97 protein-coding genes and 2 tRNA genes (2 of these 99 only partly in view) are annotated in these 115,343 nt (G+C 65.2%); 43 read left to right on the top strand and 56 right to left on the bottom strand.

Features of this window, described 5'->3' with window-relative positions:
* The 4 genes from KK137_RS11525 to KK137_RS11510 all read right to left on the bottom strand — a co-directional run.
* A protein-coding gene (locus tag KK137_RS11525; RefSeq protein WP_214536565.1) for a tryptophan 7-halogenase crosses the window boundary here: on the bottom strand, window positions 1-133 show its beginning. It extends 1,322 nt beyond the left edge of the window; only the first 133 of its 1,455 coding nucleotides appear in the window; the start codon lies at window positions 131-133; its stop codon lies beyond the left edge, outside the window.
* Window positions 130-1,653, bottom strand: a complete 1,524-nt coding sequence (locus tag KK137_RS11520; RefSeq protein ID WP_214536564.1) for a tryptophan halogenase family protein — start codon at window positions 1,651-1,653, stop codon at window positions 130-132. The genes KK137_RS11525 and KK137_RS11520 overlap by 4 nt, the downstream gene beginning before the upstream one ends.
* Before the next feature lie 84 nt (window positions 1,654-1,737).
* Entirely contained in the window at window positions 1,738-3,141 is a 1,404-nt protein-coding gene (locus KK137_RS11515; protein WP_214536563.1) for a sugar porter family MFS transporter, read from the bottom strand.
* Window positions 3,142-3,189: 48 nt separating this feature from the next.
* Window positions 3,190-4,209: a glycoside hydrolase family 5 protein gene (locus tag KK137_RS11510; protein WP_214536562.1), complete on the bottom strand. Its 1,020-nt coding sequence runs from the start codon at window positions 4,207-4,209 to the stop codon at window positions 3,190-3,192.
* A 44-nt stretch (window positions 4,210-4,253) separates the two neighbouring features.
* On the opposite strand from KK137_RS11510, the gene KK137_RS11505 reads away from it, so the two are divergent.
* Entirely contained in the window at window positions 4,254-7,127 is a 2,874-nt protein-coding gene (locus KK137_RS11505; protein WP_214536561.1) for a glycoside hydrolase family 31 protein, read from the top strand.
* 37 nt (window positions 7,128-7,164) lie between these two features.
* Here KK137_RS11505 and KK137_RS11500 read toward each other — a convergent pair whose 3' ends face one another.
* The 3 genes from KK137_RS11500 to KK137_RS11490 are packed head-to-tail and all read right to left on the bottom strand — an operon-like array spanning window position 7,165 to window position 11,269.
* On the bottom strand, window positions 7,165-8,175 hold the full coding sequence (locus KK137_RS11500; protein WP_214536560.1) for a cupin-like domain-containing protein: 1,011 nt from the start codon (window positions 8,173-8,175) through the stop codon (window positions 7,165-7,167).
* A complete protein-coding gene (locus KK137_RS11495; RefSeq protein ID WP_214536559.1) occupies window positions 8,172-9,707 on the bottom strand; it encodes a tryptophan halogenase family protein in 1,536 nt (511 codons plus the stop codon). Before KK137_RS11495 ends, KK137_RS11500 begins: the two co-directional genes overlap by 4 nt.
* Window positions 9,704-11,269 carry a tryptophan halogenase family protein gene (locus KK137_RS11490; RefSeq protein ID WP_214536558.1) on the bottom strand — a complete coding sequence of 522 codons (1,566 nt, stop codon included), beginning with the start codon at window positions 11,267-11,269 and terminating at the stop codon, window positions 9,704-9,706. The genes KK137_RS11495 and KK137_RS11490 overlap by 4 nt, the downstream gene beginning before the upstream one ends.
* A 257-nt stretch (window positions 11,270-11,526) precedes the next feature.
* Here KK137_RS11490 and KK137_RS11485 point away from each other — a divergent pair, with 257 nt between their 5' ends.
* The gene (locus KK137_RS11485) at window positions 11,527-14,862 is read left to right on the top strand and encodes a TonB-dependent receptor (protein ID WP_214536557.1); all 3,336 of its coding nucleotides are present in this window, start codon (window positions 11,527-11,529) and stop codon (window positions 14,860-14,862) included.
* A 637-nt stretch (window positions 14,863-15,499) separates the two neighbouring features.
* Here the strand turns inward: KK137_RS11485 and KK137_RS11480 are convergent.
* Genes KK137_RS11480 through KK137_RS11465 form a run of 4 tightly spaced genes read right to left on the bottom strand, consistent with a single transcriptional unit; the run spans window position 15,500 to window position 22,786 of the window.
* Window positions 15,500-16,663, bottom strand: a complete 1,164-nt coding sequence (locus KK137_RS11480; protein WP_214536556.1) for an endo-1,4-beta-xylanase — start codon at window positions 16,661-16,663, stop codon at window positions 15,500-15,502.
* Complete coding sequence (locus tag KK137_RS11475; RefSeq protein WP_214536555.1) at window positions 16,660-17,982, bottom strand: MFS transporter; 1,323 nt, start codon at window positions 17,980-17,982, stop codon at window positions 16,660-16,662. Before KK137_RS11475 ends, KK137_RS11480 begins: the two co-directional genes overlap by 4 nt.
* Window positions 17,979-20,372, bottom strand: a complete 2,394-nt coding sequence (locus tag KK137_RS11470; RefSeq protein ID WP_420829325.1) for a glycoside hydrolase family 3 N-terminal domain-containing protein — start codon at window positions 20,370-20,372, stop codon at window positions 17,979-17,981. The genes KK137_RS11475 and KK137_RS11470 overlap by 4 nt, the downstream gene beginning before the upstream one ends.
* Window positions 20,369-22,786: a glycoside hydrolase family 3 N-terminal domain-containing protein gene (locus KK137_RS11465; protein WP_214536554.1), complete on the bottom strand. Its 2,418-nt coding sequence runs from the start codon at window positions 22,784-22,786 to the stop codon at window positions 20,369-20,371. The genes KK137_RS11470 and KK137_RS11465 overlap by 4 nt, the downstream gene beginning before the upstream one ends.
* A gap of 129 nt (window positions 22,787-22,915) precedes the next feature.
* On the opposite strand from KK137_RS11465, the gene KK137_RS11460 reads away from it, so the two are divergent.
* The 3 genes from KK137_RS11460 to KK137_RS11450 all read left to right on the top strand — a co-directional run bounded on the left by KK137_RS11460 (window position 22,916) and on the right by KK137_RS11450 (window position 27,935).
* Complete coding sequence (locus tag KK137_RS11460) at window positions 22,916-24,991, top strand: alpha-glucuronidase (protein ID WP_214537487.1); 2,076 nt, start codon at window positions 22,916-22,918, stop codon at window positions 24,989-24,991.
* A gap of 66 nt (window positions 24,992-25,057) precedes the next feature.
* Window positions 25,058-26,164, top strand: a complete 1,107-nt coding sequence (locus KK137_RS11455) for a LacI family DNA-binding transcriptional regulator (RefSeq protein ID WP_214536553.1) — start codon at window positions 25,058-25,060, stop codon at window positions 26,162-26,164.
* Window positions 26,157-27,935, top strand: a complete 1,779-nt coding sequence (locus tag KK137_RS11450) for an IlvD/Edd family dehydratase (protein WP_214536552.1) — start codon at window positions 26,157-26,159, stop codon at window positions 27,933-27,935. Before KK137_RS11455 ends, KK137_RS11450 begins: the two co-directional genes overlap by 8 nt.
* A gap of 2 nt (window positions 27,936-27,937) precedes the next feature.
* On the opposite strand, the gene KK137_RS11445 is transcribed toward KK137_RS11450, so the two are convergent.
* Genes KK137_RS11445 through KK137_RS11415 form a run of 7 tightly spaced genes read right to left on the bottom strand, consistent with a single transcriptional unit; the run spans window position 27,938 to window position 36,248 of the window.
* Window positions 27,938-28,780: an aldose 1-epimerase gene (locus tag KK137_RS11445; protein WP_214536551.1), complete on the bottom strand. Its 843-nt coding sequence runs from the start codon at window positions 28,778-28,780 to the stop codon at window positions 27,938-27,940.
* Window positions 28,777-30,126: a glycoside hydrolase 5 family protein gene (locus tag KK137_RS11440; RefSeq protein ID WP_214536550.1), complete on the bottom strand. Its 1,350-nt coding sequence runs from the start codon at window positions 30,124-30,126 to the stop codon at window positions 28,777-28,779. The genes KK137_RS11445 and KK137_RS11440 overlap by 4 nt, the downstream gene beginning before the upstream one ends.
* The gene (locus KK137_RS11435; RefSeq protein WP_338028054.1) at window positions 30,123-32,015 is read right to left on the bottom strand and encodes a sialate O-acetylesterase; all 1,893 of its coding nucleotides are present in this window, start codon (window positions 32,013-32,015) and stop codon (window positions 30,123-30,125) included. Before KK137_RS11435 ends, KK137_RS11440 begins: the two co-directional genes overlap by 4 nt.
* Window positions 32,012-32,896 carry an SMP-30/gluconolactonase/LRE family protein gene (locus KK137_RS11430; RefSeq protein WP_214536549.1) on the bottom strand — a complete coding sequence of 295 codons (885 nt, stop codon included), beginning with the start codon at window positions 32,894-32,896 and terminating at the stop codon, window positions 32,012-32,014. Before KK137_RS11430 ends, KK137_RS11435 begins: the two co-directional genes overlap by 4 nt.
* A complete protein-coding gene (gene xylB / locus KK137_RS11425; RefSeq protein ID WP_338028053.1) occupies window positions 32,887-33,672 on the bottom strand; it encodes a D-xylose 1-dehydrogenase in 786 nt (261 codons plus the stop codon). Before xylB ends, KK137_RS11430 begins: the two co-directional genes overlap by 10 nt.
* 4 nt (window positions 33,673-33,676) lie before the next feature.
* The gene (locus KK137_RS11420; protein WP_214536548.1) at window positions 33,677-35,116 is read right to left on the bottom strand and encodes an aldehyde dehydrogenase family protein; all 1,440 of its coding nucleotides are present in this window, start codon (window positions 35,114-35,116) and stop codon (window positions 33,677-33,679) included.
* A gap of 7 nt (window positions 35,117-35,123) precedes the next feature.
* The gene (locus KK137_RS11415) at window positions 35,124-36,248 is read right to left on the bottom strand and encodes a fumarylacetoacetate hydrolase family protein (RefSeq protein ID WP_214536547.1); all 1,125 of its coding nucleotides are present in this window, start codon (window positions 36,246-36,248) and stop codon (window positions 35,124-35,126) included.
* Window positions 36,249-36,342: 94 nt separating this feature from the next.
* Here KK137_RS11415 and KK137_RS11410 point away from each other — a divergent pair, with 94 nt between their 5' ends.
* On the top strand, window positions 36,343-38,004 hold the full coding sequence (locus KK137_RS11410; protein ID WP_214536546.1) for a glycoside hydrolase family 43 protein: 1,662 nt from the start codon (window positions 36,343-36,345) through the stop codon (window positions 38,002-38,004).
* On the opposite strand, the gene KK137_RS11405 is transcribed toward KK137_RS11410, so the two are convergent.
* The 3 genes from KK137_RS11405 to KK137_RS11395 are packed head-to-tail and all read right to left on the bottom strand — an operon-like array spanning window position 38,005 to window position 42,995.
* A complete protein-coding gene (locus tag KK137_RS11405; protein ID WP_214536545.1) occupies window positions 38,005-39,009 on the bottom strand; it encodes a cupin-like domain-containing protein in 1,005 nt (334 codons plus the stop codon).
* Between the two features lie 6 nt (window positions 39,010-39,015).
* Complete coding sequence (locus tag KK137_RS11400; RefSeq protein ID WP_214536544.1) at window positions 39,016-40,506, bottom strand: carboxylesterase/lipase family protein; 1,491 nt, start codon at window positions 40,504-40,506, stop codon at window positions 39,016-39,018.
* Entirely contained in the window at window positions 40,497-42,995 is a 2,499-nt protein-coding gene (locus KK137_RS11395) for a glycoside hydrolase family 3 protein (RefSeq protein WP_214536543.1), read from the bottom strand. Before KK137_RS11395 ends, KK137_RS11400 begins: the two co-directional genes overlap by 10 nt.
* A 240-nt stretch (window positions 42,996-43,235) precedes the next feature.
* Here KK137_RS11395 and KK137_RS11390 point away from each other — a divergent pair, with 240 nt between their 5' ends.
* The 3 genes from KK137_RS11390 to glsA all read left to right on the top strand — a co-directional run bounded on the left by KK137_RS11390 (window position 43,236) and on the right by glsA (window position 45,751).
* On the top strand, window positions 43,236-43,583 hold the full coding sequence (locus KK137_RS11390) for a hypothetical protein (RefSeq protein ID WP_214536542.1): 348 nt from the start codon (window positions 43,236-43,238) through the stop codon (window positions 43,581-43,583).
* Window positions 43,584-43,878: 295 nt separating this feature from the next.
* On the top strand, window positions 43,879-44,757 hold the full coding sequence (locus tag KK137_RS11385; RefSeq protein ID WP_214536541.1) for a hypothetical protein: 879 nt from the start codon (window positions 43,879-43,881) through the stop codon (window positions 44,755-44,757).
* A gap of 10 nt (window positions 44,758-44,767) precedes the next feature.
* Window positions 44,768-45,751: a glutaminase A gene (glsA, locus tag KK137_RS11380; protein WP_214536540.1), complete on the top strand. Its 984-nt coding sequence runs from the start codon at window positions 44,768-44,770 to the stop codon at window positions 45,749-45,751.
* 27 nt (window positions 45,752-45,778) lie between these two features.
* Here glsA and KK137_RS11375 read toward each other — a convergent pair whose 3' ends face one another.
* Window positions 45,779-48,592, bottom strand: coding sequence for a M16 family metallopeptidase (locus KK137_RS11375; RefSeq protein WP_214536539.1), 2,814 nt, complete (start codon window positions 48,590-48,592; stop codon window positions 45,779-45,781).
* A 276-nt stretch (window positions 48,593-48,868) separates the two neighbouring features.
* On the opposite strand from KK137_RS11375, the gene KK137_RS11370 reads away from it, so the two are divergent.
* Window positions 48,869-50,686 carry a DEAD/DEAH box helicase gene (locus KK137_RS11370; protein WP_214536538.1) on the top strand — a complete coding sequence of 606 codons (1,818 nt, stop codon included), beginning with the start codon at window positions 48,869-48,871 and terminating at the stop codon, window positions 50,684-50,686.
* Window positions 50,687-50,811: 125 nt separating this feature from the next.
* Here the strand turns inward: KK137_RS11370 and KK137_RS11365 are convergent.
* A tRNA-Leu gene (locus KK137_RS11365) sits at window positions 50,812-50,898 on the bottom strand.
* Between the two features lie 133 nt (window positions 50,899-51,031).
* On the opposite strand from KK137_RS11365, the gene KK137_RS11360 reads away from it, so the two are divergent.
* Window positions 51,032-51,286 (top strand): hypothetical protein, encoded by a 255-nt coding sequence (locus KK137_RS11360; protein WP_214536537.1) that lies wholly within the window; start codon window positions 51,032-51,034, stop codon window positions 51,284-51,286.
* 21 nt (window positions 51,287-51,307) lie between these two features.
* On the opposite strand, the gene KK137_RS11355 is transcribed toward KK137_RS11360, so the two are convergent.
* On the bottom strand, window positions 51,308-52,159 hold the full coding sequence (locus KK137_RS11355; RefSeq protein WP_214536536.1) for a zinc-ribbon domain-containing protein: 852 nt from the start codon (window positions 52,157-52,159) through the stop codon (window positions 51,308-51,310).
* A 150-nt stretch (window positions 52,160-52,309) separates the two neighbouring features.
* Here KK137_RS11355 and ftsE point away from each other — a divergent pair, with 150 nt between their 5' ends.
* From ftsE to KK137_RS11335, 4 genes are read left to right on the top strand one after another with little or no spacing between them, the layout of a single operon-like run.
* On the top strand, window positions 52,310-53,035 hold the full coding sequence (gene ftsE / locus KK137_RS11350; RefSeq protein WP_214536535.1) for a cell division ATP-binding protein FtsE: 726 nt from the start codon (window positions 52,310-52,312) through the stop codon (window positions 53,033-53,035).
* Window positions 53,032-53,928, top strand: coding sequence for a cell division protein FtsX (locus KK137_RS11345; RefSeq protein ID WP_214536534.1), 897 nt, complete (start codon window positions 53,032-53,034; stop codon window positions 53,926-53,928). The genes ftsE and KK137_RS11345 overlap by 4 nt, the downstream gene beginning before the upstream one ends.
* Window positions 53,925-54,455 carry a YdcF family protein gene (locus KK137_RS11340; protein ID WP_214536533.1) on the top strand — a complete coding sequence of 177 codons (531 nt, stop codon included), beginning with the start codon at window positions 53,925-53,927 and terminating at the stop codon, window positions 54,453-54,455. Before KK137_RS11345 ends, KK137_RS11340 begins: the two co-directional genes overlap by 4 nt.
* A 4-nt stretch (window positions 54,456-54,459) precedes the next feature.
* On the top strand, window positions 54,460-55,140 hold the full coding sequence (locus KK137_RS11335) for a lysophospholipid acyltransferase family protein (protein ID WP_214536532.1): 681 nt from the start codon (window positions 54,460-54,462) through the stop codon (window positions 55,138-55,140).
* 371 nt (window positions 55,141-55,511) lie between these two features.
* Here KK137_RS11335 and KK137_RS11330 read toward each other — a convergent pair whose 3' ends face one another.
* Window positions 55,512-56,420: a prephenate/arogenate dehydrogenase family protein gene (locus KK137_RS11330; protein ID WP_214536531.1), complete on the bottom strand. Its 909-nt coding sequence runs from the start codon at window positions 56,418-56,420 to the stop codon at window positions 55,512-55,514.
* A complete protein-coding gene (gene hisC / locus KK137_RS11325; protein WP_214536530.1) occupies window positions 56,417-57,544 on the bottom strand; it encodes a histidinol-phosphate transaminase in 1,128 nt (375 codons plus the stop codon). The genes KK137_RS11330 and hisC overlap by 4 nt, the downstream gene beginning before the upstream one ends.
* A 56-nt stretch (window positions 57,545-57,600) precedes the next feature.
* Here hisC and metX point away from each other — a divergent pair, with 56 nt between their 5' ends.
* Both metX and metW read left to right on the top strand, forming a co-directional pair.
* Window positions 57,601-58,707 (top strand): homoserine O-acetyltransferase MetX, encoded by a 1,107-nt coding sequence (gene metX, locus KK137_RS11320; RefSeq protein ID WP_214536529.1) that lies wholly within the window; start codon window positions 57,601-57,603, stop codon window positions 58,705-58,707.
* Window positions 58,700-59,290, top strand: coding sequence for a methionine biosynthesis protein MetW (gene metW, locus KK137_RS11315; protein ID WP_214536528.1), 591 nt, complete (start codon window positions 58,700-58,702; stop codon window positions 59,288-59,290). The genes metX and metW overlap by 8 nt, the downstream gene beginning before the upstream one ends.
* A gap of 6 nt (window positions 59,291-59,296) precedes the next feature.
* Here the strand turns inward: metW and KK137_RS11310 are convergent, their stop codons facing one another.
* The 13 genes from KK137_RS11310 to KK137_RS11250 form a co-directional block, all read right to left on the bottom strand.
* Window positions 59,297-59,995 carry a VIT1/CCC1 transporter family protein gene (locus KK137_RS11310; protein WP_214536527.1) on the bottom strand — a complete coding sequence of 233 codons (699 nt, stop codon included), beginning with the start codon at window positions 59,993-59,995 and terminating at the stop codon, window positions 59,297-59,299.
* Between the two features lie 19 nt (window positions 59,996-60,014).
* Window positions 60,015-60,791 carry a formate dehydrogenase accessory sulfurtransferase FdhD gene (gene fdhD, locus KK137_RS11305; RefSeq protein ID WP_214536526.1) on the bottom strand — a complete coding sequence of 259 codons (777 nt, stop codon included), beginning with the start codon at window positions 60,789-60,791 and terminating at the stop codon, window positions 60,015-60,017.
* A 114-nt stretch (window positions 60,792-60,905) separates the two neighbouring features.
* A complete protein-coding gene (locus KK137_RS11300) occupies window positions 60,906-61,190 on the bottom strand; it encodes a formate dehydrogenase subunit delta (protein WP_214536525.1) in 285 nt (94 codons plus the stop codon).
* Window positions 61,187-64,033: a formate dehydrogenase subunit alpha gene (gene fdhF / locus KK137_RS11295; RefSeq protein ID WP_214536524.1), complete on the bottom strand. Its 2,847-nt coding sequence runs from the start codon at window positions 64,031-64,033 to the stop codon at window positions 61,187-61,189. The genes KK137_RS11300 and fdhF overlap by 4 nt, the downstream gene beginning before the upstream one ends.
* Window positions 64,023-64,553 (bottom strand): molybdenum cofactor guanylyltransferase, encoded by a 531-nt coding sequence (gene mobA / locus KK137_RS11290; RefSeq protein WP_214536523.1) that lies wholly within the window; start codon window positions 64,551-64,553, stop codon window positions 64,023-64,025. The genes fdhF and mobA overlap by 11 nt, the downstream gene beginning before the upstream one ends.
* Entirely contained in the window at window positions 64,553-66,109 is a 1,557-nt protein-coding gene (locus KK137_RS11285) for an NADH-ubiquinone oxidoreductase-F iron-sulfur binding region domain-containing protein (RefSeq protein ID WP_214536522.1), read from the bottom strand. The genes mobA and KK137_RS11285 overlap by 1 nt, the downstream gene beginning before the upstream one ends.
* Window positions 66,109-66,537 carry an NAD(P)H-dependent oxidoreductase subunit E gene (locus KK137_RS11280; protein WP_214537591.1) on the bottom strand — a complete coding sequence of 143 codons (429 nt, stop codon included), beginning with the start codon at window positions 66,535-66,537 and terminating at the stop codon, window positions 66,109-66,111. The genes KK137_RS11285 and KK137_RS11280 overlap by 1 nt, the downstream gene beginning before the upstream one ends.
* The gene (gene fghA / locus KK137_RS11275) at window positions 66,534-67,367 is read right to left on the bottom strand and encodes an S-formylglutathione hydrolase (RefSeq protein ID WP_214536521.1); all 834 of its coding nucleotides are present in this window, start codon (window positions 67,365-67,367) and stop codon (window positions 66,534-66,536) included. Before fghA ends, KK137_RS11280 begins: the two co-directional genes overlap by 4 nt.
* A 24-nt stretch (window positions 67,368-67,391) precedes the next feature.
* The gene (locus KK137_RS11270) at window positions 67,392-67,769 is read right to left on the bottom strand and encodes a VOC family protein (RefSeq protein WP_214536520.1); all 378 of its coding nucleotides are present in this window, start codon (window positions 67,767-67,769) and stop codon (window positions 67,392-67,394) included.
* 215 nt (window positions 67,770-67,984) lie between these two features.
* A complete protein-coding gene (locus tag KK137_RS11265) occupies window positions 67,985-68,374 on the bottom strand; it encodes a VOC family protein (RefSeq protein WP_214536519.1) in 390 nt (129 codons plus the stop codon).
* A gap of 217 nt (window positions 68,375-68,591) precedes the next feature.
* Window positions 68,592-69,704, bottom strand: a complete 1,113-nt coding sequence (locus KK137_RS11260; protein ID WP_214536518.1) for an S-(hydroxymethyl)glutathione dehydrogenase/class III alcohol dehydrogenase — start codon at window positions 69,702-69,704, stop codon at window positions 68,592-68,594.
* A 96-nt stretch (window positions 69,705-69,800) separates the two neighbouring features.
* Window positions 69,801-71,165 carry an MFS transporter gene (locus KK137_RS11255; protein WP_214536517.1) on the bottom strand — a complete coding sequence of 455 codons (1,365 nt, stop codon included), beginning with the start codon at window positions 71,163-71,165 and terminating at the stop codon, window positions 69,801-69,803.
* A gap of 30 nt (window positions 71,166-71,195) precedes the next feature.
* Window positions 71,196-71,648, bottom strand: coding sequence for a Saro_0803 family transcriptional regulator (locus KK137_RS11250; RefSeq protein ID WP_338028051.1), 453 nt, complete (start codon window positions 71,646-71,648; stop codon window positions 71,196-71,198).
* Window positions 71,649-71,738: 90 nt separating this feature from the next.
* Here KK137_RS11250 and KK137_RS11245 point away from each other — a divergent pair, with 90 nt between their 5' ends.
* From KK137_RS11245 to KK137_RS11235, 3 genes are all read left to right on the top strand, one after another.
* Complete coding sequence (locus tag KK137_RS11245) at window positions 71,739-73,208, top strand: lignostilbene-alpha,beta-dioxygenase (protein ID WP_214536516.1); 1,470 nt, start codon at window positions 71,739-71,741, stop codon at window positions 73,206-73,208.
* A gap of 74 nt (window positions 73,209-73,282) precedes the next feature.
* Window positions 73,283-74,497: a serine hydrolase domain-containing protein gene (locus KK137_RS11240; RefSeq protein WP_214536515.1), complete on the top strand. Its 1,215-nt coding sequence runs from the start codon at window positions 73,283-73,285 to the stop codon at window positions 74,495-74,497.
* A 196-nt stretch (window positions 74,498-74,693) separates the two neighbouring features.
* Window positions 74,694-75,098 (top strand): hypothetical protein, encoded by a 405-nt coding sequence (locus tag KK137_RS11235; RefSeq protein WP_214536514.1) that lies wholly within the window; start codon window positions 74,694-74,696, stop codon window positions 75,096-75,098.
* Window positions 75,099-75,139: 41 nt separating this feature from the next.
* On the opposite strand, the gene KK137_RS11230 is transcribed toward KK137_RS11235, so the two are convergent.
* On the bottom strand, window positions 75,140-76,798 hold the full coding sequence (locus KK137_RS11230) for a GMC family oxidoreductase (RefSeq protein ID WP_214536513.1): 1,659 nt from the start codon (window positions 76,796-76,798) through the stop codon (window positions 75,140-75,142).
* Window positions 76,799-76,899: 101 nt separating this feature from the next.
* Between KK137_RS11230 and KK137_RS11225 the strand changes: the two genes are divergently transcribed.
* Window positions 76,900-77,361, top strand: a complete 462-nt coding sequence (locus tag KK137_RS11225) for a DUF3237 domain-containing protein (protein ID WP_250893830.1) — start codon at window positions 76,900-76,902, stop codon at window positions 77,359-77,361.
* Between the two features lie 58 nt (window positions 77,362-77,419).
* On the opposite strand, the gene KK137_RS11220 is transcribed toward KK137_RS11225, so the two are convergent.
* Window positions 77,420-77,647, bottom strand: coding sequence for a hypothetical protein (locus tag KK137_RS11220; RefSeq protein ID WP_214536511.1), 228 nt, complete (start codon window positions 77,645-77,647; stop codon window positions 77,420-77,422).
* Window positions 77,648-77,861: 214 nt separating this feature from the next.
* Between KK137_RS11220 and KK137_RS11215 the strand changes: the two genes are divergently transcribed.
* The gene (locus tag KK137_RS11215) at window positions 77,862-78,410 is read left to right on the top strand and encodes a hypothetical protein (protein ID WP_214536510.1); all 549 of its coding nucleotides are present in this window, start codon (window positions 77,862-77,864) and stop codon (window positions 78,408-78,410) included.
* Window positions 78,411-78,413: 3 nt separating this feature from the next.
* On the opposite strand, the gene mdlC is transcribed toward KK137_RS11215, so the two are convergent.
* From mdlC to KK137_RS11180, 7 genes are all read right to left on the bottom strand, one after another.
* Window positions 78,414-79,976 (bottom strand): benzoylformate decarboxylase, encoded by a 1,563-nt coding sequence (gene mdlC, locus KK137_RS11210; protein WP_214536509.1) that lies wholly within the window; start codon window positions 79,974-79,976, stop codon window positions 78,414-78,416.
* Between the two features lie 350 nt (window positions 79,977-80,326).
* Window positions 80,327-81,958 carry an MFS transporter gene (locus KK137_RS11205; RefSeq protein ID WP_214536508.1) on the bottom strand — a complete coding sequence of 544 codons (1,632 nt, stop codon included), beginning with the start codon at window positions 81,956-81,958 and terminating at the stop codon, window positions 80,327-80,329.
* 59 nt (window positions 81,959-82,017) lie between these two features.
* On the bottom strand, window positions 82,018-82,875 hold the full coding sequence (locus KK137_RS11200; RefSeq protein ID WP_214536507.1) for an SDR family oxidoreductase: 858 nt from the start codon (window positions 82,873-82,875) through the stop codon (window positions 82,018-82,020).
* 19 nt (window positions 82,876-82,894) lie between these two features.
* Entirely contained in the window at window positions 82,895-83,950 is a 1,056-nt protein-coding gene (locus tag KK137_RS11195; protein ID WP_214536506.1) for an amidohydrolase family protein, read from the bottom strand.
* A 1-nt stretch (window position 83,951) separates the two neighbouring features.
* Window positions 83,952-85,517 (bottom strand): FAD-binding oxidoreductase, encoded by a 1,566-nt coding sequence (locus KK137_RS11190; RefSeq protein ID WP_214536505.1) that lies wholly within the window; start codon window positions 85,515-85,517, stop codon window positions 83,952-83,954.
* A gap of 28 nt (window positions 85,518-85,545) precedes the next feature.
* The gene (locus tag KK137_RS11185) at window positions 85,546-86,976 is read right to left on the bottom strand and encodes an NAD-dependent succinate-semialdehyde dehydrogenase (RefSeq protein WP_214536504.1); all 1,431 of its coding nucleotides are present in this window, start codon (window positions 86,974-86,976) and stop codon (window positions 85,546-85,548) included.
* A gap of 293 nt (window positions 86,977-87,269) precedes the next feature.
* Complete coding sequence (locus KK137_RS11180; RefSeq protein WP_214536503.1) at window positions 87,270-88,694, bottom strand: MFS transporter; 1,425 nt, start codon at window positions 88,692-88,694, stop codon at window positions 87,270-87,272.
* Window positions 88,695-88,844: 150 nt separating this feature from the next.
* Between KK137_RS11180 and KK137_RS11175 the strand changes: the two genes are divergently transcribed.
* The 7 genes from KK137_RS11175 to KK137_RS11145 all read left to right on the top strand — a co-directional run bounded on the left by KK137_RS11175 (window position 88,845) and on the right by KK137_RS11145 (window position 94,930).
* The gene (locus KK137_RS11175; protein ID WP_214536502.1) at window positions 88,845-89,354 is read left to right on the top strand and encodes a nuclear transport factor 2 family protein; all 510 of its coding nucleotides are present in this window, start codon (window positions 88,845-88,847) and stop codon (window positions 89,352-89,354) included.
* A 94-nt stretch (window positions 89,355-89,448) separates the two neighbouring features.
* Complete coding sequence (locus tag KK137_RS11170; RefSeq protein ID WP_214536501.1) at window positions 89,449-89,937, top strand: nuclear transport factor 2 family protein; 489 nt, start codon at window positions 89,449-89,451, stop codon at window positions 89,935-89,937.
* A gap of 42 nt (window positions 89,938-89,979) precedes the next feature.
* Window positions 89,980-90,897 carry an SDR family oxidoreductase gene (locus tag KK137_RS11165; RefSeq protein ID WP_214536500.1) on the top strand — a complete coding sequence of 306 codons (918 nt, stop codon included), beginning with the start codon at window positions 89,980-89,982 and terminating at the stop codon, window positions 90,895-90,897.
* Between the two features lie 147 nt (window positions 90,898-91,044).
* Complete coding sequence (locus tag KK137_RS11160; RefSeq protein ID WP_250893828.1) at window positions 91,045-91,431, top strand: hypothetical protein; 387 nt, start codon at window positions 91,045-91,047, stop codon at window positions 91,429-91,431.
* Between the two features lie 35 nt (window positions 91,432-91,466).
* Window positions 91,467-92,138 carry a glutathione S-transferase family protein gene (locus KK137_RS11155; protein ID WP_214536499.1) on the top strand — a complete coding sequence of 224 codons (672 nt, stop codon included), beginning with the start codon at window positions 91,467-91,469 and terminating at the stop codon, window positions 92,136-92,138.
* Between the two features lie 120 nt (window positions 92,139-92,258).
* The gene (msrB, locus tag KK137_RS11150) at window positions 92,259-92,660 is read left to right on the top strand and encodes a peptide-methionine (R)-S-oxide reductase MsrB (protein WP_214536498.1); all 402 of its coding nucleotides are present in this window, start codon (window positions 92,259-92,261) and stop codon (window positions 92,658-92,660) included.
* Between the two features lie 101 nt (window positions 92,661-92,761).
* Window positions 92,762-94,930 carry a transglycosylase domain-containing protein gene (locus KK137_RS11145; RefSeq protein WP_214536497.1) on the top strand — a complete coding sequence of 723 codons (2,169 nt, stop codon included), beginning with the start codon at window positions 92,762-92,764 and terminating at the stop codon, window positions 94,928-94,930.
* A 137-nt stretch (window positions 94,931-95,067) separates the two neighbouring features.
* Here KK137_RS11145 and KK137_RS11140 read toward each other — a convergent pair whose 3' ends face one another.
* The 3 genes from KK137_RS11140 to hflK form a co-directional block, all read right to left on the bottom strand.
* Window positions 95,068-96,591, bottom strand: a complete 1,524-nt coding sequence (locus KK137_RS11140; protein ID WP_214537482.1) for a Do family serine endopeptidase — start codon at window positions 96,589-96,591, stop codon at window positions 95,068-95,070.
* Window positions 96,592-96,714: 123 nt separating this feature from the next.
* Entirely contained in the window at window positions 96,715-97,563 is an 849-nt protein-coding gene (gene hflC / locus KK137_RS11135) for a protease modulator HflC (RefSeq protein ID WP_214536496.1), read from the bottom strand.
* Between the two features lie 6 nt (window positions 97,564-97,569).
* Window positions 97,570-98,733, bottom strand: coding sequence for an FtsH protease activity modulator HflK (gene hflK / locus KK137_RS11130; RefSeq protein WP_214536495.1), 1,164 nt, complete (start codon window positions 98,731-98,733; stop codon window positions 97,570-97,572).
* 112 nt (window positions 98,734-98,845) lie between these two features.
* On the opposite strand from hflK, the gene KK137_RS11125 reads away from it, so the two are divergent.
* From KK137_RS11125 to KK137_RS11110, 4 genes are all read left to right on the top strand, one after another.
* Window positions 98,846-99,808 carry an Mrp/NBP35 family ATP-binding protein gene (locus KK137_RS11125; RefSeq protein ID WP_214536494.1) on the top strand — a complete coding sequence of 321 codons (963 nt, stop codon included), beginning with the start codon at window positions 98,846-98,848 and terminating at the stop codon, window positions 99,806-99,808.
* Window positions 99,809-99,827: 19 nt separating this feature from the next.
* Window positions 99,828-102,101, top strand: coding sequence for a molybdopterin cofactor-binding domain-containing protein (locus KK137_RS11120; protein WP_214537481.1), 2,274 nt, complete (start codon window positions 99,828-99,830; stop codon window positions 102,099-102,101).
* Window positions 102,098-103,102: a ferrochelatase gene (gene hemH / locus KK137_RS11115; protein WP_214536493.1), complete on the top strand. Its 1,005-nt coding sequence runs from the start codon at window positions 102,098-102,100 to the stop codon at window positions 103,100-103,102. Before KK137_RS11120 ends, hemH begins: the two co-directional genes overlap by 4 nt.
* Window positions 103,103-103,198: 96 nt before the next feature.
* On the top strand, window positions 103,199-105,649 hold the full coding sequence (locus tag KK137_RS11110) for a putative bifunctional diguanylate cyclase/phosphodiesterase (RefSeq protein WP_214536492.1): 2,451 nt from the start codon (window positions 103,199-103,201) through the stop codon (window positions 105,647-105,649).
* Between the two features lie 34 nt (window positions 105,650-105,683).
* Here KK137_RS11110 and KK137_RS11105 read toward each other — a convergent pair whose 3' ends face one another.
* The gene (locus KK137_RS11105) at window positions 105,684-106,439 is read right to left on the bottom strand and encodes a c-type cytochrome (protein WP_214536491.1); all 756 of its coding nucleotides are present in this window, start codon (window positions 106,437-106,439) and stop codon (window positions 105,684-105,686) included.
* A 192-nt stretch (window positions 106,440-106,631) separates the two neighbouring features.
* Between KK137_RS11105 and KK137_RS11100 the strand changes: the two genes are divergently transcribed.
* The gene (locus KK137_RS11100; protein ID WP_214536490.1) at window positions 106,632-106,991 is read left to right on the top strand and encodes a nuclear transport factor 2 family protein; all 360 of its coding nucleotides are present in this window, start codon (window positions 106,632-106,634) and stop codon (window positions 106,989-106,991) included.
* Here the strand turns inward: KK137_RS11100 and KK137_RS11095 are convergent.
* A complete protein-coding gene (locus KK137_RS11095; protein WP_214536489.1) occupies window positions 106,988-107,197 on the bottom strand; it encodes a hypothetical protein in 210 nt (69 codons plus the stop codon). The two genes, KK137_RS11100 and KK137_RS11095, sit on opposite strands and share 4 nt — an antisense overlap.
* Before the next feature lie 214 nt (window positions 107,198-107,411).
* Complete coding sequence (locus KK137_RS11090; RefSeq protein WP_214536488.1) at window positions 107,412-107,570, bottom strand: DUF1674 domain-containing protein; 159 nt, start codon at window positions 107,568-107,570, stop codon at window positions 107,412-107,414.
* A 54-nt stretch (window positions 107,571-107,624) separates the two neighbouring features.
* On the opposite strand from KK137_RS11090, the gene KK137_RS11085 reads away from it, so the two are divergent.
* Complete coding sequence (locus tag KK137_RS11085; protein WP_214536487.1) at window positions 107,625-108,887, top strand: RsmB/NOP family class I SAM-dependent RNA methyltransferase; 1,263 nt, start codon at window positions 107,625-107,627, stop codon at window positions 108,885-108,887.
* Window positions 108,888-108,912: 25 nt separating this feature from the next.
* On the opposite strand, the gene msrA is transcribed toward KK137_RS11085, so the two are convergent.
* On the bottom strand, window positions 108,913-109,449 hold the full coding sequence (msrA, locus tag KK137_RS11080) for a peptide-methionine (S)-S-oxide reductase MsrA (protein ID WP_214536486.1): 537 nt from the start codon (window positions 109,447-109,449) through the stop codon (window positions 108,913-108,915).
* A gap of 100 nt (window positions 109,450-109,549) precedes the next feature.
* Here msrA and KK137_RS11075 point away from each other — a divergent pair, with 100 nt between their 5' ends.
* From KK137_RS11075 to KK137_RS11060, 4 genes are all read left to right on the top strand, one after another.
* The gene (locus tag KK137_RS11075) at window positions 109,550-110,395 is read left to right on the top strand and encodes a class I SAM-dependent methyltransferase (RefSeq protein WP_214536485.1); all 846 of its coding nucleotides are present in this window, start codon (window positions 109,550-109,552) and stop codon (window positions 110,393-110,395) included.
* A 41-nt stretch (window positions 110,396-110,436) separates the two neighbouring features.
* Window positions 110,437-111,303 carry an N-carbamoylputrescine amidase gene (gene aguB, locus KK137_RS11070; protein WP_214536484.1) on the top strand — a complete coding sequence of 289 codons (867 nt, stop codon included), beginning with the start codon at window positions 110,437-110,439 and terminating at the stop codon, window positions 111,301-111,303.
* Complete coding sequence (folK, locus tag KK137_RS11065; protein WP_338028112.1) at window positions 111,243-111,794, top strand: 2-amino-4-hydroxy-6-hydroxymethyldihydropteridine diphosphokinase; 552 nt, start codon at window positions 111,243-111,245, stop codon at window positions 111,792-111,794. The genes aguB and folK overlap by 61 nt, the downstream gene beginning before the upstream one ends.
* Window positions 111,795-111,806: 12 nt before the next feature.
* Window positions 111,807-111,882, top strand: a tRNA-Lys gene (locus KK137_RS11060).
* Window positions 111,883-111,907: 25 nt separating this feature from the next.
* Here the strand turns inward: KK137_RS11060 and KK137_RS11055 are convergent.
* Window positions 111,908-112,183: an SHOCT domain-containing protein gene (locus tag KK137_RS11055; RefSeq protein WP_214536483.1), complete on the bottom strand. Its 276-nt coding sequence runs from the start codon at window positions 112,181-112,183 to the stop codon at window positions 111,908-111,910.
* 238 nt (window positions 112,184-112,421) lie between these two features.
* On the opposite strand from KK137_RS11055, the gene KK137_RS11050 reads away from it, so the two are divergent.
* The 4 genes from KK137_RS11050 to KK137_RS11035 form a co-directional block, all read left to right on the top strand.
* Window positions 112,422-112,916 (top strand): FKBP-type peptidyl-prolyl cis-trans isomerase, encoded by a 495-nt coding sequence (locus tag KK137_RS11050; protein WP_338028049.1) that lies wholly within the window; start codon window positions 112,422-112,424, stop codon window positions 112,914-112,916.
* Between the two features lie 78 nt (window positions 112,917-112,994).
* A complete protein-coding gene (locus KK137_RS11045) occupies window positions 112,995-113,762 on the top strand; it encodes a Crp/Fnr family transcriptional regulator (RefSeq protein WP_214536482.1) in 768 nt (255 codons plus the stop codon).
* 90 nt (window positions 113,763-113,852) lie between these two features.
* Entirely contained in the window at window positions 113,853-114,518 is a 666-nt protein-coding gene (locus tag KK137_RS11040; protein ID WP_214536481.1) for an energy transducer TonB, read from the top strand.
* Window positions 114,519-114,576: 58 nt separating this feature from the next.
* On the top strand, window positions 114,577-115,343 hold the 5' portion of the coding sequence (locus KK137_RS11035; RefSeq protein ID WP_214536480.1) for a mannose-1-phosphate guanylyltransferase. 268 nt of this gene lie beyond the right edge of the window; only the first 767 of its 1,035 coding nucleotides appear in the window; its start codon is at window positions 114,577-114,579; its stop codon lies off the right edge, out of view.

Here is a 115,343-nt window from a genome sequence, read left to right as displayed (position 1 = left end):
GATCCGGCGGGGTACCGATGACCAGGACCTCGGTCCCCGGCAGGGACTTGCGCAGCGCGATCGCGGCCAGGGCGCCGAGCTGGCCGTCGCCCGCAACAACGATCCGGCGAGGCAGTTCGCGTGGGCCGGTCACAGCGGCTCCGCCAGGCGTTCGCGGGTGGCGGTGAGATATTCGCGGTGGCCGGGCATCGCCGCAACCTCGCTACGGATGGCCTCCTGCAGCGAGCCCATGGCCCTGGCGATCCGCGCCGGATCGGGAATGGCCACGCGCGCGTCGTAGCGCTGCGGCACCACGCCCTGGCCAAGATAGACCGCTATCCAGCTCGCGTCGTAGAAGAGGCCGTCGGAATACTTCTCGATCCGCCCGGTCTCGCGCCACAGCTCCAGCTTGCCCGCAAGGGTGTCGGGCACCTGCATGGTGCGGACGTGATTCCAGAACCCGGAATCGTCGCGCGTCGTGGCGTGGTAGTGGAGGATCAGGAAGTCTCGCACCCGATCGTATTCCATGTCCACCAGCCGGTTGAACTCCTCGCGGTCGCGGGCATCGATCTGGCCGCCGAGCGGGAACAGCTCGATCAGGTAGGTGATCGCCATCTGCGCGAGGTAGATCGAGGTCGATTCAAGCGGCTCGAGGAACCCGCTGGCAAGGCCCACCGCGATGACGTTACGGCTCCACGAATGACGCCGGCGCCCGGCCCTGAAGCGCAGCAGACGGGGGTCGGCGCGGGGGGTACCCTCAACATTCCGGAGAAGGAACTCGCACGCCTCGTCCTCAGACATGAACGCGCTCGAGAAGACATAACCATTGCCGATGCGGTGTTGCAGCGGGATGCGCCACTGCCACCCGGCCGGGCGCGCGATGGCGCGGGTGTAGGGCTCGATCTCTTCGGTCACATGGTCGCAAGGCATGGCCGCCGCGCGGTCGCATGGGAGCCAGGACGCCCAGTCCTCCCATTCCTCGCCGAGCGTCTGACCGAGCAGGATCGAACGGAAGCCGGAGCAGTCGATAAACAGATCGCCCGACACTTCGCGCCCGTCTTCGAGGACGAGCGTTGTTACGTCCCCGCTCTCCGGGTCCTGCCGCACTTCGACCACTTTGCCTTCGGTGCGCTTGACCCCGATGCCGAGGCCGAATTCGCGCATGAACGGCCCGAACAGCGTGGCGTCGAACTGATAGGCATAGCCATAAGTCGAGGCGAGACTGGCGTCCTGTGCCGGCGGACGGAAGCGGTTGGCCAGCGCCGCTTCGACCGCGAGCGAATAGGCGCCGATCGGATCGGCCAGTCCCTGCCGTCGCAATTCGAGCCAATAGTGGTGGAAGCCGACCCCGGCTACGTCCTCTCCAGAGCTGCCGAAGGGGTGGATGTAGCTTTCGCCGATCTTGCCGAAATCGCGGAAGTCGATGCCGAGCTTGTAGGTGGCGTGCGTCGCTTTCATGAGCGCCGCTTCGTCGATCCCAAGCCGTTCGACGAAGCTGCGGATGTGCGGCAGCGTGGCTTCGCCCACGCCGACGATGCCGATGTCCTCGCTCTCGACCAGTTCGACTTGGACCAGTCCGCCCAGCAGGCGGGCGAGGGAAGCGGCGCTCATCCAACCGGCGGTCCCGCCGCCGAGTACGACGACACGGACCGGGGTGGAATTAGCAGGGTTCATAGAGACCCTTGAAAGTATGGGCCGGCGGCAGCTTGCGCCACCGCCGGCCGGAGTGCGATCCAGCCAAGTTCCCCCCCAGGTGGATCAGCCCTCCATCTCCTCCAGTTCCTTGCCCTTGGTCTCCTTGATGAAGGAGCGGACGAGGAAGATGCTGATTGCGGCGGCCGCTGTGTAGAGCGCGTACGTGCCGGCCAGGCCGAGGCCGTCCGCCATCGCCGGGAAGCTCTGGACCACGAGATAGTTCGCACCCCACTGTGCGAGACCCGCGACCGCCAGCGCAGACCCGCGCATCTGGTTGGGAAACATCTCGCCGAGCATGACCCACATCACCGGGCCCCAGCTGAAGTTGAAGAAGATCACGTAGAGGTTGGCGGCGACCAGCGCGGTCAGGCCCCCGAACTCGCTCAGCTGCAGGTTGCCTGCCGCGTCGGTGGCCGCACCACTGAAGGCCCAGGTCATCGCGCCGAGCGTAATCGCCATGCCGACCGAGCCGATCAGCAACAGCGGCTTGCGGCCGACCTTGTCGATCACCAACAGCGCCGCGAACACGGCGGCGATCGAAACGACCCCAGAGAGGATGTTGCGTTCCAGCGCGACTTCTTCGGACACGCCCGCCAGCTTCCACAGCGTTTCGCCATAGTAGAAGATGATGTTGATGCCGACGAACTGCTGGAACGTCGCCAGCATGATGCCGGCCCAGACGATCGGGCGGAAGATCGTGCCCGGCGCCGCCACGTCGCGGAAGCTCGGACGGTGGTCGGCCGAAAAGCTGGCCTCGATGTCGCTCACCTTGCGGTCCGCTTCGGCGGGGCCGAACAGGCTGGTCAGCACTTTGCGCGCGTCCTCGACGCGTTTGCGGCTGACGAGGTAGCGCGGGCTCTCCGGGATGAAGAACAGCGCAACCAGAAACACCACGGCGGGTACGGCCTGTGCCAGGTACATCCAGCGCCAGGCCGGGCGTCCGGCCACTTCGCCGAGCGAGCTGCCCGCCGCCTGGGCGAGGAAATAGTTGACCACGAAAGCGGCGGTGAGGCCGGTGATGATCATCACCTGCTGCACCGTCGTCAGGCGGCCGCGAATGTTCGCCGGGGCGACTTCGGAGATGTAAAGCGGCGAGAGCACACTCGCCGCGCCGACCGCCATGCCGCCCGCGAAACGCGCGGCGACGAACAGCGTGTGAATGTCCGTCAGGCCCTGGATGAGAGCGCCGAAAACGAACAGGCCCGCCGCGGCGATCATCACCGTACGACGGCCGACCGCGTCAGCCAGACGCCCCGCAAAGAACGCGCCGACCGCGCAGCCGATCAGCAGTGAGCCCACCGTGAAGCCGAGCCCCGCGGACGAAAGATGGAATTCCTCGGTCAGGCCCTGCTGGGTGCCGTTCACGGCGCCGCTGTCATAGCCGAACAGCAGGCCTCCGATCGTCGCCACCGCGACGATTGCCCCGATCAGCGCTCCATTGACGCTGTTGCGCGTAGTGGTGTTCATCGTTCCTCCCCTCGGCATCCGCTGTACTCGCGGCTTGCCTTGTTAGCGCTACCGTATGCTCGCCGATGGACCGTTGCAAGCGGCTTTACGTTCTGCGGCACTACGCAATTTCTGCCGCAACAGTTTGCCGGATTCAGTAAGGTCGTTTTCGCTCCAGTCGGCAACCGCGGTTCCTGGCTTGAGCGACGCGCTGCTTTCATCGCGGTCCCCGATCGACCAGGCCATCCAGCCGATGCAGTTGCGTTCGGCCCAGTCCCACCAGCGTTCGCTCTCGGCACGATCGAGCGGGCCGTCGCCAGTCGAGTCGACCGTGCCGAACTCGGTCACCAGCAGCGCGAGCCCCTTGCCAAGCGCCGCGTCGGCCTTGTCGCGCAGACCCTGCTTATGCGTGCCGGCGTAGTAGTGCAGAGTGTAGGCGGCGTTGGAGAACGGCAGCGGATCGTTGGCCGCGACATCGACGTCCTGGCTCCAACTGGGACTGCCGGCGATGACCAGGTTGTCGGGATCGATCGCCCGAATCGCGCCGATGACCTGCAGGTGATACGGCTTCACGTCGCGCGACCAGTCGACCCCGTCGCGCAAGGGCTCGTTCCAGGTCTCGTAGATGAGGTTCGGCAAGTGGCCGTACTTGCGGGCAATCGCGGTGAGGAACTTTTCGGCCTCGTCCGGAAAAGCGTGGTGGGCGTGCCAGTCGACGATCACGTAGAGGCCGTTCGCCACCGCCGCGTCGATCACCCGGCTGGCCTTGTCGAATTCGCGGTCGAAATGCTGGCGGGCGCCGTCGTTGCCCTCGGCGGCGATGGCTGCGCGCACCACGTCGACCTGCCAGTCCTTCGCCAGCCAGTCGATCGTTTCGCCGGTGTAGTACTGCGGTGCCCATTGCGACCAGAACAGGCTCATGCCGCGCATCACGAAAGAGTCCCCGTGCTGGTCGACGATCTGGCCGTTCTTGACCGACAGCGCACCGTGATTGGCGACCGGGCTGCCCGCGGGCTGGGCGGCGGCCGGCAGCGTCAGCGAGATCAGGCACAGCGCCCCCAACCCAATCCACGCACGCGTCCAGTGCATCACTTCCCCCTTGTCCGCTTTTATTCTCAAGGCATGATGCCGCAATGGGAAGAGGAATTGTAGCGCTAACATTGCTCGCCTGCCTCTGGCCGGTCTCCGCCTCGGCCGGGACAGTGCGCCAGGTCCCGCATGGCATGGAGGTGACCACCGACGCGGGGGAGAGAGTCCGCGTCCTGGCCTACGCCGATGGGACGTTCCGGGTGACGGTTGCCGATGATCCTTCGACCGCTCCGCCAAGCCTGATGGTGGTGCACGAGGCCGATGGCGAGCCGGCCTTCAAGAGCGATGGCCGAACGGCCAGCCTGACCACTCCCCAGGCGCGCGCCCTGGTCGGCCTCTCCGACGGGCGGCTGCAGGTCTACAACGCCGCTGGCGAGACGCTGCTCGACGAATATGCCCCGGCCCGCAAGCTCGAGCCGGTCACCCTCGAAGGCCAGCCCTGGCTCGCCACTCGGGTGCAATTCAATCGCGGCACCGACGAGGGTCTCTACGGCCTCGGCCAGCACCAGAACCGGCAGATGAACTACAATGGCGAGGACGTCGAACTCGCCCAGCACAACATGGCGATTGCCGTACCCTACCTGCTTTCGACCAAGGGCTACGGCATCCTGTGGGACAATGCCTCGATCACGCGGGTGGGTGATCCGGAGCCTTATGGAAAGCTTCGGGCGGACAGGATCGAGCGACCCCCCGTCGACGATCCGGGACCGAATTTCGAACCGTGGGTTCCGGGCTGGGAGGCCGAGTATTTTCTCGGCGACCGGCTGGTGACCAGACGCTTCGAAGAAACGATCGACTACCAGTACATCCGGGATCAGGCGCGCTGGCCCGAGGAAGCCAAAGCTGCGACTGTCGCAGCGACCACCGGCCAAAACACCCAAGGCAATGCCGCGCAAACCCAACGGGTGGTCTGGTCAGGCAGCTTCACACCCGAGGCCAGTGGCAAGCACAAGTTCCGCTTGTACTCCTCCAGCTACGCCAAGGTCTTTGCCGACGGCCACGAAGTGCTCAGCCGCTGGCGGCAGAACTGGAACCCCTGGTACCACAACTTCGACCTCGATCTCCAAGCAGGCAAGCCGGTCAACCTCCGTGTCGAGTGGGAGCCCAACCAGGGCTATATCGCCCTGTTCCACGCCGACCCGCTCCCGCCCGAGGATCGCCATTCTGTCAGCTTCGCTTCCGAAGCCGGCAAGACGATCGACTACTACGTGGTGCCTGGCGGGAGCATGGACGCACTCGTCGCAGGCTATCGCCGCCTGACCGGCAAGGCGCCGATGATGCCGCGCTGGGCCTATGGATTCTGGCAGTCACGCCAACGCTACGAGACGCAGGAGCAGCTACTCGGCGTGCTGCGCCGATATCGCGAGGCGCGAATCCCGATCGACGCGATGGTGCAGGACTGGTTCTACTGGCCCGAGGACCAGTGGGGCAGCCACGCCTTCGATCCCAAGCGCTTCCCCGATCCCGAAGCTCTGGTCGAACAAGTGCACGACCTCGACGCCCGGATCATGATTTCGGTTTGGCCCAAGTTCTATCCCGACACCGCCAACGGTAGGGAACTGGCGGCGCGAAACTTGCTCTATCGGCGCCCACTCGAAGCCGGGCAGAAGGACTGGGTCGGCCCGGGCTATCTCAACACCTTCTACGATCCCTACACCCCCGAGGCGCGCGCCATCTATTTCCGCCAAATGCGCGAGGCGCTGGTCGACAAGGGCTTCGACGCCTGGTGGATGGATGCGACCGAGCCCGACTGGCACTCGAACCTGTCGGTCGAGGAGCGCGCCTTCCAGATGACCTCTCCCGCGACAGGCATCCCCGGGGCGGCGATCTTCAACTCCTACCCGCTGTCTCATGCCGAGGGTGTGGCCGAAGGCCTGCGTGCGGCCCGGCCGGACCAGCGTCCGTTCATCCTCACCCGTAGCGGCTTCGGCGGCATCCAGCGGGCTTCCGCCGCGCTCTGGTCGGGCGACGTTGCCGCGCGGTGGGATGACTTGCGCGACCAGGTCAGCGCCGGCGCCAACCTCTCGATCTCCGGCATTCCCAACTGGACGCACGACATCGGGGGCTTCGCGCTGGAGGACCGCTTCTCCAAGGAACAGCCCGACGCTCTTCCTGAATGGCGCGAGCTCTACCTGCGTTGGTTCCAGTTCGGCGCCTTCAGTCCGCTGTTCCGCAGCCACGGCGAGTATCCGTTCCGGGAGACCCCGACCATCGCGCGGGACGATCCGGCCATGCTTGAGGGGCTCACGTACTATCACCGCCTGCGCTACCGCCTGCTGCCCTACATCTACACGCTCGCCGCCGGGACCTGGTTTGAAGACGGCACGCTCATGCGCCCGCTGGTGATGGACTTTGCAAGCGATCGCCGGGTCTGGAATCTCGATGACGAGTATTTGTTCGGCCCCGCCCTGCTGGTGGCGCCGGTGAGCGAGTTCGCGGCGCGCGAACGCAAGGTCTACCTTCCTGACGGTGCAGACTGGTTCGACGCGGCGAGCGGTCAGCGCCTGGCAGGCGGGCAGGAGGTCGTCGCCACGGCGCCACGAGAACGCATGCCGTTGTTCGTGAAGGCCGGCTCGATCGTTCCGCTAGGCCGCGACGTCCAATGGACCGGTGAGGACCCGCAAGGGCCGCTGACGGTTCATGTTTTCCCCGGAGCCGATGGCGCCTTCTCGCTCTACGAGGATCAGGGCGAGGACCTGGGCTACGCTCGCGAGGAGTTCGCCCGCATTCGGTTTGCGTGGGACGATGCGGCGCGCAAGCTGACGATCGGCACTCGGGCGGGGAGCTTCCCGGGGATGGCAGGCATTCGTCGGATCGGGGTGGTCGTGCACGGTGATAGGCAGGGCGGTGCGGTGTTCGATCGTGAGCCGGGCCGCTGGGTAGAGTACGACGGTAAGGCCGTGGAGCTGGCGTTCTGAATCGTCCCCGAGCAAGCTCGGAGAGGATTTCCGGTAATCATCCCACAAAAATCCGCCGCAGGATTTGCCGCATCTGGTCGAACAGCCGCGGACTCGCCGGGCCCATGATGCCCTTGGCGTGACTGGGCAGATGCGCGGCGGGATCGGCGTCGCTGAAGATGTAGTGGTCGTACATCATGCGCCACACGCGGCGCTCGTCGGCGGGCAAGTGGCGATAAGCGAGCATGGCATGGAGCAAGGCGTCGTAGCCGCTGCCGTTACCTTCGGGCGCCTCGTTCCACCAATAGTTGACCAGGATCGAAACCGGCTCCAGCGCCTCGACCCCGTGCCACCAGGCATAAGGCAGGTAGAGCGCGTCGCCCGGCTCGAGCGTGGTCTGCTGCGCGTGGTCCCACGCTTCGGCGTAGCGCGGATAGCGGTCGAGGTCAGGAGCCAGCGGATCGACCATCGATACGGGAGTGCCGGCGGGGGTCAGCTCGAACGGTCCGGGGTAAAGGTTGGGGAGCTGCTCGGGCGGGAACACGGTGAAGCGGCGGCGCCCGGCAAGGCACACGGCGATGTTCTCCATCAAGTCGTAGTGCGGAGCCACACGAATGCGGTTGCCGAGCCAGATACGCGGCTTCACTTGCGGGGCTAGCGGCATCGGGTTGGCCTCGACGAAGCCGGGCAGGATTTCCTCGATGATCTCCGACTGGACGGCCATGGCGGTAGGATCGGTTTCGCCGGCCGTCCGCAACAGTTCGCCCAGGAAGGCTGCCAGCTCTCCCTGGTGCTTGGTGAAATTGAGGCCGGTCATCCCCTCGTTGTAGAAAAACCGGCCGCCGACCTCGGGCGGGGCCATGATCCCCGAAACGGGTCGCGCGGGACGGAAGGACAGAAGGTAGTCGACCGCCTCTCCGTCACCCTTCCGCCCCGCGGCCACGGCGGGCCAATCCGTAGCGAGGCCGCGCATGACGACCGGGCGACAAGCGGGTCGGATCTCGGCGTTGAAACGGTCGGCGGTGACCGGGCCCATCTCCTCGATCGGCCGCGGAGCAGGGAGGGTCATGCAGTCAGCCGCAGGGCGGGGTCGATCGCCCCGCCGTTGGCCTCGAGGAATTCCTCCTGCGTCGGCATCTGTTCGACCGTGCGGGCAACGGTCCCGCGGATCGAGGCGAGGCGCTTGAGCGTCTCTTCGTCGGTCAGCAAGTCGGCCGCGGGATGATAGCCGCCGGCGACGATGCCCTGACCGACAAGGACCGCCTCCCAGCTGGTCTCGGTGAACAGTTCGTTGTGTTCGCGGAACACTCGACCGGACGAACGGAACATGGCCAGCTTTTCCGCCAGGCCTTCGGGCGGATCGATGTTGCGGCAATAGGTCCAGTATTCGGAATCGTCGCGCTCGGTCGCGTTGTAGTGGAGCACGAGGAAGTCACGGATGTCGACGTATTCCTGTTGCGTCATCTGGTTGTAGCGCTCGATCTCCTGCGGCTTGAATTCGCGTGTCGGAAACAGCGTCATCAGCCGGGCAATTCCCGACTGGACGAGGTGGATCGAGGTCGACTCCAGCGGTTCAAGGAACCCCCCGGCGAGGCCCAGCGCGACGACGTTCTTCTCCCACGCTCGGGCGCGGTGACCCGCGAGGAAGCGCAGCGGGTTCGGCGCCGCCAGCGGCTCGCCTTCGAGGTCGGCCAGCAGGATGGCCGTCGCCTCGTCGTCGCTGATGTGGGCGGAGGAATAGACGTGGCCGTTGCCGACGCGGTGCTGCAGCGGGATGTTCCATTGCCAGCCGCAGCGGCGCGCCGTCGCGCGGGTGATCGGCTTGCGGTTGGGGCCGAGAGTGCAGGGGATCGCAACGGCCCGGTCGTTGGGCAGCCACTTGCTCCAGTCGACGAAGGGGACGCCCAGCGTCTGCCCGAGCAGTAGCGAGCGGAAGCCTGAGCAATCGAGGAACAACTCGCCTTCGACGCGCGCGCCACTCTCCAGCTTGAGGGCAGCGATGAAGCCGCTGTCGGGGTCCTGCTCGACTTCGACTATCCGGCCCTCCACGCGGTTGACGCCCTGGCGTTCCGAACGTCCGCGCAAGTAGCGGGCATAGCGGCCAGCGTCGAACTGGAAGGCGTAGCCCAGGCGCGAAAGCGGCGACTTTGGCTGGTTGGGAGCGGGCGGAAGGTACTTGTTCGACTGGGCCGCCATCGCCGCGATCGAGTATTCGTCGAGCTCGCTGGTGTCCCCGGCCAGGCGCCCCTTGAGCCAGTGGTGGTGAAACTCCACCCCCATCATGTCGAGGCCGTAAAACCCGAAGGGGTGGATGTACTTGTGCCCGATGCGCGTCCAGTCGACGAACTCGATGCCAAGTTTGTAGGTCGCATGCGTCTCGCGCATGAACTCCATCTCGTCGAGCCCGAGCATGGCGTTGAACAGGCAGATCTGCGGAATCGTCGCCTCGCCCACGCCGACTGTGCCGATCGCCTCGCTCTCGACCAGATCGATCGAGAAGTCCGGCAAGTTGCCCATGATCTTGGAGATGGCCGCGGCCGCCATCCAGCCCGCCGTTCCGCCGCCGACGATCACGAGCTTGCGGATGCGATCGGGGTTCATTGCGCCACCGCGCTTTGCGGCCGGACGTCCGCCGCGGCCCAGGCTCCGGCCGCGCGCAGGAACTCTTCCTGCGAAGGCAGCGCCATGGCAGCCTGGTGATACCGTTCGCGCATGTCCTTGAGGGCGACGGCGACCTTGGCCTCGTCGAGGGTGTCGACAATCGGATCGTAGTTGTCGGGCCAGATGTTCTGCCCGAGGAGAACGGCCACCCAGCTCGTCAGTCCGAACAGCTCCGCCCCCTCGCGGAACACACGGCCATGCAGGCGCCACAGCTCCAGCTTGCGGGTCAGCGTTTCCGGTACGCTCATGTCGCGCACGTGGCGCCAGAAGGGTGTGTCGTCACGCTGCGTGGCTTTGTAGTGGAGGACGATGAAGTCGCGGATGTCTTCGTAGAGGTCCTGCATCCCGCGGTTGTATTCGTCGCGTTCGAGCGGGCTGATCTTGCGGTCCGGGAACAGCGCCAGCAACCGCTGGATGCCATTCTGGATCAGGTGAATGCTGGTCGATTCCAGCGGCTCGAGAAACCCTGACGACAAGCCCAGCGCGACCACGTTGTGGCTCCACGACTGCTTGCGCCGGCCAGTGGTGAAGCGGATCACTCGCCTGTCGGCAAACGGCTCGCCTTCGAGGTTGTTCATGAGGATCCGCTCGGCCTCCTCGTCGTCCATGAAGGCGCTGCAAAACACGTGGCCGTTGCCGGTGCGGTGCTGCAGCGGGATGCGCCATTGCCAGCCCGCCGTATGCGCCGTGCAGCGTGTGAAGGGATCGGGAGAGGCGATATTGGTGGTCGGGACCGGGATCGCCCGATCTACCGGCAGCCACTGGCTCCAGTCCTCATACCCGACCCCCAGGGTCTCGCCGATCAGCAAGGCGCGAAAGCCCGAGCAGTCGATGAACAGGTCGCCTTCGATCCGTTGGCCGCTTTCGAGCTCGACCGAACTTACGTCGCCGCTCTCGGCGTCGCGATGGACTTGCACGATTCGCCCCTCGTGTCGTCGCACGCGCTGCCTTTCGGCCTGAGCGCGCAAGTATCGCGCGTAGAGCGAGGCGTCGAAATGGAAGGCATAGAGCATTTCGGAAACCGGCGGCCGGCTGGTCTGCGAAGGCCGTCCGAACCGGCCATTCGCCGCGGCAACCGCGCTCATGCAATAGTCGGAGATATACCCGGGATCGCTGCGGCCCTGCTCGCGTAACCAGAGCTGGTGGAAATTGATGCCGTGCAGTTCCTGTCCGAAGAAACCGAAGGGATGGATATAGCGGTCGCCCTGCTTCCCCCAATTCACGAACTCGATGCCGAGTTTGATCGTGCCCTGGGTTTCGCGGAGGAAATCGTTCTCGTTGATGTCGAGCATGCGATTGAAGTTGAGGATTGGCGGAATTGTGGCTTCGCCGACGCCGATCGTTCCTATCGCGTCGGATTCGACCAGGTGAATCTGCCGCCGGCCGTTGTCGAGGAAGCGGGACAGGGCGGCCGCGGCCATCCATCCGGCAGTGCCACCACCGACGATGACGATCCGTTCGACCGCAAGATCGCGAGTATTCGAGCTACCGCTACCAATCATGGTGACGCAATCACCTCCCCCAACGATCCTCTATTTTGCGTTTTACCTGCCGTTTTTATGCCCACTTGCCAAGCACTACGGACAAAGTTATCGTGGAACCCAATAGGCGCACCGATAAAACATAATGGTAGCGCTAACATAGGGGAGGACAGGGCGTGGCCGAGAAATCGACCGTGAGAATCTCAAAGGGGCGTACTTTCGCAGGACTCCGGCATTCATTGAGGGCCGGGGGGTCCTTGTTTGCCATTGGCGTTCTCATGGCCTCCGGTACGGCGCAGGCGCAGGACGAATCGGCTCCCGAATCGACCGAAGGCAGCGAAATCGTCGTCACCGGCATTCGCGCCAGCCTTGCCAATGCTCAGGAAATCAAGCGCAACGCCGACACTGTCGTCGACGCGATCACCGCGCAGGACATCGGCGCTCTGCCCGACCGTTCGGTTACCGAAGCGCTGCAGCGCGTTCCCGGCGTGTCGATCAACCGCTTCGCCGGTACCAACGACCCGGATCACTTCTCCGTTGAAGGTTCGGGCGTGGTCATTCGCGGCCTCAACTTCGTTCGTTCCGAATTCAACGGGCGCGATGCGTTCTCGGCAGGTGTCGGCGGCCAGTCGCTGAACTTCGCCGACGTACCTTCGGAACTGCTCGGCTCGGTCGAGATCTTCAAGAACGCCACAGCGGACATGATCGAGGGCGGCCTGGCCGGCACGGTCAACCTCAACACCCGCAAGCCGTTCGACAACAAGGGCTTCCATGCCGCGTTCTCGGCTGAAGCGAACTATGGCGACTTCGCTCGAGAATGGACGCCGACGGGATCGTTCCTGATCAGCGATACCTGGGACACCGGCATCGGCACAATCGGCCTGCTCGGCAGCGCCTCGTACTCGCGGATCAAGAGCCGCGCCGACGGTATCCAGATCACCAACTTCCAGACCCGCGACGGCACGCGGGTCACGTTCCAGAGCCAGAACGGTCAGCAGATCTGCCGCAACCAGCTTCCATCGAGTACGGATACTTCCACCCTTCCGCCGACCGATACCTTTTGCGGTCAGCCTTCGACGGCCGGTGCGGACGGTCTCGCAGACCTCTTGCCGGTGGCCTATGCCCCTATCGGCGGTCAGTATCGCTCGCAGGATTTCGATCGGAAGCGTGACGGTATCGCGCTGGCGGCTCAGTGGGAGTCGACCGACGGCGATTCCCTCCTAACCGCTCAGTTCATCCGTTCGCACACCACCAATTCCTGGGGTGAGCATACATTCGAAACCGCACCGGATCTTTCCGAGTACAACACCTATCCGCTTGGCTGCCACCAGAACGGCAACGGCAACGTGACGTCAGGTGTCGGGAACGGCGGTGGCAACAGCAACCCGACAGTGCGCGCCCAATGCCGCATCGACGCCAACGGCCAGTTCTACTTCAGCGGGGATGACCAGGGGAACGGCTATCAGCCTCTCCTTGGCCAGGCTTTCGACAATTACCAGTATGACGCCGATGGCCTGTTCGAAAGTGGCTACATCACTCTCCCGGGCAGCGGTTGGCGTACGGCAGGCAGCGGTAATGGCGCGGACAACTGGGTGCCTTCGGGCGGCATGCAGCAGAGTCTCTCGCGCAGGCAGGTCTTCGAAGAGAATACGATTGCCGACTATGGGCTGAACTTCCAGACCAAGCTCGGTGATCGCATCGACCTCAGCCTCGATGCCAATTACACGGATTCGGAGCATGACGTCGACGACGTCAGCGTGTTCGGTTCCACCTGGGCGGACCAGGAGCTTGATCTCACGGGCAACCTGCCGGTCGTCATCTCGCACAAGCCCAACACCCTCAGCGCCAACTGGGCTGCGCCCAACCCGACGATCGCCGCGGCGACCGACCGGGAATACTTCATGGACAAGCGCGTCCAGTTCTGGCGCGCCGCGATGGATCACTTCGAAGAAAGCGATGGCCGCGAATACGCGCTGCGTGGAGACCTCGCCTATAACTTCGACGACGACTCGTTCATCCGCCGCGTGAAGGTCGGCGCCCGGTACGCCGACCGCGATCAGACCGTGCGTTACACGACCTACAACTGGGGCGTGCTGAGTGAAGTCTGGTCGGGCAACGGTCCGCCGGTTTCGTTGGCCGACATCGGCAGCGACCAGGTCGACTTCTACCGGTTCCAGAACTTCTTCCGGGACAATACCCCCGGACCGTTCGGAGCGTATTATTACAACGGCGACCTGATCAAGGACTACGACAACGCCGCTTCGTTCCTCGGACAGGTCAACGATCTTTGGCATGCGACGAACAGTGTCAGTGCCAACGATTGGGAACGCGCGGGGGATCGTGAGGACGCGGTCGCGGGTACGCATTACCTGCCCAGCGAAATCCAGCCACTCTCGCAGTCGGACCTGGGCGCCTATGCGATGGTCAACTTCGAGACCCCCGACGATGGCGAGGGTCTCCGTCTCGCGGGCAACGTCGGTGTCCGATTTGTGTCGACCGACATTACCTCGTCGGGCAGCACGCGCATTCCGACGCAGGCGGACCTGGGCATCCAGGATTCCTACGCCGTCCGCTGTCCGCTACGCGTTCCGCCCGGATCGCCGCCGGGTACCCCAGCCACGCGTCCTGGCGGCGTGTGTAATCTGACGCCCGCAGAGTATGCGGATTTGCGGACCTGGGCCGGCACGACAGCGACGTTCATCGCAAGCACCGCGAAGAACGACTACACGTACATCCTGCCCAGCTTGAACATGCGACTCGGCGTGACGGACGAATTGCTGTTCCGTTTCGCCGCCTCCAAGGTTCTGACTCGACCGGATCAGGCTCTGGTGCGTAACTTCCAGACCACGACGATCAGCGGGAACGGGGAGCTAACTGCCCAGATCGGCAACCCCTACCTGATCCCGGCAACGGCCTGGCAGATCGACTTGACCGGCGAGTATTACTTTGACGATGTCGGCTCGGTAACGCTGAACCTGTTTTGGAAGGACGTGAAAAACTTCTTCTATCAGAGCGTTGTCGACATACCGATCACCAATAACGGTGTGACCTTCCCGGTCCAGACCCGCGGTCCGGCCAACTACGATGGTCACGGCAAGATCAAGGGCTTCGAAGTCGCCTATCAGCAGACGTTCGACTTCCTGCCTGCACCGTTCGACGGTCTCGGCTTCAACGGCAACTATTCGTACATCGACAGCTCGGGCTTGCCGAACACGTTCCTCAACACCGGCACCCCGGTTAACCCGTCGACCATTCCGGCGGGCGACCTGCCGCTCGAGGGCCTGTCGAAGCACAACGTCAACGCGACGGTCTTCTATGAAAAGGGCCCGATCTCGATCCGCGCAGCCTACAACTGGCGCTCGAGGTTCCTGCTCACTGCGGCCGACGTGATCTTCCCGTACACCTCGATCTTCAACGAGGCGACCGGGCAGCTCGACGCTTCGATTTTCTACAGCGTAACGGAGCAGATCAAAGTTGGTATCCAGGCGGTGAACATCCTCGACGAAGTCACCAAGACTTCGCAGGCCTACACCGGGGATCCGAGCAAACTGGCGCCTCGCTCATACTTCATGAACGACCGCCGCTTCTCCTTTATCGTGCGCGGTAACTTCTAGTCGGGAACGATACTGCCCGCATGGCGCCGTCGCTACTCCCTGGCGACGGCGCCTAATTTTTTGCCCAGCATTGTGCTAGCGGTTATTCATCTTGACATAACAAACCATATCGGTTATATGCCCCGCCGTCAGAATGCCACTGACACCAGCGACGGGTGCGGGAGCGGTTAGCGCTTCGCTTCTCTCTCCCGCGCAAGGCCGGCGCCCTTCCGACATCGTCAGAGGGTGTCCGCAGGATACGGGGATGACAACCGCTGGCGGGACCTGCGAGCCCTAACCGCCAGCGCCTCGGGTCCGACAGGGCCGAGTAGCGAGTTTTGCCGCAGCCCTCGCCGCCGTTCGCACTCCATGCTCGCGCAAGGCAATCCTGTGACGCCCAGGACGCGCCGGCCTTTGCCCGTCCGCGACTTTGGTCTTCCCGGCGTTAGGCCCGCATTCGCCCGCGGGTGAACAGCTGCGTCCTCCCCTCCCGCAAGCGGGAGGGGGATACCCTCCAAATCCTCCCCCAGCTCGCTCGGGGAAGGGGACCGCCGACGCAGTCGGGGGTGGAGGGGCTCTCGCGCTGTTCCGCTTGCCCCTCCGTCACGCGCCTTCGGTGCGCGCCGCCTCCCCGAGACGAGCTCGGGGAGGATTGGGCTCAGACTGACGCTGCCGTCAGCGTCTGGGCAATGGAATCCCGCAAGGGTTTCGCCTGGTATTTCGAGTCATAAGGGCAACAGCGCACCTCAAGCCCGTCATCGCGCGGTGCGAAGCCCTGCAGCCAGCTGTACTTGTCGACCATGCCCCAGGCGAGGATGTCACCCAGTTGCTCGTAATCGAGCATCACTTCGAAATAGCGCCTGGCGAACTCGGCGACCTTGGCATCGCGCACCGGGATCGCCGCGGGCAGCGCCTTGTCCTTGACGTCGAACTCGGTGATCAGGAGTTTGTAGCCCATCGCCACCGCCTCATCGAGGAACTGGCGCCACTGGCGCTCGCGATAAGGGCCAACCTGGGTCGCGGAATCGATCGAGAAGTTTTCGATGTGAGACTGGATGCCCAGCGTGTCGACCGGCACGTTGCGCTTGCGGAAGCCTTCGAGCAGGCGGAGCACGTCGGCACAATGCTTGGCGTGCGTGGGTTCCCAGCTCATGTAGTCGTTGTAGACCAGTTCCGCGTCGGGCAGTTGTTCGCGCGCGGTGTGGAAGGCCAGGTCAAGCACCCCCTCGGCCCCGCCCATCGCCCGCGACAGGCTGGTCTGCATCAACCCGTTGGTGTCATGGTCGATCGCTTCGTTGACCACGTCATAGCTGCTGATGACTCCGCGGTAGCGATCGGTCACCGTGCGGATGTGCGTGGTCAGCAAGTGCTCAGCCTCCTGCACCGGATTGGCGCCGAAGTCGTAATCGTTGAGCCACTTGGGAAACCACTGGGGCCGGTGCCAGAGCAGCGTATGGCCGCGGATGGCGAGGCCGTTCGCCTGGGTCCAGCGGACGATGTCGTCCATCCTCGCGAAGTCGAACTTGGTCGGCCCGGGACGGGTTCGTTGCCACTTCAACTCGTTCTCGGGTACGACGATCCCGCACTCGGCCTTGACGATGCGAGTGTAGTCCGGGTTCTGGATCGAACCCCCGATCGGCCCCTTGCTCCAGGCAATGGCGCTGCCGAACCGGCGGCCCTTGCGCTGGGCGAGCGCGTTGAGGCCCGCCCCCCCATCGGCCGGTGCGGCTGAGGCAGCAAGGGCGGCAGGCGCTACCTGGGCGGCCACGGGCAGGGCGGCCATTCCAGCCAGGACATTGCGACGCGATGCTTGAAAATTCATGCCACGGCCTCCCGCAAGGGTGCCGGTTCCATCCGCGGGACCAGCAGCTGGATAATCCCGAAGGCGATCATGTAGGCGAGGCCGGCATAGATCACGATCGGCAGGTAGCTTCCCGTCAGCTCCAGTGTCCACCCGGTCGCCTGCGCGATCAGGATACCGCCCAGCGCACCCGCTGCTCCGCCCATGCCCGCGATCGTCGCCACCGCTCGCCGCGGATAGAGGTCGGTGATCATTGCGAAGATGTTAGAGGAGAACGCCTGGTGCGCTGCCGTGCCGAGGCCGATAATGAGCACCGCCGTCAGCGGATTGGCGGCGCCGACCACGCCGACCATCGGCAGCGCGAGCAACGCCGCGCCGAACAGAGTCGTCTTGCGCGCCCGGTTCACGCTCCAGCCGCGCTGGATCAGGTGCGAGGAGATCCAGCCCCCGGCGATCGAGCCCACATCGGCCAGCAGGTACACGCCGATCAGCGCCGGGCCGATCGTGGCCAGAATGCCGGTGTCACCCTTGGGGAACAGCTCCATCCCCTGGGTCTTGGCGAAGAAGTCCGGCAGCCAGAACAGGAACAGGTACCAGACCGGATCGGTGAAGAACTTCCCGCAGATGAAATACCAGGCCTGACGCTGGCGGATGGCGTCGCGCCAAGTAAGCGGCTCGCCGGCAGGGTCTTCGCCATCCTGTTCGATATAGGCCCGTTCCGCGACCGAGAGCTTGGGATGCTCGTGCGGTTGGCGGAACAGCCACAGCCACAAAGCCAGGACGATGAAGCCCAGCAAGCCTGTCACCAGGAAGGCGGCACGCCAACCGTAAAGGCCGGCGACCAGGATGCCGACGATCGGGGTCATCAGCACGCCAACGTTGGCACCGGCGTTGAGGATGCCGACGCCGAGCGCCCGCTCGCGTCGAGGAAACCACTCGGCGACCGACTTGACCGCACCAGGGTAAGCTGCGCTTTCCGCCACGCCCAGGGCCACACGGACGAGGATGAATTGCAGGACCGTCCGAGCCACCGAATGGAAGATGGCGGCAAGGCTCCATAACGTAATGGCGATGGCCATGCCCTTGCGAGTGCCCACCCGGTCGAGCCAGCGCCCGACGACCAGCAAGCCGATGCCGTAGCTGGCCTGGAAGGCGGTGACGATGTTGCCGTAATCGACCTCGCTCCAGCCCATGTCGTCCTCGATGATCGGCTTGAGCACACCGAGAACCTGGCGGTCCACGTAGTTGATGGTGATGACGAGAAAGAGGAGCAGACAAATCGACCAGCGATACCGGCCGCCGGACTTGATGATGGTGCCTGGGGCTGCCGCGACGGTCATGCGAGCGTGAACTCCGCCTGCTTCAGGTTGGCCGAGCTATTGCCGACCGAGACGGTGACCGGCCCCGGTTCGACCACCTCCTGCATTTCGCGGTTCCAGATCGAGAGGTGCCGCGGTTCGAGCGTGAAGCGCAGGGTGCGCCGTTCACCGGGAGCCAGCGTCACCCGCTCGAAGCCTTTGAGCGCGATGATCGGGGTGGTGACCGAGCGGTAGGGCAGGCCGACATAGAGCTGCACGACCTCGTCACCCGCCCGGTTGCCGGTGTTGGTCACGTCGACGGAGACCTCTACCGGCTGCCCGGCAGCGACGCGGGCCGTGGGAACCCGCGGCTCGGAGATTTCGAAACTCGTGTACGACAGACCGTGCCCAAACGGGAACAGCGCGCTGGCGTCGTCGAACAGGTAGCCGCGCCGGGAACTTGGCTTGCGGTCGTTGAAATAGGGCACCTGCCCCGAATTGCGCACGACGGTGACGGGCAGCTTGGCGCCCGGGTTGAGCTTGCCAAGCAGCGCCTCGGCCATGGCGACGCCGCCTTCCTGGCCCGGATACCAGCATTCGAGCACCGCGCCGGCCTTGGCGACGACATTGGGCCAGCTGGGCGGGCGGCCGTTTATCGCGCAGACGATCAGCGGCTTGCCGAGAGCGGCGAGCGCATCGACCAGCTCGTTCTGTTCGCCCACGATGTCGATATCGGTCCGGTCGCCGAGGTGGTTCTTGGCGAAGCCTTCGCGGCTGGTCTGCTCGGTATCGCCGATCGCGAGGACAATGGTGTCGGCGGTGCGGGCGAGGGCAACCGCCTCGTCGATCAGACGCAGGTTCTGCTCGCGGTCGGCCAGCTCGATGAGGTCGGCGGAGCGATCCTCGCTCTTAGTGATGAACACGCCCTGCGCGGTCACGAAATCGGCACCGGGCGCGATTTGCTTGAGACCTTCGATCAGGCTGGTGGTCTGCTTGGGGATGCTCGAGTAGCCACCCAGGCGGGCGATGGCGTGGTTAGGACCGATTACGGCCACACGGCCCATCTTCGCCGGGTCGAGCGGCAGGGCGGCGTCTCGGTTGGTCAACAGACACAGCGACTTGCGGGCGGCCTCGAGCGCCAGCGCGCGGGCTTCTGCGTTGCCGGTGATCGTGCGCGTGACGTTCCAGTCGCCGTAGGGGTTTTCGAACAGCCCGGCGCGGAACTTGAAAGTCAGCATCCTAGCGCAGGCGCGGTCGATCAGCTCGACCGGAACCGTCCCCGCCTCGACCTGAGCGGCGAGGGTGCGGAAGGCCTGGCCTTCGGGGAGTTCGCTGTCGACTCCGGCCAGCAGCGCCATATGCGCGGCCTCTGCCTCGTCCCTGGCAACGTGGTGCAGGGTGGCGAGTTCGTGTACGCCGCCGTAATCGCTGGCGATGATGCCGTCGAAGCCCCATTCGCCCCGCAGCACTTCGCCCAGCAGCCAGGTGTTGGCGTGGCTCGGCACACCATCGATCTCGTTGTAGCTGGGCATGACCGCACCGATTGAGGTGCGGCGGACGACTTCGCGGAACGGCGGGAAGAAGAACTCGCGCAATTCGCGCTCGCCCAGTTGCGCCGGAGCGACGTTGTTGCCGGACTCGGGCTGGCCGTGGCCGGTCATGTGCTTGAGCGTGGCGAATACCTTGCCCGGGCCCAGCCGCTCGAACTTGCCGGGGCCCTGCAAGCCTTCGACCGCGGCGACGCCCAGTTCGGCGACCAGATAGGGATCTTCGCCGAAGGTCTCCTCGATCCGGCCCCAGCGCGGGTCGCGCACGATGTCGACAACGGGCGAGAGGACGTAAGGCACGCCGCGCGCACGGACTTCGCGGGCGATGACCGACTGCACCCGGCGCATGAGGTCCGCATCGAACGCGCCGGCGAGGGCGATGGCCTGCGGGAACATGGTCGCCTCCGTAGCCATGTAGCCGTGGAGCGATTCCTCGTGCAGCAGGATCGGAATGCCGAGGCGGGTGTCTTCCAGCGCCCATTTCTGCAGGGCGTTGATGAACTCGACCGTTTCCTTCGGAGTGCGCCAGCGAGCCGCGGTACCGCCCGCCGCGCCGGTGATGCCCGGAACGCCGCGCTTGTCTGAGGGCCGGGTGACATGGCCAATGCTGTCTGGAAAGGCCGCGCTCGCCTTAGCCGGGACGAAGGTGAGGCCGTCGATCATGTCACCTTTGCCGGCCCAGGCGGCGCGAATCTGGGCGATCTTTTCGGGCAACGTCATGCGGGCCATGAGATCCGCCACGCGGGCCGGGATCGGCGCCGCGGCATCCTTGTACAACGGGCCCGCCTGAGCGAAGGCGAGCGGCGCCTGGCACACGGCTAGCGCGGCCAGGCTGCCTCCACCGAGGAGCTTGAGCGCACCACGGCGATTAAGCGGGCTGCTCAAGGCGTAACCGTCAGCTTGACGCTTTTCACGTCCTGCGAGTTCGCACCGGTCATGATGGTGAACTCGCCGGGCTCGACCACGCGCTTCATCTCGCGGTTCCACAGCGCGAAGGAATCCGAGCGGATCGGAATCTCGACCTGCTTCGTCTCGCCCGGCTGGAGCGTCACGCGCTCGAACCCGACCAGTTCCTTGACCGGACGGGTGACCGTGCTGACCTCGTCACGCAGATAGACCTGCACCACCTCGTCACCCGCGCGGTTACCGGTGTTGGTGACGGCGACGCGAACCGTCACGCCGTCTCCGGGCCTGATGGTGGAGGCGGAAAGTGTCGGGTCGGCGAGGTTGAAGGTGGTGTACGAGAGGCCGAACCCGAACGGGTAGAGCGGGGTCACTTCGCTGAACAAGTAACCGCGCCGGGCGCTGGGCTTGTAGTTGTAGAAGATCGGAAGCTGGCCCACTTCGCGCGCCACAGTCACCGGCAGCTTGCCACCGGGATTGGTTACCCCGAACAGCGCGTCGGCAATGGCATTGCCTTGCTGTTCGCCGGCATACCAGGTTTCGAGAATCGCATCGGCCTCGGCAGCGACTTTCGGATAGCTGGGCGGGCGGCCGTTGGTAAGCACCGCGACGATCGGCTTGCCGAGGGCCTTGAGCGCATCGAACAATTCCTGCTGCTGGCCGACGAGATCGAGGCTCGAGCGGTCGCCGAGATGCGAATTGGCCCACCCTTCGCGGCTGGTCTGCTCAGTATCGCCGATGAACAGCAGAATGGTGTCGGCCCCGCGAGCGGCTTCGACGGCCTGGGCGATGCGCTGGCGGTTTTGCTCCGGATCGCCAAGCTTGACCTCGTCCGCCCACCAGTCGTCGTTCTCGGTAAGGACAATGCCTTGCGAGTGTACAACGTTGGCGCGGTTGCCGACCAGCGCCTGGATGCCGGCAAGCGGCGAGACGCTGGCGCGTGGCTCTCCGTAATAGCCGCCGAGACGGGCGACGTCGGCATTGGGACCGATCACCGCGATCGTCGGCTTGGCGCTACCGGCGGCGGGCAAGGCGAGCGGCAGGACGCCATCGTTCTTGAGCAGGACCAGCGAACGGTCAGCCGCGCGGCGAGCGAGCGCCACGCCCGCAGGACCGTTGGACCGGCGGGCCTCGGCCCGATCGGGCCACGGGTTCTCGAACAGACCGGCGTTGAACTTCATCGTCAGGAAGCGCGAGACGGCGCGGTCGATCGCGGCCATCGGCACTTCGCCCGATTGCACCGCCGCGGTCAGGTTCCGGAACCCGCCGCCTTCGGGCAAGTCCACGTCGACCCCGGCGTTGAGCGCCATGATCGCCGCTGTCTTATAGTCGGGCGCGATGTGGTGCAGGCGCGACAGGTCCTCGATCGCGTAATAGTCGGAGACGACCGCGCCCGGATAGCCCCACTCGCCGCGCAGAACGCCGTTGAGCAGCCAGGGGTTGGCATGGCTCGGCACGCCGTCGATCTCGTTATAGCTCGCCATGACCGCGTCGATGCCGGTGCGGGTCACGACTTGCTGGAACGGCGGGAAGAACATCTCCCGCAAGGTGCGCTCGCTGATCGGAGCCGGGCCCACGTTGGTGCCGCTTTCGGGCTGGCCGTGGCCGGTCATGTGCTTGAGCGTGCCGAACACCTTGCCCGGACCGATGGTGCGCTGCGTGCCGACGCCTTGCAAACCCTCGACCGAGGCGACGCCGAGTTCTCCGACCAGGAATGGGTCCTCGCCGAAGGTTTCCTCGATGCGGCCCCAGCGAGGGTCGCGCGCGACGTCCACTACAGGAGAGAGCACATTGTGCACGCCGCGCGCGCGGACTTCGCTGGCGATCAGGCTGTTCACCTCGCGCAGCAGGTCCGGATCCCAGGAAGAGGCGAGGCCGATGGCCTGCGGGAAAGCCGTCGCGTCGCGTGCCGCGAAGCCGTGCAGCGATTCTTCATGGAACAGGATCGGGATGCCGAGCCGGGTTTGCTCCATCGCCCACTTCTGCGCGGCGATCACGTAGTCGACGCTGCTGTCGATGTCGCGGCGGCGCTCCACACGGGGGCTCACCGGACCCTTGGTGTCGGACGGTCGGGCGATCTGGCCAAGTCCGTTCGGGTAAACCTGGGAAGCTTTCGCCGCCGAGAAGGTGTTGTCGTCGTTCTGGATCTGCTGCTTGCTGTCCCAGACCGAAATGATCTGCGCGACCTTCTCTTCCAGCGTCATGCGGGCGAGAAGGTCGGCCACGCGCTGCTCGACCGGGAGCGAGGCATTCCAATAGGGCGCATCGGCCATCGGGCGCTTGATGCGCGTCGGGACCGTCTGTTGCTGGGCATAAGCCGGCGCGGTCGCCAGGCTGGAAACCGCCAAAAATCCGGCACTTGCCGCAAGCAGCGCGGCCTTAATTCGGTGAGCCATGGGCTCCTCTCCTCCCTGTCGCGCTTGACTGCGCGGCTAATTTTGATAGCGCTACCATGAGGATCGGGAGAGGCGCTGTCAATCGTGGTTTCCAACACCCTGAATCGCAGGCTCAATCGCTGCGCGACCTTGATCGCGTTGCTTTTTGCGCTGACGCTGGGTGGGACCGCGCGGGCTGAAGACGGTTATGCGCTGTGGCTGCGCCATGCCCCGCTCGAGGATGCGCCTTGGCTCGATCGCGGCCCGCCTTCGATCTATGCGCGAAATGGCGACGACCCTACAATCAAGGTGGCGACGGCCGAACTGGAACGGGGATTGCTGAAACTCGGCGGGAAACGGGACCCCTGGGGCGTCGGGACCATGCCTCGGTCCCTTCCGAATACGCCCGCCAGTTTTGAACTGGACTGCAGGGGCGACGGCAAGCCGAACGACGGGCGCTTCAGAGTCGCGGCGGATCGCTCGAACAAGACCGTGAAGATCAGCGGCCCTGGTTCGATCAGCTGCCTCTACGGCGTCTACGCCCTGCTGCGCGAGCTCTCGCAAGGGGAGGACCCGCTTGCCGTCAATCTCGACGAAAAGCCTGCCATGCCGCTGCGCATGCTCAACCACTGGGACAATCCTGACGGTTACGTCGAACGTGGCTATTCCGGCCGTTCGATCTTCGACTGGTGGCGACTGCCCGACCATCTCGACCAGCGGCTCCTCGACTACGCCAGCGCCAATGCCTCGATCGGCATCAACGGCACGGTGGTGAACAATGTCAACGCCAGTCCGCTCTTCCTGACCGACCGCTACATCCCCAAGCTCAAGCGCGTCGCCGATGCGCTGCGGCCTTACGGCATCCGGCTCTACATCTCAGCTCGCTTCTCCGCCCCGCACGAGATCGGTGGTTTGCCGACGGCGGATCCGCTCGACCCGCGAGTGGAGGCCTGGTGGAAGGAGCGGGCAGACGAGATCTACGCCGCGATCCCCGACTTCGGCGGGTTCCTGGTCAAGGCCAACTCCGAAGGCCAGCCGGGGCCGCAAGACTATGGCCGCACCCACGCCGACGGGGCCAACATGATGGCTCGCGCGATCGGAGACCGGGGTACGGTGATCTGGCGCGCCTTCGTCTATTCCGAAGTGGACCCGACCGACCGCGCCAAGCAAGCCTATGCGGAGTTCGTGCCGCTCGACGGCAAGTTTGCCGGGAACGTGATCGTGCAGGTCAAGAACGGCGCGATCGACTTCCAGCCGCGCGAACCATTCCATCCGCTGTTCGGGGCCATGCCCAAGACCCGGCTGATGCTCGAAACGCAACTGACCAAGGAATACCTCGGCTTTGCCACTCACCTCGTGTTCCTCGCACCGATGTGGGAGGAGGTACTGCGGGCTGACACGGGGCGCGGCGGGACGGTGGCGGACGTGATCGCGCCGGTCGGCATGGCGGGCGTCGCCAACACCGGCTCCGACCGTAACTGGAGCGGGTCGCACTTCGACCAGGCGAACTGGTACGCCTTCGGCCGGCTGGCGTGGGATCCCGGATTGTCGAGCGAGGCCATTGCGCGCGAATGGGCGGCGCAGACCTTCAGCCGCGAACAGCCGTTCCTGGACGCCGTGGTGCCGCTGATGCTCGGCAGCCGGCAAGCGGCGGTCGATTACATGACGCCCCTGGGGCTCACTCACCAGATGGCGACCGGGCATCATTACGGCCCCGGACCGTGGGTGGCCGACCTGGCCCGTCCCGAATGGAATCCGATGTACTACAGCCGCGCCGACAAGGAGGGCATCGGCTTCGATCGCACGGCCAGCGGCAGCAACGCACTGTCGCAGTACGCGCCCGCAGTCGCCGCACAGTGGGACGAGCCCGGGAAGACCAGTCCGGACTACTTGCTCTGGTTTCATCACGTGACCTGGGACTTCGCCATGCCTTCGGGCAAGCCGTTGTGGAACGAGCTGGTGGGCCGCTATGACGCCGGCGTGGCCCGCGTCGATGCGATGGCGCAGACCTGGGCCTCGCTCGAACCTTACGTCGACGCGCAGCGCTTCACCGACGTCGCTGAAAACCTGCGGATTCAGCAGCAGGAAGCCCGGTGGTGGCGTGATGCTTCGATCGCCTACTGGCAGTCGATCAACGGTCTCGGCCTGCCCGCGGGCACCCGCCCTCCGGAGCATTCGCTCGACTATTACCGCTCGCTGACCTTCCCGGAGGCACCGGGTAACTGATGCGGCAAACCGTTCTCCCGGGGCAAAAAGCTTGCCGTGGCCGAGATGCTGCGGAAAGAGGCACACATGGCTGACACTGGCATACCTCCTCGCAGGATCAATCGGCGGCAATCTGGCCAGCCCACCATCAATGACGTCGCGCGACTGGCGAACTGTTCTCCCATGACGGTCAGCCGCGTGACCAACAACGAACCGAGCGTTCGCGAAGAGACACGGCAGGCCGTGCTCGATGCGATCGAGCAACTCAACTACAAGCCCAACCGGGCGGCACGCAGCCTTGCTGGTGCGGCGCAGAACCGCATCGCCCTGCTCTACTCCAACCCCTCGGCATCGTACCTGAGCGAGCTCCTGATGGGCAGCCTCGACCAGGCAAGCCGCAGCGATGTGCACCTCGTCGTCGAACAGTGCGAATTCGACAAGGACGAGGAGAAGGTGGTTCGCCGCCTCGTCGAAAGCGGGATCGACGGATTCCTGCTGCCATCGCCATTGTGTGACGAGACCGCGCTGCTCGACATGCTGGCCAAGCAAGGCACGCGCGCGATCCAGGTCGGCCCAGGCCGACCGCATGCCGATCATTCGGCGGTGCTGATCGACGAATACCAGGCGGCCTACGACATGACGGCCCACATCATCGGCCTCGGCCACAAGCGCGTCGGCTTCGTCATCGGCAACCCGCACCAGACAGCGAGTGGCCAGCGGCTTTCGGGATTCCTCGATGCGATGAAGGCCTCGGGTCTCGAGGTGACCGACGGCCTGGTCATGCAAGGGCTCTTCACTTACCGTTCGGGTTATGACGCCGCCGTGCGGTTGCTCGACCAGCCCGACCCGCCGACAGCGATCTTCGCTTCGAACGACGACATGGCCGCGGCCGTCGTGGCCGTGGCCCATCGTCGTCATCTCGACGTTCCGGTCGACCTCTCGGTCTGCGGCTTCGACGATACCGCGATTGCCAGCACCATCTGGCCCGAGCTGACCACGATCCGCCAGCCGATCGCCGAAATGGCGCGCCGTGCGGTCGATCTGCTCGCCAGCGAACTGCGCGGCAACCGTTCCGGCAAGGCCGCGAAGCCAAGCCACATCACCCTGGATTACACACTGGTACGTCGGCAATCGGACGCCGCTCCCGGCCTCGTGCGCCGTGCCATGAAACGAGGACCAACATCTGATGGCTGAAAAGCCGGCCAAGCTCCGTTCGCGTGACTGGTTCGACAACCTCGAACGCATGGACATGACCGCGCTCTATCTGGAGCGGTTCATGAACTATGGCATCACTCCGGAGGAGCTGCGCTCGGGCAAACCCATCATCGGCATTGCCCAGTCGGGCAGCGATCTTTCGCCATGCAACCGCATCCACCTCGAACTGGCCAAGCGCACGCGCGATGGCATTCGCGACGCGGGCGGCATCCCGATTGAGTTTCCGGTCCATCCGATCTTCGAGAACTGCCGCCGGCCAACCGCGGCACTCGACCGCAACCTGCTCTACCTCGGCCTCGTCGAACTGCTTAACGGCTATCCGATCGACGGCGTCGTACTCACCACCGGCTGCGACAAGACCACGCCGAGCCAGATCATGGCCGCGAGCACGGTGGACATTCCGGCGATCGTGCTGTCGGGCGGACCGATGCTCGACGGCTGGCACGAAGGCGAGCTGGTCGGCTCCGGCACGGTGATCTGGCGCTCACGTCGCCTGCTGGCGGCGGGTGAAATCAACGAGGACGAATTTCTTGCGCGCGCTTGTGATAGCGCTCCCTCGGCCGGTCACTGCAACTCGATGGGCACCGCCAGCACGATGAATGCGGTTGCCGAAGCGCTCGGCCTTTCGCTTACCGGATGCGCGGCAATCCCGGCGCCTTATCGCGAGCGGGGCCAGTACGCCTATCGCACCGGACGGCGAATCGTGGAGATGGTGCACGAGGATCTGCGCCCCTCGCGCATCCTTGACCGCGAGGCGTTCCTCAACGCCATAGCTACGGTCAGCGTCATAGGCGGCTCTTCCAACGCCCAGCCGCACATCATGGCGATGGCTCGCCACGCTGGCGTCGACCTCGAACTCGATGTCTGGCAGCACCATGGCTACGACTTGCCGCTGCTGGTGAACATGCAACCGGCGGGCAAATATCTCGGTGAACGCTTTCACCGCGCCGGTGGCGTGCCGGCGGCGATGTGGGAACTGCTCCAGGCTGGAAAGCTCCACGGCGACTGCCTGACCTGCACCGGCAAGAGCCTGGCGGAAAACCTGGCCGGTCACGAAAGCACCGACCGTGAGATGATCCTGAGATTCGATGAACCGCTGCAGGAGAGCGCGGGGTTCATGACCCTGCGCGGCAACCTGTTCGACTTCGGCATCCTCAAGACCTCGGTGATTTCCGAGGAGTTCCGCCAGCGCTATCTCAACCGTCCGGGGCAGGAGAACGTGTTCGAATCGCGGGCCATCGTGTTCGACGGGTCGGACGACTACCATCACCGGATCAACGACCCCTCGCTGGCGATCGACGAGAACTGCATTCTCGTCATCCGCGGCTCGGGCGTCATCGGCTGGCCCGGTTCGGCAGAAGTGGTCAACATGCAGCCGCCGGATGCGCTGATCCGTCGCGGCATCGAATGGCTGCCCACGCTCGGCGACGGGCGCCAGTCGGGCACATCGGACAGTCCCTCGATCCTCAATGTCTCGCCCGAGAGCGCGGTGGGTGGCGGCCTTTCCTGGCTGCGCACAGGGGACACGATCCGCGTCGACCTGAACGCCCGCACGTGCGACGCGCTGGTGGACGAGGCCGAAATCGCGCGGCGGCGGGCGGAAGACCCGATCCCGCCGGTGCCGGATTCGCAGACCCCGTGGGAAGAACTCTACCGCGAAAAGACCGGCCAGCTCGGCGAGGGTGGGGTGATGAACTTCGCGCTCAAGTACCGCGGAACCTCACGCAAGCTGCCGCGGCATAATCACTGACGCTAGCTAGCCGAAATCCACAAGGTCATCGCTGCGGCGCATCCCGGGGGTAATACGATCATCTCGTCCGGGGCCTGGTTGAGGGCGTCGGGGGTGTGGCTCACGGGCTCGAGGCACAGCGCGCTGCCGTCGGCCGGGGCGTAGAGATGCAGGTGCGGTGCGCCATCGGCGGTTAGCCGGATCGTGCCGAGATCGTCGCTGATCTCGGCCGCTCCTTGCCAGTATGCGAAGCAATGATCGACTGTCTCGGTCGGCAGTAGATCGCCGCCGGCGAACTCGCCGAAATGACTGGGAAGCGCCGTGACTCCCGTCGGCAGCGTCTCGCTACTGACCAGCAACACATGATCGGACGCGAACCGGATCGAAGCTTCCGACCCGCGCCTGAAATAGGGATGGAGGCCAAGCCCTGCCGGCATCGGCCCGTCCGAACGGTTGATCAGGACCAGGGTTATGGCGCAACCCCGGGGGCCAAGGCGAATGCGTTGTTGGGCTCGGTAGGCCCAGGGCCAGGCGCCTTTGCCATCGTAGTCGTCGACCAGGACGCACTTGGTTTCCACCTGGCTCTCGACGCTCCAGGGGCGCTGCCAGCTCAGGCCATGAAGACTGTGCCGCTCCGGCAGGAAGTTCGGGGGCAGTTGGACTTCTTCACCGGCCCATTCGAAGCGCCCGCTGGCGATGCGATTGCAATAGGGCACCAGGGGGAAGCAGGCCGCTTGCAGCGGGTCCAATGTGCCCTCCGGCATAGGGCTGAGGACGTCTACCCCGCGATAGCGCAAGGCGGCCATCGATCCCCCGGCCTGGGGACGCACCTCCGCTTCCCAATCTCCGGCCGCCAGTGAAATCATCGGGCAGGACAAGGGGCTGAGAGACCGAGGCAACGCTGCGCGGCGTGGTCGCGAACCAGGGCCAGCGTGCTCTCGTCAGTGTTGAACACGCCGTACCAGCCTTGCGGTTCGTGCGGCGGATCGCCCATGTAGGCGCGGTCTCCGTCGCGAAAGCGATAGTCGGGATGAGTGGCGCGTGCCTCCCCGTTCCAGGCCCAGAAGTTGCTCCCCATGATCGGCCCACCCTTAGTCCACGAGGCACGGACCGCGCCATAGATCATCGCGTAGTAACGGTCGCGGAATGTGGTCGGCGTACCGGGCGAGTAGACCTCGCCGTCGCGGGGAAATCCGAACTCCTCGAACTGCAGCGGCTTGCCAAGCTCGAGCGCCAGGCGTGCGTGCGTAGCCAGGTAGTCGCTGACTTTCGCGCTACCGGCGTCCCAGGTCCCGGGGAGGTCCTTGCCATTCACCCAGCCCCAGTTGAGCGGCCAGATGTGGGCAGTGAGGTAGTCGATGGCCTGGTGCGCCCGGCGGACGATATCCTCGCTGCCGTTGGCGCCTTGGGTGCCCTCGTGTCCGAGCGAGACCAGATGGTTGCGGTCGAGCGAGCGGATCAGTGCGGCGGTGTCGTCGATCCACTGGAAGTAGGACTCGCGCCGCTGGGCAATCACGGCGTCGCTCCCCCCAGGGCGCGGCTCGTTTGCAAGCTGCCAACACATCACCGCCGGGTCATCGATGTAGCGCAAACCGGTCACCGAGTTGGTGCGGGTGACCACGGTGCGCACATAGTCGTGGTAAAGCCGCACCGCCTCGGCGTTGCCGTAAAAGGCACTGGTCGCGTCGGGAAAGGCCGGCCACGGGTGGGCCGGATCGTTCATGTCGGTGTACTGCCCGGTCACCCGATAGAGCCAGGTCGCGATCCCGCCCGACCACTCCCAGAAGTTGCCCAGGCACACCACCGCGGTCATCCCCCGACGGGCGATTTCGGCCATGGCGTAATCGAGGCCCGCGAGCAGCTCGCGGTTGAGCGAGCCATCGGGGCGCGAGAACCCGGGCTTGATCGAATGGCGCAGCGGCCCTTCCTCGGCGGCGGCCATGATCCGCAGGTTGTTGATGCCCAGCGCCTGTAGCCGGTCCAGCTCGCGTCCGAGGCGCGCGCGGTCACCATAGGCGGCGTCGGCGCCAAGCCAGGCGGCGTACCACATGTTGGCGCCGGTGATGCGGTAAGGCTCGGAACCCAGCAGGAGGCGGGTTCCGTCGCGGCGGATGAAGCGGTTACCCTCAGCGGCGAAGGCGGAACCGCCCGGTGCCAGCAAGGCAAGGCTCCCGGCGATCCCCGCGAGGGTGGTCCGCCGGTCGGTCTTCATCGCTCGACCGGAAGCTCGAAGCCGGGCAGCGGCGCTGGCCGGGCGTCGTAGAGATTGACGACAGGACTATCTGCCCAGGCGTAGCGGACTCGCGTCACCGGTTGCCCGTCCCCGCGCAGGACGATCGCATCGCCCGCTATCGCGGCGCTGGCGTAGCGGCAGCTTTCCTGCGTCGGGCCGCACAGCTCGAACGCCAGTGGAGGGCCGCTCCAGCTCTGGAGGCCGCCTTCCAGCCCCGTGAAGCTCACCCGCACATCCGTTCCCTCCAGGACGGCCCGTTGCGGGCCCGGCAGCGCCTTGCCCTGCGCCTCGAGCGCCAGACGCTTGCCGAGCTCCACCTTGTTGCCCGGATGGATATCGGTCCGATCGCCAAGGTCGATCGCGGTGACAAGCGCCGCGTTCTTGTCGGCGAGGACGGCTTGTCGCTCGTCTTCGCGCAGGCTGGCCCAGCCGCTGTCGACCGGGGCGCTTGCCGTGGGGCCGTAGTTGGCGAGTTGGACCACCAGCACGCGGGTATCCGCCCCGAACTGCCGCCGCCAACCGGCGAACAGCTCGCGCAGCCGGTCCCGATAGCCGGCGATGCCGACGTCGCTTTCGCCCTGATACCAGGTGGCCCCGGTCATGGCGTAGTGGCCGATCGGCGCGATCATCCGATTGTGCATCACGCCGATCCCGGCGTTCGCGTCCCATGGCGATCGAGGAGGCATGTCGGTGTGCCCCGCGATCGAGAACTGCCAGCCTTCTCCGAGCGGGATCCGCTCGCCGCCGGTGACCGTGAAACTCAACCGGTCGGCCGCGCTGGTGAAGCCGCCCGCCGCCCAGCTGTTGGAAGCGATCACGAGGATCTCGTTCGCACCCGCCTTCAGATAGCCCGGCGGGATGCGGTATTCGCGTTCGGCGCCCCAGCCGTGGGTGATTCCGACGGGTTTGCCGTTAACCCAGGTAGCGTCGAGATCGTCGATGATGCCAATGTTGAGCACACCGCCGGCCTTGGCCTGCTCGGCGGTCAGAGTGACGGTCTGGCGCAGCAGCACATTGCCCAGGCCGTCCTTAGCCAGGCGCGTGCCGGACCAGTTGCCCCAGGGGCTGATCGAAGGCACCGGTTGCCACTGGACGACTGAGGGATCTTTCCATGGTTCTTGCCCGGTGCGTTCTCGCCACCAGGCTTCCCACTTGGGGGCGAACTCGGTGACGGCCGCGAGCGGGTCCTTACCGAAGGTGTCGAGCAGCGCCATCTGGTCGGCGCCGTAGAGCACCTTGCCAGCCTCGGGCGTTAGCCAAGCGCGGATCTGCGAGCCGCCCCAGCTCGAATGGACCGCGCCCATCGGGATATCGAGCGCCGCGCGAAGATCGCGCAGCATGTAATAGCAGGCGGCCGAGAAGGCACCGGTGGTTTGAGGGCTGGCCGCTTGCCAGCTCACCTCTCCGCCAAATTCTCGGACCGGCTTGGCCGAGGTCTCCTGCGGCACGGTCAGCATGCGCAGCAGCGGGTCTGCGGAGACCTGGATGTTGTTGTAGCCGTTTAGCCCGGCGCTGACGGTAAAGGCCATGTTCGACTGACCCGAACAGAGCCAGACATCGCCCACGAGGATGTCGTTGATCGTCGCGGTGCCGCTGCTGTCGGTCACGCTCAGCGTTTGTGGCATGGCATTGGCCGGGCGAGCCGGGAGGGTCAGCGCGAAGCTGCCATCCGCGGCCGCGGTGGCGCTGGCGCTGTCCATGCCAAGCGTGGCGCTGACCCGTTCACCGGGTTGGGCTGTGCCTTCGACCACCACCGGCCTGTCACGCTGGATGACCGCGTGATCCTGCCAGATCGGAAGGAGTTGCGGAGCGGCCTGCGCGGCGGTCGGGAGGACCACCCCGGCGATCAGCAGCGCCGCCCGCCTCACGCCAGTTTCACCCTCGTGGTCGTGACGCCCGCGACCGGTGAGTCAAAGCTCAGCAGATGCCCTGCCTTGGGAAACGCCTTGAGCGAAGTCTCGTCCATGTTCTTGAGCGCGGTGGTCACGAACGCGGTCTTCAGGTCCTTGCCGCCGAGTGCCATCTTGGTGATATCGCGCGCGGGAAAAGTCTGGGTGGCGACCAGCTTCCCGTCGGGCGAGAAGCGCGCCACTTTCGCGCCCATGTAGAGACCGGTCCAGACGTGATCTTCGGCGTCGACGATCGGACCGTCGGGATAGGCGTCCGGGAACAGCGCACCGGTATCGGCGAACAACCGCGCCTCGCCGACGCCGTCCTTCGTCAGGTTCGCGACCAGGATTTTCTGGCCGACCGTGTCGGTGAAGTAGATCCGGTCACCCGAACCGCTGACCGTCGGGCCGTTGGTGATGCTGATCCCGCTCGGACCCGCAGGGCGGATCTCGCCGCGGTCGAACACGTAGAAGCGCCCGCTCTTGGCTTCTTCCGCATCGTCCATCGAACCAAACCACACGCGGCCCCAGGGGTCGGTGCAGGCATCGTTGAGGCGGTTGCCGCCCGGTTCGCCGGGAACGTCCGACAGCTTGGCAAAGACCTGCGTGGTCGGATCGAAGGTATAAAGCCCGTCTTTCAGGCCGCAGAGCAGCAGGCCGCCCTCTGCCGGCAGCGCCCAGCCGATCTGGTTTGGCGCTTCGGAAATCGAGTTGCTGCCGTTCGCCGGATCGAAGTGCCACAGCCGGTGGCGCTTGATGTCGACGAACCAGAGCACGCCGCGTTCGACATCCCACAGAGCCCCTTCGCCGAGCTTGCTCTCGGCGTCGAGGAGGCTGCGAACCTCGGCGGCTATCTCCATCCGGCATCCACCCAATAGTTGTGAGCCGTGCAGTACCGCGCATCGTCAGAGGCGAGGAACATGGCCATGGCCGCGATGTCCGACGGTTGGATGCGTCCGTCAAGACATTGTGCGGCAACGATTTCCGCTTCGCCTTCGGGGGTGTACCATTTCATCTGCCGCGGGGTCTGGACGTTGCCAGGGACGATGGTGTTCACGCGGATGTTGTCGCGACCGAGTTCGCGGGCGAGGCTGCGGGTCAGGCCCTCGATCGCGGCCTTGGCCACCTGGTAGACCGTCAGGTCCTCCAGCCCCAGGTGCCAGGAGATCGAGCCGAGGTTCACGATCGAACCGCCGCCGGCTGCCTTCATCGCGGGCACCACGGCCTTGGCGGCGAAGAACTGGTGCTTGAGGTTCACCGCCATCCGCTCGTCCCAGTACTCGGGCGTAATGTCTTCGATGCTGTGGCGGTCGTCGTTCGCAGCGTTGTTGATCAGCACGTCACAGCCGCCGAGGCGGCCGACCAGCTTGGCGATCTTGGCGCCGTAATCGACGATGTCGCGGATGTCGCAATTGACGAAGATCGGCGGGATCGGCGCGTCTGCAAAGCGCTTCACCACCGCGTCGCTCGCATCTTCCATCACGTCGACAAAGGCCACGGCCGCGCCCTGACTGACGAAGCCTTCGACAATGCCTTCGCCAATGCCAGAAGCGCCGCCGCTGACGATTACCTTCTTGCCGGCAAGGCTGGGAAAGACCGCCGCCTTGGTTGCCGGATTCAGAGTTACCTCCCCCACGCCCTTAATCCCCCGTGTAGACCGTTTTGACCTGGGTATAGAACTCGACCGCCGCGAAACCTTGTTCGCGGGGGCCGTAGCTCGAACCCCGGGTGCCGCCGAACGGCACGTGATAATCGACTCCCGCGGTCGGCAGGTTGACCATGACCATGCCGGCGCGGATGTTCTTGCGGAAATCGCGAATGTGCTTCGCGTTGTTGGAGACGATCCCGGCCGACAGGCCGAAGTCGCCGCGGTTGGCCACTTCCAGCGCCTCTTCGTAGTTCTTGACGCGGACGGTCGAGACCACCGGGCCGAACACTTCCTCGTTGTTGATCCGCATCTCGGGCGCGGTGTCGGCGATCAGCGTCGGCTGAAGGAAATAGCCAGGCGTTTCCGCCGCGACCTTGTCTCCGCCCGCGGCCAGCCGGCCACCTTCGCCAGTGGCGATGCCGATGTAGTTGAGGTTCTGTTCGAACTGCGCCTCGCTGGAGGCGGGGCCGACTTGCGTGCCTTCGGCCAGCGCGGGGCCGACCTTGATCGCCTTGGCCCGCTCGGCCAGCGCGGCGACGAAACGGTCGTGGATTGCGTCTTCGACGATCACCCGGCTCGAGGCGGTGCAACGCTGCCCTGTCTGGAAGAAGCCACCGTCGGCGGCAATCGCCACCGCCTTGTCGAGATCGGCATCGGCCAGCACGACGAGCGGGTTCTTGCCCCCCATCTCCATCTGCACCCGCGCCTGCCGGGCCATGGCTGCCGCGCCGACCTGGGCGCCGACGAACTGCGAGCCGGTGAAGCTGACTGCGGCGATGTCCTTGTGATCGGTAATCGCGCGGCCGACGTCACCCCGGCCGAGCACGAGGTTGAATACGCCAGCCGGAGCGCCGCACTCATGAATAATCTCGGTGAGCGCGCTCGCCACTGCCGGGGTGATGTTGGCGGGCTTGAGCACGACGGTGTTGCCGAAAGCCAGCGCAGGAGCGGCCTTCCAGGCCGGGATCGCGATCGGGAAGTTCCACGGCGTGATCAGGCCGACTACGCCGAGCGCCTCGCGATAAGTCGCGACATCGAGGCCCGGGCGGGTGGATTCGAGTGTCTGCCCATGACGGCGAAGCGCCTCTCCGGCGAAGTAACGGAAGATCCGCGCCGCGCGCAGTGTCTCGCCAATCCCTTCGGCGCGGGTCTTGCCCTCTTCACGGGCGAGCAGCTCACCCAGCTCGTTGGCGCGGGCGAAGATCGTTGCCGCGATCTTGTCGAGCAAGTCGGCGCGCACTTCCGGAGAGGCCGAGGCCCAACCCGGAAACGCCGCCGAAGCCGCGGCCACGGCGCGGTCTACGTCCGCCGCTCCGCCGTTCGGAAAGCGGGCGACGACATCGCCGGTGTTCGAGGGATTGAGGCTTTCCAGCGCGTCGTCGGCGCCGGTCCATTCGCCGCCAATGAAGTGGCCGAGACTGAGGGTACTCATGATACGGTTAGATCCTGTCGATTAGCCCGCGCGAGGCGAGGTTTCGCACGAAGGCGGCGATGCCCATTTCCCAAGCGGGTGCGTCGCGTGACGTGGTTACGGTGTTGGCAAGAGTGCCGAGGCGGCGAGAACTGATGGTGACCCTGTCGCCCCGCTTGTGGGTGAACCCGGCGCCGGGAGTGTCACGATCCTGCGTGGGCGCGAACAGCGTGCCGCAGAACAGGGCGAAGCCATCGGGATAGTGATGTTCGCTCAGCGTCTGTTCGACAAGGTCGAGCGGGTCGCGGCTGATCTGGCCCATCATGTTGGTGCCTTCGAGCCGATAGCCTTCCGGACCTTCGATCAGCAGGTCGACATTGGCCTGGCGCACGTCGTCGATGGTGAAGCCTTGGTCGAACAGGCGGATGAATGGGCCGATCGAGCAGGAGGCGGTGTTGTCCTTGGCCTTACTCAGCAGAAGCGCCGAGCGACCTTCGAAATCGCGCAGGTTCACGTCGTTGCCAAGCGTGGCGCCGACGCATTCGCCGTGCGGATCGACAATGAGCACGACTTCGGGTTCGGGATTGTTCCACGTTGAATCCGAGCGAACGCCGATGGGGGCGCCATGACCGACCGTCGAGAGTACCGGCGACTTGGAGAAAACCTCCGCATCAGGGCCGATTGCGACCTCGAGATATTGCGACCACATGCCTTCGTCGATCAGCGCGGCCTTGAGCTGGTCCGCCTCGGCACTGCCGGGCACGACGGCGCGGATGCCGGCGCCGACTTTCTCTTCGAGTGCGGCACGGATTTCGGCCGCGCGCGAGGCATCACCGCGGGCGCGTTCTTCGATTACGCGTTCGATGGCGGAGACGGCGAACGTCACGCCGCAGGCCTTCACGCATTGCAGGTCCACCGGGGAAAGCAGACGCCAGCCGTTGGGCAAGCCGCCCTCGACCGTGCCGATCGCCGTGCCGCCGTTAAACGCGCGGCGGGCGACAGCGCCGGATACAGTGGCGACTTCCAAAGTCAGGTCGAACAGGGCGCCGCCCCGGATAGCGATAACGCAAGGCCCCTCGGGCGACTGCGCGCGACCGAGGAACGTGCCGGACGCGTAGTCCGACGGCAGGATGTCAGTCAGTTGCCCGGCCATAATGGCTGCTTGTTCTCTCCCGTGATAGCGCTACCATAGAAACAGGGCCCGAAACGTGCAAGGAAATTGAGCGGCCCGGAGAGGATTTGGGAGGATGAGGAAATCGAGCGCCGTCGCGGCCATGGTCGCAGCGCTTTTCATCGGGCCGGTTTCGCACGCGGAACCCGTCGCGAGATTCGCCGAAGTGACTTACCAGGCCACTGACCAGGCAAGTCCGGATGCGCCGGGCACTTTCCGCAATCCGATCCTGCCGGGTTTCCATCCAGACCCCTCGATCGTGCGGTCTGGAGATGACTTCTATCTCGTCACGTCGACGTTCGCCTGGTTTCCCGGGATGCCGGTGTTTCACAGCCGCGACCTCGTCAACTGGCGTCTGGTCGGGCATGCGATCGACCGGCCGGGCCAGGTGAACTTCAAGGATCTGGGCATTACGCGCGGCATCTTTGCCCCGGCGATCACAGTGCATGACGGACGATTCTACATCTTCACCACCTGCGTGGATTGTGGAGGGAACTTCTTCGTTACCGCCGAGCGGCCCGAAGGACCGTGGTCCGATCCTGTGTGGCTCGACTTCGAGGGCATCGATCCGTCGCTGTTCGTGGACGATGACGGGCGCGCCTGGGTACTGAACAACGGGGCGCCAGTGGGGGAACCCCGTTATGACGGCCACCGGGCGCTATGGATCCAGCAGATCGATCTGACCGCAGGGAAGATGGTCGGCCCGCGCAAGGTGCTCGTCGATGGCGGGGTCAACCCGGCGGACAAGCCGATCTGGGCCGAGGGGCCGCACATCTACAAGGTCGGCGACTGGTACTACCTGATGGCGGCCGAGGGCGGCACGGCGGAGGATCACTCGGAAACGATTTACCGCTCGCGCAAGGTCGATGGACCTTACGAGCCGGGGCCGCGCAACCCGATCCTGACCCAGCGAAACCTCGCGCCAGGGCGGCCGGACCGGGTGGAGGCAACGGGCCATGCGGATCTCGTGCGGCTCGACGATGGGAGCTGGTGGGGCGTGTTCCTGGCCACGCGGCCCTTCGCGGAGCAGTCGACTTTGCTCGGCCGTGAGACCTGGCTGCTGCCAGTGCGGTGGGTCAATGGGTGGCCGGTCTTCCTTGAACCGGGCGAGTCAGTGCCATTCACCTCGCCGCGTCCGAATCTACCGCCGTTCCAGGGAACCGACTGGACGAGCTGGACCGATCGCTTCTCTGCCGGAGACCTCTCGCCCGAGTGGCTGCGGATGCGTTCGCCGCGCAGTGAACCGTGGTTCGCACTGGGCGGGGCCGGGCTGGAACTGACCGCGCGGGGAGACACAGCGGGTGGCACAGGTCAGCCCTCGTTCCTCGGCCGGCGGCTGCGGCACCCTTCGGCGATCTATACAACGCGGGTGACTTTCGCGCCGGAGCGCGACGGCGACTTTGCCGGCCTGCTGGCGCTGATCGACCAGGACCACTTCCTGGCATTCGGTATCGAGCAGAATGAGGGCATGCGAGTGCTGACGATACGGAAGCGTTCCGCCGCCACTCAGCCGGAGGGGGGAGAGTTGACGGATTCCGTTCCGCTTTCCGAACAGGGAGAGGTTGAACTACAGCTCGCGATCGACCGAGGGCAGGCCGATCTCCGCTGGCGTCCGGCCGGATCCGATGGCTGGCATGCGATCGCGGAGGATGTGGACGTCGAATACCTGAGCTCGGTTCACGCCGGTTTGTTCACCGGAGTACTGGTGGGGCCCTATGCGGTGAGCGGACCTCGCTGATCAGGACCCCGACAGCACCCGCAGCAGAAACTGGCGAATCATTTCGTCGCGCTCGGGCGAGGCCGGGCCGTTTACGCCCTGCGCGTGTGGTGGCAGATGATCGGCGGCCCGCGCGGCGTCGGGGGCAAAGACGAAGTGTTCGAACCACGCCCGCCAGCCTTCGCGCTGGGTGTCGGGCAGGTCGCGGATCGCTGAAAGCGCGTGGATGAGGGCCACGAACGGGCCACCGCGAGCCACGTCGTTGTACCAGTAGTTCACCAGCACGTTGACCGCATCGAGCGCGGCGACGTGGTGCCACCACAGGGTGGGGATGAAGATCGCATCGCCCGGGGCCAGCTCCGCGGACTGTGCCAGTTCCAGCGCGCGGGCGAAACGAGGGTAGGCCTCGAGATCGGGGCGCAAGGGATCGGGCAGGCTGATCGGCTGACCGGCCAGGGTGTTGTTGAGCGGACCGACGTAGAGATCGCCGGTCGCTTGCGGCGGAAACAGGGTGAAGCGCCGCCGCCCGAGTACCACTACGGCGATATTGTCCGACAGGTCGAAGTGAGTCGCCACCTCGGCCTTGTTGCAAAGCCAGACCCGTGACTTCGCATCGCGCTGCATGGCGGCGTGCGGTAGCGGGTTGGCAACATCGAACCGCGGCAGGTGCTCGCGGGTCTCGTTGGCCCCCGCATAGACGATCGGCGGCGAGGCCTCCGTTGCCAGCTCAAGCAGCTTACGGCCGACTTCGGCTAGCGGGGCCTTCTGGCGGACGAAATTGAACCCGCGCATGTCTGCGCCGTAGAAGAACCGCCCGCCCGTTTCGGGAGGCGCGAGCATGACGTCTGCCGGCTTCCCGCTATCCATCGCTGCCAGCGTCGCGATCGTCGCGGCGGGTGAGTCCTGCCCCGCCTGGACGAGCGGCCAGCCGCTCGCCAGCCCGCGCATCACGAACGGCCGTCCCGCCTGGCACAGTTCGGTGAAATCTTCGGGCGTGGGCGCCGCGTGTTCGGGCAGGGCTGGCATGAAGACTCAGTATGTTGTGGCGAAGCGGCAGAAGTCTGCCCGCGGCTTGCCCCCGATCATAGCGGTTTCGTCCTGCCCAAAGGAAATCTGCCGCGCCGCCCGCGGGTCCCATCGCTCCCAAAGCGGGCGGTCCAGCGAGATCGCGGTCTTGCCGTTCGGATCGCCGGTGATCGCCAATGCCGCCCAGTAGTCCTGCATCTGCGCCCCGCCGCCCACCGGGCGTCGGCCGAAGATAAAGCCGATCTCGTAGGCATGGCGCGTCAGGCCGCCCTTCTCGCCTACGTCGAATTCATAGAACCAGGTCGGCCAGCCGCTTGAGGCAAGCAGGTCCGCCAGCCGGTCCGCGGGGCAGTGCATCTCGCCATCGCTTTGCAGCCGCAGCGCCAGGTTGCCGCGTCGTGGATCGGGCACTTCGGCGCGATAGACGGCGAGCGCCTCCGCGCCGTGGCCGGGGTACCAGGTCTCGGCCAATCCAGCCAAGTCGATCGCGTCGGTGGTGGGACCGAACTCCACCTTGTCGACCCCGATGATCACCGGCTTCGGCGCGTTGCGCGCGATCAATCTGTCGGGCGCCTCGGGCAGGACTTGGCCGTCGACCGTGATCCGCAGCCAGGTGGAGCGGCCTTGCTCTGCTGCGGGATCGGCCACTTCCTGCTGAAGGTCGAGCAGCGCGACCGGAGAGAGCGCGCGCAGCTTAGTCAGGTCTCCCCCCGCATCCGCCGCCTTGTCGAGCTGCATTCCGACAGCCTCGGCCTCGGCCAGCGTCCGGAACGTCATGCCGAAGCCCGGCGTGCCGCTTTGCATGATCGCCTTGTGGAACAGCCCCTGCGCGGCCGGGGCGGCGAGAAGCAGCGAGACGTCTTGCGAGCCGGCACTCTCGCCGTAGATGGTCACGTTGTTCGGGTCGCCGCCGAACCGGGCGATGTTGTCGCGAACCCATTGCAGCGCGGCGATCTGGTCCATCAGCGCATAGTTGCCGCTCGCCCCGCCTTGCTCAGCAGTGAGCGCGGGGTGCGACATGAAGCCGAGCAGGCCGAGGCGGTACTGCAGGCCGACGTGGACCACGCCCTGATCGGTCATGTTGGAATCGGCCGGACCACTCGAAGACCCCGAGCGGTTAGAGCCGCCGTGGATCCATACCATCACGGGCAGCTTGCCCTTCAGCGACGGCGTGCGGACGTCGAGCGTCAGGCAATCTTCGGACGAATGGAGCCAGTTCGCCTTGTTCCAGCCCTCGCTCTTCTGCAGGCAAGCTGGGGCGGGCCTGGTCGCGTCACGGGCCCCGTCCCATGCCACCACGGCCGCAGGTGGGCGCCAGCGCAAATCCCCGACAGGTGGCGCGGCGTACGGAATGCCGCGGAACACCGCGTCGCCTTCGACTTCGCTCCCCCTCACGATCCCGCCGGGAACCGCGACCTGCGGTGGGCCTTCTCCGGCGGCCGTCAGGGGCGCGGCGAACGTTAGCAGGGCCGCGCCGAAAGCGAACCTCAGCCGCAAGGCAGTACGACTTCCGCGTCCGTCCCCAGGCGCACGTCGGTCAGCACGAAGTCCGCCGCACCTTCGGTGGAAAGGATGAACGGCGTGGCGACATTGCTCATGTCCACGCCCTTTTCGCGCAGGCACTTTAGCGAGAGTCCATAGCGTACGAACTTCGTCCCCTGCGGCATGGTGACCGGGCTGACGACCAGCGTGTCCGTGCCGCTGATCATGGCGAACCCGGCCTGTTGCGGCGCCTTGAGCATTTTCAGCGTGACCAGCAGCATCACGTCGCCGTTGGTTTCGCGGCTGATGTCGATCGGGTCGAATGTGCCGAGCGAGACGGCCGAAGTGCCACCGGAAATCCGGAAACGGCGGCCGCCTTCCTGTACCAGGCCTTCCTCGATCGAGACTTTCGCACGGCCCCCCAGCGCTTCCGCGGGGAAGGTCGTGATGCGGGTCTGGCTACCCGGGAGACTCGGATCGACGATATGCAGCGACCAGCTCGAGGCCGGTACCCCGGACGCGAGGAAGGTGCGCGCATCGCCCGCCGCGGCGTTGCCCGCATCTTCGGCCAGCGGTGTCCAGGCGGCGCGCGGGCTCGCGTAGTTCAGGCCGAACCCGAAAGGATGGAGGACGCCATCGGCCATATTCGCCGTGCGCGGCCAATCGGCGGGCAGCTTGCCCTGGAAGTCGAAGCGCGGCGTTCCGTCGGGCTTGCCAACCAGCACGTCGGCGAGACCACCGCCTTCGGTGCCGGGCAGCCAGGTGACGACGAAGGCGTCGGCCAGGTTGAGCGCGGGGTTCACGTAGAGCGGGCGCCCGGTGATCATCACCGCCACGACCGGAATGCCCTGAGCTTTCAGCTTGCGCATGGTCTCGAACGGCGCCGTCAGCTCGGGATCGAGCTGCAGCGACGCACGGTCGCCCTGGAACTCGGCGTAAGGTTTCTCGCCGAAGATCACGATCGCGGCGTCGGGCTTGGTGGTGAAGCTTCCGCCTGGCGAAAGCTCGGCGCTGCCGCCCGCGCTCGTCACAGCCTCGCGCAGTCCGGCCCAGAGAGACGTCGCGCCGGGGAAGTGGCTGTTGTCGATACCGGTGCCTTGCCAGGTCAGCGTCCAGCCGCCGGATTGGCGGGCGATGTCGTCCGCACCATCGCCCGCCACCAGCAGGCGTCCGCCGGGTTTAAGCGGCAGGACGCCCTGGTTCTTGAGTAGGACCAGCGACTTGCGCACGGCCTCTCGCGCCACCGCGCGGTGCTCGGCCGACCCGAGCAGTTCGTAATGGCCGGACAGGTCACGCGACGAAGGCTTGCCGGTCTCGAACAGGCCGAGCCGCAACTTTACGCGCAGGAGCCGTGTCACTGCGTCATCGATCCGGCTCATCGGTATCTGGCCGGCCTTTGCCTGCGCCAGCAGGCTTTCGTAGATCGGCTTCCAGGTATCGGGCGCCATGTAGAGGTCGATCCCGGCGAGCAGGGCCTGGGGGCACGAGGCGTTGGTGCAGCCTTCGACCTGGCCGTGGGCATTCCAGTCGGACACGACGAAACCGCCGAAGTTCATCCGATCCTTGAGTACCCCGGTCAGGAGGCTCTGGTTGCCGGTCATTTTGACGCCCTGCCAGCTGGAGAAGCTGGCCATGACGGTGCCGACGCCTTCTTCGATCGCCGGACCGTAGGGCGCGCCATGGATGTCGCGCAGTTCCTCTTCGCTGATCTGGGCATCGCCCTGGTCGACGCCGTTGGCGGTCCCGCCGTCGCCAAGAAAATGCTTGGTCGAAGCGATGACCTTACCGCGCGGGAGGATGCGCGCGCCATCGGGCGGACCCTGCAATCCGCGCACCATGGCGCCGGTGTATGAGGCGACGAGTTCGGGGTTGGAGGAATAGCCTTCGTAAGCCCGCCCCCAGCGGAAATCCTGAGGTACGGCGACGGTCGGGGCGAAAGTCCACTCCTGCCCGGTGACGCGGATCTCGGTGGCGGTGACGGCGCCGATGCGCTCGATGAGTTCGGGGTCGCGCATCGCGCCGAGACCGATGTTATGCGGAAACAGCGTTGCGCCGATGATGTTCGAGTGCCCGTGAACCGCATCGGTGCCCCACACCACGGGGATGCCGACGCCCCCGTCACTGGTGTCGATCGAGGCGGCGTAGAATTCGTCCGCCAGCTTCAGCCAGTCTGCCGCCGGGGCCAGGTCGTTCCCGTAGGGGCCGCTGTTGCCGCCGTTGAGGACCGAGCCGAGGTTGTAGGTCTTCACGTCGGCAGGGGTGACGCAGCACAAATCCGCCTGGACGAGCTGGCCGATTTTCTCTTCGAGCGTCATCCGGCGCAGCAGATCGGCGATCTTCGCCTCGTCCGCGGCGGAGACCGGAACCGGGTAATGGCGTTCGGGCCAGATCGCGGGATTGGCGACGCCGGAGCCCTGAGCGGGAGGACTGGCGGGCTGGGCCTGCAACGAGGCTCCGCCAGCGGTCAGCGCCGCGGCCATGGTCAGAACAGCCCAGGATCGCATCGAATCTCCCCTCTCTCGTCTGCCTCTGCTCGGGCAGGATCGAGGGTTTGGTAGCGTTATCAATCGCGGTTTGGAAGCCGCGACTTGCAGTGGCGGCGCAGCTCGAGCCGTGGGCGATAGGGATACCCCCGTATTTACCCCGCTGAATCACAAAGTAGCAGGAAATGTTCCGCATTCGAATTTCGCCCGCCGGATTGGGCAGCGGCGGGTTCTCGCGCTCGACTAATCGGATTTGTACGAATGAGATTTGCCGTACCTTTGAGTTTCGTCTTCTTGGCGCTTGCGGGCTGTTCTTCGCAGGAAGAGACCAACCAGCAGGACGAAGATCTGAAAGCCTATGTCCTCGAGGCCGCCATTGCGGCCTGTACTCAGCAGGCCGTGCCGCAAGACCAAGGGCCGCGCCTGGACATCGACTTCGCCAATGTCTGCGAGTGCGGCCTGGGCAAGGTTTTCAAGGATATCCCGGCCGGCGACTTCGCGGCGATCACCAGCGAGGAAGACGTGGCCGCGTTCGTGGCTCGGCTGCAATCGTCTGCCGACAAGGCCATGAACGAATGCACGGCCCAGCCTGGTCCGGGCCAGGCATAAAGCTATATTGGTCACCTGTACGCAAGATTCCCACCCAGGGTTTATCAGGACTGCCCCCTAGGGAGGATCGGTACTATGTCCTTGGAAATCATGTTGAAATTGGCCGCCTCTTTCTTTATCCTTTCGAGATCGGTCGGCGGCGCTGCCCTCGCGAATGACCGTGCATCTCGGGAGGACCGGGGTGACGTGGCCGAGTTTCGCATGCGGGCGGCGGCTTTGTCTGCTGCACGATCGGATTGCATGCGGGAGGCGAGGCCTCGTTCCGCCGAGTCCATGATCCGGAAGGAGCATGGCAGTGCACAGACGAGCGATCCCGATCCTGGCCGGCGCGATCCTGTTCGCTCCGGCAAGCGTCCTTGCCCAAGACGCTGATCATTCCGACAGGGGTGATGTAGCCGACTTCAGGGATCACGAAGACGACGGGCAGCCGGAGCCCTACGAGATCGGCCTGGACGGCAGGCCCGAGCCCTCATGGTCCCTCTCGATCGGCGTGCCGGTGTTGTACGATACGAATCCCTTCTGGGACCCGGATGGCTCGGAAGACGCGGTTCTTTTCTCGCCGTCCTTGGCGCTCACTTATGCGCATCCTGAACTGATTCCGGGATGGGACCTCGAATTGAGCGGTGGCGCCGACGCCGACTTCTTTTCAAACGATCCGGACGAATTGAACGAGGGACGCCTCAATGCCACGGCGACGGTCTTCCATCGGATCGCCGGAGCAGGGACCCTTTCCCTCGGCTTTCGGGCCCGGTGGGTCTACCTTGGCGAAAGCTTCGATCATTTCGACCATTCGCTGCAACGTTACGTGGTCGCGTTCGCGCCGGACATCTCGGACAAGGTCGGGATTTCGCTGAGCGGCGAGTATCGGGATTCGGGGCAGCCCGAGAACCGGCGCGTCATCGGTACGGCCAATTTTGACGTGACAATTCTGGATACGCCAGACGTCCGGGTCGGGTTCTTCCAGGAGTTCGCGTATTCCTCCTATACCGCCGGAGCCAACGACGGCCGTGAGGACCTGCTTTCGCTGAGCGAGGTTTCGTTGACACCGGGGTTCGAATTGCCGGACGGCATGCGGCTCAACCTGGCGGCGATCTTGTTTCATCGCTTTTCCAACTTCGAGTCTTCGCGCTTCACCGCGGTGCAGGTTGGGCCTACGCTCGGCTTCAGTTTCTGAAGGCAGGGCCATGTCCGAACCCGACCAGGTCTATGTCTCGACCGGCCGCTTGCCGCCGGCGGGCGACGTCGTAAAGCTGGTGGACCGCGCCTACGAGCGGTTTCGGTCCAATTCCGACGGGCGGCGCTCGCAAGTCTACCCCGCGCTAGCCCGGGTTCCTGCCGACCTCTTCGGCATCTGCGTCGTCGCCACCCATGGCGATGTTCATTCGGCCGGAGACGCCGATTACCTGTTCCCGATCATGAGCGTGTCCAAGCCCTTCGTCTTTGCGCTGGTGTGCCAGCAGATCGGGCACGATGAGGCGCGGCGGAAGATCGGGGTCAACGCCACCGGCTTCCCGTTCAATTCGACCTTGCCGCTGGAAATGCATCGCGACGGGCGTACCAACCCGATGGTCAATCCCGGCGCGATGGTCACCAGCAGCCTGGTGGGGGGTGGCAGTATCGAGGAGAAGTGGCAGCGGATTCTCGATGGCCTGTCGGCATTGGCCGGGCGGGAGCTCGCGATCAATGACGAGGTGCTGGACTCGGCACGAGCCACCAACTTCCGCAACCGGGGCATGGCGCACCTGTTGCACAGCGCGGGCCGTCTGGATGCGGATCCCATGCAGGCGCTCGATCTCTATACCCGGCAGTGCTGCCTCGACGTCACGGCGAAGGACATCGCCGTGATGGGCGCAACCTTGGCCGACGGAGGGGTCAATCCCATCACCCGCGAGCGCGTGGTCGATCCCGACACTTGTCATTACACACTGGCGGTCATGGCAACCGCCGGGCTCTACGAGACGTCGGGCGACTGGCTCTACGAGATCGGCCTGCCGGGAAAGAGCGGGATTGGCGGTGGCATCGTGACGGTTTCACCCGGCAAAGGCGGCCTCGGCACTTTCGCCCCGCTGCTCGACGGAGCAGGCAACAGCGTCAAAGGTCAGATGACGGCGAAATACCTGTCGCAGCATCTCGGGATGGACCTGTTCCTCTCCAGGCCGGAGGCGTGAAGAGGAAGGCCAACCGCTTCAGTTCCCTCACTGCCCGATGGCTGCCGCCGCGACGACTTCCACGGGTAGCCCGAGGCTTTCGAGCTGGGGTTTGACCGTCGCGGCATCCCCGACGACCACCCAGACGAACTTGTTCGGATCGAGCGCGTTTCGCATCGCCGCGTCGAGTTCCGGCCCGGTCATGGCGCGGTACCGCTGTGCGACCGTGTCGTAGAAATTATCCGGACGGCCCCAGACATCATTCTGCTGCATGGCGGAAAGGACAGCGCTGGACGTCTCGAATCGCCCTGCCAATTCCCTCGTCGTGCCGTTGACCTCGCGCGAGAGTTCCGCCGCGGTGACGCCGTTGGTCGAGAGAAACTCCTGTACCTGCTGTTGGATGGCTTTGATCGAGTCCCCGGTCCGGTCAGCCTGGACCGGCGCGTTGATGGTGTAGGGCACCGCGTGCTCGAGCCAGTTGTAACCACCCCCGGCGCCGTAGGACCAATGCTTGTTTTCGCGCAGTTCCATGTTGAGGCGCGACAGGAAGCCAGAGCCGAGAACCTGGTTGCCCATCTGGTAAGTCAGGAGTTCATCGCGCGGGTTGAGCGCCGTCATTTGCCCGGCGAGGATCAGCGACTGCGGCGAATTGGGCCGGTCGAGCAGCACGATCCTGGGCGTGACTTGCGCCGGCGCCGCGTTGAACGCCTTGGCACCGGCCGGTCCCTGGCCCCGCCAGTTGCGGAAGCGGGCTTCGAGCGCGGCCTTGACCTCTTCCAGGGGAAGATCGCTCACGACGAAGACCTTGGCCTTCTCCGGCCTGATCCAGGCCTGGTGGAAAGCCACCAGTTCATCGCGCGTTAGCTGGCCTACGGCGACCGGGTCGCCCGAACCAGCGGCGAGCTTCGCGTAAGGGCTTGCGCTGCCGTACAGCAGCGGTGGCATGGCCCGGTTCGCGATGCCCGCGGGGTTCGTGAGTTCCGAGGCGATCGACGTGAGCAAGCTCGCGCGGAGGCGTTCCACCTCGGAGGGCTCGAACGCCGGATTGCGCACGACGTCGGCGAACAGGTCGAGCGAACCCGCAAGGTTGGGGCTGGGCGTGGCGACGGTCAGGTACGTGCGGTCAGCCGAATTGCCGGTGCCGATCGTGGCGCCGAGGCGTTCGCCGGCTTCGGCGATGGCTGTCGAGTCCAGGCTCGTCGTGCCTTCCTTGAGCAGCGAAAGCATCAGGCTCTGGGTGCCGAGCTTCCCGTCCGGATCCGCGGCAGCCCCGGCGTCGAAGCTCATCAACACACGGGTGACGGGTACGGCCGCGCGATGGGCGTAGACGAGTTCGACTCCATTGCTCAGCCTGCTGCGGGTGACCTCGGGAAAATCGAGGTCGCCGATAGCCGCGACCGAAGGGAGGTCGCCGCGCGTGCTCTGGACGGCCTCGCGCGGAGCGGCTGCGGCGGGTGCGGCCGCGACTGTCTGAGCTTCCTGGTAGCTGTCGCGCTCTCCCGGAACGACGGTGATGGTAAGGGCGGGGCGTGAGAGCCATTTCTGGCCGACAGCCTGGACCTGCGCCGGCGTAACCTTCGCCATCGCTTCGAGCTGTTGCTTGTAGAAAGCCGGATTGTCCGAATAGAGCTCGCCCGACGCCAGCGCCACGGCCTTGCCCCCGAAGCCGCCGACGGCCTCGAGGCCGGAGATGCGGCTGGAGACGTTGGTCGTGACGACACGCTGCACCTCGTCGGCTGTCGGACCGTGTTCGATGAGGTCGGCGACGATCTCGTCCAGGCGCTTGGCCACCACGGCGGGATCGACTCCGGGCCGTACGACCGCCTGGACCAGGAACATGCCGAGCTGGGAGAGCGACTGGACGCCGGCCGAGACCTGCACCGCGGTCTTCTCTTCACGCACCAGGAGGTTATCGAGCCGTGAGCTGGCGAGGCCGCCGAGCACGGAGGCGAGCACGTCGAGAGGGACGGCGTCCGGATCGTTGAGCCCGGGCACCGCCCAGCTGCGCAAGATCAAGGTCGCCGCGACACGATCCTGCATCGTGACGTCCTTGGCCGCGGACAGGGTCGGCACCGCCACTTGCGGCGCTTGTGTCGGCGGTCCGGCCTGAATCGATCCAAAGTACTTCTCGACGATCGGCCGAGCCTCGTTCACGTCGACATCGCCGGCGAGCACGAGGACCGCGTTGTTCGGGCCGTAGTGCTGGCGGAACCAGTTCTTGACGTCCTCCAGGCTCGCGGCGTCGAGGTCGGCCATCGAGCCGATAACGTTATGGCCATAAGGCGTCCCGCCGAGCAGTTCCTCGAGCAGCTTGTAGAACACTAGGCCGTAGGGCTGGTTGTCGCCCTGGCGCTTCTCGTTCTGGACCACGCCGCGCTGTTCATCGAGCACGGCCTGGTCGATAGCCCCGAGCAACCACCCCATCCTGTCGCTCTCTAGGAACAGCGCCCGGTCGAGCGCGGGCCGGGGCACGGTCTCGAAGTAGTTGGTGCGGTCGAAGTTGGTCGTGCCGTTGAAGTCTGTCGCGCCCACTTCCCGCAGCGGTGCGAAGAAGTCGCCGGGAACATTCTCGGAGCCGTTGAACATCAGGTGTTCGAACAAGTGGGCGAAGCCGGTCTTTCCGCTCGGCTCGTGCTTGGAGCCAACGTCGTACCACACCGACACCGCCACGATCGGGGCCTTGCGGTCGGTATGGACTATGACGCGGAGGCCGTTGGGAAGCGTGAAGCTCTCGTAAGGAATCTGAACTTTTTCGACCAGCTGTTCGACCGGCACCGGTGCCGCAGTCTGCGCGAGGGACGGGAGAGGGGCGAGCGCCGTAGACGCCAATGCGACGAGGGTAAGCAACTGGCGACGCAGCATCGGATCTCTCCCTGAAAAGCCGTCATGTTAATAAGACCGGTCAGTGAACCGGGTCCTCATGGCGGGTCCATCTGTAATATTACTTATCGTCAATTCAATGGCGTTTCGTCGAGCGAAGCGGTGGGGTGGGGACCTCGCGAACCGCGAACCTTTGCCCAAATGCTGGAACCGAGTATCAACGGGCGCGCGGGGCCGCCTTCAGGTTGCAGGAGTGGCTTGGAAAAAAGATATCCCGCCCCGGGTGTCTCTCGGGGCAATCGTCCCTATCTAGCGGCGATGCCTTTTCCCAATGTACCGGCCGTTCTCGGCGAAGCTCTAGTCGCGCGCGGCTATTCCGATCCCACCCCCGTGCAAGCCGCGGTGCTCGAGCCCGAGGCGGAAGGGCGTGACCTAATTGTCTCGGCGCAGACCGGTTCCGGCAAGACCGTCGCTTTCGGCATAGCCATGGCGCCCGACTTGCTTCGGCCCGACGGCATGGCGGAATTCGGCACCAGTCCGCTGGCGCTGGTCATTGCGCCCACCCGCGAGCTGGCGCTGCAGGTAAGCCGCGAGCTGATGTGGCTATACGGCAAGGCGGGTCTGCGCGTGGCGACCTGCGTCGGGGGCATGGACCCATCGAAGGAGCGACGCTCGTTGCGCGACGGGCCCCAAGTCGTCGTGGGAACGCCTGGCCGTCTGCGTGATCACCTCGAGCGGGGCGCGCTCGACCTCGCGGCGCTTCGCACAGTCGTGCTCGATGAGGCCGACGAAATGCTCGACATGGGCTTCCGCGAAGATCTCGAGGAAATTCTCGACGCGACCCCTGAAAGCCGCCGGACACTGTTGTTCTCCGCTACGATGCCGGCACCGATCACGCGGCTGGCGCAGCGCTACCAGCGCGACGCCCTGCGCATCTCCACGGTCAGCGACGGTCGCGGGCATGGCGACATCGCCTACCAGGCCGTCACCGTCTCGCCGTCGGAGATCGAGAACGCGGTGGTCAACCTCCTGCGCTTCCACGAAGCGGAAACCGCCATGCTGTTCTGCGCTACCCGCGAGAACGTCCGCCGGCTGCACGCAACCTTGCAGGAGCGCGGCTTTGCCGTGGTCGCGCTGTCGGGCGAGCACTCGCAGTCGGAGCGTAATCAGGCGCTGCAGGCGCTGCGCGATCGGCGCGCCCGCGTCTGCGTAGCGACCGACGTGGCGGCGCGGGGCATTGACCTTCCGACGCTCAGCCTGGTGATCCACGTCGAGATTCCCCGCGATGCCGAGACCTTGCAGCACCGCTCGGGCCGGACCGGGCGCGCGGGCAAGAAGGGCACCGCCGTCCTCGTCGTGCCTTACCCCCGCCGCAAGCGCGTCGAATCGATGCTGCGCGGTGCACGGATCAACGCCGAGTGGATCGATCCGCCGACGGCCGAAGCCATCCGCCACAACGACCGCCAGCGCCTGCTCGAGGCTCTGCTCGAGCCGATCGAGTTCGACGAGGAGGATCGCGAACTCGCGACCCGTCTTCTGGCTGAACGCAGCCCCGAGGACATCGCCGCGGCGCTGGTACGCGCTCATCGCGCCGCCTTGCCGCAGGCCGAAGAACTGATCCCGAACACGCCCGAAGCGCAGCAGGCCGATCGACAGGATCGCCATCGTGCGGGCTTCGAGGACGTGGTCTGGTTCCGGATGGACGTCGGCCGCCGTCAGAATGCCGACCCGCGTTGGATCCTGCCCCTGCTTTGCCGCCGCGGGCATATCACCCGCAACGAGATCGGAGCCATCCGCATCAGCGCGAACGAGACCCACTTCCAGGTCCCGCGGACCATCGCGGACAAGTTTGCGTCGGCGCTGGTTCGTACGGCCGGGACCGAGGACGGAGGCGATGTCAGCATCGAACCGTCGCCCGACACGCCGCGCGACGCCGCTCGGGAGCATCGCAAGGGCGCCAGGAGCCACGAACGGCCTGGACACTCGGGACCGCCACGCAAGGGACCGCCCGGCGCCGCGCGCAAGGCTGGCCGTTCGGGCAACGACGCGAAACCGCGTCCTGCTGATTCGGCGAAGGGACCCAAGAAGCCCTGGCAGAAGAAGCCTCACCGCAAGAACCGCGGACCTGCCGAGTAAGCCATCGCAAATGTCTTGAGGGGCGGATCGACGGAGCTTGCTCCGGCCGATTCGCTTCCTCACAGGCGCAAGTTGCCGCGATGAACGGGGCGCCCGAAGGCGAAAATCGATCTCATCAGGATGATTGGTGCGGTCGAGAAGACTCGAACTTCCACGGGCTTTCGCCCACAACGACCTCAACGTTGCGCGTCTACCAGTTCCGCCACGACCGCATAATCGACAAGGGCCAGAAGGCGGCCCTCGCGGGGTAGGTGGGGGCCCTTAGCAAAGCGACCATACCCCTGCAAGCCGGGGGCAATAACATTCTTCATCGCTGCCGTTCTTGTCATGGAACGGCCTTGATGGATGAGTGTTGGGTTAATGGTCTATCAACCATACGACGTGAGCTTTTCAGCGCTCTTGCTGGCTGCGGCCGCCACGGCCGTTGTGCCCTCTCCCCCGGACGTTCCGGGGGCCAAGGTCGTGCAAGCGCAGGTGAGGGCTGTCATCCTTGAGCCGGTAATCGTGCGCCAGGACCGTGGGCTCGATGAGACGCGCAAGGATGCGCCCCAGGCGCAACGCACCACTCGCGAGGGCAAGGTTCTCTACGAATTCCAGTAAGTCGCCTGACGGCGGCGAATTTCAGGTGGGCTTCCAGCCGATCTCGGCCACGCGGGCCGAGCGCGGCACGTCGGTCACAGCCTCGTTCACCGTCACGCTCTCGCCTGGGGCAAGGCTGCGCTTCGGCGGCTGAACTTCCCAACTGTAGACGATCCGCTCCCGAGAATCGCGCAGCACGATCAGGATCGGCGGGACATCCTCGGTCCGGCCGCCGACATTGGTGATCGTCCCACTCGCGCCGAAATATTCGGTGCCGTTGGGGGTCTGGCGGCGTTCCTGCCGGTCAGGCGGGAAGTCGAGCTGCAGATCCGTCCGGTTATAACCGAAAGTCGGTTCGTTCACCGGTACCCAATCGGGAAGTCCCAGATACGAAACCGCCGCAGTGGTGCCCACGGCTAGAACAGCGAAGATGCCCGCGGCCCAACTCCACACACGCAGCGGATTGCGCCGGCGCCTGAAAGGCGGAGCCGCATCGAACTGCGAGATGGCGTCATCGGCGTCCGCAGGCTCGGAGATGCGGGGCGTCTCGTAAGGAGGCGGGGGCGGCACGTCCTCGAATTCGGATTCCGCGAACGGGGCGCTCGCTGCTTCTGCCCCGACTTCCGGTTCCGGCTCGGGAGCAGGTGACGCGGTCACGAAGCGCGGACGGTCCCCCGCCGTGACCGGTTCCGGCGCAGGATCTGGCGTTGGTGGTGGAGCGACGGGCTCGGCTATTTCGGCCCGCGCCGGTTCCGACCCTGCCATCTCAAGCGCGGGTGGATCCTGGTACCAGCTGTGCCGGCACTTGGCGCACCGGACTGTGCGCCCCTCCAGGCCAATCGCACTGTCCGGCACCACATAGCGCGTCGTGCAAGCAGGGCATGAAATAATCATTGCAGGTGAATCTTAAGACTCTTGGCAACTGGCAACAAGGCGCACACCCTCAACTCACCCCCTTGCGTGGCTTTTTTCCACATCGAACAGCAGCTATAGCCGCCCGAGCATGCTCATCTTCCTCCATCCGCACCGCTCCCGAGGCCGTCCGTGAGCGCTGGGGAGGGGAGCATCGTCCAGTTCGACAACGTCGGCTTGCGCTACGGCACCGAACGAGAGGTGCTGAGCGACATCGCGTTCACGCTCTATCCGGGGAGTTTCTACTTCCTCACCGGGGCCAGCGGCGCGGGCAAGACTTCGTTGCTCAAACTGCTCTACCTGGCCCAGCGCCCTTCGCGGGGGGTCATCCGGATGTTCGGCACCGACGTGATCACCGTGCCGCGTAACCGTTTGCCCGAATTCCGCCGACGCATCGGCGTGGTGTTCCAGGACTTCCGCCTGGTGCCCGACTTATCCGCATTCGACAACGTGGCCCTGCCGCTACGCGTTTCAGGCGTTCCCGAGAACGAAATACGCAAGCCGGTGGCGGACATGCTCCAGTGGGTCGGGCTCGAACAGCGCGCCGATGCGCGGCCCGCCAGCCTCTCGGGCGGGGAGCAGCAGCGGGTCGCCATTGCCCGCGCCGTGATCGCCCGCCCGGAGATTCTCGTCGCCGACGAGCCGACGGGCAACGTCGACCCTGAAATGGCGGTAAAGCTATTGCGCCTGTTCGAGGCCCTCAATCGCCTTGGCACCACCGTGGTGGTCGCGACGCACGACGTTCACTTGCTGAAGAAGGTGCCGGATTCGCTGATCATGCGTCTCGACCGCGGGCGGCTTTCCGATCCGACGGGCGCGCTGCGCTATCCACCGCGGCGCGAGACGGTGGGCCAATGAAGGCGCTCCGACACGTCGCGAGCGATCGGCTCTTGCCGCAGGCGCGCATCGCCGGTCCGATGCCGTGGGTCATCGCCATCATGATCGCTCTCACGGTGATTGCGGCTGGGGCCGGTCTGGGCTTGCGCAACCTCACCCAGAGCGCCCGCAACGAGATCGCCGGTGGGATCACGGTCCAGATCGTGGAGGGGCGCCCGGCGGAGCGCGAACGCCAGGTTCAGGCAGCCCTGTCGTTGCTCGACGAGCTCGACGGAGTGGCGGAAGTCCGCCGCGTGCCCGACGAAGAGCTCAAGGCCTTGCTCGAACCCTGGCTCGGTCCGCAAGCGGCCTCTGCGGAGGATGCGCTTCCGGTTCCGGCGATCATCGACGTCAAGCTGGCGGGATCCGTGACCGAGAAGCAGCTCAAGGACTTGCGCGCGACGATCGTATCGTCGGCTCCCTCTGCGCGGGTGGACGCGCAGGCTCGCTGGTTGCAGCCTGTGTTCGACGCGGCCGCTTCGTTGCAGTGGCTCGCTGTCGGCCTGATCGTGCTGCTGGCGGGGACGAGTGCGGCGGCCGTGTGGCTGGCGGCGCGAAGCGCGCTGGGCAGTAACCACGAGACGATCGAGATCGTCCACCTGCTCGGGGGCACCGACGCGCAGATCGCCCGTATCTTCCAACGCTCGGTGGCGTTTGACGCGGCCCTGGGCGGCCTTGCCGGCCTTGCGCTGGGCCTTGCCGCTGTGCTGCTGTTAGGCAAGCAATTTGCGGCACTTGGCTCGGGCATGGTGGCTGGCGGTGGGCTCGGGCCGGTCGACTGGGCCGTTCTCGCACTCATTCCGGTGATAGGCTTGGCGTTGGCTATCCTGACCGCTCGCCTGACGGTGCTGGCTGTGCTGAGGCAAATCCTGTGATTCGCCGTTTTCTTTCATCGCTCTTCGTCCTTTGGGTGCTGGGATTCCTTTGGTTCGCGGTTGCGCTGCCGCAACCGGCGGGCAAACAGAAGACCGACGCGATCGTCGTGCCGACCGGCAGCGGCGGACGTATCCCGCGCGGGCTTGCGCTGCTGCGCGCGGGCGAGGCGCCCAAGATGCTCGTCACAGGGGTTTACAGCGACGTGAAGCCGAGGGAGTTCGAGGTCGAATACGGCGTATCGCCAGAACTTATGGAGTGCTGCGTGACGCTCGGGTTCGCCGCGCTCGATACGCGGGGCAATGCTCGCGAGACCGCCGCTTGGATCGCCGAGCAGAAGGTCCGCAGCCTGCGCCTGGTGACGTCCGACTGGCACATGCGCCGCGCCGCGCTGGAGCTGCAAGGAGCGCTGCCTCAGGAAACCGTGATCCTGCGCGACGCCGTCCCGTCCAAACCGTCGCTGTCGATGCTCTTTCTCGAATACCACAAGTTCCTGGCCGCCTGGCTCGTCCAAGCTCTTCCAGGTTAAGTCGATGATTGTGCTGCGGAGCCTGCTGTTCTATCTCGCGTTCTACTCGGGAAGCGTATTCTACGTCGGCATGTCGGCTCTTATGGCGACATTCGCGCCAAGTCGGGTGCGCCCATATCCCGACGCCTGGGCCCGCTATCACCGGGCCTGCTGCAAGGTACTGCTGGGGATCAGCGTTCACGAGACCGGCCACAGGCCGGTCGAGCCAGCTCTCTATGCGCTTAAGCACGAGAGTTTCTTCGAAGCGATCGATCTGCCCAATCTGCTCGACTACCCCGTGCCGTTCGGCAAGCAGGAGTTGTTCGACATTCCCGGCTGGGGCCGCGCCGCCCGCGCCTACGGCTCGGTCGAGGTGCGACGGGACCAGGGCGCCAAGGCGCTCCGCGCCATGATGACCGATGCGCGCAAATTCATTGCGAGCGGCCGCCCACTGGCGATCTTTCCGGAAGGCACACGCGTCCCACATGACACCCGCCCGCCGCTCCAGGCCGGTTTTGCCGGGATCTACAAGCTCCTGGGTCTACCGGTGGTGCCGGTCGCGGTGAACAGCGGGCCGCTATACCATCGCTTGTGGAAGCGACCCGGCACGATCACGCTGCATTTCGGGGAAGTGATCGAGCCTGGCCTCCCACGCGAGGAAATCGAGGCGAGGGTGCATGAGGCGATCAACGCGCTGAACTCTTGAGGTTTTGGCGATAATTCCTGATATGCGTAACCGTATCGGTTGCGCGCCTCGCCGTCAGAATGCCACTGCGATCCGTGAGGTTTGCGCAGCCCTCGCCGGCCTTCGCCCGTCCGCGACTTTGTTCTCCCGGCGTTAGGCCCGCATTCGCCCGCTGGTGGTTGGTGTATCTGCTCCTCCAGATCCTCCCTGTCGCGCAGCGATGGGGAGGTGGCAGGCGCCGCAGGGGCTGACGGAGGGGCTAAGGACAGTCCGCCAGCCCCTCCACCCTCCCCATGAGGCAGCGCCCCACACGGAGAACTTGAAAACCAGCAGAAACACGTCACGCCCTTGTATGAGAATTCATGCACGGACGCTGCGCCGTGCAGCAGGGCCTATTCGTGATCCTTACGCCCGAAGTCGGGCCGGGCGTCGTCCTGCCCGATCGCGACGATCGAACGGCGGATCGAGCGCGTGCGGGTGAACAGCTCGAACATGGTTTCCCCATCGCTCGCGCGGATCGCCTCTCGCATCAGGGCCAGGTCCGTGAGGAACCGGTCGAGCATTTCCAGCACCGCATCGCGATTCTGCAGGAAGACGTCGCGCCACATGGTCGGGTCCGATGCGGCGATGCGGGTGAAGTCGCGGAAGCCGCCGGCGGAGTACTTGATCACCTCTCCGCGCGTGACCTGCTCGAGGTCCGAAGCGGTCCCAACAATGGTGTAGGCTATCAGGTGAGGAATGTGGCTGGTGACGGCCAGCACCATGTCATGATGTTCGGCATCCATGGCGTCGACCATGGCGCCCAAGGCCTTCCAGAACTCGATGAGCGCGTTGACCTGCTCGGGATCGGCATCGGCCGGCGGAGTGAGGATGCACCAGCGATGGTGGAACAGGCTGGCAAAACCCGCGTCGGGTCCCGAGTGCTCGGTGCCGGCGACGGGGTGCGCGGGTATGATGGCGTGGTTCGGCAGAGCCTCTGACAGCGCCTTGGCGACCGTCCGCTTCGACGAACCCACATCGCTGACCAGAGCGTCGGGCCGCAACGCTCCGGCGATTTCGCGCGCGACTTCGGTCATCGCGCCAACCGGTACGCAGAGAATGACGAGGTCCGCCTCGGCCACCGCCTCACTCGCGGTCTCGCAAATGGTGCCGGCAAGGCCACGCTCCCGGGCGCGTTGGCGTACCGCGGGATCGACGTCGTAACCCGTGGTGGCTATGCCGGGCAGGTGCTGGGCGACTGCCAGGCCGATCGAGCCGCCGAGCAGGCCGAGGCCGATGATCGCCACGCGTTCAAATGTCACTGTGCGCCCTCCGCCAGAGTGCGCAACACTTGGGCTACTTCGTCCATCTGCCCCTCGGTCCCGATCGTGATGCGCAAGGCTTGCGGCAAGCCCTGGCCCGGCAAATGACGTACCGCGTAGCCGGCGTCGTTCAGCCCCAAGAGGGCAGCTTCGGCCGTCAACGCGCCTTCGAATAGCACGAGCACGAAATTAGCCTCACTCGGAAGCGGACGCAGCCCGAAGTTGCCGAGCGCTTCCAGCGCGGCGACGAACCTGGCCCGGACTTGGGTGTTGGACTCGCGCGACGACACAACGAAGGCTTGATCTTCCACCGCCGCGACAGCGGCCTGCTGCCCGGCGAGATTGACGTTGAATGGTCCGCGAAGGCGGTTGAGCGCGCCGATCAGGGCGGGCGCGCCAGTGGCCCAGCCGATCCGCTCTCCAGCAAGACCATAAGCCTTGGAGAAGGTGCGCATGACGAGCACGTTGTCGTGCGTGTTGGCCAGCGCCACGCCCCCGTCGTCGTTTTCCGGCGCGACGTATTCGGCGTAAGCCTGGTCGATCACCAGCAGGACATGGCCCGGTAGGCCAGAGTGCAGCCGCGCAAGCTCGGCCCGCGAAAGATAGCTGCCCGTCGGGTTGTTCGGATTGGCGACGAATACCACCCGCGTCCGCTCGGTCACGCAGGCTAGCAGGGTGTCGACATCGGTACCGTAATCGGCGTCCGGAGCCTCGACCGGCGTTGCCCCGCACCGCCGTGCCGCGATCTCGTAGAGTGAGAAGCCGTACCGCACGTAGAGCACTTCGTCTCCGGGACCGGCAAAGGCGCTGGCTGCCACCGTGAGCAGTTCGCCCGAGCCCGTGCCGCAGACGATCCGCCCCGGGTCCACGCCGTGCAACGCACCCAGCGCTTCGCGCAGTTCCGTCGAATCAGGATCGGGATAACGATCCGGTCCCGGCGCCGCGGCGCGCGCCTTCAGCGCGGCCTCGCTGGTGCCGAGCGGGTTTTCGTTGGCCGAGAGTTTGACGAGCTTGCGCCCGTCAGCGGCCTTGCTCTTGCCGGGCACGTAGGCATGGATAGCCTCGATCCACGGCTTCATCGCAGGACGGGTAATAGGAGCCCCTTCGTTCACCGCCGGGCGCATAGCCGCAAGCAGCGGGAATTGACAGCCCGCTTGGGCTATCCCATCCCCCGCCAAACGTGGCCACAGTTCTTTCATCGACAAGCAGCACCGTCCTGCTCGACAAGCCGCTCCAGCTCGACAGCGGGCAGGCGCTCGATCGCGTGACGATCGCTTACGAGACCTATGGCGAACTCGCGCCAGACAAGTCGAACGCGATTCTCGTCCATCATGCGCTGACCGGCGATCAGCACGTCGCCAGTCCGCATCCGATTACGGGCAAGCCGGGCTGGTGGGACCGGATGATCGGCCGCGGCAAGCCGATCGACACCGACCGCTTCTTCGTGATCTGCGCCAACGTGATCGGCAGCTGCATGGGTTCGACCGGCCCGGCGAGCGACGCCGCGGACGGCGGACGCTACGGCATGCGCTTCCCGGTCATCACGATTCGCGACATGGTCCGCGCCCAGGTGGCGTTGCTCGATGCGCTCGGGATCGGGCAGCTGCATGCCGTGGTGGGCGGCTCGATGGGCGGGATGCAGGCGCTGAGTCTTGCCGCCAATTTTCCCGAGCGGGCCGCGCGGGTGCTAGCCATCGCCACCACGCCGCGCCACTCGGCCCAGAACATCGCCTTCCATGAGGTCGGCCGCCAGGCGATCATGGCCGATCCCAACTGGCAGGGCGGCGACTATTACGATTCGGGCAATACGCCGGACAAGGGTCTCGCGGTGGCGCGTATGGCCGCGCACATCACCTACCTGTCGGAGGCGGGCCTGACCGGCAAGTTCGGCCGCCGCTTGCAGGACCGCGAGGCAAAGAGCTTCGGCTTCGACGCGGATTTCCAAGTCGAAAGCTACCTGCGGTACCAGGGGCTCGCCTTTACCGACCGGTTCGATGCCAACAGCTATCTCTATATCACCCGGGCGATGGACTATTTCGACTTGGCCGAAGAGCACGGCGGGCGATTGGCCGATGCCTTTGCCGGGACGCCGGCGCGCTTCTGCGTGGTCAGCTTCGACACCGATTGGCTCTATCCGACGGCCGAATCGCGCGCGATCGTTCACGCGCTCAACGCCGTCGCCGCGCCGGTCAGCTTCGTCGAGCTGTCAGCGCCTTATGGCCACGACAGCTTCCTGCTCGAAGTTCCCTCGCTCGACCGGGTCGTCACGGGGTTCCTCAATGGCTGAGCTGCGCCCCGACCTCGCCGTCATCGCCAAGCACGTCGCCCCGGGCAGCCGGGCGCTCGACGTCGGCTGCGGCGACGGCGAACTGATGGCCGTCCTGCGCGACAAGCAAGGGGTGGACGCGCGGGGGATGGAGATCGATCCCGAGGCGGTCGAACGCTGCGTCGCGCGTGGCCTCTCGGTGATCCAGGGAGACGCCGACCGCGATCTCGCCGACTATCCGGACGACGCGTTCGACTATGCGATCCTCAGTCAAACACTACAGACCGCTGCTCGGCCAGACTTGATGCTCGAACAGCTGCTGCGCGTCGGCCGGCGGGCCTTCGTCAGCTTCCCCAACTTTGCGCACTGGCGCATGCGCGCGTTCCTGCTGTGGCATGGCCGCATGCCGGTGACGCGCCACCTGCCGGTGAGCTGGTACGAGACGCAGAACATTCACCACGTGACGGTGACCGATTTCGACAAGCTGCTCGCCGACAAAGGCGTAAAGACCGAGCGGAGCTGGTTCTTCAGCGGCGAGCGCGAGCTGAGCGCCGCCGGAGCCAATTGGCGAGCGGAGTACGCGGTCTACCTGCTCAGCCGGTGAGCGGCCTCAAAACGCAAGCTCTCCGACGAAGTAGCTGACTGTGATCGTCACCACGCCGATCACCACGGTGCGAACAACGTTCGTGCCAACGTTCATATGCCCGGCGCGCGCCCCGACAATCGAGGTTACGACCAGCGACAGGAGCACGGCCGCGACGATAAGCCGGGTCTCGATCGCCATTGGCAGGAAGAATGTCAGCGCCAGGGGAATCGCGGCACCCAAGAGGTAGGCGAGAGCGGCGAAGATGCCCGTCAGCCAGACTTCGGCCTGAGAGGTTAGCGCGAGAATCCCGTGCCCGCTCTCGAGCGCCGCCTTTATCGGGGAGCGCGTCATCAGCTCCTTGGCCACCCTCTTGGCGAGATCCCGGCTAAGCCCTTTGGCGCGGTAGTAGTGGAACACTTCGGTCTCTTCGACGTGCCTTTGCTGCTCGACCTCGGCCTTTTCCTCGGCGACGGCGTTGAGTTGCGCCTCCCGGTCGGAAGCGGCCTCGGACCATTCCGCCCCACCCGCGCAGAGCATGCCGGCCACGGTCGCTGCCGTCGCGGCCATGAGCAAGGTCCGATCGCTTGCCCCGGCGCCGGTGAAGCCGAGCAGGATGCCCCCGGTCGCGACAATCCCGTCGCGCGCTGCGAGGCTCCAGGTGCGGCGCGATTTGGGATCCTGGAGGTATTGGCGCAGCTCTCTGAGGAAAGTCTTTCGCGCCATGGCTTTCCTCCGCGCCGCCTTACCTTGCGTTGCCGGAGTTGACCCGCAACACGCTGTCGTCGCGGGCTAGGGACCACAGGCTGAGGCCTGACTGGCTGGCGCGTTCGACCGCCATGCTGGTGGGCAGCGAGACGGTGACCAAGCGGGTGGCACCGGCGCGGACCGCCTTCTCGACGATCTCGTAGGAACAGCGCGCGGTGGAGAGGACGAAGCCTTCCGAAGGGTCTTGTCCGCTTGCGGCGAGGGCGCCGACGAGCTTGTCGAGCGCGTTATGGCGGCCGACGTCTTCGCGGGCATGCAGAATGAGGCCTTCGGGTGAAGCAAATGCGGCGGCATGCGCAGCGCCAGTCTTGCGGCCGAGCGGCTGGAAATCGCGCAGCGCGGCGAGGGCGGCGAAGATCGCACCCTCGGCAAGCGCGGCGTGCACTGGGACAGGAGGCAGCGGACGGGCGACGGCCTCGAGGTTCTCGATGCCGCACAGGCCGCAGGAACTTTCCGCCACGCGGGAGCGCACGCGATCGGTGAGCTGCTCGATGCCGAGGCCCGAGAGCGCCGCGCGGACGATCCAGCCCTTTTCGACTTCGGCTACGCTGATGTCGGTGAGGTCGGTGGGCTTTCGGGCCAGGCCTTCGGTCAGCGCGAAGCCGAGAGCGAAATCCTCGAGATCGCTCGGCGTGGCCATCATCACGGCGTAGCTGAGGCCGTTGAACTCCAGCGCCACCGGGGCTTCGGGCACCCACTCGCGCGAGGTGGTGTGGTGAGAGCCGTCGGGCCGGATTTCGAGTGGGGCGTTCAAATCCCCCTCCCGCCTGCGGGAGAGGCCAGCGGTGAGTGTGTGACGTCACGGGAGCGGCTTGCCGAGATAGGCCTACCCCTAGCCCCTCCCGCAAGCGAGAGGGGAGAAGGGAGCTCACCCCGCGTCGGAATGACCGACCTCGTTCACCTTGTTGAACTCGGTCCCGCCCGACTGCGGTGCGGGGGTCACGCCCGCGGCCAGCAGGTCAATCGCCGCCGTGGCGATTGGCGAGAGGTCGGTGCGGTTGTCGGCGAAGATCGACGACTTCATCCGCGGATCCCAGAACTTCTTGATGTGATCCGCCGTGGCCAGGACCGCGCTGTCCGCCCCGATAGCGGCGTAGTTGAGCGCGATCTGGTTGGCCATGCGCCGAAGTTTGACGATGGTGCCTTCGCTCATTCGGCCGGCTCCGCCTGGACGATGCGGCGCGAGCGTTCGGCCTGCTCGTTGTAGTCTTCCTGCCATTCGGACGGGCCGTTCGACGGCATGACCTGGACCGCGGTCACCTTGTACTCAGGGCAGTTGGTGGCCCAGTCCGAGAAGTCGGTGGTGACCACGTTGGCTTGCGTCGCAGGGTGGTGGAAGGTGGTGTAGACCACACCCGGCGCCACGCGATCGGTGACGAGAACGCGCAGTGTCGTCTCGCCCGAGCGGCTGGTGAGCTTGGCCCAGTCGTCGGTCTTGAGACCGCGGTTCTCGGCATCGCTCGGGTGCATTTCGAGCAGGTCTTCCTTGTGCCACAGCACGTTGTCGGTGCGCCGGGTCTGGGCGCCGACGTTGTACTGGCTCAGGATGCGGCCGGTAGTGAGCAGGAGCGGGAAGCGCGGACCGCTCTTCTCGTCGGTCGGCACGTATTCGGTGACGACGAACTTGCCCTTGCCGCGCACGAAGCCGTCGACGTGCATGATCGGCGCGCCTTCGGGGAACTTCTCGTTCACCGGCCACTGCAGCGAGCCCTCGCGGTCGAGGCGCTCCCACGAAACGCCGGCAAAGGTCGGCGTCAGGCGGGCGATCTCGTCGAGAATCTGGCTCGGGTGGGTGTAGGTCCAGTTCAGGCCCATCTCGTTGGCGAGGAGCTGGGTCACTTCCCAGTCGCCATAGCCGTTGGCCGGTTCCATCACCTTGCGCACTGGCTGAATGCGGCGTTCGGCGTTGGTGAAGGTGCCGTCCTTCTCGAGGAAGGTCGAACCCGGCAGGAAGATGTGCGCGTAGTTTGCGGTTTCGTTCAAGAACAGGTCGTGGACGATCACGCAGTCCATCGCGGCGAGGCCGGCGGCGACGTGCTTGGTGTCCGGGTCCGACTGCAGGATGTCTTCACCCTGGATGTAGATCGCGCGGAAGCTGCCATCGACAGCGGCATCGAGCATGTTGGGAATGCGCAGGCCCGGCTCCGGATCGAGCGTCACGCCCCAATCGTCCTCGAACAGCTTGCGCGTCGCGGCGTCGGAGATGTGGCGATAGCCCGACAGCTCGTGCGGGAAGCTGCCCATGTCGCAGCTGCCCTGTACGTTGTTCTGGCCGCGCAGCGGGTTCACACCCACGCCGCGGCGGCCGATGTTGCCGGTCGCCATCGCGAGGTTGGCGATCGCCATGACGGTCGACGAACCCTGCGAGTGCTCGGTCACGCCGAGGCCGTAGTAGATCGCGCCGTTGCCGCCGGTGGCAAACAGGCGCGCCGCTTCGCGCAGGTCTTGCGCTGGAACGCGGGTGACCGCTTCGAGCGTTTCGGGGCTGTGGCGTTCGTCGGAAACGAAGCGGGCCCAGTCCTGATATTCGTCCCAGTCGCAGCGTTCGCGGATGAACTTCTCGTCGGCGAGCCCCTCGGTCACGATCACGTGCGCCAGGCTGGTCATCACGGCGACGTTGGTGCCGGGCTGCAGCGGCAGGTGATAGGCGGCCTCGATGTGCGGGCTGCGGACGAGGTCGATCCGGCGCGGGTCGATCACGATCAGCTTGGCACCCTGGCGCAGGCGGCGCTTCATGCGGCTGCCGAATACCGGGTGTGCGTCGGTCGGGTTGGCGCCGATCACCAGGATGACGTCCGAATCCATCACGGAATCGAAGTCCTGCGTGCCGGCGCTGGTGCCGAAGGTCGTCGACAGGCCAAAGCCCGTCGGCGAGTGGCACACGCGGGCGCAGGTATCGACGTTGTTCGACCCGAACCCGCCGCGCACCAGCTTCTGCACGAGGTAGGCTTCTTCGTTGGTGCAGCGGCTGGAAGTGATGCCGCCCAGCGCGCGCGCGCCCGATTCAGCCTTGATCTGGTTGAGGCGGGCCGCGGTGTAGGAAATCGCCTCGTCCCAGCTGACTTCGCGCCAGGGCTGGTCGATGCTCTCGCGGATCATCGGGTTGAGGATGCGCTCGCGGTGGTTGGCGTAGCCATAGGCGAAGCGGCCCTTGACGCAGCTGTGGCCGCGGTTGGCCTTTCCGTCCTTCCACGGAACCATGCGCACGAGCTGCTCGCCGCGCATCTCGGCGCGGAAGGTGCAGCCCACGCCGCAATAGGCGCAGGTGGTGACCACGGCCCGCTCCGGCTTGCCGATCGCCTTGACGCTCTTTTCCTGCAGCGTCGCTGTCGGGCAGGCCTGCACGCAGGCGCCGCAGCTGACGCATTCGGAGCCGAGGAAGTTGTCCTCGACCTGTCCGGCGCTGACCTTCGACCCGAACCCGCGCCCGTCGATCGTCAGCGCGAAAGTGCCCTGTACCTCGTCGCATGCGCGCACGCAGCGGCTGCAGACGATGCACTTGCTGGGATCGAAGTCGAAGTACGGGTTGGAGAAGTCGGTGGCGAGGCCGAGGTGGTTCTCACCCTCGAAGCCATAGCGCACGTCGCGCAGGCCCACCTGGGCCGCCGCGTCCTGCAGCTCGCAGTCGTTGTTGGCGCTGCAGGTCAGGCAGTCGAGCGGGTGGTCGGAGATGTAGAGCTCCATCACGCCCTTGCGCAGCTTTTCGAGCCGCGGGGTCTGCGTGTGGACGTTCATCCCGGGCATGACAGGCGTGGTGCAGCTGGCAGGCGTGCCGCGCGCGCCGTCGATCTCGACCAGGCACAGGCGGCACGAGCCGAACGCCTTCATGTTGTCGGTGGCGCAAAGCTTGGGGATCTGGCCACCGATCTCGGCAGCCGCGCGCATTACGCTGGTACCCGCGGGCACCGTCACTTCACGCCCATCGATGGTGAGGCTCACCATCTCGTCGGACTTGACTGCGGGCGTGCCGAAGTCTTCCTGGCGTTCAAATCCCATCTTTTCGCTCCATCGCGGCGAGATCCGCCGGCGTGTTAATATTAGCAGGTTTGGCGCTGATTTTCACGGCTGTTGCGCCAATGGCGCCTGCAAACGCAAGCATCGAATGCTTGGTGTCTGCCAGAAGCAACGTTTCAATCGCGTCAACGGCTCCCGCAGGCCAATGACCGACGACCGGCTGGCTTTCCAGGTAGGCCGGTGCGGGGGAGAGTAGTTCAGGCAGATTCTCGGGCAATCCCACTGAATCCACGCCCAAAGTCAGCACGGTTGCGTAGCCTTCGTCACGCGCGAAATGGAGCGCGGCGGCAATTCCCGCAAGCGGTCCCATCTGTGGGTGCGGCCAGTCGGGAATGGTCGGGGCGGGGGCGGTTTCACGCCCGGCGACGACGACATATTCGCACCAACCTGACAGGGTATCGACCGCCCGGGCGAGCAGGGTATGCCCGTCCAGCTCGGCCAGCGCCTTGTCGCTGCCGAAACGGGTCGACTGCCCGCCAGCCAGGACGACGCCGAGGATCACTAAGCGTCGTTCCGATCGAGCACTTTTTCGCTCTCGGGCATGAAGTCTTCCGGCCAGTTCTTAAGCGCGCTCATGACGGGATAGGGGGTGAACCCGCCGAGTGCACAAAGCGAGCCGAATTTCATCGTCTCGCACAAGTCGGTCAGCAGGCCGATGTCCTGTTCGGGCAGGCGGCCCTTCTTCGACGCATTGTGCATCACCGGCAGAACCTCGACCGCGTCGGCCTTGCGCCCGCCCGCGCGGATGCGGTCGATCAGCTCGACGCCGCGAATGGAACCGATGCGGCAAGGAGTGCACTTGCCGCAACTCTCGGCTGCGCAGAATTCCATCGCGAAACGCGCCATCTGACCCATGTCGGCGGTGTCGTCGAACACGGTAATGCCGCCATGACCGATCAGCGCGTCGGCGACGGTGTATTCCTCGTAATCGAAGCGGATGTCGAACTGGTCGGGGTGGATATAGGCGCCCAGCGGACCGCCGACCTGCACCGCCTTGACCGGGCGGCCGCTCTCGGTGCCGCCGCCGATGTCGTAGATCAACTCGCGCAGGGTGATGCCGAACGCGGTTTCGAACAGGCCGCCGTGCTTGATGTTGCCCGCAAGCTGGATCGGCATGGTGCCCTTGGAGCGGTCCATGCCAAGTGCGCCGTAGTGGGCTGCGCCGCCTTCGGCGAGTATGTGCGGCACGGCGGACAGGGTCAGCACGTTGTTGACCACGGTCGGCTTGCCGAACAGCCCTTCGAGCGCCGGAAGCGGCGGCTTGGCGCGCACTTCGCCGCGCTTGCCTTCGAGCGAGTTGAGCAGCGAGGTTTCCTCACCGCAGACATAAGCTCCCGCGCCGGTGCGCACTTCGCAGCGGAACGGGGCGATGATGCCCTCGCAGAGCTTCAGCGCTTCAGTCAGCTTGCGGATCGAGTCCGGGTATTCGCTGCGGCAGTAGATGTAGCCCTGGTCGGCCCCGACCGCTTCGCCGGCGATCGCCATGCCTTCGATCAGCGCATAAGGATCGCCTTCCATGACCATGCGGTCGGCAAAGGTGCCGCTGTCGCCTTCGTCGGCGTTGCAGACGATGTACTTCTGCGGACCGGCGGCTCCGGCCACGGTCTTCCATTTGATTCCTGCGGGGAAGCCCGCACCGCCGCGGCCGCGCAGGCCCGAGGCGAGGACTTCCTCGATGATCGCTTCCGAACCGATCTGACGCGCACGGCGCAATCCGGCCCAGCCGCCGGTTTCCTCGTAGTCGTCGAGGTTGGTCGGGCGGGTCTGGCCCGCACGGGAAAACGTCAGGCGCTGCTGGCGGGCGATGAACGGATGCTCGACGATTTCGCCGATGGCCTTGCTGCTCGTTCCAGCGAGAATGGCATCGACGTCATCGAGCGTGGCTGGGCCGAAGCCCATGCCTTCGATCTCAACCAGCGGCTCAAGCCACTGCATGCCCCAGCTCGAGGTGCGGTGAACCTCGACGCCCTTGTTGGCGAAGGCCGCGGCAAGCGCGTCGGCGCCCAGCGCCCGGGCCAGCGCGTCGTCGGAAATGCGGACGATACGAGTCTCGGACATCAGGCGTTCTCGATCACTTTGGCGAGGGCGGCGGCATCGAGCCGCGCATGGAGCGTGTCACCGACACGCGCGCTGGGCCCGGCGCTGCACAGGCCGAGGCAGTAGACGGTCGAAAGCTTTACGCGCTCTCCGGCAGCCTGCTTCGCGCCGGCCATCAGGTTCTCGACGCCGCGGGCCTTGCAGGCCTCGGCCCGGCAAATCTGGACCTCGGGGCGCGGATCGGCTTTCTCGTGGAAATCGTGATAGAAGCTGACCACGCCATGCACATCGGCGCGGCTCAGGTTGAGGGCGCCGGCAATCACCCGCTCGGCTTCGCCATCGACGCAGCCGAATTCGTGCTGGATGTCGTGCAGGATCGGCAGCATCGGTCCTTCGCGGCCTGCGTGTTCGGCCACGATCTCCGCGACTCTCTGCTCTTTGGTACTCACTTGTTCAGCCTCTCCGCGTGCCAGGCGATATGCTCGTCCATGAAGGTCGAGATGAAGAAGTAGGAGTGGTCGTAACCCTCCTGCATCCTGATTTGAGCGGGCATATCGGCCTTGCGGCATGCCTCGTCCAGTAATTGCGTCTTGAGTTGCGTATCGAGGAAGTTGTCTGCGGTGCCCTGGTCCACCAGCAAGTCGGGCAGACGCGCGCCCTGCTTGATCAGGGCGCAGGCGTCGTATTGCCGCCACGAAGACATATCCTCGCCCAGATAGCCACCCAGGGCCTTCTCGCCCCACGGACAGTTCATCGGGCTGACGATCGGGGCGAAGGCGCTGGTCGAGCGGAAACGGCCGGGGTTGCGCAAGCTGATGGTCAGCGCGCCGTGGCCGCCCATCGAATGGCCGGTGATGCCCTGGCGGTCCCTATCGACCGGGAACTCGGCAGCGACCAGCGCGGGCAGTTCCTGCTCGATGTAGGAACGCATGCGGAAGTGCCTGGCCCAAGGCTCCTGCGTGGCATCGACGTAGAAGCCGGCGCCCTTGCCGAAGTCGTAGGCCTCGTCGTCGGGAACGTCGTCACCGCGTGGACTCGTGTCGGGCGCGACGAACACGATCCCATGCTCGGCACAGGCGCGGCGGTACTCACCCTTTTCCATCACGTTGGCGTGAGTGCAGGTGAGGCCCGAGAGATACCACAGCACCGGAAGCTTCGCGCCAGGCGCATGGTCCGGCACGTAGACCGCAAAGGTCATGTCCGTGCCGGTCACGACGGAGGCATGGCGGTAAACGCCTTGCGTGCCGCCAAACGCGCGCGCGGTCGATAAGACTTCCATGTTCAGCGACTTAGTCCGTTTCGCTCAATGGCGCATGTGGAAGACGCAAACCTTGTTGCCGTCCGGATCGCGCAGGTAGGCACCGTGCGAGTTGTTGGGAGCGGCTGCGCGCGGGCCCGGGGCGCCTTCGTCGACACCGCCGGCGGCGAGGCCGGCCTGGTGCCACTTCACGATGGTCTCGTCATCGGGGGCGGAGAAACCGAGAGTGTGACCGTTGGAGACGGTCGCGGCTTCTCCGTTGTAAGGCGGCGCGACAATGAAGGTACCCTGCGGGCCCGCGTAGATCAGGCGGCCAGCTTCGACCGGCGCGACGTTCTGGTAACCAAGGACGCTCATCGTAGCGTCGTAGAACTCGCGGCTCTTCTCGATGTCGTTCGAGCCGAGAAATACGTGGGTGAACATCGGCGACTCTCCTGTCGATTCTTATCGGGCCTATCAGGCAGGCTCATCATATAGCCGAAATTTTCGCCCTTGTGAAAGTGCCCGAGCGGTTTTTTCGGAATCTCCCCTCCGGCTTGCGTGAGGGGCTGGGGGTGGGCCAGTCGGGGGAGGCGCGGCGTATCGTTCCCACACCCATCCCTAACCGCTCCCGCAAGCGGGAGGGGGTGATGCAGCGCCTACTCCGGCGCGTCGTAGACCGCGCAGATCTTGTTCCCGGCGGGATCGCGCAGATAGGCGACCGTAACTTCCCGACCCGTGGCCGGCGAGACCCGCTTGATCGGTTGGCCTTCGCACTCGGTTCCGCCGTTCGCGAGGCCAGCGCTGTGCCAGCCGAGCACGGCTTCTTCCGACGGCGCGGAGAACCCGATCGTACCGCCGTTGGCGTATGTCGCGGGTTGGCCGTCGATCGGCCTCCCGACGATCAGTAGCGCCCCGTCGTGACGATAGAGCAAGCGCCCCTTGCTGTCGGCCGTGGCCGCAGCGATGCCGAGAGCGGCGAATGTGGCGTCGTAGAACTGACGTGCCGCCTCGGGATCATTCGTCCCGATAGCCAAGTGTCTGAACATGGAGGTCTCCCGAAAGCGTAGCCGTGAAGGAGGCGTTTGATTATCGGACCAACATTCCCTCCTCCGTTCGTCCCGAGCCTGTCGAAGGATGCTGGCGCAGCGCTGACGGGGTTCGACAAGCTCACCACGAACGGAGGTGGTGGATTCCGATCATGGTGAGCCTGTCGAATGACATTCCCAGGACGAAGGGATCAGGAGTAAGAACCCCAAGTCGTGATCAATAGACCACCACGCTGCGGATGCTCTCGCCGGCGTGCATCAGGTCGAAGCCCTTGTTGATCTCTTCCAGCGACAGGACGTGGGTGATCATCGGGTCGATGGCGATCTTGCCGTCCATGTACCAGTCGACGATCTTCGGCACGTCTGTACGGCCCTTGGCGCCGCCGAACGCGGTGCCGCGCCAGTTGCGGCCGGTGACGAGCTGGAACGGGCGGGTGGCGATTTCCTTGCCCGCTTCCGCCACGCCGATGATAATCGAGGTGCCCCAACCGCGGTGGCAGGCTTCGAGCGCGGTGCGCATGACTTCGGTGTTGCCGGTGCAATCGAAGGTATAGTCCGCGCCGCCGTCGGTCAGCTCGAGGATCTTGGCGATCGTCTCTTCGCGGCTCAGGCCCTTGGAATTGAGGAAGTGGGTCATGCCGAACTGGCGGCCCCATTCCTCGCGCGCCGGGTTGATGTCGACGCCGATGATCAGGTTGGCGCCTGCGAGCTTGGCGCCCTGAATCACGTTGAGGCCGATACCGCCGAGGCCGAACACGACTACGTTGTCGCCGACCTGGACCTTGGCGGTGTTGACCACCGCACCAACGCCAGTGGTCACGCCGCAGCCGATGTAACAGCTGGTCTTGAACGGCGCGTCTTCGCGAATCTTGGCGACCGCGATCTCGGGCAGCACCGTGAAGTTCGAGAAGGTCGAGCAGCCCATGTAGTGGTAGATCGGCTGCCCCTTGTAGGAGAAGCGCGTGGTGCCGTCGGGCATCAGGCCCTTGCCCTGCGTGGCGCGGATCGCCGTGCAGAGGTTGGTCTTGCCGCTGAGGCACGACTTACATTTGCGGCATTCCGGGGTGTAGAGCGGGATCACGTGGTCGCCCGGCACAACGCTGGTCACGCCCGCGCCGACTTCGCGCACGATGCCGGCGCCTTCGTGGCCGAGCACGCTGGGGAAGATGCCTTCGGAATCGAGCCCATCGAGGGTGTAGGCATCGGTATGGCAAATGCCCGTCGCCATGATCTCGACCAGAACTTCGCCGGCCTTGGGACCTTCGAGGTCGAGCTCGACGATCTCGAGCGGTTTCTTGGCTTCGAAAGCGACAGCGGCACGGGTCTTCATGGCAACTCTCTCACTGGCTGGCGGGACGAACTTTCAGGCGCCCATGGCCCTTCTGTCCGTCTCGCGCCAGCCTGAATTTCAACCGTGGCGAAGCGCTTAGCGCGCTGCCTCCGCGGTCGAAATCCCGAGATCCGCATCGGCGTCGCGCATCGGCAGCAGCCACAACAGGCCAGCGCCAATGATCGCGCCGAGCGACATGACGATCGACACCGTCAGAAGTTGCTCGTTGCCGAGCGCCGTGAACAGGAACCCGGCGATGATGGGCGAGCCTGCCGCACCGGCCCGGCCAACGCCGAGCACAAAGCCCGTACCCGTGGCGCGGGCATAGGCCGGGAAGCCCCGAGCGAAGGCGGCATAGTAACCCACGATCGCCGCATTGAGGAAGAACATCGTCAGGAACGCAGCAATACGCCAGCCCCACAGGGTGTCGCTTCCCATGCCAAACGCAGCCACCGCGGCCGAACCGAGCACGGCCGCAGCGATGGTCGGTCCCTTGATGTCCCATTTCTTGAGTGCAAAACCGAAGATCGCACCGCCGACGGCACCGCCGATATTGGCGACAGTCAGCGTGCTCGCAGCTTCCGGCTGGGTAAAGCCGGCGTCATGCACGATCTGAACCGCAAACTTCAGGATGAAGTAGAACGTCAGGGTGTGGAACATGTAGCCGAACGCCAGCAACAGAGTAACCGGCCGCAGGCGCGGGTTGGAGAGGATATCGGTGACCTTGGGCTTGGCCACGGTTTCCGGCACCGGCGGAAGCTCGGCGATCTCCGGTTGGCGCAGGGCGCGCAGCGACTTGTTGATCTTGGCGAGCGCGCCTTCGGGGCGGCGAGCCGCGTAGAAGGCGGGGGTTTCCGGGACCAGCAACATGACCAACGGGATCATCACCGCCGTCACGATGGCGCCGAACAGGAATACCGCCCGCCAGTCATAGTCGACCAGCAGCCAGCTCTGCGCGGCGAAACCGCCGATCACGCCACCCAACGGATAGCCGATCACGTACAGCGCCATGGCGAGGCTGCGGTCCTTCTTGTTCGAGGTTTCGGCGGTCACGGCATTGGTCGCGGCGAGCATGCCGCCGATGCCAAGGCCGGTGATGAGCCGCCAGATGGTCAGCTCAGAAACGCCAGTGGCGGCGTGAGCCATGTACATGCCAACGGCCATGACCACGAGGCAGAGCAACATGGCCGGCTTGCGGCCGATCTTGTCGGCCACCCCACCCAGGATCAGCGAGCCGAAGCCCATGCCGACGAGTTCGGCCGAAAGAACGATGCCCAGCTCGGAGCGGGGGATGCCCCACTCCTCGGAAATGCCGGGAGCCGCGAAGGCGCTGGACAAAACGTCGAAACCATCGAGCGCGTTAAGCAGAATCATTAGGACAATGACGACCCATTGACGGAAACTCATCGGGTTGTCGTCGATCACCTGGATGGGATTAGTTCCCCCAGTGGCACCTGCCATTTTGTATCTTCCTCTCTCCCAAGAAGGATCTCATTCGTGGATTCGCGTCAGCATTTCCACCAGTTTTTCGACCTCGGCAGCGGTGAAGCGCGCTTTCAGCCACTTTTCGTGCTCCGCGATGCAGACTTTCGCCTCATCGAGCGCGGCGAGGCCCGTGGGCGTCACGTGGAGGGCCTGCTTGCGCCCATCGCTGTCCGACCGTTCGCGCCGGACGAAATCGCGATCCTGCAGGCGGTTAACGATGGTCATGGTCGTCGCCCGATCCATGCTGAGCTTCCGGCCCAGCTCGACCTGTGAAATGCCCGGCTCTTCGGCCGCCAGCCACAAGGCGGAAACTTGTTTTTGCGTGAGATCGAGGTTGGCGAAGGTTTCAGTGAAGTGTCGATAGACGGCGCCGTGCGCGAGCCGGAGATGGAAGCCGAGAATTCCATCCAGCCCGCCAAGGCCGCGGGATTTGACATCCATCAGTTTCAGCGTTGGCACTAGCCCCTAATCCTCACCCTTCCCTTGCCTAATCGTTAGTGGAGCATACAATCGCCCACAACAAGGCGGCGCGCGATAAGAGAGGACCTAATGTCGCATTTTCCCCAGACTCCCAGCTTTACCGGCTTCAACACCCCCAGCCGGATCGAAGCCGACATCAACGACCTTCAACACGAAGGCACGATCCCGCCCGAGCTCGACGGCGCGTTCTACCGTGTGCAGCCCGATCCGCAGTTCCCGCCGCGCCTGGGGGACGACATTTCCTTCAACGGCGACGGAATGATCACCCGGTTCCACTTCCACGACGGCCAGTGCGACTTCCGCCAGCGCTGGGCGCAGACCGACAAGTGGAAGCTGGAGAACGAGGCCGGCAAGGCCCTGTTCGGCGCCTATCGCAACCCGCTGACCGACGACGAGAGTGTGAAGGGGAAGATTCGTTCGACCGCCAACACCAACGCCTGGATCTATGCCGGCAAGCTGTGGGCGATGAAGGAGGATTCGCCGGCGTTGTTGATGGACCCAGCAACGATGGAGACGATCGGATTCGAAAAGTTCGGCGGCAAGATGACAGGGGAGACCTTTACCTCTCACCCGAAGGTCGACCCTAAGACCGGCAACATGGTCGCCATCGGCTATGCCGCCTCGGGCCTGTGCACCGATGACGTGACCTATTACGAAATCAGCCCCGAGGGCGAACTGGTCCGCGAGAAGTGGTTCAAGGTCCCCTACTATTGCATGATGCACGACTTCGGGATCACCGAGGACTATCTCATCCTCCACATCGTGCCCTCGATCGGGTCGTGGGAACGACTGGAGAAAGGCCTGCCGCACTTCGGCTTCGACACCACGCTGCCGGTCTATCTCGGCGTGATCCCGCGTCGTGACGACCTCAAGCAGGAAGACATACGCTGGTTCAAGCGCGACAACTGTTTCGCCAGCCACGTGCTCAACGCCTGGCAGGAAGGGACCAAAATCCACTTCCTCACCTGCGAGGCGAAGAATAACATGTTTCCGTTCTTCCCCGACGTCCATGGTGCGCCGTTCAACGGGATGGAGGCGATGAGCTTCCTGTCCGACTGGACGGTGGACCTGGCCAGCAACGGGGAGGAGTTCGACGCGATCACAAAGCTGACCGACACGGCGGCCGAGTTCCCCCGCATCGACGACCGCTTTGCTGGCAAGCAGACCCGCTACGGCTGGTTCCTGGAAATGGACATGCGCCGCCCGGTGGAGCTCAAGGGCGGCAGCGCCGGCGGCTTGTTGATGAACTGCCTGTTCCTCAAGGACCTCGAAACCGGCAAGGAGCAACACTGGTGGTGCGGGCCGGTCTCGAGTCTGCAGGAGCCGTGCTTCATCCCGCGCAGCAAGGATGCACCCGAAGGCGACGGCTGGATCGTGCAGGTGTGCAACCGGCTGGAAGACCATCGCAGCGACTTGCTGCTATTCGACGCGCTCGACATCGAGAAGGGCCCGATCGCCACGATCAAGGTCCCCATCCAGCTGCGCTTCGGCCTTCACGGCAACTTCGCCCCGAGTGAGGAAATCGGGCTCGCTGCTTGACGCGGAATCTCTCCGGGCAGAAATCATAACTCGAGGTGCCACCGGGATTGAGTAAGAGCAGGGGGAGGCGTCGGATGTCTCGAAGCGTGTTGGCGGCCAGCTTGGCCGTGCTGGCAATGGCCTGTCCGGCTGTTGCCCAGAGCGAGAAAGCCGGCCCCTCTCCCGCTGTCATCGCCATGCGCTGGCAATTGCTCAATCCGGAGGTCAACAGCTTCACCTTCCGTGATACCGACAAGGTCTTCGAATCTCGCCCTGTGAAGCGTGGGGGTCCAGTGTGGGATCTGCCGTCGGGCGCTGCGCTCACTTTGCCGCACATCGATGTCGGCGGGCAATCGCATGACTACGAGCGTTTTGCCGAGGACACCTTCACCAACGCGTTACTCGTCATTCGCGACGGGCGGATCGTGTTCGAGGACTACCGCAACCGGTCTGACGAGACGACGCCCTTCATCTCGTTTTCGATGGCCAAGACCTTCACCGCCATGCTGGTCGGGCTGGCGCTGGACAAAGGCGAGATCGGCTCGCTCGATGATCTGGCAGTCAAATACGTTCCGCAGCTCAAAGGTGGCGGTTACGACGGGGTGACCATCCGGCAATTGCTGCAGATGCGGTCGGGTTCGGACATCGACGAGCGTTATGACTTTGGCGAAAATCCGAGCTTGGCGGGGCGGATTCACGAGTCTGCGATCATCCGCAACGAACGGCGCTTTGCCGATTTCGCGATCGATGTCGGTCGCCGTTCCGAGCCGGGAAGCACGTTCAACTACGCGACGCTTGATACCGCGGTCCTGGGCTGGGTGCTGGAAGAAGCGGTGGGCCAGAAACTTGAGCAGCAAATGCAGGAGCGGATATGGGCACCGCTCGGGGCCGAACGCGATGGCTTCTGGATAGCCGATGGACCCCCGGGTCGGGGACGGGCCCTCAACGGCATGGGCTTCAATGCCACGCTTCGCGACTTCGGCCGCCTCGGTCAGTTGCTGCTCGACGGGGGCAGGCGCGGCCAAACGCGCGTCCTTCCAGAAGGCTGGGTAACGCAGATGTCCACCATGCTGCCGGTCCCGATCAGGGGCCCGCAGGCCCAGCCGCCGGGCTATGGTTTCCAGACCTGGCAAGTCGACGAAGAGCCCGGCGCGTTCGCGGCCTTGGGCCTGGCCGGTCAGATGATCTACGTCCATCCGAAAAGTCGGACTGTGATCGTGAAGCTCAGCTTCCTTCCGCCCAATCCTCCACCTGACGAATTTGCCCAGACCGTGGCGATGCTCAAGGCGATCACCTCGACGCAGAACTGATATCCCTTCCGCCCGGCCCGAACCTTGCCCGTCTGGTCGGAAGCCCTGTTTTATCGCGCGGTCGCTTGAGGTTAGGTCGCGCTGCACAGGGGACGACGGGAGAAAACAAGTGGTCGCACACTCCGCCGCCGTCGCTGACGGTAATGGACTCATGCGTTTGGACAGACGCGGAATTTTCCGCCCAGAACTTAACCTCATGAGAGCCAGCGGCCTCGCCCAGGCGCGGCTGCAGCTGGCCGTGCTTTCGGGCAATCGCCGACGGGCGCTTGAGCAGGTTGATCGGCTGGTCGGCATCGATCGCCAGCTCGAAGGCCTGGCGAAGGGCGAGGGCGGTCCCGACGCCGGCGAGCTGGAGGCCGAGCTAGCCGACCAGCGGCTTGCGATTGCCAGCGAGAAGCTGGCGCTGACTTCGGCGGTCGACCTGCCCCGGTTGGAGCCCGCGTTCGGCGCGGGAATGGGGGCGGTCATGGCGCCCGAGGAGCCGGTTGAGATTGTCGAGGACGAGACGCTGAAGGGACACTTCGTCCGCGTGGGCCTGTGGGCTGCGGGGTTCGTGGTGCTTTGCGCCGGGGCGGCCGTAGCGGCGCTCACCTTGATCTAAGTTAGATCCTCCCCGAGCAAGCTCGGGGAGGAATTGTTGAGCTAGGCCGCCACTGCCTGTTTGGCGCCCGCGAGGACCATTTCGGCGCCTTTCTCGGCGATCATGATCGTCGGCGCGTTGGTGTTGCCCGAGCTGATTTTCGGCATCACCGATGCGTCGATCACGCGCAGGTTTTCGACCCCCCGCACTCGCAGCTGCGGGTCGAGCGGATAGCGCTCGTCACCCATCGCGACGGTACCAACGGCGTGATAGAGCGTGCCTCCAGCGAGCTTGGCATACGCGAGCATTTCCTCGTCGGTATTGCCGAACGGATCGCCCTTTTCTTTGAGATAGGGCTCGAGCGCCGGCTGCTGCCAGATCTTGCGGATCAGCTTGAGCTGGTCGACCACGCTCTGCTTGTCGATCGGGTCCGACAGGTAGTTCGGCACGATCTTCGGCCAGACCGTTCCGTCGGGCGACTTGGCGTGGATCGAACCGCGCGATTCCGGACGCACTTGGCACGGGTTCGAGGCCATGCCTGGATCCTTGTCTAGCCGCAGGCCCTGATACTGGTTGAGGTATTCGAGATCCATCGACGCGGCCATCACGTGGATCTGCACATCGGGGAACTGCAGCTCCGGCCTTGTCTTCACGAAAGCGCAGCCGTGCGCCACTGCGTAGCTGAGGAGGCCTTTGCGGGTGAGGCCGTACTTGGCGATCTCTCCTAACAGCTTCACGCCGCGGCTCAGCTGGTTGATCGAATGATGCGGTTCCTTCAACGCGGCCTGGCAGCCGATCATGTAGTGGTCCTGCATGTTCTCGCCCACCATCGGCGATTCATGCACCACCTTGACGCCGAGCTCCTGCAGCAACGCGCCCTGGCCGACGCCGCTGATTTCCAGAAGTTTGGGGCTTTCCACCGCGCCGGCAGCCAGGATCACCTCGCGGCCAACCATGACCTTGCGGGTTTCGCCGTTCTGCTTGAACTCGACGCCGACGGCCTTCTTGCCATCGAAGATGATCCGCGTCGTCATTGCCCGGGTTTCGACGGTGAGGTTGGGGCGCTTCATCGCCGGGTGAAGATAGGCGACCGCAGCCGAATGGCGGCGGCCGTTCTTGGCAGTCATCTGGAAGAAGCTGCAGCCTTCCTGGTTTCCGTCGTTGAGGTCTTTCTTGTACGGGATGCCCGCCTGCTGGCACGCTTCGACCAGCGCAGCGCTGACCGGATGTTCGTCGGGGAAGTCGGACACGTTGAGCGGGCCGTCGGCGCCGTGGAACTCGTCCTCGCCCCGCTCCTGATGCTCGCTCTTGCGGAAGTAAGGCAGGACATCGTCCCAGCTCCATCCGCGCGCCCCCATCTGGGCCCAGCCGTCATAGTCGGCCGACTGGCCACGGACGTAGAGCATGCCGTTGATCGAGCTCGATCCGCCCAGCACCTTACCCTTGGGCCACTTGTGCGCGCGGCCGCCCGAACCCTCGTCGACCTCGGTCTCGTACAGCCAGTTGACCTTGGGGTCGTTAAGGGTCTTGCCGAAGCCGATCGGCGTGTGGATCATGATGTTGGAAATGAACTGGCTCGGTTCCTTCAGCGGCCGGTCGTCGCCACCGGCTTCGAGCAACACCACTTTGTGCTCCCCGCTTTCCGTCAGGCGGGCCGCCAGCACGCACCCCGCGCTGCCCGCTCCGACGATGACATAGTCTGCGTAAAGATCCGCAGCCATTTCCAGCTCTCCTCTCAAACCCAATTTGCGCGGCAACCCCGCGATTCGCTTGTGCCGCACGCTAGGGACCGTAGACTTGAGCCGCAATGCAGGAGAGGCGCATGATCAAGCCCGAGCTTGAGTTTGTCTATGAAGCGAGTGGTGAGTTGGAGGCTCCGAAAGAGATCGGCAAAGTGGTCGACGGCACGCGGCGCATCATTCCGATCGTGGCGGGTGGTTATGTGAAGGGGCCCAGGATCAGCGGCAAGCTGATGGGCAATTCCGCCGATTGGCAGCTGACCCGACCCGATGGTGTGACCGTGGCCGATGCCATCTATGCTCTTGAGACTGACGACGGCGTGCTAATCCAGATCCGCAACAAAGGTCTGCGTCATGGTCCGCCAGAGGTGATGGACCGTTTGCGCCGCGGCGAAGACGTGGATCCAGCCGAGTACTATTTTCGAACCGTACCGGAATTCATCGCACCCGAAGGACCCTACGACTGGATGAACCGGTCGATCTTCATCTGCTCGGGCGCGCGTTACGCCAGCAGCATCAAGCTGTGGGTGTGGCGGGTGCTCTAGTTATGACAAGGCCCCGCTGCCGCGGCAGCGAGGCCTTGGTTAGATCGGAAGCAGGAAGTTACGGGCTAACGGCGTCGTCGCCGCTGTCGTTCACGGCAACGGCGATGAGGACGATGGCGACGAGCGCGATCAGGGGAATGAGGATGCCAACGCCGGCCACAGCGTCGGAATCTTCCAGCGTAGCCGCCGTGCGAGGAGCCGGGCCATTAGCCGCCTGCGCCATCACCGGCGAACTGATCAATGAGATCGCCGAAAGTGCAAGCAGCGCAGATTTACCAAACGACATATGACCAACTCCCCTTATTGTTGAGATTCATTCCCTTACGCCAACAAGCGTTTGACGAGCAATACTCTTTTGTTGAGGACGGCAAAGGACCTTGTCCCGCCCGTCTATTTGATGGCGGCATGCGACGGCTGCGACGCCTGGTCGAGCCCATTCTACGCGGTTTTGCGTAGCCCGGGTTTCGCGGGTTGTTGAGGTTAATAGGCGATTCAGGGGCATGGCCAGCACTGCCCTTGGACTGGATTTCCTCCCGCGCCGGGCGCACTCGCGCTTGCGATTGGGAATTCCCGCCCAGTTCATCACGGTCAACGGCTCTTCGAATATAACCCTGCTCGACCTCTCGCAAAGCGGGGCGCGGCTTCAGCTTTCCGGGCCGGAGCGAGCAAAGGACGGCGTCCTCAAGTGGATGGGCTTCGAGGTCTACGGCGCAAAGGTTTGGCAGAGTGGGACCACAATCGGCGTGCAATTCGACAAGCCGATCAGCCCCAACTGGGTCCTGGCAACGCGCAACTGGCGACCGTCGGACCGTGAGACCAAGATCGAAGCGAGGAGCTTTGCGCGCGACTGGGCGAAGGGGGCGGGAGACAAATCGCTGGACCCGTTGTTCAACCGCGCTTCCGGCCGCTCCCCTCACACCCGGCCTTCCCTCGACATGCAGCGGCTGCGGCAATCGACCAAGAGCCGGTGGGGCCAATCCAGCTTGGCCTTCATCCTCGGCAGCAGCGTGATCGGCATCGTTGTCGGAATCTGCAGCTGCTACTTCTAGGGCCTAGTGACTGTGGATCGCGTACTCGATCCGCACGTCGAGCAAGGTCGGGCCGGTCTGCGCGAAGCTCCAGCTCAGCGCCTGGTCCAGATCTTCAACGCTATCGACCAATCGCGCCGCCAGGCCCTGCGCTTCGGCGAGCTTGACGAAGTCGAGGCCGGTTAGGTCGCAGCCGGGCACGTGGTTCATGCCGAATTCGGCGGAGAAACCCGTCAGCGCGGCGTAGGCGCCGTTGTTGAGGATCACGAAGCTGACGTTGGCCTGTTCCTCTCGCGCTGAGAACAGGCCCTGGATCGTATACATGGCCGAGCCATCACCCAGGATGGCGATGACCTTGTCGGGCTGGCCCTTCGCCACGCCGACCGCTGCCGGTAGCGAATAGCCGAGCCCCCCGCTGGCGCAGGTGTAGAAGCCTCCCTCGCGAGTGATCGGCAGGGTATCATGCTCCGGTCCGCGCGCCGTTGGCGCTTCCTCCACGATCACCGCTCGCTCCGGGCGCAGCGCGGCAATGCGCTTGAGCACGTAGGCGGAAGTCATCGCCGGCTCAGGGTCCTTGAGCTGGTGCGACTTGCCGGTGAAGGCGCGCGCATTCACGCGCCGGGCGAGTTGGGCGAGGCCGTCCGCCACGTCACCCAGCACGCCCCCGCCGCCGGGCAGCGAGGCCAGGTGCTGCGGATCGTCGCTTAGCGCCATGAGCGCGGCGTGCTCCGGCCAATGCGGCCCTTCGCCCTCGACATGATAGGTGAACACCGGCGCCCCGACGACAAGGATCGCATCGTGCGGCGCCAGCAGCCCGCGCAGCTTATCGCGCCAGGCAGGGAGGAAGCCGGAGAACTGCGGATGGTTTTCCGGGAAGGTTTCGCGGGCGGCATAGGGGGCGGCCCAGACCGAGCAGCCGGCCTTTTCCGCCAGCTTGATGGCCGCTTCCCACCCACCGGCATTGGCCACCCCAGTGCCGATCACCAGCGCGGGTTTCTGGCTCTGGTCAATCATCGCGGCGAGCCGTTCGATCCCGGTGGCAGAGGGGACCGCGCGCAAGGTCAGGTCGGGCAGCGGTGGCCAGTCGCATTCGCGCTCCCAATCGTCGACCGGGATCGAGACGAAGCACGGACCCATTGGCGGGGTCATGGCGGTGACGAAGGCGCGGACGAGCGCCAGGGGTACGTCTTCGGCGCGAGCGGGCTCGATGGCGTACTTCACGTAAGGGCGCGGGAATTCGGTCGGACGCTCGGCGAACAGGAACGGATCGTGCGGCAGGATGCTGCGCGCCTGCTGCCCGGCGGTGACCACGATCGGCGTGTTGTTCTTCCACGCGGTGAACAGATTGCCGAGCGAATGGCCGGTGCCCGCCGAGCTGTGCAGGTTGACCAGCGCCGGCTTGCCGGAGGAGCGGGCGAAGCCATCCGCCATACCGACCACGACTGCTTCGTTCAGGCCCAGGACGTAGCGGAACCCTTCGGGCATGGCCTTGAGCATCGGCAGCTCGGTGCTTCCCGGGTTTCCGAACAGGCGGTCGACACCGAAGTGTTCGAATACGCGGAAGGCGGCTTCTCTGACGGTAGGCATGTTCAGGCCCTTACGCGCTGAGCCGAGCGGGCTTCAAGCCCTGCGGCGGAGGGGTGACGGGGTGACACTGTTCTGGCGAAAGGGTCACTTTGCGGAAATGGCGGATTTCTGCGGGTTTGCGCGCGGCAAGTTGACAGTTTGGGTTGGTCAGAGTGTCAACTTGTCCGGCCAAGGAGGTGCAAGGTGACACTTTTTCCGGGCCCAAGTTGACACTTTTCAAGTTGCGCTTGGTGCAAGTTGACAGTTTGCGAGGCTGGACGATCGGCATAGCCCTGCATGGCCTAAGCTACTGGTTGTAGGAAAGTTTTTTCTTATCCTCCCCGAGCAAGCTCGGGGAGGATCTTGGTGCGTCAAACCGCCTCGCCTCCGGCCCGCGCACGCTCGAGCATGGTCGTCTCGTCGCGGTTCACCCGGAACAGGACCACCAGCAGGCAGAGGACAATTGCCGGTGCCACCACGTTGATCGACATGATCGCCTGGCCCAGGTCCCCGCCGTTCCGGTCGCTGACGATGCCGACGAAATACGGCCCCATGCCCAGGCCCAGCATCGTGGTAATGATGATGAACAGCGAAGAGGTGATCCCGCGCATGCGCGGCAACACCAGGTCGTAGAGCAGCGAGTAGAGCGGGGGCAGCCACAGCGTCAGGATCAGGCTGTAGCCGACGAAGCGCAGGTAGAATTCGGTCGGGTTGGTGGCGCTGAAGGTCCAGATGCCGAAGAATGGCGAAATGCCGAGCGAAAAGATCGTCAGCCAAACCCGGCCCTTGCCGCCCATGCGCGCGGTCAGCCAGTCGCTGAGCGGCCCGGCAACGATGGGGCCGATCATACCCAGCGCCGCCGCCAGCAGGCCGAACTGCACGCCGGTCTCTGCGGGCGAGAGCCCGAAGGCGCGATTGAGGAACGAGGGGGTAAAGCCCATCACGCCGTAGTTGATCGAGGTTTGGAAGCCCGCGACCACGATCAGCAGGATGACCGAGGGAGCGCTGACCACGTTGTAGGTCGCGCGGTCGGTGAGCTTGAACGACTGAAACAGGTTCAGGATCACGAAGGCGCCGATGGCGACCACCGACCACTGCAGCACGTGCGGGTCGATTGCGAGGCCGAGCGCTTCAATCGGAGGGCGCGGGGAGAAAGCTTGCGTGAGCCTGGTCATCACGAAGCAGAACACCGCAATCACGGCGAGCGAGACCAGGTTCACGGTCCACTGCTTTGCCCCGGCCTTGTGGTTCCAGAGATAGAACCAGTTCGCGCCGGGGGTGACGGCGCCCAGCACCTTGGCGCTGGCCACGAAGGGGGCCGGGTCGGGCGGGGAGACGATGCCATCCATTGCCCCGCGCTCTGGCTCTTTCATACGGTAAATGAGCCAGGCGAGCAGGAAGCCGGGCAGGGCGGCGACGAGGAAAGCGAACTGCCAGCCGGAGAAGCCGCCGGGCGCCGCGACCCCGGCGTAACGGGTGTCCCACCAGTGCGCGACCACGCCGCCGAGGGTCATCGACAGGCCGAGACCGAGGGCAGTCGCGATGCCGAGGGCGGCCATGGCCGTGCCACGCCGCTCGCGCGGGAAGACGTCGAAGATGATCGAATTGGCCGCGGGCTGCGTTGCTCCTTCGCCGACACCGACGCCCAGGCGCGAAAGGGCGAGCAGGCCAAAACCCGTGGCGAAGGCGGCAAGACCGGCCGCGAGCGACCAGCCGAAGATGCAGATCGCGAGCAGGCGCGTGCGGATCCAGCCGTCGACGAGCCGCCCAAGCGGGAGCGAAAACAGCGCGTAGAATAGCGAGAACACGGTTCCGTAGAGGAGGCCGAGCTCGGCGTCGCCGATGCCGAGGTCCTCGCGGATCGAAGGGGCCAGGATCGAGAGGATCTGGCGATCGAGCAGGCTGATGGCCTGGGCTGCAGAAACCAGCGTCAGGGCATACCATCCCGCACGCGTGACTTTTGCAGCAGGTTTGAGCGCTTCGTCCGCGACCGTTGTAGCCATGTTCTTTCCTCTCCCCACTTCCCGTGTCCTCCCCGAGCAAGCCCGGGGAGGATCTTACTTCACCCCTTCAACGCCGCCGCGATCGTCTCGCTGATCGGTGTGGTCGGGCGGCCCGAGAGCGTGCTCAGGTCCTTGCTCTCGCTGTAAAGTTCACCGAACCCCGAGAGGTAGCTGGTGCTAGCCAGCAGGGCCGCGACAGGCGGCGGCAGGCCGACGCCTTCGAGCGTCTTGGCGTAGTCGCTCTCGGACTGGTTGACGTACTTGACCGGCTTGCCCGCCTGGCGCCCGACTTCGGCGGCGAACTCGTCCATCGACCAGCTCGTGTCACCGGCCAGCTCATAGACCTTGCCGCCGGGGCTCTTCAGCAGCGCCCCGACGGCGCCGCCGGCGAGGTCTGCCCGCGTCGCGGTGGACAGGCGGCCTTCGCCCGTCGCGCCATAGATAGCTCCATGCTCCACCGAAGGGCCAAGGGCGCCGGTGTAGTTCTCCGAATACCAGGGCATGCGCAGCACGTCGTAGTTGAGGCCGCTCTTTTCGAGCAGCTTCTCGGTCAGCACATGTTCCCCGGCGAGCGCCAGCTTCGAACCCTGCGCGTTGAGCACCGAAGTGTAGGCCAGGTAGGACACGCCAGCCTTTTTCGCCGCGTCGATGACCGCGCCATGCTGGCGTTCACGTTGGCCGACCGCGTTGCCACTGATGAGCAGCACCCGGTCGACACCGGCAAGCGCGGCATCGAGGCTGGCGGGATCGTCATAGTCCGCTGCCCGCACCTGCACGCCCTTGGCGGCATAATCGGCCAGCGCCGCAGGATCGCGCGCGAGCGCGACCACGTTCGCGGCGTCGGTCTTCTGCAGCAGTTCGTCGAGAACCAGGCGGCCGAGCTTCCCGGTCGCGCCTGTCACGGCATAAGTTGTCATCGGCATCCTCTCCTTCAGCCTAGAGCTTGAACCAGCGTTCGGCGTTGGTCTGGAAAAACTTTGTCTTCTGGGAGTCGCTGATCTCGAGATCGTCCATCCAGCGTACTTCGTCCGGCACGTATTGATAGGGGTAATCCATCGCGTACATCACGCGGTCTTCCCCCATGACCTCGATCATCAGCTTGATCGAGGGACCGAACGGCAACCCGCTGTTCGTCGCCAGCACGTTGTTGCGCATGTAGTGGAACAGGTCATGCTGCAGCGGCTTCAGACGATCGTAGCGCTGGCTGCGGATGCCGGCCTTGTGCATGTAGTCCAGGCGATAGAGCCAGAACGGCAGCCCCTCGCAGCCATGGCCGAGCATCAGCTGCAAGTTGGGATAGCGATCGAACACGCCCGTCGTGAGCAGGCGCATCGCGTGGTAGCTGGTCTCCACGCCGAAGCCGTAGACCGCGCCGTCGAGCCCGGCCTCGACCATGCCGCCGATCATCCCGTCGGGCGGGCCCTGCGGGTGAATGTAGAGCGGCAGGTCGAGATCGGCGCAGGCGCGCAGGATCGGGTCGAACTGGTCTTCGTCCAGGTAGTGACCGTGGGTGTGACTGTTGATCTGCACGCCGTGGAAGCCGAGCTCTTCCTTGCCGCGGCGCAGTTCCTCGGCCGACCATTCCGGATCGAGCGGGGCGACGGCGATCATGCCGTGGAAGCGATCCGGGTAGGTCTCGCAGGCGGCCTTGAGCTGGTCGTTGGCGTTGCGGGCGATGCGCTTGGCTTCTTCGACGTCGTGCATCGACTGGGTGCCCGGGCTGGTCAGCGCCAGCACCGCCTTGTCGATCCCGGCTTCGTCCATAGCCTGGATGCGTAGCGGCCCGAGGTCCAGCAGGCGTTCGCGGATGAAGGTCGTGCGTTCGCTGGGGCTCGTGCCGTAGAAGCCCCACAGGCTCATGGTGCCCTTGTCGGCGCGGCCTTCCTTGACCAGGCGCATGATCGCGTCGAGCTGTTCCTGAGTGGCGAAGGCTTCTTCGGTGGCAATGCGCAGGTAACCGCGGTCACCGCCGGTCTTCAATTCGTGAGTCAATTCATCTTCCTGTTCGATAGGCGGCGGGCCAGATGCCCTGCTTGCCGGGGGAGAGGATGCCGTTCGGATCGAGGGCATCCTTGATGGTCTCGGCGAAGCGCCGCTGGACGTGGTTGTTGAAGTCGTATTGGTCGGCGACCAGGTCCATGAAGTCGACATGGCTTCGGTATTCGCCGTAGCCGAGCTTGGCCGCCGGCCCGACCAGCGCCTTGCACGCGGCATAGGCGGCGCGGGCCTGGGGCTCGTTCTCGGTGTCGAACACGACCAGGCCAACGTGGATCATGTGCCGCTTGCTGACAATGAACACGCCCGAATAGTCGAGCCCGTCGGCGTTGAGCTGCTCGCGGACCATGTCGCGGATCGTGGTCCCGTCATTGCCGGTGATCGGCATGGCGCAGGAGAAGCCGATGTGGCCGCCTTGCTCACCGCCGTACCAGCGGGTCATGCGGTCGAGCGCCATGCTCGGGATGCCGGCCTGGACGCGCTCGTGCGGGTTCTCGAAGTCGGGCAGGGCGCTTCCGTCGTACTTGGAATAAGTGATGTTGCAGCCGGGAATGGAACCGAGGGCCGCGTCCACTTTGGCGCGGTTGTGTTCGACCACCGGCTCGTCGCCGTAGAGGGCAAAGCGCATGACCCAGCGGCCGAAGCCGGGCGTCTGGGCGATCCTGTCGATCACCTCTTCGGGGATGGGGTCGTTGCCGGTGTACCACTCCTCGCGCCCCCAGAAGGCGCTGGCGGCGCAGACGGCGTTGATGATCATCGGCTGGTTGGGGATCGTGCCGTCGATCATCAGCGGGCGCAGCGCTTCGAGGAACGGGCCGAACTGCTCCTCGCTGTCGAGCGTGAGCCAACCGGGCATGTAGACTTGCGGCGGCGGCATCAGCCACACGCCCATCTTGGTCACCACGCCGTAATTCGACTGGGTGAACAGCCCGTCCGGCGTCGGCCCGCAGCCGTGCGGGAAGACCTGCCAGGCGTGCGGATTGCTCATCCCGCCCATGCCGGTGCGCAGCACCTCGCCATCGGCGAGCACGACTTCCATCCCGCAATGATTGCCGAAATGGTCGCCCAGCGGAGTGTAGCCGACCCCATGGTCGAGCGCGTTGCCGATCACGCTGCCGGCACCCAGATCCGGCACCGACATCCACAGCTTCGAGCCGATCGCGCGCAAGTGGTCGTAGAGGTCGAAGAAGCGCACGCCGGGTTCGATAAGGGCCCAGCAATTGTCCTCGTCGACCGCCAGCACCTTGTTCATGCGCCGGAGCGAGAGGGCAAAGCTGCCCGACACACGGGGAGCGCCGCCGCCATACCCCTTGTTGCGGCCCTGGCTGCTGGTCCAAACCGGAGTGCCATGTTCGTTGGCGATGCGCAGCACCGCCTGCACCTCCTCGACGCTGCCCGGAAGCAGAACCGCGCCGGGGCGGTACCACTCACCGGGAGGCGCGAAGGGATCGCCATGGTCGGCCATCGAGGCAGGATCGGTCAGGACATTGTCCGCCCCGATCGCGTCCCGCATGGCACGGATCGCGCCTGCGAGACTGCCGGGGGGCAGGGTCAGTTCGTCCATCGCTTCCTCTCCTATCCTCCCGCGGCGATTACCCCTCGTGCACGGCCTTCAGCACCATGCAGGCGAGCACGCCTTCGGGGCCGTCCTCGCTGCCGTGGCCCGACCACTTCACCCCGCCGAACGGAGCGTCGGCGCCGCCGATCATGTGGCTGTTGATGCCGATCATGCCGGACTCGAGCTCGGCCGCGAGGCGGCGCTGGCGGCGGTAGTCGCCGGTCCAGGCATAAGCCGCGAGGCCGTAGGGCAGGCGGTTGGCCTCGGCGATCATCTCTTCCTCGCCCTTGAACGGGTTGATCAGGGCGACCGGGCCGAACGGCTCTTCATTCATGATGTCGGCGTCGAGCGGAATCTCGGACAGCACCGACGGGGCGTAGAAGTAGCCCTGGTTGCCGAGGCGTTCACCACCGGTATGAAGCGTGGCGCCCTTGTCGCGCGCGTTGCCGATCAGGCGGTCCATCGCTTCGGGCCGGCGCGGGTTGGCCATCGGGCCCATCTGCGTCCCTTCGACCAGGCCGTCACCGACCTTCACCTTCTTGGCCCGCTCGACGAAGCCGTCGCGGAACTTCTCGAACACGTTCTCTTCGACGATGAAGCGGGTCGGCGAAACGCAGACCTGCCCGGCGTTGCGGTACTTGCCACCGACTGCGGTATCGAGCGCCTTGTCGATATCGGAGTCGCCGAATACCAGCACCGGGCCGTGGCCGCCGAGCTCCATCGTGGTGCGCTTCATGTCATCGGCCGCGAGCTTGGCGAGGTGCTTGCCGACGACCGTCGAACCGGTGAAGCTGAGCTTGCGGATGACCGGGCTGCCGAGCAAGTGGCGGCTGACCTCGTCGGGAATGCCGAACACGGCCTGCGCCACTTCCTTGGGCAGGCCGGCGTCGAGCAAGCACTGCAGCACGCCGAGCGCCGAGGCGGGGGTCTCTTCCGCCGCCTTCATGATCACCGAACAACCCGCCGCGATCGGCGCGCCGAGCTTGCGGCCGGGATTGCCGAGGGGGAAGTTCCACGGCGCGAAGGCCGCGACCGGGCCGACCGGCTCGTGCCGCACGGTCGAGCGGGTGCCTTCGGGACGGACCAGCTCGCGCCCGTAAATGCGGAAGCACTCGCCGGCATAGAAATTGAACAGGCCGACGTTCATCATCACTTCGATGCGGCTTTCGGCAAGCGGCTTTCCCTGCTCCATCGTGGCGACGCGGGCGAGCTGTTCCTGGCGCTCGGCCATCAGGCGGGCGGCGCCGGAGAGAACCGCGGCGCGTTCCTGCGGGCTCGACTTGCGCCAGATCTTGAAGCCCTTCGCCGCGACTTCGAGCGCGCGGTCGAGATCGCCGGCTTCGGCCAGCGGCAGCGCGCCGATCGCTTCACCGGTGACGGGGTTGACCACGTCGAACGTGCGCCGGCCGCCGCCGGACACCTTCTCGCCATCGATGATCATGTGCAGGGCGGGATAGTCGGCCAAGGCGGGGGCTCCTTCATGGATGGGAGAGCCGCACCGGCAAGGTTCCGCGTGGACCGCGGCACCCTTTCGGCAAGACAGACGACTCTCCCGGTTCGTATGTGTTGCTTACGATTGCGGCGGCGCCAGCGCCAAGTCAACTCGAATGGCGCAGCCTCCAAGGCCGAGCGTCAGTCTCTCCACTCCCGCTTGCGGGAGGGGCCGCGGGTGGGCCCGTATCGGACAAGCGCTGGGGTACCATTCACACACCCACCCCTAACCCCTCCTGCAAGCGGGAGGGGACTTTGCCGCGACCTCTACAGACCCAGCGCCTCGAGCCGCTCCACTTCCTCGCGATAGGGCTTGATGCCGCGCCACATGAAGACCGTGGCGGTGGGCAGGAAGATGATCGCGGTGATCAGGATCGCCTTCCAGATCTGCTGCTCGTCCCCGACCACGAAGGTGCTGACGAAACCGATCACCGCCGGGCCCATCGCGCCGAAAAAGGTGAACATGAACAGGTAGAGCGCGGTCACCTGTCCGCGCATCTCGTTGGGGGCGATGCGCTGGATCGCGGCGTTCTGCGCCGGGGCTCCGGCGAGGCCGAAGAACAGGCCCAGCGCCATGCAGATGATCGCCAGCTCGCCTGTCGGCATCAGCGGCATGGCGATGGTGACGATGGTGGTGCAGGTGAAGATGATCGCGGTCGCGCGGATGTTGGCGTCCTTGTAGCGCTTGCCGAGCCAGGTGACGAACGCGCCGCCAGCGGTAATCCCGGCCAGCATCGAGACCAGCAGCAGCGTGCCGAGCAAGTCGCCGAGCCGGGCTTCATCCCAGCCTTCGTAGGTGCGCAGGATGAATGGCGCACGGAATTGCGGCAGGCCCTGGCTCTCGGTCGCGGACATCGCCAGCGCGACGAACAGCGGCAGGAACACGTACTTGCGCTGCCAGATCGCAATCGCCGCATCGAGGCCCATGAAGGCGAGGAACTTGCGCCAGGCCGGGGCGGAAGGCGGAACCAGCTGCCGCGCCGCGGGAGGGCTGCGGCGCGGTGGTTCCCTGACCGTCAGCCAGAGCAGGCCCGCGAGCAGGCCCGGGGCGCCGACCATGATCAGCACCAGCTGCCAGCTGAAGATCTCCAGGCCGAGGAAGCTGATCGTCTCCCCCAGCGTATCGGTCCAGCGGATCAACCGTCCGCCGAGGATGTTCCCAAGCGAACTGCCCAGTATGTAACCGAGCTGGAGCAGCGCGAAGACCAGTGGGATGCGCAGCGGTTTGAAGTAGTCGACCAGGATCGAGTATGAGCCCGGTCCGTTGGCGGACGAACTCGCTCCGACGAACAACCGGGTAGAGACCAGTTGCCACAGGTTCTGCGCCAGACCGCCCAGCGCCATGATCGTGCCGAGCGCCGCGATCCCGGCGGAGAGCACGAACTTGCGCGGGAAGATATCGACCAGGCGGGCGAGCGGGATGCCGACGATCACATAGGCCACCACCGTCACGGGCCCCAGCAGCAGGCCGAGCGTGAAGTCGGAGATGCCGAAGCTGATCTTCATCTTCTCCGCCAGCAGTCCGAAGGTGGTCTGGTCGAGGAAGGTGATGAAGGTGGCGAAGACCACAGCGAAGAGCGCGTAGAACCCGGCCTTCTCGCTCGGCCAGGGTTGCGTGGCAGCGGTGGGGCCCGTTTCGACGCTGACTGCGTCGGGTCCAATTGGGCCGGGCCCGGTTGGCGCGATTGCCATGGTGCTCTCCCTGGGCGGCCCCGGTTGGCCGGGGTCTCGTCGCAATTTTCCTTGCCGAGTTTTCTAGGTGGTGAATAGGAAAAGGCGAACGGAAATTTGTCGCATCGCGTCGCGCGTCGTCGCAACCCGTCGAGTGGAGAGGTTAACAGTATGAGTTCACAGGATTATTCGGACAGCTACGCACGCGATCGCGCCGAGATCGAGGACCTGATGGCGCGCTATCTCTTCGCGCTCGACTACAACGATCTCGACAGCTTCATCGAGATGTTCACAGACGATGCGGAATTCGAGTTCGCTCGCGGCCGGGTCGCCGGAAAGGCCAACATCCTTGAGACGGTGAAGGGCTTCAAGAAGCGCATTGGCGAACACTACAAGGACGAAGACGGCAACCCGGCCGTCCTGCGCCACGTACTCGCGCATACCGCCGTTCGCGTCGAAGGTGACCGGGCCTGGACCCGAGCCCAGTGGTTCGAGATGGCCAATGACGGGCCGGGCAAGAGCCTGAAGATGGGCACCTTTGGAATCTACGAGGACAAGCTTGCCCGCGTCGGCGGCCGCTGGCTGTTCACCGAACGCCGCATCCTCAACGAATTCCTTCCCGGTCGCGAGAGCGGTCCCGAGAACCCGATCCGCTCGATGGACGCGGTGGCTGCGCTGTGATCGGTCCTTCGACAGGCTCAGGACGAACGGGCATTTTGATCCATTCCTCTCAGGCCGGATTGATCCGCTCATTGCTAAGCGAAGTCCGTTCGTGGTGAGCCTGTCGAACCACGCTCGGGACCGGGCCGAGATAGCGGACCTCATGGCCCGCTATCTCTTCGCCATGGATTACCATGACGCCGATGCCTACGCCGAATGCTTCACGGTGGACGGCGTGCTCGATTACGCGATGGGCACGCTCGAAGGCCGGGAGGCGATCCGGGCCGAGGCGATGATCTTCCGCGACAAGATTGCGGAGGTGTTCAAGGACTGGCAAGGCAGGCCGGCCAAGCTGCGCCATCTGGTCCACCAGAAAGCCATCCGCATAGAGGGCGACCAGGCCTGGAACACCGGGCTGTGGTGGGAAATGACCAACGGCGGCCCCGAAGGCCGTCCGGCGACTCCCTCGTTCGGGACCTATGAGGACGAGCTCGTCCGCGTCGAAGGGCGCTGGCTGTTCAAGCGACGCAAGATCTACAACGAGTTCCTGGCAGGTCGCGAGTCCGGTTCGGTTAATCCCGTGCTGGCGATGGAGAATAAGTAATCCCCCTTGCGCAAGCGGGAGGGGAGACAAAGGGAGAGTGATGTGATCGAATTCGCCGGCCGCACGGCCTTCGTTACCGGGGGCGCCAATGGCGTTGGCATCGGCATCGTCCGCAATCTGCTCAACGCGGGCGCCAAAGTCGCCATCGCCGATATCCGGCAGGACTCGATCGACGCCGCGCTGGCCACGCTCGACAATCGCGAGGTCATGGGCGTCCAGCTCAACGTGATGGACCGCGAAGGGTTCAGGGCGGCTGCCGACAAGGTCGAGGCCGAGTTCGGCCCGGTCAGCCTTCTGTTCAACAACGCCGGGATCAACCTCTTCCAGACGATCGAGGATTCCTCGTTCGACGATTGGGACTGGGTGCTCGGAGTCAACCTGCAGGGCGTGATCAACGGTATCGGGACCTTCGCGCCGCGCATGAAGGCGCGGGCGCTGTCGGGCGAGGTCAAGGGCGGGCACATCACCAACACCGCCAGCATGGCCAGCTTCATCGCCGGTGGCGCGCCGGGCATCTACAACACCGCCAAGTTCGCGGTGCGCGGTCTCAGCTATTCGCTGCGTCATTCGATGTACCAGTACGGCATCGGTGTCTCGGTCGTGCATCCGGGACTGGTGAAGAGCTACATCTACGCCAGCGACGACGTGCGGCCCGACGCGCTCAAGGGCGCGATGAAGACAGTGGACGCCGCGGCGGTGGAGCGGCTGGCGGGTATCCACGAGTTCGGCATGGAGCCTGACGTTATCGGCGCGCGCATCCTCGAGGGCGTGCAGGAGAACCGGGCTAACATCTTCACCCATCCCGATCACAAGGAAGAACTGCGAGAGCTGTTCGATGAAATCCTGGAGGACTACCGAGAGTACCCCCAGGATGCCGGGTACGAGCAGCGCGTGGCGTTCGAGAAAATCCGGCGGGACAACTTCGCCGAGACGCGGCGCAAGGCGAACGAGGTTGGTTGAGCTTCTCCCCTCCCGCTTGCGGGAGGGGCCGGGGGTGGGCCAGTCCAACCGAGCGCTACACTCGCACACTCCCACCCCCTAACCCCTCCGGCAAGCGGGAGGGGGACAGAGACAACCGTTCAGGTAGCGGATGCTAGAGCGCGCTCGATGAAACCGTTTCTCCCCATCCTCACCCTCGGCCTCCTCGCCGCCCCGGCCGCCGCCCAGCAACCACCGCGCCCCGCGCTGACGCTCGAACAGCAGATGATGGTCCGCTGCTCGGCGGTGTTCGCGATCGTCGCTGGCGACCAGGCCCGTAGCGTGCCCTCGGCCCGCGCTTATCCGCCAATGGCCGCGCGCGGGAAGGAGTTCTTCGTCCGCTCGAACGCCCGCCTGATGGACGAGCTGCGTCTGTCCCGCGAGCAAGTGCAGGAGCTGATGAGCAATGAGGTCAAGGCGCTCCAGGTTCGCTCCAAGGAGGCGGGAAATCCGGCAGCCTACCTCGACAGCGTCATGAAGCCCTGCCTTTCCGCATTGGACGCGTCCGGGCTGTAGACGAAAGCGGCCGCTTGCGGCATGGCTTTGGGTCAATGTGGCAGCTCTACTATTTCCCCCTATGTCCGTTCAGTCGCAAGGTCCGGCTCGCGCTTAGCGAGAAGGGTGTCGGCTTCGATTTGCGGCGCGAGACGCCGTGGGACGCGAGCGATGCGTTCTATTCCTACAACCCCGCCGGCCGCACGCCGGTGATGCGGCTGGAGGAAAAGAACATCACGCTGATCGATAGCCAGGCGATCTGCGAGTACTTCGAAGAGACGGTGGACAAGAGCCCGCTGATCCTGGGCACCGCGATCGGCCGGGCAGAGATCCGGCGGCTTACCTCGCTGTTCGACGAAAGCTTCTTTGCCGACGTCACCCACCCGCTGCTGCACGAGAAGATGAAGAAGCGCGTGGTCCTGCGCCAGCCGCCGGACTCGAAGGCCCTGCGCAGCGCGATGCGGCTGGCGCATGACCACCTCGACTATATCGACTGGCTGACCGACAATCGCCGCTGGCTCGCTGGGGCGCAGCTGAGCCTGGCGGACTTTGCGGCGGCGGCGCAGATCTCGGTAGCGGACTACCTCGGCGGGATCGACTGGACCGGGCACGAGGGCGCCCATAGCTGGTACCGCGTGATGAAGAGCCGGCCGAGCTTTCGCCCGCTGCTGAGCGAGAAGATGGAGGGCATCCCCCCGCCCAGCCACTACGCGGACGTCAACGCCTGAACGGCAGCTCTGGTGCTTTGTCATGGCCAGGCTGAACCGCCCGTCGCCCCTGCCGATGGCGCCACCGCTTGCTTTTTTCGGCCCTGACCGATCCCCATATGGCGGGCAAAGGAGATCCGCATGACCGAGAAGTTGAAGCTGTCAGACGCCGAGTGGCGCGAACGCCTGACTCCCGAGCAATACCAGATCCTGCGCCAGGGAGGAACGGAGCGGGCCTTCACCGGCAAGTACGAGAAGAACAAGGCCGCCGGCGATTACGTCTGTGCCGGTTGCGGACAGCCGCTGTTCGAAAGCGACGACAAGTACGACAGCGGCTCCGGCTGGCCGAGCTTCACTCGCCCGGCGACCGACGGTGCCGTGGAAGAGCATCGTGACATGTCGCACGGCATGGTTCGCACCGAAGTGCTTTGCTCCAACTGCGAAGGGCATCTCGGCCACGTCTTTCCCGACGGTCCGGGCCAGAATGGCCTGCGCTATTGCATCAACAGCGCCTCGCTCGACTTCAAGCCGGAGGATAACTAGCTCGAACCTCCATAGCGCGCGTTAACGCTGCGTTCCGATTGCCCTATGCATCGGCGCGATATCGGAGGGCGTGGCGCCCGGCCGCAGGACGAATTTGACCAATGTTGCAGCAAAGGCGGGGCTCAAGGACTGCCAATCGTAGGAAGTCGGCCCCGCCGCCGACATCGCGCTGGCGCGTCTGGCTGAGACGCGCGTTGGTGTGGGGCGCGGCGTTGTTCGCGCTTCTCCTGGTGGCGCTTGGCACGGCGGTATTTTTCGCCGCGCGCAGCATGCCGGACTACTCGACCCTGATGAATAGCCAGGCGGGCCAGACGATCGTCGTCCGCGCGCGCGATGGTACCGAGATCGTCGCCATGGGCCCGAGCTACGGCGAATGGCTGTCGTCCGACGAAATTCCGCAGGTGATGAAAGACGCGATGGTCGCCGTTGAAGACCGCCGCTTCTACTCGCACATCGGGATCGACCCGATCGGCCTCACCCGCGCACTCCTTGTTGCGCTTCGCGATGACTCCTCGGTCCGCGCGACTTCGACCATCACCCAGCAGCTGGCGCGCAACGTCTTTCTCAATTCCAATCGCACGGTAGACCGCAAACTGCGCGAAGCCGTGCTGGCTCTCGCTCTCGAGGCGAAGTTCAGCAAGGAGCAGATCCTCGAGCTCTATCTGAACAAGGTCTATTTCGGCGGTGGCGCGTATGGCGTCGATTCCGCCAGCCGGAAGTTCTTCAGCCACTCCGCGCGCGAGTTGTCGACAGCAGAGGCGGCGATCATCGCGGGGCTGGTCAAGGCGCCGAGCCATTATTCGCCGACCGCCGATGTCGAAGCCGCCGTGGGGCGCGCCAACGTGGTGCTCGAACAGATGCGCAAGTACGGCGCCATCGGTGCGGCAGAGGCCGACGCGGTCGACATTTCGGCGGTCAAGCTGCGCCAGGACGAAAGCCAGAACTCGGCGCGCTACTTCACCGACTACGTTCTGCCGCAGCTTGACATACTGTTGCCCGATACCGGCAACCAGCCGATCGAGGTCTGGACCACGCTTGACGTCGGGATGCAACGGGCGGCAGCCGCGGCGCTCAAGGGCAACACGCCCGGCAGCGCCCAGGGCGCGCTGGTCAGCCTCGACCGGGACGGGGCGATCCTCGCGCTCGTCGGCGGCACCGACTACGTGAAGTCCAACTACAACCGCGCGACCGAAGCCTTGCGCCAGCCGGGTTCGGCCTGGAAGCTGTTTGTCTATCTCAGCGCCTTGGAGTCCGGCTATACTCCCGACGATCGGGTAGTGGACGAGCCGGTCACGATCAAAGGCTGGTCACCACGCAATTCGAACGGCTCCTATGCCGGAGAGATCGATGTCCGCACGGCGTTCGCGTATTCCAAGAACACCGTTGCGGCGCAACTTGGCAACGAAGTGGGCTTTTCCAACGTGGCGTCGATGGCGCGGCGGTTCGGAATCACCACTCCGATTGCGACCAATCCTTCGATGGTCCTCGGCACGTCCGAAGTGCGCGTGATCGACCTGACGCGCGCCTTTGCCGCCGTTTCGGCAGGGGGACGCTCGATCGAACCCTACGGGATCACCAAGGTCGTCAGCGCCAATGGCGATACGCTTTACGATCACGAGGCCATACGCAGCAACCAGCTGGTGCCGGACTACGTGGCCGCGGGGATCACCGATCTGTTGCAGACCGCGGTCAACACCGGGACGGGCCGGGCGGCGCAGATCGGGCGGCCCGTGGCGGGCAAGACCGGCACGACCAGCTCCAACAAGGACGGTTGGTTCGTGGGCTTTTCGAGCGGCATCACGACGGGCGTGTGGATGGGACGCGATGACGCGAAGGCGGTCCCCGGCCTCCAGGGCGGCACGGCTCCGGCGCGGGCCTTTGCGGCTTACATGCGCTACGCGGTCAAGGACCGGCCCGAGGAGAAGTTCCAGACCGAAGTCCAGCTGCCCGATTGGCAGCTCGAGCCGGACGAGGAATGGATGCTCGGCAATCCGGAAGACCAATATTACTACGTCGACGAGCAGGGCAACCTGATCGAGCCCCAGGGCGCGGAGGAACCCCGTGGCCTCCCGTTCCCCATTGAAGGGGATGAAGAACCGCGCCCTGGCGAGCCAGGCCGTCGCCCCGACCCCCGCATGGCGCCTCCACCGCCTCCTGGAAGGGCGCCGCCGGCAGCGGCGAGCGACGACTTCCTGGATCGGGCCACCGGACGGCCCTCGGGTGGGGCGCTGCCCCGGGTCCAACGCGGGAATGCGCCCGAGGGCCAGTAGCCTTCAGCGTTGGTCCGCTCCCATTTGCGGGAGGGGTTATGAGGGGAGAGTGCCGGGGAGGCGCTGCGCCTCTGGCCTGACAGGCCCGCGCCCCAACCCCTCCTTGCTTTCGGGAGGGGAGGGGCGGAGCCTCGTTATCAGCGGAGCCTTACGGGGACCGAGACTTCCGGCGCGCCGCGGACACGGACGCGCAGCAGGATAGCCTTGCGACCTTCGGCCTTGGCGCCGCGAACGACCTCTTCGAGCTCTTGAGCCGAAGTGATGTCGCGGTTGTTGGCGCCGAGGATCACGGTTCCGCGGTTGATGCCCTTGAGCCCCGCGTCCGAATTGGGATCGACGTCACTTACCACAACGCCGGTGGTACCGCTCGGCAAGCCGAGCTGGCCGGCGATCTGGGGAGACAGCGGGATAACCTGCAGGCCCAGCGATTCCTGGATCAGCCCACCGGCCTCCGGCTTCGACCCGTAGGGGTTCTGCTCGTCGGGATTGAAGACCTGCGCAGCGAGTTCGTCCTCACTCGGGCGGCGTCCGACCGTAACCGGAAGGGTCTGATGCTGGCCGTTGCGGATGATCTCGACGTTGATCCGCTTGCCCGGCTCGATGTTGGAGACGATGAAGGACAGCGTGGTGTCGCGGGTTACCGGCTTGCCATCGACCGTGACAACCACGTCGCCGACCTTGAGGCCCGCCTGCTCGGCCGCTTCACCAGCCTGGACCGACTGGATGAATTCGCCGCGGTTCTCGGGAAGACCAAGCGAAGCTGCCAGGTCTTCGTTCATCGGCTGGATCCGCACGCCGAGGAAGCCGCGGACGATTTCTTCGCCGGCAATCAGCTTCTGCACGATCGGTTCCGCGGTCTCCGCCGGAATGGCGAAGCCAATGCCGACGCTGCCACCCGTGGTGGAGAAGATCGCGTTGTTAATGCCGATGACATTGCCCTGCATATCGAACAGCGGTCCGCCGGAGTTGCCGCGATTGATGCTGGCGTCGGTCTGGATGAACCTGTCGTAGGCGCCGCCCGCGCCCGTGTTGCGATACACGGCTGAGACGATGCCCGAAGTCACCGTACCGCCAAGTCCGAATGGGTTACCGATCGCAATAACCCAGTCGCCGACTCGCGAGCGGCTGGAATCGCCGAAATGCACGAACGGGAAGGCTTCCGGGCGCGTGATCTTGAGCACCGCCAAGTCGGATGCCTGGTCACTGCCGACCACTTCGGCCGGGTACTCGGTACCGTCGGGCATAGTGACGGTCACTTCTTCGAGTTCGGCCCTGCCGTCCGGCTGGATCACGTGGTTGTTGGTCACCACGTAGCCGTCGGCCGAGATGATGAACCCCGAACCGAGCGATTGCGCCTCACGCGTGGTGGGCTGCTGGGGTTGCTGGCCGCCGCGATTGCCGAACAGGTCGGCGAATGGCGTTCCGGCCAACGGGTTGGAGTCCACCGTGATGCGCTGACGGGTGGAAATGTTGACCACCGCCGGTTGCAGTTGCGCAGTCAGGTCCGCGAAGCTCGCAGGAGCACCGGCACGCGGAACGACAGCATTGATCTGTCGCTCGTCGTTTTGGGCTACCTGAGCGCCGGCGGGCTGTCCGGTGAATAAGGAGATCGCCGCCCCGCCCGCAAGCAGGGCCGTGGTGACACCATAGGAATAACGCACGGGCTTCACGTCCTCTAGATCCTCTTTCTTATACAGGGGCTCGCAAGCCCCGAAAACCGGCAGTCCCACCCGAGGATTCACTCGCGCGAGGCTGAACGCCCATTGAACGGCCGTGAAGCCGTCTTAGTGCCCTCCGCTGCGGAATTGCCGCAAGTAGTCGTTATCAGGCGAAAGAATGATCGAGCTTTCACCTTCGCCGGCTTCGAACGTGCGCCGATAGCTCTCCATCGCGCGATAGAAGTCGTAGAACTGCGGGTCCTTGCCATAGGCCTCGGCATAGATTCGCGCGGCCTGGGCCTCTGCCCCGGCGCGGACGATCTGCGCGTCCCTCTGGCCGCCGGCACGGGTGGTTTCGGCTTCCTGCTTGCGGTCGGTTTCCATACGCCGGAAGGCGGCCTCGAGCGGCGTGCCTTCGGGCAAGTCGGCCCGCTTGATCCGAACGTCGATCACCTGGGCGCCATATTGCCGGGCCTGGGTGTCGAGGGTGTTGCGGATGTTGGTCATGGCCGCGCCGCGTTCTGCGGTGAGCATCGAGGCGAAGGTGCGCCGGCCGAGTTCCTGCCGCAGGACCGACGCGAGAATCGGCTGCAGCTGCGTCGCCACGTTCTCTTCGGTGCCCGCATTCTGGACCATCTTGACCGGATCGACGATCCGGAACCGCGCGTAGGCGTCGACCTGCAGGCGCTGCTGGTCGCTCGAAAGCACTTCCTGCCGCTCCATGTCGATGTCCAGCACGCGCCTGTCGATCATCTGCACGCGTTCGAAGAACGGAATGCGCACGCTGAGGCCGGCGTTCGTCTGACCGAACGGCACGTTGGGGCTATATCGGTTGATCGTCCGGACCGGTTCACCGGTACGGATGACAACCGCCTGCTTCGTTTCCGGCACGATGATCACACTGGAAAAGAACGCGACAACCAGCACGGCGACCGCAATGATCGAGAGCTTATGGGTTTCCCATACGGCTTGCATGGCGCGTTACCTTCCCGCCGGCGGAGTTTCGGCCGGCGGCGTCGCCGCACGGCGGCGCACTTCAGGCAGTGGCAGGTATGGCGTCACGCTGTTCGATTCGACGATCGTCTTGTCGGTCTTGCCCAAAACGCTTTCCATGGTTTCGTAATAGAGCCGCCGCCGCGTCACTTCGGGGGCGAGCTTGTATTCCTCGTAGATCTTGTTGAACGCGGCCGCGTCACCTTGCGCCTTGGCGAGCAACTGCTGCTCGTAAGTGCGGGCCTGGTTCATGGCGGTGTTGGCGTCCTGCTGAGCGGCGGAGACGTCCTTGAACGCCTCGACCACCGCCTCGGGCGGGTCGGTCTTCTGGATTTCGATGCCCTGGACGGCGATGCCCGAACGATAGGAATCGAGGATCTGCTGCATCCGCGCACGGACGCTCTGCTCGATGTCGCCGCGGCCTTGACCCGACAGCACCTTGTCGAGATCGTGTTCGGCCACCGAAGCGCGCATCGCAGCCTCGCCGACTTCGCGCAGGGTTTCTTCCGGCTCCGCCAGCTGGAAGCGGAACTGGCTCAAATCCTTGATGTTCCAGCGGATCAGGTACGAAAGGTCGACCAGGTTCTGGTCACCCGTGAGAATCAGTTTCTCCTCGGGCCCCGAGGGGATGCGCACCGAGCGGATTTCGCTGACGTTTTCGATCGAGACCTGCTGGATCGGCCACGGCAGGGTGAAGTTCAGACCGGGGCTGAGCGTCCGAGAATAACGGCCGAGCGTCGTCACCACGCCTTCTTCGCGCGGGGCGACTTGGTGGACGCTCGTCAGACCGACCCAGAGCAGCGCGACGCCACCGATGATGACCGGGACCCAGCTTCCGCCGCCCGGTCGTTCCGGAATGCGGAAGCCCGGGCCGCCCGGCCCCTTGCTGCGGCGCGGACCCTCTGGGCCGCGTTGCTTGAAGAGGTCTTCGATATTGGCGCCACGCCGTGGGCGGTCTTCCGACCCACCACCCGGCAACCAGGGGTTTCTGGGCCCCTTCGGTGCTTCTTCGGAAGAGGGCGGCGTGTTGCCCTCTTCGCTTCCGGAACCGTCGCCGGGATTATCCTTGTCGCCCTGGGGCTTGCCCCACGGGCTGCGCTTTCCGGCCATGGCCAGTGCGATCCTGTCTATGAACCCACCCAATCTTTCCATCCCACACGTTATAGGGGCCCATTCGGCAAAAAACAGGGGCGAGGCGGGACATTTTCTCTCCACCCGTCACGACGCTTCCATCTCGCCGGGACTGACTCTAACAGGCTGTCGCATGACAAGCGTCGCAGAAATCGAACAGACCATTCCTTCCCACATTGCTCCGCGAGTGCGTTCGGTGCGCTTCGCGGACGGCGTTGCCACCCTCGTCGCCGACGCCACGGGTCTGTCCCGCGCCGCCGCCGCTGGGCTGCAGCAGGAGCTGGAGCAGGCGATCGGTTCGCTCGCAGGCGTGTCTGAGGTCCGCGTGGCCCTGATGGCCGACAAGGTGCAGCGGAGCATTGTCGCGATAGGATCGGGCAAGGGTGGCGTCGGAAAATCGACGCTCACCGCCAATCTCGCCGTTGCTCTGGCGCGAGCCGGGCACAAGGTGGGCGTGGTGGACGCCGATATTTACGGTCCGTCGCAGCCGATGCTGCTCGACGCCGCGAACCAGAAGCCGACCGCCGAAGGCCAGCAACTCATTCCGGTCGAAAGCGAATTCGGCGTCAAGCTGCTGTCGATGGGACAGCTTATCGCTCCGGGCAAGGCGATTGCCTGGCGCGGGCCGATGACGGGTAACGCGCTTGGTCAGCTGATGGATGCGCAGTGGGGCGATGCCGAAGTGCTGCTCGTCGATCTGCCACCGGGCACTGGTGACGTGCAGCTGACGATGCTGCAGAAGTTCAAACCCTCCGGGGCGATCGTGGTCTCGACACCGCAAGACCTGGCCTTGATCGATGCCACCCGCGCGATCGACCTGTTCCGCCAGGCCGACATTCCGATCATCGGCCTCGTCGAGAACATGGCCGGCTATCTCTGCCCGCATTGCGGCCAGCCGAGCGAACCGTTCGGCAGCGGCGGAGCGGAGGCTGCGGCACGGGCGCTGGGCGAAGATTTCCTGGGCCGCATTCCGCTCGCCATGGAGATCCGCGTCGCCAGCGACACCGGGCAACCCCCCGCGGCCAGCGACGGACCGCAGGGCAAGGGCTTCGCCGATATTGCCGCGCGGCTTTCGGATTGGCTGGCGCGTCAGTGAGGGGCGCGCTCTGAGCCGAATCCCGGTCTCCCGGCGCGGCTTGCTGGCCGGCGCGGCAGCCGGCGGCGGCCTGTTGGTCGCGTGGATGCTCCTGCCGCGGACCTACGATTCGCCTCTCGCACCTCTGCAAGGCGAACAGGCTTTCAACGCCTGGCTGAAGATCGGGCGCGACGGCGTGGTCACGGTCGCCGTGCCGCAGCTCGAGATGGGCCAGGGCGTTACGACGCTCCTACCGCAAGTTGTGGCGATGGAACTGGGGGCGGACTGGCGCCAGATCGCCGTCGAGCCCGCTCCGGCGAGCGGGGCCTATGCCAATTTCCCCTTGGCCGCCCGCTGGGCTCCCCTGCGCGGAGTGGCGTTCCCGCAACTGGCTGACGAGCCCGACGATTATTTCCTCAAGCGCTGGGCCGAGAGTGAACGCTTCAGCGCGACAGCCGAAGGGACATCGCTGGCCGCGTTCGAGATGCCCTGCCGCCTCGCCGGAGCTTCTGCCCGAGCGATGCTGGCGATGGCTGCGGCGGACCGGTGGGGCGTGTCCTGGGAGGAATGCGATGCCATGCAAGGCTTCATTGTTCACGGCGAGAAGCGGCTGAGTTTCGCCGAGCTGGCGGAAGAGGCCGCGCGCTTTTCGCCGCCCGATCCGCCGCCGATCCGACCTCAAGCGCCGGCCGAGCGTGCTCCGATCGGGCCCGGCGCCGAGGAAGCGGAGACAGCGTTTCCTCGCCTGGATATGCCCTCGAAGGTCGACGGTAGCCTCCTGTTCGCGGGCGATGTGCGCTTGCCTGGCATGGTCTATGCCGCGATCCGCCATGGCCCAGTCGACCACGTCGAACTCAGCAGCTTCGAGCGCGAGGCAGCTCTGGGCCGGCAGGGTCTGGTCGGCATCGTGGAGGGCAAACGCTGGCTTGCCGCGGTTGCAAGCAACTGGTGGGCCGCCGAAGGGGCGCTCGACGCGATGGATCCGCGCTTCAGCGTCGAGAACGTGGTCTCTTCGGCGCATATCGACGAGGCGCTCGATCAGGGTGTCAGACGAGGCGAACCGCACAGGGTTGCCGAACGCGGAGAGGGTGACAGCCTCATGGCGAAGCCCGATTTCGCCCTGCGCTACGACGTGATGCCCGCGGCGCACGGTACGATCGAGACGGCAAGCGCGACCGCCCGGCTGGCGAACGGGCGGCTCGAGTTGTGGTTGGCGAGCCAGGCGCCGGAACAGGCGCGGGTCGCCGCGGCCAAGGCCCTTGGCCTGTCGCTGGGCGACGTCGTGCTCTATCCGATGCCGGCGGGCGGAAGTTTCGACCGGCGGCTGGAACATGACCACGCGATCGAGGTCGCGCTGATCGCCCGCGAGATAGGCCGTCCGGTCCAGCTCGTCTGGTCGCGCTGGCAGGAACAGCTCATGCTCCGCCCGCGCCCTCCGGTCGCCGCGGTGCTGAGCGCGCGGCTGGCGCCGGGCGGCAGCATAGATACGTTCCGCGCGCGCCTCGCCATGCCCCCGTCTGCACTTGAGTTCGGTCGGCGCCTGTTCGCCAACAAGACGACCTGGGCGGCGATCGAGGGCGTCGAAGGCGAGCCCGATGTTTTGGCTGTCGAAGGCCTGATGCCGGCTTACGGCATTCCCAACGTCGCGATTGACCATGTCCCGGTCAGTATCGGACTTCCGACAGGGCGCCTGCGGGGCAATGCCCACGGCTACACCTGCTTTTTCGTCGAGAGTTTCATCGACGAGGTGGCGCAGCGCCATCAGCAGGAACCGCTGTCGTTCCGTATCGCCATGCTGGGAGACGATCTCAGGCTGGCCCAATGCCTCCAGCAAGCCGCTCGGCTGGGCGAATGGGGCGGCGGATCGGCCGGCAGTTCGCAGGGCCTCGCGTGTCACCACATGGGCGATGCGCGGACCGGCGGGCGCATTGCTCTGGTAGCGACCGCGGTTGCCGGTGAAGGCGGTGTCAGGGTGGAGACGCTCTCTGCTGCAGTCGACATTGGCCGGGTGGTCAACCGTGACATCGCCTTGCAGCAGATCGAGGGCGGATTGCTCTACGGCGTCGGCCTCGCCTTGGGATCGGGCGTCGAATATGACGATGGCCTCCCCCAGCAGGGCCGGCTTGCGGCGCTCGACTTGCCGACGCTCGCCGATAGTCCCGAAATCCGCATCGAATTGATCGACAGCGATGCCGAGCCGTTCGACCCGGGTGAACTTCCAGTGGCTGTAGTCGCCCCGGCCATCGCCAACGCGTTGTTTTCCGCAACGGGGTTGCGCCTGCGCCGCCTGCCGCTGCTATCGGGAGGATTATGAGTCTGCCTACCTCTCCAACTGCGCCGGGCAACGGGATCGGCGTGCTGCTGGTCAACCTCGGCACCCCCGACGCACCAACGCCCCAAGCCGTGAAGCGCTATCTGCGCGAGTTCCTGTCGGATCGGCGGGTGGTCGAGATCCCGCCGATCGCCTGGCAGCCCATCCTGCGCGGTATCATCCTCAACACGCGGCCGAAGAAATCGGCGCATGCCTATCAGCAGGTCTGGACCGAGGCGGGTTCCCCATTGGCGGCAATTACAGCAGAGCAGGCGGCCAGACTGCAGGCGCGGATGGGAGACGCGGTGCGTGTCGCTTATGCGATGCGCTATGGCCAACCGGCGATCGCCACGCAGATCAGGGCCCTGATGGATGCGGGTTGCGAACGGATCCTGTTGGCGCCGCTCTACCCGCAGTATTGTGGTGCCACCACGGCAACGGTCGTCGATGCCGTCGGCGATGCCCTCAAGGCCATGCGGGCCCAACCCACGCTGCGCGTCCTGCCGCCGTACTATGACGATCCGGCTTATATCCGCGCCCTGGCGGCCGACCTGAGCGCGCGGATGGATGCTTTGCCGTTCGAGCCCGAAGTGCTCCTGTTGAGCTTCCACGGCATGCCCGAGCGGACCAGGACGCTGGGTGATCCCTATTACTCTCATTGCCTGGAAACCGCTCGCTTGCTGGAGGCGGCCCTCGCCCGGCCGAACTTGCGTTTCGTCACCACGTTCCAGTCGCGTTTCGGACGGGCCAAGTGGCTCGAACCCGCAACCGATGCGGTCCTTGTCGAGGAAGCGAAGCGGGGCACCCGACGCATGGCGGTGGCGGCGCCGGGTTTTGCGGCCGATTGCCTGGAAACTCTGGAGGAACTGGCCATCCGCGGTCGCGACCAGTTCATGGGGGCGGGGGGAGAGGCGTTTGCCGCATTGCCCTGCCTCAACGCCGAGATGGTGGGGATGGACATGCTCGAAACGCTCGTCCGGCGCGAATTGGAAGGATGGCTCTGAGGTGAGCCCTAACCTTCGGATTGCATGTAAGAAAGTCGCCCTCGCGTTAACCTGATTTCCAAGCCTTTGTCGCCAAAGGGTCTGATGGGGTCGGGAATGGTGGCTATTTTGCTGCGGCGTTGGGGTCCGCTTTGGGCGGCGTTGCTGCTTTGCCTGGGAACGCCACCGTCCTACGCCGCAGAAATCCACCTGCGCCCGGACCTTTCGCAAGCGGACGCCTCCGCCGTGCCCGCAGGCCAGCCGCACGACCGCGATTGGACCTGGCTGCAACTAAACGATCCTAGCCGTCTCAAGGACCTGCCGGCCAACTGGCACCTGCTGATCGACCAGGTGCGGTTCGCCGAGATCAGGACGGTGATAACGACGATCGACGGCAGGGAAATCGTCCTCGCCCGGCGGGGCAACGATCTGGGGCAGAACTGGGCGGCCGGTGCCGTGCTCAAGTTCGAGATCGCTCCTGCCGGCCAGCAAATCCGCAGTCTGGCAATCGGCTTCAGGGGCCTCGACGATCTTGCGCTCATGCGCAAGGTCACGGCTGCCAGCGCCGATCGCTCCGCCGTACTGGAGGGGCGCTGGCTGATCCTGATGGGCATCTACGTGGGCTTGCTCGCGTCGGCCCTGGCCTACAACCTGCTGGTCCATTTTGGGCAGAGGAGCAGCTTTCAGCGCTTCTACCTTGGCTGGGTCACCGTGGCCTTGGCCTATGGGCTGAGCTGGTCGAACCTCGGTGCCTACGCCTTCCCGGGCCTCGCCGGACCGTTGGCGGTGCGGCTCAATAACGGCTTGGTGGGCATGCTGATCGCGCTCGCCGCGCTGTTCCTGATCTCTGTGCTTGAGAGCCGAACCGTTCCGCGACGCCTGGTCTTGCTCGTGCGGTTCTGGGCCTGCGCCGCGGTGGTCGCCGGAATCCTTGCGATCGACGAACGGCTGGTTCCGGCCTCGGTCAGCGATCTCCTGCTCAACCTCGCCATGATCGCCAGCGTCGGCACCTCGATGGCGGTGATCTCGGTCGCGGCCTGGCGGGGGAGCCGGGTGGTATGGATCTACATGGTCGGGTGGACCCCGGTCATCGCGGTCTTCGCCCTGCGCGCCGCCCGCAACTTCGGCCTCACGGGCCAGAATGACTGGGTGGACATGGCCACTTTCGGCTCCATCGGTCTCGAAGCGATGGTCTTTTCATTCGCCATCGCCAGCCGTTTCATCGCCTTGCGCAAGGAGCGCGATGCGGCGGAGGCCAGTGCCCGCGGGATGGAGATCGAGCGTGAGACGCTGCAGCGCGCCGCCCATTCCGACTTCCTCACGGGCCTGGGCAACAGAGCGCTGTTCCACGCGCAACTGCGCGAGTTGTTCGGCCGACGGGCCAGCTTTACGCTCATGCTGATCGACGTGGATTACCTGAAGGAAATCAACGACCGTCAGGGGCATGATGCCGGTGACGTCCTGTTGCGTCATATCGGAGAGCGGCTGGGAACGATGTCGAGCGATCAGGTCTCCTGCGCCCGCATCGGCGGTGATGAGTTCGCCATCCTGTGCGAGGATGAGCTCGGAGCCCGACTGCTGGTCATCGACGCACTCGATCGCATGCAGGGGGCTACCTGGTCGCACGGCAGCTTCCAGGGCTCGCTCTCGCTCAGTATCGGAACGGCCAGTTCTCTCGGCGCGAGCGCCGCGACGGACCTTTTTCAGCAAGCCGACATCGCGCTCTACGAAGCCAAGCGTCTCGGGCGAGGGCGGCGGCTGGAATTCGACGGCCGTCTCAGGTTGCAAACCGAAAACCGGGTCGACCTGATCCGGGAGGCAACGGCCGGCCTCGACCGGAGCGAGTTCGCCCTGCATTTCCAGCCGATCGTCCACCTCGGGACGGGCACGCTGGTGAGCGTGGAGGCGCTGCTGCGCTGGAATCATCCACAACGGGGAATGCTCACACCGGACTCGTTCGGCGGTGTCATGGAAGATGGGGACTGCGGCTCGGCGGTCCAGAAACGGGTCATCGATCTCGCGATCGACGAGCTAAGCCGTCGCGTCCCGGGCAGTCAGGTGGCGCTGGCCGTGAACTTCACCGCGATGGACTTGCGGGGCCGGGAAAGCGCCGAGCAATTGCTCACCAAGCTGCATGAGGCCGGGGTTTCGCCGGGGTCGCTGTGCATTGAGGTAACCGAAGGGACCATCCTGGCCAAGGCGGTCAACGATCCGACGGCTGCCCTGCGCGTGCTTCATGAAGCCGGGGTGCAGATCGCGCTCGACGATTTCGGGACCGGCTACGCCTCGCTCGTCCACCTGAAGGAAATTCCGGTCGACATTCTCAAGATCGATCGGTCGTTCATTTCGGGCCTGCTCGACGACGGCGAAAGCGAAGAGATCGTCCGCGCAGTCATCGCCCTTGGGCACGGATTGAAGAAACGAGTGGTAGCCGAAGGGATCGAAACCCGGGCCCAAATGGAGCGGCTGCGCGAACTAGGCTGTGTTTACGGGCAGGGTTACCTGTTTGCGCACCCGTCCGCCGAATTCGATCCCGCCCTATCCTGTCGTCCGGCTTCCGCCGCCTGAACGTCTCAAAGCGGCGGAAGCTTTCGGGCAAGGCCTACTTGCGAGTGAACTGGACGATATATTCGGCCAGGGCGCCGAGCTGCGCGTCAGTCATCTGTCCGGCGAAGGCCGGCATGGCGCCGCGGCCGTTAGTGAGAATGTCGACCACGTAGTCCTTGGTCAGCCGCGAATTGCGATCCAGCGACGGGCCGATCGAGCCGGCCGCCTTGGCATCGGCCAACGAGTGGCAGGCGCTGCAGGAGTAGTCGTTGAAGAGCTTGAGGCCCGCCGTGCGCACGGCCGGGTCCTGTGCCGGGGCGGCAGCCGGCGCATCGGGGGCGGCTGCCTCCGGACGCACGAGATCCGCCGCGTTCGCGGCCCGGGCGGGCGCCGGCGCGCTCGCTTGGCGATTGGCGACGGCGGCCGGGACCGGGGCTGGGGCGGGTGCTGGAGCGCTCGGCTGGCGATTGGCTACGGCCGCCGGTTGCGGTGCAGGCGCATCGGCGGCGGGCATGGGCCCGGTCGCGACGAAAGCGGGTGGCGGCGCAGGCCGGACCCAAGCGCTGGCTCCCGCGGCTGCGACGGCTCCCGAACGGGGGTGCGAATACTGATCCGCCATGCTGGCGATCGTGCCGCCCTCGCGAACGATGCCGCCGGGCACCGCGCCTGTTGGCCGATGCTGAGGGATGGGTGCCACGGCCTGTGTGGCGCTGCGTTCCGCTTGCTGCGCCGTGCAGGCGGCGAGCGCCAGCGCGCCGCCGATGCCGATGGCGGGCAGGATGGCTTTCACCCCGCGACTTTGAAGGTTCATGGCCTCTCCTCGCTCGAACCGGATTTCGGCGCGCTATCGAAGTTTGGCCTGCGCCAGACAAGAGGAAGATTCGACGGAAGTGTGCATTGTCGCGGCAAACGACAGGGCTCGCAATTGCAACCCGGCCGCAAGACCGATAACATGACGGAATTAATCAAGAAATGTGTGCTTAGAGACAAGAATGGGGGATGAGTGACCAAGTCGCCCGAAGAAATAGCGCTCGAAGCGTTGGCAGCCATTCGGTCGGGCGATTTCGAAAACCTGAAACCTCTGCTTAGCGACAACATCGTTTATGAGGATCCACGTCTGGTGCGTCGTGGGCTCGGGGCGATCAAGGCGTTGTTCGAAGCCGAACGGCAGGCTTATACGGACCGGGAGTGGGATATCTCGGGGCTGACTTGCGAGGGGGCCTCGGTAGTCGTGGAGCGCGTCGATCGCTTCACGATGAATGGCGAACGCTACAGTCTGGATGTCGTGGCGACATTCGAAGTCAACGACGCGGGAAAGCTGGAGAGCTTCGTCCAGTCTTTCGATACGGCCCGGCCCATCTAATCGGACGATCCGCCGTTCAGGCGTTCGCCGACTTTCGTCTGTTCCTGGAAATGGCGCATGGCCGCCTCGGCCTCATCGAGGCCCGCCAGCCTGACGATGTATTCCTGGTCGTGCCAACAGGCACAGACCTGCCCGTCTATCAGGCTGAAGAAGAGGCCGGTCCAATCTTCATCGAGCTCGGACCCTGAAAGCTCGCTGCGGTTCATACAGGTGCTCACATGTAAGGTGAGCCTATTATGACGCGGCCCAGCCTTCTGGTTGATGAATAATAACCCTTTTCCATCATGTCGTGGTCGCGCAGGTCTTGTAGCGGGGCAACCGATCGACTCGCCGCCACGACGTTCCTGCAATTACGTTCGAAGTCCCAACCGATAGTTAACAGAGCGGTGGCTCGAAATTAACCACGCCCGATTGAGCGCCTCAGAAGTCGATCGCGATGCCTTTCTTCACCCAATCGCCATAGCGCGTTGGGCTCAGCTCCTCGGTATCGTCGACCGGCTTCGGTGCCGGAGGCGGGTCTTCATTCCAGTGGCCAGGCTTGCTGAAGGGGCCGGGCCGGTGGGTGGCGCGCTTGGTCATTGGCGTTAGATGGGCCGGGTAGCGGTCCGGCGCAACTGTCTCTAGAGGGGCGCGATGAAGCGCAACGAAGGCAAACGGCCCGTAGAGATTCAGGGCCTCGAAGCCCGCCGGGCGGCCTTGCGGTTGCTCGATGCCGTCCTACGGCGCGGGGAGACGCTCGACCAGGCGGCGGGCGCGGCCACCGGTGGCCTCCTGACCAGCTCCGATTCGGCACTCGCCCGCGCGATCGCGAGCGAAGTCTTGCGCTGGCTGCCCGATCTCGACGCCTTGATCGATTCTGCGACTCGCTTGCGCCTGGCTGACGATGCCAAGGCGCGAACCGTATTGCGGATGATGCTGGCCCAATGGTTGAGGCTGGACACCCCGCCCCATGCCGTGGTCGCGACGGGGCTGGCGTTGTTGACGGGTGGGCCACGCAGACTGGCGCACGGAGTGTTCGGGGCGCTGGTTCGTGGAGAGGCAGCACTGCCATCCATCCCAACGCTCCCGGAGTCCGTGGCCGAGAGATGGGGCGATCGGGCGACGGCGATCGCCGCTGGTCTGGCCGCGCCACCGCCCCTCGATCTCGAACTGCAGGACCCCGCCGGAACAGGCGCCTGGGTCGAGCGGCTGGGAGGAGAGAGCCTTGCCCTCGGCCACGTCCGCTTGCCCCGCGGAACCGCCGTCACCGACATCTCGGGCTTCGCCGAGGGCGGATGGTGGGTCCAGGATTTCGCCGCCTCGTTGCCCGCAAGATTGCTGGGGCCCGGCGAAGGCCGCCGTGTCCTCGATCTTTGCGCGGCCCCGGGGGGCAAGACACTGCAGCTCGCCGCTGCGGGCTGGCAGGTGACGGCGCTCGACGTCAGCAAACGGCGGCTGGAGCGGCTGCGCGAGAACCTCTCCCGGACCGGTCTCGACGCCGAAGTGATCGTAGCCGACGCCCTGACGTGGCAACCCGAAGCACCATTTGATGCCATCCTGCTCGACGCGCCATGCACCGCGACCGGAACCGCCCGGCGCCATCCCGACGTGCTCCATCGCATCGGTGAACGGCAGATCGCTGAGATGGCCGAGCTTCAAGCGAAGCTGCTTGAGCGGGCGAGCGGCTGGCTGAAGCCTGGCGGGCGCCTGATCTACGCAACCTGCTCGCTTGAGAGGGAGGAGGGCGAGGAACGACTTCCGGTTGAGGGGGTCGAACTCGATCCCATCCGGGGCGAAGAATTGCCCGGCGGCCTCGTTCCGTCCCCGGAAGGCTGGCTACGGACCGATCCGGGCATGCTACTCGACAAAGGCGGCCTGGACGGATTCTTCATCGCCCGACTTATTAATAAAGGTTAATTTAAAAGGTTTGAGGGACGCAACCTCAAGTTGACTTCACCTTTGCCTGAAAGCTCTTGCGCAGCTTGAGCAGCTTGGGCGGGATCACCGCGAGACAGTAGGGATTTCGCTGGCCTTCGCCTTCCCAGTATTCCTGGTGGTAATCCTCGGCCGGATACCACTCGGCCGGCCCTTCGATGGTGGTGACGACCTTTCCGCCATGGTCGGCGTTGGCCCGCTCGATAGCGGCTTCCGCCTCGGAGAACTGCCCCTCGTTCAGCGGAAAGATCGCGCTGCGGTACTGGGTGCCGACATCGTTACCCTGGCGGTTAAGCTGCGTCGGGTCATGTGTGCCCATGAACACGTCGAGGATCTCGGCATAGGAAATGATCTCCGGATCAAAGGTCACACGGATCGCCTCGGCATGACCCGTGTCCCCGCCGCAAACCTCCTTGTAAGTGGGGTTCGGTACCGTGCCGCCGATGTAGCCGCTTTCGACCTGGCTCACTCCGATCACGTCACGGAACACCGCTTCGGTGCACCAGAAACATCCGCCCGCGACGATCGCCGTTTCATCCGCCATGCTCAGATCTCCTTCGTTGCGACAAATGGGGCGCGCCTGGGCGCTTGTCATCCTCCCCGTGGCGATTAGGCTGCCGGATAAGTTCAACGGGAGAGTTACCATGCGCATGATGCTCCTCGCCGCCGCCGTTTCCCTGGCCGCCCCAACCGCCCTTTCGCTGCCTGCCGCAGCTCAGGCTCAGCAGGCGACAGTGGACCCGGCGCTGTCCGCGGTACTCGCCCATTCCCGCCGGGACGGTGACCGCGCTCGCGACCAGTACCGTCATCCGGGAGAGACGCTGACCTTCTTCCAGGTCCAGCCAGGCATGACCGTGGTCGACTATCTTCCGGCGAGCGGCTGGTTCACCCGCATCCTGGTGCCTTACCTCGGCCCGCAGGGACAATACATCGCCATGGGACCGGACCTGACGGGCGAAACCAACCAATATTTCCTCAATTCCATGGGAGGGCTCGCGGACAAGTTTGCGGGTCAAGCCGCCGGGTGGAAACTTGACGAAGGGGCGCGGATCTCCGCCTTCAATACCGACGGCTATCCCGAAAACCTCGATGGGACGGTCGACCGGGTGCTGATCTTTCGGGAAATGCACAACCAGTTCCGCTTCGGTTGGCTGCACGATGACATGCTGGCAATTCGCAAGATGCTCAAGCCGGGCGGGATGGTCGGGCTGACCGATCACCGCATGAATGAAGACGCACCCTATTCGATGACCGACGGCAACAAGGGCTACATGCGCGAAAGTGACGTGATAGCGTTGATGGATGCCTATGGTTTCGACCTCGTCGGCAAGAGCGAAGTGAACGCCAATCCGAAGGACACCAAGGACTATCCGCGAGGGGTGTGGGAGCTGCCACCGTCGCTGGCAGGTGCTACCGACGAAACGCGGCCGAAAAGGCTGGCGATCGGCGAAAGTGACCGAATGACCTTGCTGTTCCGCAAGCGCGACTAACGCGCCTTGTGCGCACGACGCAGGCGACTAGATAGCGGCGCATGACCAAGTTGACCGTCGCCGCTCTGCAATTGGCGCTCGGCTCGCAGGACGAGTTCGAGAACATCGCCGCTGTTTCCGCCCTGGTGGAGGACGCTGCCGCCCAGGGCGCGCAGATCATCCTGCCGCCCGAGCTCTTTTCCAGTCCCTATTTCTGCAAGATAGAAGATGACGCCCTGTTCGAGACGGCGCGGCCGGTGACGAAGCATCCTTCGGTCGTGGCGATGCGCGAGCTGGCCAAGGCCCTCAAGGTGGCCATCCCGACCAGCTTCTTCGAGCGCGACGGACATCATTATTACAACACCCTGGCCATGATCGATGCCGAGGGCGAGATCATGGGCACTTACCGCAAGAGCCACATTCCCGATGGCCCTGGGTATGAGGAGAAGTTCTATTTCCGCCCCGGCAATGACGGGTTCAAGGTTTGGAAGCTGTTTGGCGCGACGATCGGCATCGGCGTGTGCTGGGACCAGTGGTACCCGGAAACCGCGCGGGTGTTGGCGCTGATGGGCGCTGAGGTGCTGTTCTATCCCACAGCCATCGGCTCAGAACCGAAGGACACCGATATGGACACCAGCCGCATGTGGCGCCGCGCGATGATCGGCCATGCGGTGTCGAACTGCATGCCAGTGGTCGCGGCCAACCGCATTGGCCACGAGGCCGAGCACGGTGGGGACGGACAGGCCTTCTATGGGCACAGCTTCATCTGTGACGAGTGGGGCGACATGATCACCGAGTTCGGGGCGGAAGAGACTGGAACCCTGGTGGCAACGCTTGACCTTAAGGCAGCGGCCAAGCACCGCGCGAGCTGGGGCTTCTTCCGGGACCGCCGTCCGCAACTCTACGGCCGCATCAGCGAGGATATCTGACTTATCGGTACCTGATCGCGCTCGGATCGAACCGGCGACACCAGCGGTTCGGCCGCCCCCGCGACGTCCTCAAGGCCGCGCTGGAGCGCTTGGAGGAGAAGGGAGCCGCGATTGAGGCTGCCGGCCCGATCATGCTAACCGATCCTATCGGTCCTTCGTTGCGGCGCTATGCCAATTCTGCCGCAGTGATCGAAACCGTTCTCGAGCCTGGGGCGCTGTTGGCTTTGCTCAAAGGGATCGAACGCGAATTCGGCCGCCGCACCGGTGGCCAGCGCTGGACCTCGCGCGTCCTCGACCTCGACATCGTCCTGTGGAGCGGCGGCACCTTTGCCGCGCCGGGCCTGACAATTCCGCACATCCTGTTCCGCGAGCGCCCTTTCGTTCTAGCGCCGGCAGCGCGCATTGCGGGCGGATGGCGCGATCCGATAACGGGTCTGAGCATAAGACAGTTACACTCCCGGTTGACCCGCCCCGGCACCATCCGTAGGTGAGCGCCCGTGGTCGGGCCCTTAGCTCAGTCGGTAGAGCAACTGACTTTTAATCAGTAGGTCGCTGGTTCGAATCCAGCAGGGCTCACCACATTTCCTCTACCGAGAACGCGGCGTCACCCCAGGATGCGGGCCTTCTGGGTCGCGAATTCCTCATCAGTCAGGATGCCCGAGGCGTGAAGCTCGGCGAGTTTCGTGAGCTGATCCATCGCTTCGCTAGACAGTCCGGCGGGGGCTGCCGGTGCGGCGGGCGGGGCGCTTGTTGCCGTGTGACCCTGTCGGGCGGCGACCTTGTTCGAAACTGCCGTTGCGGTTCCGGCGATGACTGCGGTGCGAGCGGCCGTGCCCGCCGCGCGTCCAAGCAGGCTGGGTCCGCTTCTTCTTCTGACCATGTTTCTCTCCTGTGCCGATGTCCCCCGAAGATAGCGCCGACGGGGGACTGCCACACTCAGGTATTAGCCCGATGGACGCAGAAGAATCACCGGCAGGCCAGGAAGGCTGCTCGGCAGATCGCAGCACCGCGGCACCCAAGAATCCCCTAGTTTTCGAACCGGCGCGCAACTATGGATTCAAGACCTGCGGCGGCGTGAACGGCGTCTTCCGCTTAGTTTCCTGCGAACGAGGTACCCCGTGAAACGCACGCGTATGGCGGCCCTGGCTGCGATCCTGACTTTCGGCCTGGCGACAGGCGCCATGGCACAGGAGGAGGCGTCAGGCCCTTCGCAGGATGCGGCCTGGCACAACCAGCAGATGCTTGCGCTGGCGAGCCGCCAGGCGAGCGATGGGTGGCAGTGGATGCCCGGCGGCCTGCTGTGGCGCCGCGTGGCGGGCGATGGCTCGGGCAAGCACCCGGCGGTGCAGGACGTGGTCACGCTCCACTACGCTGGCACGCTGGTCGACGGGACCGAGTTCGACAGCTCCTACAAGCGTCGCCAGCCCGCGACATTTCCGCTGCAGGCTCTGATTCCGGCGTGGCAGATGGCTGTCCCCGAGATGGGCGTCGGCGACACGATCGAGATCGCCACTCCATCGACGCTCGCCTATGGACCGATCGGGCGCGGCCCGATTCCAGGTGGCGCGACCCTCCTGTTCAAAATCGAGCTGCTCGGAATTCAGGATCGGTAAGCTCGCCTGATCCACGATTCCATGCCCGCCATTCCATCGGCCGGTGGAACAATACCGTCATAAGTTAATTCCCCCACCATGGGGAGTTCAGAGGTCGATAAATACCCGCTGACGGGGCGCTTTCTCTTGGGCCGCCTGCGCCACGCGATGACTGCGGAAGAGAAAGACCTCGTCGAGTCGCTCGTCGAGGAAACCGAGCGCTTCCCCCGGTCCACCACGCTGCTCGCTCGCGGACAGCTGACGGACCGGTCGACTCTGCTGATCGAAGGCCACATGCTGCAGGTTATTCGCCAGGATGGCCGGCGCCACGTGGTCGGCATGCATGTCCCGGGCGACTTTGCGGATTTGCATGGTTTTGCCCTCAAGCGCCTTGACCATGATCTCGTCACCGTCGGCAATTCGCTCGTCGGTTACGTGAGCCACGCCAAGCTCGTCGAAGTCACCCGACAGTATCCGCACCTCACCCGGCTGATGTGGTTTTCGACCTTGATGGATGCCGCGATCCACCGGCAGTGGATACTCAAACTCCAGGAGCTGCCGGCGCCGCGGCGGGTGGCCCACGTCTTTGCCGAGCTATGGCATCGGCTCGATCTGGTTGGCCTCGGTCGCAAGGACGGGCTGCGCACGCCGCTGATCCAGGCCGACCTGGCGGACATGTGCGGGACGACGGCCATTCACATGAACCGAGCCCTGGCCCTTCTGAAGAAAGAGGGCATCGCCGAGTTCAGGCGCGGGACGGTCTATGTCCCGGATCGAGATCGCCTGGAGGCCTACGCGAGCTTTGACCCCGACTACCTCTACGGTCAGGGCAAGCTGCGCGTTGGCGGGGAACTCTCGAAGCCTTGAGCGCATCGGGAAAGGCGCGACATGGATGTGCGGGACAGGGCCGGGCCGGGGCCGGGGTATCGGCCATCCCGGCGCCCTAGATGGGGCGCCTTGGCCATCGTGGCGATGCTGCATCTTCTGGCGTTGGCGGGACTGGTCCGTGTGTTTGCCCCGCAGTTCGCTTCCACCGCCATCGAGAGGGCAAGCTCTTTGATCACGGTGCAAATCGTCGCTCCTGCCGAGCCCGAATCCTCGCCTGAACCGAAGGAGACGGCGGATAGCGGAGCGACCGGGAAGGAGGCTCCTAAGGCGGCTGCGCGTGAGGTGGTAGTGCCGCCCGCCCCGCTGCAACGGCCAAGTCCAGCGCCTGTCGTGTCAGGAACCGGAGTAGCCGAAATTTCAGGCGCCGGGGAGCAAGGGCAGGGCACGGGCGCGAGCGGTGCGGGCGCCGGTCCGGGATCGGGTCTCTCGGGCAACGGCACGGGAAGCGGGGCCCGTCCGTTACAACTGATCTCCGGCGCTATCGACGACGCTCGCGATTATCCGACGCCGCCAGGTGGACGCCAGGTGCGACGTGGGCACGATGTCGTGATCGAGCTCACCGTCGGCCCGGGCGGAAGGGTCACGGCCTGCCGTGTCACCGATCCCAGCCCCGACCCCGAGGCCGACGCTTTGACTTGCCGCCTTGCAACCGAGCGATTCGTTTTCCGCCCCCGCCTTGATGCGAACGGCCAACCGACGGTTGGAATATACCGCTGGCGGCAGCGGTGGTTCTGATGACTTCGCTGCGGGCTGGCCCTACGATGACAACAATGCAACCCAGGATTCGCGAGCGATGGCAGTGATATATCCCGTGGTTTTGTGTGGCGGCAGTGGCACCCGGCTTTGGCCGCGCAGCCGCAAGGATGCACCCAAGCCCTTTCTGCCCCTCGTGGACGAAGACACGCTGTTCGAGGCCACCCTGCGCCGTTGCGCCGACCCCGAGCGGTTCTCGCCCCCCGTGGTGGTGACAGGTGTCGGGCACCGGACTCATGTAGAGTCTCAGGCTGCGGCGTTTCCCGGCACTCGGGTGATCGTCGAGCCGATGGCGCGCAATACCGCCGCGGCGATCGCGCTGGCGGCACTCCGCCTGCCGGCAGACGCGATCATGCTGGTGTGCCCGAGCGACCACCACATTGCCGACACGCAAGCCTTCCGCGAGGCGGCCAGTACCGCGGCCAAGCTCGCAGCCGACGGCTGGCTCGTGGCGTTCGGCATCACGGCCACGGCTCCGGAGACCGGCTATGGCTACATCCGGCGTGGAGCACGGCTCGAAGGGGGTTTCGAGGTCGAGCGCTTCGTGGAGAAGCCGGACCTGAAGACTGCGATGAGCTTTCTCGCGGACGACAGCTACAGCTGGAACGGAGGTATTTTCGTCTTCCGCGCAGAAACCTTTCTCGAAGAACTGGCCCGCCATCGCCCCAACCTTTCAGCAGCGGTGGAAGACGCCGTCGCGAACGGGCGGGAGGACGGGCCGTCGTTTCATCCGGATGCCGGGGCCTTTGCCGCGATCGAGCCTGAATCAGTCGACTATGCGGTCATGGAAAACACCGCGCGCGCGGC

Origin of the sequence: Croceibacterium selenioxidans (assembly GCF_018599195.1) — a bacterium.
In the GTDB taxonomy this organism is placed as follows: Bacteria; Pseudomonadota; Alphaproteobacteria; order Sphingomonadales; family Sphingomonadaceae; genus Croceibacterium_A; species Croceibacterium_A selenioxidans.
The sequence above is the reverse complement of the archived record's forward strand: the minus strand, read 5'-3'. Positions and strand labels throughout refer to the sequence as shown.

Bases quoted from the DNA above. Each gene is read 5' to 3' on its own strand.
- msrA (WP_214536486.1), bottom strand. From the start codon at position 109,449: ATGGCGGATGAAACGGCGATCGTCGCGGGCGGATGTTTCTGGTGCACC.
- glsA (WP_214536540.1), top strand. From the start codon at position 44,768: ATGTCCGAACCCGACCAGGTCTATGTCTCGACCGGCCGCTTGCCGCCG.
- KK137_RS11270 (WP_214536520.1), bottom strand. From the start codon at position 67,769: ATGTTCACCCACGTATTTCTCGGCTCGAACGACATCGAGAAGAGCCGC.
- KK137_RS11045 (WP_214536482.1), top strand. From the start codon at position 112,995: ATGGGGAGTTCAGAGGTCGATAAATACCCGCTGACGGGGCGCTTTCTC.
- KK137_RS11240 (WP_214536515.1), top strand. From the start codon at position 73,283: ATGTCTCGAAGCGTGTTGGCGGCCAGCTTGGCCGTGCTGGCAATGGCC.
- KK137_RS11515 (WP_214536563.1), bottom strand. From the start codon at position 3,141: ATGAACACCACTACGCGCAACAGCGTCAATGGAGCGCTGATCGGGGCA.
- KK137_RS11310 (WP_214536527.1), bottom strand. From the start codon at position 59,995: ATGGCGCGAAAGACTTTCCTCAGAGAGCTGCGCCAATACCTCCAGGAT.
- KK137_RS11180 (WP_214536503.1), bottom strand. From the start codon at position 88,694: ATGGCAATCGCGCCAACCGGGCCCGGCCCAATTGGACCCGACGCAGTC.
- KK137_RS11105 (WP_214536491.1), bottom strand. From the start codon at position 106,439: ATGAACCTTCAAAGTCGCGGGGTGAAAGCCATCCTGCCCGCCATCGGC.
- KK137_RS11495 (WP_214536559.1), bottom strand. From the start codon at position 9,707: ATGAACCCCGATCGCATCCGCAAGCTCGTGATCGTCGGCGGCGGAACG.
- KK137_RS11410 (WP_214536546.1), top strand. From the start codon at position 36,343: ATGAGGAAATCGAGCGCCGTCGCGGCCATGGTCGCAGCGCTTTTCATC.
- KK137_RS11490 (WP_214536558.1), bottom strand. From the start codon at position 11,269: ATGATTGGTAGCGGTAGCTCGAATACTCGCGATCTTGCGGTCGAACGG.
- KK137_RS11205 (WP_214536508.1), bottom strand. From the start codon at position 81,958: ATGGCTACAACGGTCGCGGACGAAGCGCTCAAACCTGCTGCAAAAGTC.
- KK137_RS11235 (WP_214536514.1), top strand. From the start codon at position 74,694: ATGAGAGCCAGCGGCCTCGCCCAGGCGCGGCTGCAGCTGGCCGTGCTT.
- KK137_RS11390 (WP_214536542.1), top strand. From the start codon at position 43,236: ATGAGATTTGCCGTACCTTTGAGTTTCGTCTTCTTGGCGCTTGCGGGC.
- KK137_RS11505 (WP_214536561.1), top strand. From the start codon at position 4,254: ATGGGAAGAGGAATTGTAGCGCTAACATTGCTCGCCTGCCTCTGGCCG.
- KK137_RS11510 (WP_214536562.1), bottom strand. From the start codon at position 4,209: ATGCACTGGACGCGTGCGTGGATTGGGTTGGGGGCGCTGTGCCTGATC.
- KK137_RS11265 (WP_214536519.1), bottom strand. From the start codon at position 68,374: ATGTTCAGACACTTGGCTATCGGGACGAATGATCCCGAGGCGGCACGT.
- hemH (WP_214536493.1), top strand. From the start codon at position 102,098: ATGAGTCTGCCTACCTCTCCAACTGCGCCGGGCAACGGGATCGGCGTG.
- KK137_RS11500 (WP_214536560.1), bottom strand. From the start codon at position 8,175: ATGACCCTCCCTGCTCCGCGGCCGATCGAGGAGATGGGCCCGGTCACC.
- KK137_RS11075 (WP_214536485.1), top strand. From the start codon at position 109,550: ATGCGCATGATGCTCCTCGCCGCCGCCGTTTCCCTGGCCGCCCCAACC.
- KK137_RS11085 (WP_214536487.1), top strand. From the start codon at position 107,625: ATGAAGCGCAACGAAGGCAAACGGCCCGTAGAGATTCAGGGCCTCGAA.
- KK137_RS11300 (WP_214536525.1), bottom strand. From the start codon at position 61,190: ATGAGCGAAGGCACCATCGTCAAACTTCGGCGCATGGCCAACCAGATC.
- KK137_RS11360 (WP_214536537.1), top strand. From the start codon at position 51,032: ATGAGTGTTGGGTTAATGGTCTATCAACCATACGACGTGAGCTTTTCA.
- mdlC (WP_214536509.1), bottom strand. From the start codon at position 79,976: ATGCCTACCGTCAGAGAAGCCGCCTTCCGCGTATTCGAACACTTCGGT.
- KK137_RS11200 (WP_214536507.1), bottom strand. From the start codon at position 82,875: ATGACAACTTATGCCGTGACAGGCGCGACCGGGAAGCTCGGCCGCCTG.
- KK137_RS11230 (WP_214536513.1), bottom strand. From the start codon at position 76,798: ATGGCTGCGGATCTTTACGCAGACTATGTCATCGTCGGAGCGGGCAGC.
- fghA (WP_214536521.1), bottom strand. From the start codon at position 67,367: ATGGAAGTCTTATCGACCGCGCGCGCGTTTGGCGGCACGCAAGGCGTT.
- hflK (WP_214536495.1), bottom strand. From the start codon at position 98,733: ATGGAAAGATTGGGTGGGTTCATAGACAGGATCGCACTGGCCATGGCC.
- KK137_RS11055 (WP_214536483.1), bottom strand. From the start codon at position 112,183: ATGGTCAGAAGAAGAAGCGGACCCAGCCTGCTTGGACGCGCGGCGGGC.
- KK137_RS11155 (WP_214536499.1), top strand. From the start codon at position 91,467: ATGTGGCAGCTCTACTATTTCCCCCTATGTCCGTTCAGTCGCAAGGTC.
- aguB (WP_214536484.1), top strand. From the start codon at position 110,437: ATGACCAAGTTGACCGTCGCCGCTCTGCAATTGGCGCTCGGCTCGCAG.
- KK137_RS11110 (WP_214536492.1), top strand. From the start codon at position 103,199: ATGGTGGCTATTTTGCTGCGGCGTTGGGGTCCGCTTTGGGCGGCGTTG.
- KK137_RS11220 (WP_214536511.1), bottom strand. From the start codon at position 77,647: ATGTCGTTTGGTAAATCTGCGCTGCTTGCACTTTCGGCGATCTCATTG.
- KK137_RS11095 (WP_214536489.1), bottom strand. From the start codon at position 107,197: ATGAACCGCAGCGAGCTTTCAGGGTCCGAGCTCGATGAAGATTGGACC.
- KK137_RS11475 (WP_214536555.1), bottom strand. From the start codon at position 17,982: ATGACCGTCGCGGCAGCCCCAGGCACCATCATCAAGTCCGGCGGCCGG.
- hflC (WP_214536496.1), bottom strand. From the start codon at position 97,563: ATGCAAGCCGTATGGGAAACCCATAAGCTCTCGATCATTGCGGTCGCC.
- KK137_RS11125 (WP_214536494.1), top strand. From the start codon at position 98,846: ATGACAAGCGTCGCAGAAATCGAACAGACCATTCCTTCCCACATTGCT.
- KK137_RS11375 (WP_214536539.1), bottom strand. From the start codon at position 48,592: ATGCTGCGTCGCCAGTTGCTTACCCTCGTCGCATTGGCGTCTACGGCG.
- KK137_RS11245 (WP_214536516.1), top strand. From the start codon at position 71,739: ATGTCGCATTTTCCCCAGACTCCCAGCTTTACCGGCTTCAACACCCCC.
- KK137_RS11335 (WP_214536532.1), top strand. From the start codon at position 54,460: ATGATTGTGCTGCGGAGCCTGCTGTTCTATCTCGCGTTCTACTCGGGA.
- KK137_RS11520 (WP_214536564.1), bottom strand. From the start codon at position 1,653: ATGAACCCTGCTAATTCCACCCCGGTCCGTGTCGTCGTACTCGGCGGC.
- KK137_RS11480 (WP_214536556.1), bottom strand. From the start codon at position 16,663: ATGAATTTTCAAGCATCGCGTCGCAATGTCCTGGCTGGAATGGCCGCC.
- KK137_RS11485 (WP_214536557.1), top strand. From the start codon at position 11,527: ATGGCCTCCGGTACGGCGCAGGCGCAGGACGAATCGGCTCCCGAATCG.
- KK137_RS11465 (WP_214536554.1), bottom strand. From the start codon at position 22,786: ATGGCTCACCGAATTAAGGCCGCGCTGCTTGCGGCAAGTGCCGGATTT.
- KK137_RS11370 (WP_214536538.1), top strand. From the start codon at position 48,869: ATGCCTTTTCCCAATGTACCGGCCGTTCTCGGCGAAGCTCTAGTCGCG.
- KK137_RS11175 (WP_214536502.1), top strand. From the start codon at position 88,845: ATGAGTTCACAGGATTATTCGGACAGCTACGCACGCGATCGCGCCGAG.
- KK137_RS11225 (WP_250893830.1), top strand. From the start codon at position 76,900: ATGATCAAGCCCGAGCTTGAGTTTGTCTATGAAGCGAGTGGTGAGTTG.
- KK137_RS11415 (WP_214536547.1), bottom strand. From the start codon at position 36,248: ATGGCCGGGCAACTGACTGACATCCTGCCGTCGGACTACGCGTCCGGC.
- KK137_RS11420 (WP_214536548.1), bottom strand. From the start codon at position 35,116: ATGAGTACCCTCAGTCTCGGCCACTTCATTGGCGGCGAATGGACCGGC.
- KK137_RS11440 (WP_214536550.1), bottom strand. From the start codon at position 30,126: ATGAAGACCGACCGGCGGACCACCCTCGCGGGGATCGCCGGGAGCCTT.
- KK137_RS11285 (WP_214536522.1), bottom strand. From the start codon at position 66,109: ATGTCCGAGACTCGTATCGTCCGCATTTCCGACGACGCGCTGGCCCGG.
- fdhF (WP_214536524.1), bottom strand. From the start codon at position 64,033: ATGGGATTTGAACGCCAGGAAGACTTCGGCACGCCCGCAGTCAAGTCC.
- KK137_RS11345 (WP_214536534.1), top strand. From the start codon at position 53,032: ATGAAGGCGCTCCGACACGTCGCGAGCGATCGGCTCTTGCCGCAGGCG.
- KK137_RS11405 (WP_214536545.1), bottom strand. From the start codon at position 39,009: ATGCCAGCCCTGCCCGAACACGCGGCGCCCACGCCCGAAGATTTCACC.
- KK137_RS11260 (WP_214536518.1), bottom strand. From the start codon at position 69,704: ATGAAGACCCGTGCCGCTGTCGCTTTCGAAGCCAAGAAACCGCTCGAG.
- KK137_RS11215 (WP_214536510.1), top strand. From the start codon at position 77,862: ATGGCCAGCACTGCCCTTGGACTGGATTTCCTCCCGCGCCGGGCGCAC.
- KK137_RS11160 (WP_250893828.1), top strand. From the start codon at position 91,045: ATGAAACCGTTTCTCCCCATCCTCACCCTCGGCCTCCTCGCCGCCCCG.
- KK137_RS11145 (WP_214536497.1), top strand. From the start codon at position 92,762: ATGTTGCAGCAAAGGCGGGGCTCAAGGACTGCCAATCGTAGGAAGTCG.
- hisC (WP_214536530.1), bottom strand. From the start codon at position 57,544: ATGCGCCCGGCGGTGAACGAAGGGGCTCCTATTACCCGTCCTGCGATG.
- KK137_RS11445 (WP_214536551.1), bottom strand. From the start codon at position 28,780: ATGATTTCACTGGCGGCCGGAGATTGGGAAGCGGAGGTGCGTCCCCAG.
- msrB (WP_214536498.1), top strand. From the start codon at position 92,259: ATGACCGAGAAGTTGAAGCTGTCAGACGCCGAGTGGCGCGAACGCCTG.
- KK137_RS11255 (WP_214536517.1), bottom strand. From the start codon at position 71,165: ATGGCAGGTGCCACTGGGGGAACTAATCCCATCCAGGTGATCGACGAC.
- KK137_RS11190 (WP_214536505.1), bottom strand. From the start codon at position 85,517: ATGGACGAACTGACCCTGCCCCCCGGCAGTCTCGCAGGCGCGATCCGT.
- KK137_RS11355 (WP_214536536.1), bottom strand. From the start codon at position 52,159: ATGATTATTTCATGCCCTGCTTGCACGACGCGCTATGTGGTGCCGGAC.
- KK137_RS11455 (WP_214536553.1), top strand. From the start codon at position 25,058: ATGGCTGACACTGGCATACCTCCTCGCAGGATCAATCGGCGGCAATCT.
- KK137_RS11430 (WP_214536549.1), bottom strand. From the start codon at position 32,896: ATGGAGATAGCCGCCGAGGTTCGCAGCCTCCTCGACGCCGAGAGCAAG.
- metW (WP_214536528.1), top strand. From the start codon at position 58,700: ATGGCTGAGCTGCGCCCCGACCTCGCCGTCATCGCCAAGCACGTCGCC.
- KK137_RS11450 (WP_214536552.1), top strand. From the start codon at position 26,157: ATGGCTGAAAAGCCGGCCAAGCTCCGTTCGCGTGACTGGTTCGACAAC.
- KK137_RS11090 (WP_214536488.1), bottom strand. From the start codon at position 107,570: ATGACCAAGCGCGCCACCCACCGGCCCGGCCCCTTCAGCAAGCCTGGC.
- KK137_RS11395 (WP_214536543.1), bottom strand. From the start codon at position 42,995: ATGCGATCCTGGGCTGTTCTGACCATGGCCGCGGCGCTGACCGCTGGC.